At 54.6% G+C, this 114440-nt stretch carries 111 protein-coding genes, 2 tRNA genes and 1 other RNA gene (2 of these 114 only partly in view); 33 read left to right on the top strand and 81 right to left on the bottom strand.

Annotation, left to right across the window (positions count from 1 at the left end):
- From ACOTXF_RS00285 to yciA, 3 genes are all read left to right on the top strand, one after another.
- Positions 1-619: the 3' portion of a YciC family protein gene (locus ACOTXF_RS00285; protein ID WP_023344342.1), read on the top strand. The gene continues 125 nt to the left of window position 1, outside the view; only the last 619 of its 744 coding nucleotides appear in the window; its start codon lies off the left edge, out of view; the stop codon is at positions 617-619.
- 56 nt (positions 620-675) lie between these two features.
- Positions 676-1215, top strand: coding sequence for a septation protein A (locus ACOTXF_RS00290; protein WP_028018783.1), 540 nt, complete (start codon positions 676-678; stop codon positions 1213-1215).
- Between the two features lie 104 nt (positions 1216-1319).
- Positions 1320-1715, top strand: coding sequence for an acyl-CoA thioester hydrolase YciA (gene yciA / locus ACOTXF_RS00295; RefSeq protein WP_008502796.1), 396 nt, complete (start codon positions 1320-1322; stop codon positions 1713-1715).
- 37 nt (positions 1716-1752) lie between these two features.
- Here the strand turns inward: yciA and tonB are convergent, their stop codons facing one another.
- A complete protein-coding gene (gene tonB, locus ACOTXF_RS00300; protein ID WP_232926618.1) occupies positions 1753-2475 on the bottom strand; it encodes a TonB system transport protein TonB in 723 nt (240 codons plus the stop codon).
- A 220-nt stretch (positions 2476-2695) separates the two neighbouring features.
- Between tonB and ACOTXF_RS00305 the strand changes: the two genes are divergently transcribed.
- Complete coding sequence (locus tag ACOTXF_RS00305) at positions 2696-2992, top strand: YciI family protein (RefSeq protein WP_008502794.1); 297 nt, start codon at positions 2696-2698, stop codon at positions 2990-2992.
- Between the two features lie 41 nt (positions 2993-3033).
- Here the strand turns inward: ACOTXF_RS00305 and ACOTXF_RS00310 are convergent, their stop codons facing one another.
- The 16 genes from ACOTXF_RS00310 to ACOTXF_RS00385 all read right to left on the bottom strand — a co-directional run bounded on the left by ACOTXF_RS00310 (position 3034) and on the right by ACOTXF_RS00385 (position 17555).
- Positions 3034-3987, bottom strand: coding sequence for a bifunctional helix-turn-helix transcriptional regulator/GNAT family N-acetyltransferase (locus ACOTXF_RS00310; protein ID WP_047747441.1), 954 nt, complete (start codon positions 3985-3987; stop codon positions 3034-3036).
- Positions 3988-4349: 362 nt separating this feature from the next.
- A complete protein-coding gene (locus ACOTXF_RS00315) occupies positions 4350-5561 on the bottom strand; it encodes a hypothetical protein (RefSeq protein WP_421635228.1) in 1212 nt (403 codons plus the stop codon).
- 291 nt (positions 5562-5852) lie between these two features.
- Complete coding sequence (locus tag ACOTXF_RS00320; protein ID WP_016831480.1) at positions 5853-6074, bottom strand: DNA-binding transcriptional regulator; 222 nt, start codon at positions 6072-6074, stop codon at positions 5853-5855.
- A gap of 76 nt (positions 6075-6150) precedes the next feature.
- On the bottom strand, positions 6151-7320 hold the full coding sequence (locus tag ACOTXF_RS00325) for a phage late control D family protein (RefSeq protein ID WP_421635229.1): 1170 nt from the start codon (positions 7318-7320) through the stop codon (positions 6151-6153).
- Complete coding sequence (locus tag ACOTXF_RS00330; protein WP_252076617.1) at positions 7317-7781, bottom strand: phage tail protein; 465 nt, start codon at positions 7779-7781, stop codon at positions 7317-7319. The genes ACOTXF_RS00325 and ACOTXF_RS00330 overlap by 4 nt, the downstream gene beginning before the upstream one ends.
- A 13-nt stretch (positions 7782-7794) precedes the next feature.
- Positions 7795-10239 carry a phage tail tape measure protein gene (locus ACOTXF_RS00335; protein WP_421635230.1) on the bottom strand — a complete coding sequence of 815 codons (2445 nt, stop codon included), beginning with the start codon at positions 10237-10239 and terminating at the stop codon, positions 7795-7797.
- Positions 10229-10351 (bottom strand): GpE family phage tail protein, encoded by a 123-nt coding sequence (locus ACOTXF_RS00340; protein ID WP_032658721.1) that lies wholly within the window; start codon positions 10349-10351, stop codon positions 10229-10231. Before ACOTXF_RS00340 ends, ACOTXF_RS00335 begins: the two co-directional genes overlap by 11 nt.
- Positions 10352-10383: 32 nt before the next feature.
- Complete coding sequence (locus ACOTXF_RS00345; RefSeq protein WP_252076615.1) at positions 10384-10692, bottom strand: phage tail assembly protein; 309 nt, start codon at positions 10690-10692, stop codon at positions 10384-10386.
- Between the two features lie 60 nt (positions 10693-10752).
- Positions 10753-11271, bottom strand: a complete 519-nt coding sequence (locus ACOTXF_RS00350; RefSeq protein WP_236921311.1) for a phage major tail tube protein — start codon at positions 11269-11271, stop codon at positions 10753-10755.
- 12 nt (positions 11272-11283) lie between these two features.
- Positions 11284-12477 carry a phage tail sheath protein gene (locus ACOTXF_RS00355; protein WP_252076613.1) on the bottom strand — a complete coding sequence of 398 codons (1194 nt, stop codon included), beginning with the start codon at positions 12475-12477 and terminating at the stop codon, positions 11284-11286.
- A gap of 123 nt (positions 12478-12600) precedes the next feature.
- Entirely contained in the window at positions 12601-13026 is a 426-nt protein-coding gene (locus tag ACOTXF_RS00360; protein ID WP_421635231.1) for a tail fiber assembly protein, read from the bottom strand.
- A 2-nt stretch (positions 13027-13028) separates the two neighbouring features.
- Positions 13029-15119 (bottom strand): tail fiber protein, encoded by a 2091-nt coding sequence (locus tag ACOTXF_RS00365; protein ID WP_421635232.1) that lies wholly within the window; start codon positions 15117-15119, stop codon positions 13029-13031.
- A 7-nt stretch (positions 15120-15126) separates the two neighbouring features.
- Entirely contained in the window at positions 15127-15660 is a 534-nt protein-coding gene (locus ACOTXF_RS00370; RefSeq protein WP_252076610.1) for a phage tail protein I, read from the bottom strand.
- The gene (locus tag ACOTXF_RS00375) at positions 15653-16561 is read right to left on the bottom strand and encodes a baseplate assembly protein (protein ID WP_421635233.1); all 909 of its coding nucleotides are present in this window, start codon (positions 16559-16561) and stop codon (positions 15653-15655) included. Before ACOTXF_RS00375 ends, ACOTXF_RS00370 begins: the two co-directional genes overlap by 8 nt.
- A 5-nt stretch (positions 16562-16566) precedes the next feature.
- Positions 16567-16917 (bottom strand): GPW/gp25 family protein, encoded by a 351-nt coding sequence (locus ACOTXF_RS00380; RefSeq protein ID WP_014884133.1) that lies wholly within the window; start codon positions 16915-16917, stop codon positions 16567-16569.
- On the bottom strand, positions 16914-17555 hold the full coding sequence (locus tag ACOTXF_RS00385; RefSeq protein WP_252076607.1) for a phage baseplate assembly protein V: 642 nt from the start codon (positions 17553-17555) through the stop codon (positions 16914-16916). The genes ACOTXF_RS00380 and ACOTXF_RS00385 overlap by 4 nt, the downstream gene beginning before the upstream one ends.
- A 330-nt stretch (positions 17556-17885) precedes the next feature.
- On the opposite strand from ACOTXF_RS00385, the gene ACOTXF_RS00390 reads away from it, so the two are divergent.
- Positions 17886-19358, top strand: coding sequence for an ATP-binding protein (locus ACOTXF_RS00390; protein WP_421635234.1), 1473 nt, complete (start codon positions 17886-17888; stop codon positions 19356-19358).
- Between the two features lie 87 nt (positions 19359-19445).
- Here ACOTXF_RS00390 and ACOTXF_RS00395 read toward each other — a convergent pair whose 3' ends face one another.
- The 11 genes from ACOTXF_RS00395 to ACOTXF_RS00445 all read right to left on the bottom strand — a co-directional run bounded on the left by ACOTXF_RS00395 (position 19446) and on the right by ACOTXF_RS00445 (position 25126).
- Positions 19446-19904, bottom strand: a complete 459-nt coding sequence (locus tag ACOTXF_RS00395) for a phage virion morphogenesis protein (protein WP_421635235.1) — start codon at positions 19902-19904, stop codon at positions 19446-19448.
- A complete protein-coding gene (locus ACOTXF_RS00400) occupies positions 19897-20364 on the bottom strand; it encodes a phage tail protein (RefSeq protein ID WP_252076604.1) in 468 nt (155 codons plus the stop codon). Before ACOTXF_RS00400 ends, ACOTXF_RS00395 begins: the two co-directional genes overlap by 8 nt.
- Positions 20327-20572: an Rz1-like lysis system protein LysC gene (lysC, locus tag ACOTXF_RS00405; RefSeq protein ID WP_072163335.1), complete on the bottom strand. Its 246-nt coding sequence runs from the start codon at positions 20570-20572 to the stop codon at positions 20327-20329. Before lysC ends, ACOTXF_RS00400 begins: the two co-directional genes overlap by 38 nt.
- Entirely contained in the window at positions 20460-20885 is a 426-nt protein-coding gene (lysB, locus tag ACOTXF_RS00410; protein WP_252076603.1) for an Rz-like lysis system protein LysB, read from the bottom strand. The genes lysC and lysB overlap by 113 nt, the downstream gene beginning before the upstream one ends.
- Complete coding sequence (locus ACOTXF_RS00415) at positions 20882-21391, bottom strand: lysozyme (protein WP_252076602.1); 510 nt, start codon at positions 21389-21391, stop codon at positions 20882-20884. Before ACOTXF_RS00415 ends, lysB begins: the two co-directional genes overlap by 4 nt.
- Entirely contained in the window at positions 21375-21596 is a 222-nt protein-coding gene (locus ACOTXF_RS00420) for a phage holin family protein (protein ID WP_252076601.1), read from the bottom strand. The genes ACOTXF_RS00415 and ACOTXF_RS00420 overlap by 17 nt, the downstream gene beginning before the upstream one ends.
- Positions 21587-21790 (bottom strand): tail protein X, encoded by a 204-nt coding sequence (locus ACOTXF_RS00425; RefSeq protein WP_248177982.1) that lies wholly within the window; start codon positions 21788-21790, stop codon positions 21587-21589. Before ACOTXF_RS00425 ends, ACOTXF_RS00420 begins: the two co-directional genes overlap by 10 nt.
- The gene (locus ACOTXF_RS00430) at positions 21790-22296 is read right to left on the bottom strand and encodes a head completion/stabilization protein (RefSeq protein ID WP_023209075.1); all 507 of its coding nucleotides are present in this window, start codon (positions 22294-22296) and stop codon (positions 21790-21792) included. The genes ACOTXF_RS00425 and ACOTXF_RS00430 overlap by 1 nt, the downstream gene beginning before the upstream one ends.
- Positions 22297-22395: 99 nt before the next feature.
- Positions 22396-23145 (bottom strand): terminase endonuclease subunit, encoded by a 750-nt coding sequence (locus ACOTXF_RS00435; RefSeq protein ID WP_252076599.1) that lies wholly within the window; start codon positions 23143-23145, stop codon positions 22396-22398.
- A 3-nt stretch (positions 23146-23148) separates the two neighbouring features.
- Positions 23149-24216: a phage major capsid protein, P2 family gene (locus ACOTXF_RS00440; RefSeq protein ID WP_421635236.1), complete on the bottom strand. Its 1068-nt coding sequence runs from the start codon at positions 24214-24216 to the stop codon at positions 23149-23151.
- Between the two features lie 55 nt (positions 24217-24271).
- Positions 24272-25126: a GPO family capsid scaffolding protein gene (locus ACOTXF_RS00445; protein ID WP_252076597.1), complete on the bottom strand. Its 855-nt coding sequence runs from the start codon at positions 25124-25126 to the stop codon at positions 24272-24274.
- A 166-nt stretch (positions 25127-25292) separates the two neighbouring features.
- Between ACOTXF_RS00445 and ACOTXF_RS00450 the strand changes: the two genes are divergently transcribed.
- From ACOTXF_RS00450 to ACOTXF_RS00460, 3 genes are all read left to right on the top strand, one after another.
- A complete protein-coding gene (locus tag ACOTXF_RS00450; RefSeq protein WP_421635237.1) occupies positions 25293-27062 on the top strand; it encodes a terminase ATPase subunit family protein in 1770 nt (589 codons plus the stop codon).
- A 1-nt stretch (position 27063) separates the two neighbouring features.
- Positions 27064-28089 carry a phage portal protein gene (locus ACOTXF_RS00455; RefSeq protein WP_421635238.1) on the top strand — a complete coding sequence of 342 codons (1026 nt, stop codon included), beginning with the start codon at positions 27064-27066 and terminating at the stop codon, positions 28087-28089.
- 393 nt (positions 28090-28482) lie between these two features.
- Positions 28483-30243: an ATP-dependent nuclease gene (locus ACOTXF_RS00460; RefSeq protein WP_421635239.1), complete on the top strand. Its 1761-nt coding sequence runs from the start codon at positions 28483-28485 to the stop codon at positions 30241-30243.
- 72 nt (positions 30244-30315) lie between these two features.
- On the opposite strand, the gene ACOTXF_RS00465 is transcribed toward ACOTXF_RS00460, so the two are convergent.
- The 5 genes from ACOTXF_RS00465 to ACOTXF_RS00485 form a co-directional block, all read right to left on the bottom strand.
- Positions 30316-32577 (bottom strand): replication endonuclease, encoded by a 2262-nt coding sequence (locus ACOTXF_RS00465; protein ID WP_421635240.1) that lies wholly within the window; start codon positions 32575-32577, stop codon positions 30316-30318.
- A 1-nt stretch (position 32578) separates the two neighbouring features.
- Positions 32579-32842 carry a DUF5405 family protein gene (locus ACOTXF_RS00470; protein ID WP_252076592.1) on the bottom strand — a complete coding sequence of 88 codons (264 nt, stop codon included), beginning with the start codon at positions 32840-32842 and terminating at the stop codon, positions 32579-32581.
- Between the two features lie 23 nt (positions 32843-32865).
- The gene (locus ACOTXF_RS00475) at positions 32866-33084 is read right to left on the bottom strand and encodes a DUF2732 family protein (RefSeq protein ID WP_252076591.1); all 219 of its coding nucleotides are present in this window, start codon (positions 33082-33084) and stop codon (positions 32866-32868) included.
- Between the two features lie 66 nt (positions 33085-33150).
- Positions 33151-33651, bottom strand: a complete 501-nt coding sequence (locus ACOTXF_RS00480) for a replication protein B (protein ID WP_421635241.1) — start codon at positions 33649-33651, stop codon at positions 33151-33153.
- Positions 33648-33818, bottom strand: a complete 171-nt coding sequence (locus ACOTXF_RS00485) for a hypothetical protein (protein ID WP_000662667.1) — start codon at positions 33816-33818, stop codon at positions 33648-33650. The genes ACOTXF_RS00480 and ACOTXF_RS00485 overlap by 4 nt, the downstream gene beginning before the upstream one ends.
- A 97-nt stretch (positions 33819-33915) precedes the next feature.
- Between ACOTXF_RS00485 and ACOTXF_RS00490 the strand changes: the two genes are divergently transcribed.
- A complete protein-coding gene (locus tag ACOTXF_RS00490) occupies positions 33916-34104 on the top strand; it encodes a hypothetical protein (protein WP_000184654.1) in 189 nt (62 codons plus the stop codon).
- Positions 34105-34106: 2 nt separating this feature from the next.
- Here ACOTXF_RS00490 and ACOTXF_RS00495 read toward each other — a convergent pair whose 3' ends face one another.
- Positions 34107-34346, bottom strand: a complete 240-nt coding sequence (locus ACOTXF_RS00495; RefSeq protein WP_000042568.1) for a hypothetical protein — start codon at positions 34344-34346, stop codon at positions 34107-34109.
- A 41-nt stretch (positions 34347-34387) separates the two neighbouring features.
- Positions 34388-34666 (bottom strand): regulatory phage cox family protein, encoded by a 279-nt coding sequence (locus ACOTXF_RS00500; RefSeq protein ID WP_104440014.1) that lies wholly within the window; start codon positions 34664-34666, stop codon positions 34388-34390.
- Between the two features lie 135 nt (positions 34667-34801).
- On the opposite strand from ACOTXF_RS00500, the gene ACOTXF_RS00505 reads away from it, so the two are divergent.
- Together ACOTXF_RS00505 and ACOTXF_RS00510 are read left to right on the top strand one after the other, a co-directional pair.
- Positions 34802-35098: a helix-turn-helix domain-containing protein gene (locus tag ACOTXF_RS00505; protein ID WP_032658822.1), complete on the top strand. Its 297-nt coding sequence runs from the start codon at positions 34802-34804 to the stop codon at positions 35096-35098.
- A gap of 96 nt (positions 35099-35194) precedes the next feature.
- Positions 35195-36205, top strand: coding sequence for a phage integrase (locus ACOTXF_RS00510; RefSeq protein WP_032666330.1), 1011 nt, complete (start codon positions 35195-35197; stop codon positions 36203-36205).
- A 110-nt stretch (positions 36206-36315) separates the two neighbouring features.
- On the opposite strand, the gene leuE is transcribed toward ACOTXF_RS00510, so the two are convergent.
- Both leuE and ACOTXF_RS00520 read right to left on the bottom strand, forming a co-directional pair.
- The gene (gene leuE, locus ACOTXF_RS00515; protein ID WP_008502792.1) at positions 36316-36951 is read right to left on the bottom strand and encodes a leucine efflux protein LeuE; all 636 of its coding nucleotides are present in this window, start codon (positions 36949-36951) and stop codon (positions 36316-36318) included.
- A gap of 111 nt (positions 36952-37062) precedes the next feature.
- Complete coding sequence (locus ACOTXF_RS00520) at positions 37063-37236, bottom strand: YciY family protein (RefSeq protein WP_021240326.1); 174 nt, start codon at positions 37234-37236, stop codon at positions 37063-37065.
- Between the two features lie 144 nt (positions 37237-37380).
- On the opposite strand from ACOTXF_RS00520, the gene cls reads away from it, so the two are divergent.
- Positions 37381-38841 (top strand): cardiolipin synthase, encoded by a 1461-nt coding sequence (cls, locus tag ACOTXF_RS00525; protein ID WP_008502791.1) that lies wholly within the window; start codon positions 37381-37383, stop codon positions 38839-38841.
- A gap of 33 nt (positions 38842-38874) precedes the next feature.
- A complete protein-coding gene (locus tag ACOTXF_RS00530; protein WP_006810881.1) occupies positions 38875-39204 on the top strand; it encodes an HI1450 family dsDNA-mimic protein in 330 nt (109 codons plus the stop codon).
- 31 nt (positions 39205-39235) lie between these two features.
- Here ACOTXF_RS00530 and ACOTXF_RS00535 read toward each other — a convergent pair whose 3' ends face one another.
- From ACOTXF_RS00535 to ACOTXF_RS00565, 7 genes are all read right to left on the bottom strand, one after another.
- A complete protein-coding gene (locus ACOTXF_RS00535; RefSeq protein ID WP_031274926.1) occupies positions 39236-40105 on the bottom strand; it encodes an ion transporter in 870 nt (289 codons plus the stop codon).
- A gap of 14 nt (positions 40106-40119) precedes the next feature.
- Positions 40120-41124 carry a murein tripeptide/oligopeptide ABC transporter ATP-binding protein OppF gene (gene oppF, locus ACOTXF_RS00540; RefSeq protein ID WP_008502789.1) on the bottom strand — a complete coding sequence of 335 codons (1005 nt, stop codon included), beginning with the start codon at positions 41122-41124 and terminating at the stop codon, positions 40120-40122.
- On the bottom strand, positions 41121-42134 hold the full coding sequence (locus ACOTXF_RS00545; protein WP_008502788.1) for an ABC transporter ATP-binding protein: 1014 nt from the start codon (positions 42132-42134) through the stop codon (positions 41121-41123). The genes oppF and ACOTXF_RS00545 overlap by 4 nt, the downstream gene beginning before the upstream one ends.
- An 11-nt stretch (positions 42135-42145) precedes the next feature.
- On the bottom strand, positions 42146-43054 hold the full coding sequence (gene oppC, locus ACOTXF_RS00550) for an oligopeptide ABC transporter permease OppC (protein WP_008502787.1): 909 nt from the start codon (positions 43052-43054) through the stop codon (positions 42146-42148).
- Between the two features lie 12 nt (positions 43055-43066).
- On the bottom strand, positions 43067-43987 hold the full coding sequence (gene oppB, locus ACOTXF_RS00555; protein ID WP_008502786.1) for an oligopeptide ABC transporter permease OppB: 921 nt from the start codon (positions 43985-43987) through the stop codon (positions 43067-43069).
- Between the two features lie 84 nt (positions 43988-44071).
- Complete coding sequence (gene oppA / locus ACOTXF_RS00560; RefSeq protein WP_159125404.1) at positions 44072-45703, bottom strand: oligopeptide ABC transporter substrate-binding protein OppA; 1632 nt, start codon at positions 45701-45703, stop codon at positions 44072-44074.
- Between the two features lie 771 nt (positions 45704-46474).
- Positions 46475-47122 carry a YchE family NAAT transporter gene (locus ACOTXF_RS00565; protein WP_008502784.1) on the bottom strand — a complete coding sequence of 216 codons (648 nt, stop codon included), beginning with the start codon at positions 47120-47122 and terminating at the stop codon, positions 46475-46477.
- 478 nt (positions 47123-47600) lie between these two features.
- On the opposite strand from ACOTXF_RS00565, the gene adhE reads away from it, so the two are divergent.
- Positions 47601-50279, top strand: a complete 2679-nt coding sequence (adhE, locus tag ACOTXF_RS00570) for a bifunctional acetaldehyde-CoA/alcohol dehydrogenase (RefSeq protein ID WP_008502783.1) — start codon at positions 47601-47603, stop codon at positions 50277-50279.
- A 68-nt stretch (positions 50280-50347) separates the two neighbouring features.
- On the opposite strand, the gene tdk is transcribed toward adhE, so the two are convergent.
- Complete coding sequence (tdk, locus tag ACOTXF_RS00575) at positions 50348-50962, bottom strand: thymidine kinase (protein ID WP_025913087.1); 615 nt, start codon at positions 50960-50962, stop codon at positions 50348-50350.
- A gap of 549 nt (positions 50963-51511) precedes the next feature.
- Here tdk and hns point away from each other — a divergent pair.
- The gene (gene hns, locus ACOTXF_RS00580; protein ID WP_008502781.1) at positions 51512-51925 is read left to right on the top strand and encodes a histone-like nucleoid-structuring protein H-NS; all 414 of its coding nucleotides are present in this window, start codon (positions 51512-51514) and stop codon (positions 51923-51925) included.
- Positions 51926-52126: 201 nt separating this feature from the next.
- On the opposite strand, the gene galU is transcribed toward hns, so the two are convergent.
- The 3 genes from galU to rssA form a co-directional block, all read right to left on the bottom strand.
- Positions 52127-53035, bottom strand: a complete 909-nt coding sequence (galU, locus tag ACOTXF_RS00585; protein WP_008502780.1) for a UTP--glucose-1-phosphate uridylyltransferase GalU — start codon at positions 53033-53035, stop codon at positions 52127-52129.
- Between the two features lie 200 nt (positions 53036-53235).
- Positions 53236-54249 carry a two-component system response regulator RssB gene (gene rssB / locus ACOTXF_RS00590; protein WP_048961998.1) on the bottom strand — a complete coding sequence of 338 codons (1014 nt, stop codon included), beginning with the start codon at positions 54247-54249 and terminating at the stop codon, positions 53236-53238.
- Positions 54250-54340: 91 nt separating this feature from the next.
- Positions 54341-55243 carry a patatin-like phospholipase RssA gene (gene rssA, locus ACOTXF_RS00595; protein ID WP_047747439.1) on the bottom strand — a complete coding sequence of 301 codons (903 nt, stop codon included), beginning with the start codon at positions 55241-55243 and terminating at the stop codon, positions 54341-54343.
- Positions 55244-55357: 114 nt separating this feature from the next.
- Between rssA and ACOTXF_RS00600 the strand changes: the two genes are divergently transcribed.
- The 5 genes from ACOTXF_RS00600 (at position 55358) to ACOTXF_RS00620 (ending at position 57243) form a co-directional block, all read left to right on the top strand.
- Positions 55358-55816 carry a YchJ family protein gene (locus ACOTXF_RS00600; protein WP_048961997.1) on the top strand — a complete coding sequence of 153 codons (459 nt, stop codon included), beginning with the start codon at positions 55358-55360 and terminating at the stop codon, positions 55814-55816.
- Between the two features lie 46 nt (positions 55817-55862).
- Positions 55863-56705, top strand: a complete 843-nt coding sequence (purU, locus tag ACOTXF_RS00605; protein ID WP_021240336.1) for a formyltetrahydrofolate deformylase — start codon at positions 55863-55865, stop codon at positions 56703-56705.
- Between the two features lie 157 nt (positions 56706-56862).
- Positions 56863-56947: transfer RNA gene (locus tag ACOTXF_RS00610), tRNA-Tyr, on the top strand.
- Positions 56948-56982: 35 nt separating this feature from the next.
- Positions 56983-57067, top strand: a tRNA-Tyr gene (locus ACOTXF_RS00615).
- A gap of 45 nt (positions 57068-57112) precedes the next feature.
- Positions 57113-57243, top strand: a non-coding RNA gene (locus ACOTXF_RS00620) — RtT sRNA.
- 77 nt (positions 57244-57320) lie between these two features.
- Here the strand turns inward: ACOTXF_RS00620 and ACOTXF_RS00625 are convergent.
- Positions 57321-57764, bottom strand: a complete 444-nt coding sequence (locus ACOTXF_RS00625) for an Lrp/AsnC family transcriptional regulator (RefSeq protein ID WP_021240337.1) — start codon at positions 57762-57764, stop codon at positions 57321-57323.
- 107 nt (positions 57765-57871) lie between these two features.
- Here ACOTXF_RS00625 and ACOTXF_RS00630 point away from each other — a divergent pair, with 107 nt between their 5' ends.
- On the top strand, positions 57872-58768 hold the full coding sequence (locus ACOTXF_RS00630; RefSeq protein WP_234115190.1) for a DMT family transporter: 897 nt from the start codon (positions 57872-57874) through the stop codon (positions 58766-58768).
- Here ACOTXF_RS00630 and narI read toward each other — a convergent pair.
- From narI to ACOTXF_RS00655, 5 genes are all read right to left on the bottom strand, one after another.
- Positions 58765-59442 carry a respiratory nitrate reductase subunit gamma gene (narI, locus tag ACOTXF_RS00635; RefSeq protein ID WP_021240339.1) on the bottom strand — a complete coding sequence of 226 codons (678 nt, stop codon included), beginning with the start codon at positions 59440-59442 and terminating at the stop codon, positions 58765-58767. The two genes, ACOTXF_RS00630 and narI, sit on opposite strands and share 4 nt — an antisense overlap.
- Positions 59442-60152, bottom strand: coding sequence for a nitrate reductase molybdenum cofactor assembly chaperone (gene narJ, locus ACOTXF_RS00640; RefSeq protein ID WP_232926605.1), 711 nt, complete (start codon positions 60150-60152; stop codon positions 59442-59444). Before narJ ends, narI begins: the two co-directional genes overlap by 1 nt.
- Positions 60149-61684, bottom strand: coding sequence for a nitrate reductase subunit beta (narH, locus tag ACOTXF_RS00645; protein ID WP_048961750.1), 1536 nt, complete (start codon positions 61682-61684; stop codon positions 60149-60151). Before narH ends, narJ begins: the two co-directional genes overlap by 4 nt.
- Positions 61681-65424, bottom strand: coding sequence for a nitrate reductase subunit alpha (locus ACOTXF_RS00650; RefSeq protein WP_048967366.1), 3744 nt, complete (start codon positions 65422-65424; stop codon positions 61681-61683). The genes narH and ACOTXF_RS00650 overlap by 4 nt, the downstream gene beginning before the upstream one ends.
- Positions 65425-65804: 380 nt before the next feature.
- Positions 65805-67202: a NarK family nitrate/nitrite MFS transporter gene (locus ACOTXF_RS00655; protein WP_021240343.1), complete on the bottom strand. Its 1398-nt coding sequence runs from the start codon at positions 67200-67202 to the stop codon at positions 65805-65807.
- 309 nt (positions 67203-67511) lie between these two features.
- On the opposite strand from ACOTXF_RS00655, the gene narX reads away from it, so the two are divergent.
- Together narX and narL are read left to right on the top strand one after the other, a co-directional pair.
- Positions 67512-69308 carry a nitrate/nitrite two-component system sensor histidine kinase NarX gene (gene narX / locus ACOTXF_RS00660; protein ID WP_021240344.1) on the top strand — a complete coding sequence of 599 codons (1797 nt, stop codon included), beginning with the start codon at positions 67512-67514 and terminating at the stop codon, positions 69306-69308.
- A complete protein-coding gene (gene narL, locus ACOTXF_RS00665; RefSeq protein WP_008499531.1) occupies positions 69301-69951 on the top strand; it encodes a two-component system response regulator NarL in 651 nt (216 codons plus the stop codon). The genes narX and narL overlap by 8 nt, the downstream gene beginning before the upstream one ends.
- Positions 69952-69954: 3 nt before the next feature.
- Here the strand turns inward: narL and ACOTXF_RS00670 are convergent, their stop codons facing one another.
- The 7 genes from ACOTXF_RS00670 to nasR all read right to left on the bottom strand — a co-directional run bounded on the left by ACOTXF_RS00670 (position 69955) and on the right by nasR (position 82270).
- Positions 69955-71361, bottom strand: coding sequence for a YchO/YchP family invasin (locus ACOTXF_RS00670; RefSeq protein ID WP_232926617.1), 1407 nt, complete (start codon positions 71359-71361; stop codon positions 69955-69957).
- Between the two features lie 47 nt (positions 71362-71408).
- Entirely contained in the window at positions 71409-73934 is a 2526-nt protein-coding gene (locus ACOTXF_RS00675) for a nitrate reductase (protein WP_048962806.1), read from the bottom strand.
- Positions 73931-77917: a nitrite reductase large subunit NirB gene (nirB, locus tag ACOTXF_RS00680; protein WP_421635242.1), complete on the bottom strand. Its 3987-nt coding sequence runs from the start codon at positions 77915-77917 to the stop codon at positions 73931-73933. The genes ACOTXF_RS00675 and nirB overlap by 4 nt, the downstream gene beginning before the upstream one ends.
- Positions 77918-77930: 13 nt before the next feature.
- Positions 77931-78719 carry an ABC transporter ATP-binding protein gene (locus ACOTXF_RS00685; protein ID WP_048962807.1) on the bottom strand — a complete coding sequence of 263 codons (789 nt, stop codon included), beginning with the start codon at positions 78717-78719 and terminating at the stop codon, positions 77931-77933.
- 9 nt (positions 78720-78728) lie between these two features.
- Complete coding sequence (ntrB, locus tag ACOTXF_RS00690; RefSeq protein WP_047747434.1) at positions 78729-79607, bottom strand: nitrate ABC transporter permease; 879 nt, start codon at positions 79605-79607, stop codon at positions 78729-78731.
- A gap of 2 nt (positions 79608-79609) precedes the next feature.
- Positions 79610-80857 (bottom strand): CmpA/NrtA family ABC transporter substrate-binding protein, encoded by a 1248-nt coding sequence (locus ACOTXF_RS00695; protein ID WP_232926603.1) that lies wholly within the window; start codon positions 80855-80857, stop codon positions 79610-79612.
- 228 nt (positions 80858-81085) lie between these two features.
- A complete protein-coding gene (gene nasR, locus ACOTXF_RS00700) occupies positions 81086-82270 on the bottom strand; it encodes a nitrate regulatory protein NasR (protein WP_021240351.1) in 1185 nt (394 codons plus the stop codon).
- 72 nt (positions 82271-82342) lie between these two features.
- Here nasR and ACOTXF_RS00705 point away from each other — a divergent pair, with 72 nt between their 5' ends.
- The 3 genes from ACOTXF_RS00705 to ACOTXF_RS00715 all read left to right on the top strand — a co-directional run bounded on the left by ACOTXF_RS00705 (position 82343) and on the right by ACOTXF_RS00715 (position 85038).
- Entirely contained in the window at positions 82343-82696 is a 354-nt protein-coding gene (locus tag ACOTXF_RS00705) for a DsrE/DsrF/TusD sulfur relay family protein (protein ID WP_047747433.1), read from the top strand.
- Between the two features lie 106 nt (positions 82697-82802).
- Positions 82803-84587 (top strand): methyl-accepting chemotaxis protein, encoded by a 1785-nt coding sequence (locus ACOTXF_RS00710; RefSeq protein WP_008499521.1) that lies wholly within the window; start codon positions 82803-82805, stop codon positions 84585-84587.
- Between the two features lie 211 nt (positions 84588-84798).
- Entirely contained in the window at positions 84799-85038 is a 240-nt protein-coding gene (locus tag ACOTXF_RS00715) for a DUF1883 domain-containing protein (protein WP_008499520.1), read from the top strand.
- A gap of 29 nt (positions 85039-85067) precedes the next feature.
- On the opposite strand, the gene ACOTXF_RS00720 is transcribed toward ACOTXF_RS00715, so the two are convergent.
- Positions 85068-85763 carry a gamma-glutamylcyclotransferase gene (locus ACOTXF_RS00720; RefSeq protein ID WP_023344362.1) on the bottom strand — a complete coding sequence of 232 codons (696 nt, stop codon included), beginning with the start codon at positions 85761-85763 and terminating at the stop codon, positions 85068-85070.
- A 177-nt stretch (positions 85764-85940) separates the two neighbouring features.
- Entirely contained in the window at positions 85941-86171 is a 231-nt protein-coding gene (gene chaB, locus ACOTXF_RS00725; protein ID WP_021240355.1) for a putative cation transport regulator ChaB, read from the bottom strand.
- A 270-nt stretch (positions 86172-86441) separates the two neighbouring features.
- On the opposite strand from chaB, the gene chaA reads away from it, so the two are divergent.
- Positions 86442-87542: a sodium-potassium/proton antiporter ChaA gene (gene chaA, locus ACOTXF_RS00730; protein ID WP_008499517.1), complete on the top strand. Its 1101-nt coding sequence runs from the start codon at positions 86442-86444 to the stop codon at positions 87540-87542.
- A 113-nt stretch (positions 87543-87655) separates the two neighbouring features.
- Here chaA and kdsA read toward each other — a convergent pair whose 3' ends face one another.
- From kdsA to hemA, 5 genes are all read right to left on the bottom strand, one after another.
- A complete protein-coding gene (kdsA, locus tag ACOTXF_RS00735; RefSeq protein WP_008499516.1) occupies positions 87656-88510 on the bottom strand; it encodes a 3-deoxy-8-phosphooctulonate synthase in 855 nt (284 codons plus the stop codon).
- A 36-nt stretch (positions 88511-88546) separates the two neighbouring features.
- Positions 88547-89356 (bottom strand): invasion regulator SirB1, encoded by an 810-nt coding sequence (gene sirB1, locus ACOTXF_RS00740; protein WP_023292212.1) that lies wholly within the window; start codon positions 89354-89356, stop codon positions 88547-88549.
- A 121-nt stretch (positions 89357-89477) separates the two neighbouring features.
- Complete coding sequence (gene prmC, locus ACOTXF_RS00745; RefSeq protein WP_045410412.1) at positions 89478-90308, bottom strand: peptide chain release factor N(5)-glutamine methyltransferase; 831 nt, start codon at positions 90306-90308, stop codon at positions 89478-89480.
- Positions 90308-91390: a peptide chain release factor 1 gene (gene prfA / locus ACOTXF_RS00750; RefSeq protein WP_021240360.1), complete on the bottom strand. Its 1083-nt coding sequence runs from the start codon at positions 91388-91390 to the stop codon at positions 90308-90310. Before prfA ends, prmC begins: the two co-directional genes overlap by 1 nt.
- A 41-nt stretch (positions 91391-91431) precedes the next feature.
- On the bottom strand, positions 91432-92688 hold the full coding sequence (gene hemA, locus ACOTXF_RS00755; RefSeq protein WP_047747431.1) for a glutamyl-tRNA reductase: 1257 nt from the start codon (positions 92686-92688) through the stop codon (positions 91432-91434).
- 201 nt (positions 92689-92889) lie between these two features.
- Here hemA and lolB point away from each other — a divergent pair, with 201 nt between their 5' ends.
- From lolB to dauA, 4 genes are all read left to right on the top strand, one after another.
- The gene (lolB, locus tag ACOTXF_RS00760) at positions 92890-93501 is read left to right on the top strand and encodes a lipoprotein insertase outer membrane protein LolB (protein WP_008499511.1); all 612 of its coding nucleotides are present in this window, start codon (positions 92890-92892) and stop codon (positions 93499-93501) included.
- Entirely contained in the window at positions 93498-94367 is an 870-nt protein-coding gene (gene ispE / locus ACOTXF_RS00765) for a 4-(cytidine 5'-diphospho)-2-C-methyl-D-erythritol kinase (protein ID WP_047747430.1), read from the top strand. The genes lolB and ispE overlap by 4 nt, the downstream gene beginning before the upstream one ends.
- A 125-nt stretch (positions 94368-94492) precedes the next feature.
- A complete protein-coding gene (gene prs, locus ACOTXF_RS00770; RefSeq protein WP_003856663.1) occupies positions 94493-95440 on the top strand; it encodes a ribose-phosphate diphosphokinase in 948 nt (315 codons plus the stop codon).
- 124 nt (positions 95441-95564) lie between these two features.
- Positions 95565-97244 carry a C4-dicarboxylic acid transporter DauA gene (gene dauA, locus ACOTXF_RS00775; RefSeq protein ID WP_047747429.1) on the top strand — a complete coding sequence of 560 codons (1680 nt, stop codon included), beginning with the start codon at positions 95565-95567 and terminating at the stop codon, positions 97242-97244.
- Here dauA and ACOTXF_RS00780 read toward each other — a convergent pair.
- Entirely contained in the window at positions 97230-98288 is a 1059-nt protein-coding gene (locus tag ACOTXF_RS00780; RefSeq protein ID WP_232926599.1) for a MerR family transcriptional regulator, read from the bottom strand. The genes dauA and ACOTXF_RS00780 overlap by 15 nt on opposite strands.
- A gap of 120 nt (positions 98289-98408) precedes the next feature.
- Positions 98409-98684 (bottom strand): stress-induced protein YchH, encoded by a 276-nt coding sequence (gene ychH, locus ACOTXF_RS00785; protein WP_008499505.1) that lies wholly within the window; start codon positions 98682-98684, stop codon positions 98409-98411.
- Between the two features lie 274 nt (positions 98685-98958).
- Between ychH and pth the strand changes: the two genes are divergently transcribed.
- Positions 98959-99543 carry an aminoacyl-tRNA hydrolase gene (pth, locus tag ACOTXF_RS00790; RefSeq protein WP_008499504.1) on the top strand — a complete coding sequence of 195 codons (585 nt, stop codon included), beginning with the start codon at positions 98959-98961 and terminating at the stop codon, positions 99541-99543.
- 126 nt (positions 99544-99669) lie between these two features.
- Positions 99670-100764 carry a redox-regulated ATPase YchF gene (gene ychF, locus ACOTXF_RS00795; RefSeq protein WP_010432886.1) on the top strand — a complete coding sequence of 365 codons (1095 nt, stop codon included), beginning with the start codon at positions 99670-99672 and terminating at the stop codon, positions 100762-100764.
- Between the two features lie 56 nt (positions 100765-100820).
- On the opposite strand, the gene ACOTXF_RS00800 is transcribed toward ychF, so the two are convergent.
- The 11 genes from ACOTXF_RS00800 to tssH form a co-directional block, all read right to left on the bottom strand.
- Entirely contained in the window at positions 100821-101243 is a 423-nt protein-coding gene (locus ACOTXF_RS00800) for a hypothetical protein (protein ID WP_045419037.1), read from the bottom strand.
- Between the two features lie 116 nt (positions 101244-101359).
- The gene (locus tag ACOTXF_RS00805; RefSeq protein WP_047747427.1) at positions 101360-101923 is read right to left on the bottom strand and encodes a hypothetical protein; all 564 of its coding nucleotides are present in this window, start codon (positions 101921-101923) and stop codon (positions 101360-101362) included.
- 146 nt (positions 101924-102069) lie between these two features.
- Positions 102070-102729, bottom strand: coding sequence for an Imm43 family immunity protein (locus ACOTXF_RS00810; protein WP_045352310.1), 660 nt, complete (start codon positions 102727-102729; stop codon positions 102070-102072).
- Entirely contained in the window at positions 102729-107117 is a 4389-nt protein-coding gene (locus ACOTXF_RS00815) for an RHS repeat-associated core domain-containing protein (RefSeq protein ID WP_181519263.1), read from the bottom strand. The genes ACOTXF_RS00810 and ACOTXF_RS00815 overlap by 1 nt, the downstream gene beginning before the upstream one ends.
- A gap of 3 nt (positions 107118-107120) precedes the next feature.
- The gene (locus ACOTXF_RS00820) at positions 107121-107561 is read right to left on the bottom strand and encodes a DcrB-related protein (protein ID WP_045418995.1); all 441 of its coding nucleotides are present in this window, start codon (positions 107559-107561) and stop codon (positions 107121-107123) included.
- A gap of 75 nt (positions 107562-107636) precedes the next feature.
- Positions 107637-108713 (bottom strand): hypothetical protein, encoded by a 1077-nt coding sequence (locus ACOTXF_RS00825; RefSeq protein WP_045418993.1) that lies wholly within the window; start codon positions 108711-108713, stop codon positions 107637-107639.
- Between the two features lie 3 nt (positions 108714-108716).
- Positions 108717-109292 (bottom strand): hypothetical protein, encoded by a 576-nt coding sequence (locus ACOTXF_RS00830; protein ID WP_047747424.1) that lies wholly within the window; start codon positions 109290-109292, stop codon positions 108717-108719.
- A gap of 11 nt (positions 109293-109303) precedes the next feature.
- Positions 109304-112009: a type VI secretion system tip protein TssI/VgrG gene (tssI, locus tag ACOTXF_RS00835; protein WP_048962847.1), complete on the bottom strand. Its 2706-nt coding sequence runs from the start codon at positions 112007-112009 to the stop codon at positions 109304-109306.
- A 65-nt stretch (positions 112010-112074) separates the two neighbouring features.
- Positions 112075-112485 carry a hypothetical protein gene (locus ACOTXF_RS00840; RefSeq protein WP_232926597.1) on the bottom strand — a complete coding sequence of 137 codons (411 nt, stop codon included), beginning with the start codon at positions 112483-112485 and terminating at the stop codon, positions 112075-112077.
- Between the two features lie 231 nt (positions 112486-112716).
- Positions 112717-114135 carry a serine/threonine protein kinase gene (locus ACOTXF_RS00845; protein ID WP_421635243.1) on the bottom strand — a complete coding sequence of 473 codons (1419 nt, stop codon included), beginning with the start codon at positions 114133-114135 and terminating at the stop codon, positions 112717-112719.
- Positions 114136-114159: 24 nt separating this feature from the next.
- On the bottom strand, positions 114160-114440 hold the final stretch of the coding sequence (gene tssH / locus ACOTXF_RS00850; protein ID WP_232926595.1) for a type VI secretion system ATPase TssH. Its footprint extends 2335 nt past the window's final position; only the last 281 of its 2616 coding nucleotides appear in the window; its start codon lies off the right edge, out of view — the gene reads right to left on this strand; its stop codon occupies positions 114160-114162.

Here is a 114440-nt window from a genome sequence, read left to right on the forward strand (position 1 = left end):
ACCGAGTGAAGAACAGATTGCCAGCCTGAGCCAGGGCGACCATCTTGCGGGTAGCGTGGGGTTGTTTGAGCTGGTGCAAAATATGACGCCGGAGCAGCAGCAAATCCTGCTGCGCGCCTCTGCCGCGTCCACGTTCTCAGGCCTGATTGGTAATGCAATTCTGGCGGGCGGCGTTTTGCTGATGATTCAGCTGGTATCGGCGGGTCACCGCGTCAGCGCCTTACGGGCGATTGGTGCGAGTGCACCGGTCTTACCTAAGCTGTTTATCCTGATCTTTTTAACCACGATGCTGGTGCAAATGGGGATTATGCTGGTCGTGGTGCCGGGCGTTTTACTGGCTATCGTGCTCGCATTTGCGCCGGTGATGATTGTGCAGGATAAGATGGGAATTTTTACCGCGATGCGCAGCAGCATCAGACTGGCATGGGCTAATATGCGTCTGGTGGCGCCCGCCGTGATCGGCTGGCTGCTGGCCAAAACGCTGCTGTTATTGTTTGCACCGAATTTTGCGGTATTAACGCCTAACGTCGGCGCCGTGGTGGCGAATACGCTGAGCAATCTCATTTCAGCGGTACTGCTCGTCTATCTGTTCCGCCTGTATATGTTAATTCGTCAGTAATCCCGAGGCGGGGGGCATCTCTGTCTCCCGCCCCGCTCAGAAGATGGAATCACAGAATGAAGCAGTTTCTTGATTTTTTACCGCTCGCGGTGTTTTTCGCTGTCTATAAGTTGTACGACATTTTTGCTGCAACAAAAGCGTTAATCGTTGTGACCGCCGTTGTGCTGATCTACAGCTGGATTCGCTATCGCAAAGTCGAAAAAATGGCGCTTATTACGTTCATCTTAGTGGCGGTGTTCGGTGGATTGACCATTGCCTTGCATGATGTTGAATTTATTAAGTGGAAGGTGACTGTTATTTATGCGTTGTTTGCAGCAGCATTACTGTTCAGTCAATGGTTCATGAAAAAGCCCCTTATCCAGAGCATGTTAGGTAAAGAACTAACGCTGCCGCAGGTGGTCTGGTCGCGTCTGAATACTGCCTGGGCAATCTTCTTTATTCTCTGCGGTCTCGCTAATATCTATATCGCCTTCTGGCTGCCGCAGGATATCTGGGTCAACTTTAAGGTCTTTGGCCTGACCGCGCTGACGCTTATCTTCACGCTGTTAAGCGGCGTATACATCTATCGTCATATGCCGCAGGACGACAACCACTGATTACTGACTGACCAGAACGTCAACGACGTGCGTTCTGGTCTATTCTCTCCGTACGCGAATCATAGTAGCATCCCGCCTGAAGTCTTCCGTTACGAGTTAAAACAATGACAACAACTAACGCCCCTCAGGGCGAACTGGTTTTACGCACACTGGCAATGCCCGCTGACACCAATGCCAATGGCGATATTTTTGGCGGCTGGCTGATGTCGCAGATGGATATGGGCGGCGCAATTCTGGCAAAAGAGATCGCCCACGGGCGCGTGGTCACCGTGAGGGTGGACGGCATGACCTTCCTGCGCCCGGTTGCGGTGGGTGATGTGGTTTGCTGCTACGCGCGCTGCGTGAAGCGCGGTAATACCTCCATTTCCATCAACATCGAAGTCTGGGTGAAGAAAGTCTCTTCTGAGCCGATTGGGCAACGCTATAAGGCCACTGAAGCGCTGTTTATTTATGTTGCCGTGGACAGCGAGGGTAAACCTCGTCAACTTCCGCAGGCCTGATCGACAGGCAAAAAAAGCCTCCTTTCGGAGGCTTTTTTTATTCCATCTGCGCCCCGCCGTTCAGGCGGAAAACAATATTGACGATCAATCCGCTACCCGGCTTGCCTGGCTCATAGCGCCATCTGCGCATAGCAGATTTCACTTCGCGCTCAAACATATTAGAAGGTTGCGCAGACAAGATTTCCACGTTATCCACGCGGCCATCCGCAGTTACGTCAAATTTCACCCGTACGCGCCCTTCAATACGCAAGGCCTGAGCTCGCGCCGGATACTGAGGCTGGTTGCGGCTTACGGCGCGCGGGCCCGCTGGCGCGGTTACGGTTGGCTTTGACGTCGTTGCCGTATTGTTCATCACCGGACGTGAAGGCGCTGCATTTTCGACCGGCTGGGTCGCGCGCGGTTCAACCGGACGTTCCTCGCGTTTCGGACGCTCCTCGACCTTCTTCACCGGCTTTGGCTTCGGCTTAGGTTTTGGCTTCGGTTCAGGTTTGTGGATCACCACCGGGGCTTCCTTCGGTGGCTCCGGAACGGGCTCGGGTTCTGGCTCCGGTTCAGCCACCGGCTGTGGCGGCGGAGGGGCAACCTGCGGCGGTTCAAGATCCGCTGGCGAGACCATCGTCACCGAGAGCGGCTGCGCGGGCGCGGGCATTTCAATAACCTGATGAACCGAGGTATACAGCAGACCCGCCACAACGGCACCGTGAATCACGACAGAAAGCAGCGTCGGCCAGGGAAAGCGGCGAGGTAAATCAAGGGTCATCGAAGTCATAGTCATCAACGTTAAAAAACCGAACCCTGATTTTAAATGCAAATAGCAATCATATTCAATAAGACACTTTGCTCTGGCGCAATTTTAGCGCCCGAGAGGCCAAAAAAGGCGCATACAGATCAGGGTATTAACATTGTTTTTATTTTACATTGCAGTCGTTTGCCCTTTCACATAACGTAACTGACACTTTTATCGGTTAAGGAGCTTCGCCGTGTTTTACGTGATTTACTCTGAAGATGTTGCTGATTCGCTCGAAAAACGCCAGTCTGTGCGCCCTGCGCATCTGGCACGTTTGCAGTTGCTTCAGGATGAAGGCCGATTACTGACCGCTGGCCCCATGCCTGCAGTAGACAGCAACGATCCGGGTGCTGCCGGTTTCTCCGGCTCCACGGTCATTGCTGAGTTTGAATCCCAGGAAGCCGCTCAGGCCTGGGCTGACGCAGACCCGTACGTTGCAGCGGGCGTGTATGCAAAAGTGACGGTGAGACCGTATAAAAAAGTGTTCTGATACCAAAGCGGCTCCGAAAGGAGCCTTTTTTAGGATGGCGATTACGCGCCGCTGTGCCGGGTAAACTGCTGCTCTGTAATAAGGCTTCCCCACTGTTCGCCTTCCCACTCTTTTACCAGCGTAAACCCATACGACTCGTACAGACGCCTGGCGGCGGTCAGCTTATTGAACGTCCAGAGGTGCACAGCTGAAAAACCGGCGCTGTCGCAAAACCGCATGGCTTCATTCAGCAGTTTTTTCCCCACGCCGTGCCCCCGGCAGCCATCATCAAGAATAAACCAGCGAAGATGGGCTTCACCCGGCGCCAGATCCTCGCCATCGATCGCCACCGAGCCGACAATTTTGTCGTTGAGCACTGCCAGCCAAATCTGGTTACAGGGCTTCTCCAGTCTTTCACTAAACTCAGCCAGCCCCGAAGCCACTTTGGCCTCGAAGAAGCGACCAAAATTATGCTCCCGCGAATAATAACTGCCATGCATCTCCGCGATACGGCCAATCATGCCCGGGATATACCCCTGCACTATCTTCAGCTCATCGGGCTGCATATCGTTGCCCGCCTCGCGGCATGCCAGCAGCGCGTTGGCATAAAGGGAGAGCCCCTCAGAAATGGTCTGCTGCTGGGCAGGAGCAAGACGTTTTATTGCTGTGACCACGCGCTCATTGCTGAAGGTATTAATTTTGCTGACCGTCTCGTGACCTTTCGCGGTCAGCCTGAGGCTCTTTGCTCTCGCATCCTCGGTAGAAATGACCTCCTCGAGTTCGCCTGCGGCAATCAGGCGAGCCAGCATCCGACTGACGCTGGACTTTTCCAGGCCCAGCAGCTGTACCAGCTGACTCGCCGTCATCTCTTTTCGTAGGGCAATTTCGACCAGAGTATGGACGGCCGAAGGCGAATAATTCGTTGAGGCCAGGGTAGAACCCATAAAACCTAACTCTCGCACCATCAGGCGCGAGGAACGTCGAATAACACTGACTACCGGGGTTTCGCTGTGCATGTTATGTCCTCACCATTTAGTTGTACTATACAACTTAATGGTGAGGGATTGTCAAACAGAATGAAAAAGGCTCCCGCAGGAGCTTTTAAAAACGGCTCAAGATAATGAAATAAAAGGATTTATTTCTGGTCATGTCCACATGTTGACCACATCGATATGAGAAGCCCCGCAAATGCGGGGCTTTGATAATTGTAAGTTAGTGGCATAATCTTAGCTAATCTACATTCCCAGTGATTATATGATTGAGTTGTACTTCCCAGTTTAACCTGTTCAGCCTGTTCAACATTGGGCAAGCTAAATGAGTAATGTTGTTAATATATTAACAGTTCCAGCTAAAATCGTTAGCTTCCATCAGCGGTAACTCAATTACTTAGCTTGACAGATTTTATTAAGGCAAGGGTGTTATCACAGATCTCATTATAGCCAATCGCCTTATGGTTATCCAAAGAGGTTTTCGTTGGATGACCATATCCTGTATGGTTCCCTGCTGAAAAGAATGCTTTTGCAGAATGTCCAAGTGGTTTAAAAATAGCATTTGCACTTGCCACATCTCCATGATGAGGAACCACAACCGCATCATAAGATAGAATCGAAAGATGCCTTATAAAGGGACAAAGATCATTCTTCATGTCAGAATATACGTAATCACCAGACTGTAATATTTTCTCACCATCATGGTTTTTAAATAAACTAACCAAACAATCCGTATTGTCTGTTTTTTTGGAGGGAAAACTACGTAAAATAAACAGTTCAAAATCACCCCCATAGAAATAAATATAACCAGAAACATTTGTGACTTTATTATTTATCGTGATATCCTTCCATATGATTTTTTTTGTATTATGCGGAATAAATATTGAACTTATCTTGTTAGATATTCTAACATCCCATGCCAGCATTCGCCAATGATCACTGTCAGGATGTGATATTATGACACGAACATTATTCAACTCAGCCAACATATCCCATAAGTCGTTTTTTATATATCCATAATCATTTTTTAGATAATCCCCTCTCAGTATAGGCTTACCAGCCCCAACATCCAGTAAAATACCATCTTTGCCATTAGTTATAAGAGAGCACATCCCCTGCCCAACATGGAATGAATAGAAATCCCATCGAGAGTTGCCAGTTTTATAATTTTCAAAGTCTAACGAACTTGAAATGTCAACTTCCACTGCGAATTCTGTATTCCGTTCATTCTCAATATTTTTATTAATGATTGGTGGACTAGTAATCATTTTGCATTCTTGCAAACTAAAATACTCTGGTTCATCACGACCGAATGTTTTATAAAAATAACCGGAGTTTTTTCTTTTCCCAACTTCTCCTTTTATATAAAACCATGAATTATTTTCGCCACCATCATTCAATGCATATTTCACATGTTTTTTTATTTCAAATGATAGTTCCCAGTAACTAATATCTACTGTATATGTGCAAACCCCATCATCATTTGCAAAAAACTCTAAAGACTCCTTTTTAACTGCTATGAATCTTATGCACCGACCACCTCGTTGATAATCCTTCCATGCTAAATAGTTATCAACCTGACCTATGAATTCAATTTCCATTGTCTCCACCCCTATCTCCTTTTTTATAAATAATCAGCACTAATCATACTATCGAGATTTAACTTATACTCGTAACATTATCATTAATTCAATCTCAGTTACACACCCAGATTATAAGAGTATACGTGTATTTTATTGCATCATTGTTTAGAGCTGGGTGAGGAGGAAGTTAATTTCTTACAATCAAAAATTATCAGCTAAAAACGCTTTTAACAGATAATCGTAAAGCATTATAGAAAATTGGACTCTTTGTGATTTCAAAACCCCGCATTTGCGGGGAGTGTATCATTGTCACATCCAGTGGATCTGTTGCTGGCCTGACGTTGTCGGATGTGGCGGTGCTGGAACTACCTCACCCGGTGACACGATAAAGCGCTCGACCGTCTCAGTGGTGACAAACGTGCAACTGCAGTTGATGTTTGTGCACTGATGATAGCGCTCTTTGGTCGTGTCAGAAAAATAGCGACTTGTGCGAGCGTGGGCGGCGTAATGGCATTTTGGGCAGTGGAACATGGCGAGCACCTCAGAACGTTTTTGATGCGCTAATTTTAACTATCAAACCTTTATATATCAAATAGATAAATAAACTTCATTGTATTACATCTTCGCTTTCGTACTCTACATCCGAAACCTTAACCTCAAGCTCTAAGCCCGTCGTGTAGCCGCTCCCGTTGAGGTTATGCACCACCCGGCTGATTATCCACGCCTGCTCGTCTATAACGCGCTTAAAGCCTTTGACCACGATTGGTGTTTCAGGAAATAAATCTGCCCGGCCAATAGCCAGCGAAATTGAAAACTCCGCAACGCCGCGCTGCAGTTTGTCCCACTTCGCCTGAGCGGCGCGCATGGCCTGCGCCTTAGTCGCGTAGATGGTCGTCAGCTCCAGCACGTTGTCAGACTCACCGGCCATATACTCACCCTCGCGCGACTCCTGCTCTTTTTGGGCTTTGGCCTTTGCCGGGGCTTTGGTCGCTTTCGGGTGCTGCAGTGCGCGCAGGTGCTGCACTTTCGGTTTCCTTTTGAGCTTCACCTTCTGCTTTTGCGGCTTCGGGTCTTTAGTGTGCAGCCATTTCGCCGTAACGCCGGTGTAGGCTTCGCGGTCAGCAATGGCAAACTGATGACGGTCTCCGTCGCCACGCTCAAGGGTCATCTGAGGAATGGGCTTCCCGCTGGCCGTCTTACCGCTCCCGGCTTTCAGGAATAACAGTTTTCCCGCTTTTACCGAAACCGCCGCACCGTTCCGGTCAGCCAGGCGGGACAGAAACACCGCGTCGGATTCCTGCGCCTGGTCAATGTGAGGAACGGGGATCGCTTTCAGCGTGTCGGCCACACTGGCCGTCAGTTTGTTTCGTGCCGCAATCGTCTCCAAGATTTGCCCGATAGTGGTGTTATGCCATGACTGCTCGCGGCGTGAGTTCAATGTCCCACGAAAATCGGCGCTGCGCCCCCGGATGGTCAGCGTATCAGGTGCGCCCCTGTGCTCGATTTCGTCGACCGTGAACGTGCCTTTTTTAATCAGCGCTGCACCCTGCCAGCCTAACCACAGCGTGAGCATTGCCCCGCGAGGAGGCAGCTCGACAAGCCCATCGGTGTCATCCAGCTCGATATCGAGCTGGTCGGCCTCGAATCCGCGATTGTCCGTCATGGTCAGACCGATAAGCCGGTCGCTGAAATTCTGCGTGATGTCCGCACCATCAAGCGTGAGCATAAACGCAGGGGCTATCTTCGCCCCGGCATGAATATCCATTCCTGTAATCATCCTGCCAGCCCTCCCAGCCAGTTACCGGCAGACGTGACCAGATTGTCGGCCTGCGTCCGCAGGTCGCCATAAATGGCCGCGAGCGATTTATCGACCCGCTTTAGCGACAGGCTAAACTCGATTTTTCTGGCTGCACCGTCGCTGAAAAGTTCGGTGTGCGTGTGCGTCACCTTGTCGATGACGTACATGCCGTGGATCATGCCCGTTCCGTCAATCAACGGCCACGCTCTGCCCTCGTCGGCCATCAGCTCGATGGCGGTCAGCGAGAGACGGCCACCGGTGATTTCGGGGTAGAGCACACCCGACAGCGTACGCGAGGTTTCCCCTTCCCCGAGATACTGATAAGCCGGTGGCTTGCCTATACGGTCATTTGACGCCCAGCGGTAATCCTTCGAGTACTGCATTGACTGATGCGGCAGCGTGCGGCGCTCAAACACAAATAAACCTAAAACCATTAACATGCTTTATCCCCCCTCAGTCATGACGCATACTCGAGCGCTGACGCGCACGGTTTTCCCGGTCGAGTTTATCGACAGCCTCGCGGAGCTGGCGGTCAAGGTCGCTGCCCGGCGCGATGCCACCATTCAGGTTAATGTTGTATTCAGGCTTGCTCTGGTCGACGTAAGTCTTTCCGGTGGGAGCTGTTACTGGCTGATACTGATAGCCTCCATATGTTGAAGTTGCCGGAATATAAGACCCATTTTGCGAGCCGGTGGCGGCATTGGCTTTTGCGGCCTTCTGGTCGAGGTCGGTCGATTCTTTATTGATAACCCCGAGCTTTTCCAGTAACCAGTTAACGCCGGTACGCAATGTATTAAAGCTTTTGAGCGGTAACATCAGCGCGTCGGCCAGCGCCTTACCGAACATCACACCCGCATTTTTGCAGCTGTCGAGCGTCTCCTGCGTCGACTTAACCGGTGCGATCAGGTCTTTAAACCACTGCCAGACTCCACGCAATTTCTCCATGAAAGAATCAAACACCGGCGCGAGCGGTGCGAAAATTTCCGCCACCGGCGCAAAGGCCGCTTTAAGCCCCTCCACCACGCCGGAAAAGAATGCGCTTATTGGCTCCCAGTATTTACGAATCAGGAGCGCACCGGCCACCACGGCAGCGACCACCGCCACCACCGGCAGACTGATTGCGCTAACTGCAGCGACAATGGCACTTCCTGCAGTGGTGAAAACGACACTCAGCAGACCGGCAGCAGCAATAATCCCGTTTATCCCGGCAATGACCGGCCATGCAATCAGCCCAATCCCGCCCAGCACGCCGACCAGCGCCAGCCCACCGGCAACAAGGTTAAACAGGGTATGCGTCAGTTCGGGGTTTGCTTTCGCCCATGCGGCCACCTTGCCAAGCCAGTCTGTCGCGGAAACCGTCAGGTGGCGTAGTGCTGAATCTTCTTTTTCGAAAACCTCAATCTGCAGGTCTTCCCATGCTGACTGCAGGTTTTTCAGATCGCCGTCGAGGTTATCCGTTTGTATTTTCGCAATGCGCTCGGTCGTGCCTTTTGAGTCGCGGATTTGCTGGCGCTTGTTATCGAGCGAGCCATCACCGGCAGCGGCGACGAGTTTAATCGCGCCCTTCATGGCTTCTTCACCGAAAATCACTTTCAGATATTCGCCCTGCTCCGCCGTGCCGAGCTTGTTTTTCACAAAGGACTTATGAATATCTTTGAGGATTTTCTCGACCGGCAGCATGTTCCCTTTGCTGTCGCGGGTTTTCACGCCCAGCTCAGAAATTGCCTCTACGGCTTTACCCATAGGAGCCTGCAGACGGTTGAAAATGGCGCTTGCCCCCGTCCCGGCCATCGAGCCTTTAATCCCGTTATCTGCCAGAATACCGAGCATCGCGGTCGTGTCTTCAATGCTCGCACCTGCAGCCTCAGCGATTGGCGCGACATACTTCATCGCCTCGCCCAGCTCGACGAGGCCGGTGTTTGATGACGTAAAGCCTTTCGTCATCACGTCCGCGACGCGTTCAATTTCAGTGGTCGGCAGGTTAAATGCCGACTGCATGTTAGTGATAATGTCGGCGGCTTCGGCGATATCGACGTCTGCGGCAAGGCTCAGGTTTACGGTTGACCCGGTCGCGGCCAGCACGTCATCTGCTTTATAGCCTGAACGTGCGAGCGTGGTCTGCGTTCGCGCTACATCACCCGGTGAAAAGGCGGTTGTCGCACCGATATCACGCGCCTGTTGACGAATGGCCGCGAGCTTATCATCGCCCTTATCAAGCCCGAGGATCGCCTGCGTGCCTGACATCTGCTTATCAAAACCGATGCCCGGCGCAATAAAGCGTGACGCACCATAGAGCCCGGCTGTCGCCACCCCGACGCCCACCATCCCGGCATTACGCGCACCGGCGGCAAGCTGTTGCCCGGACTCATAGCGACTTTTTACGGCGCTGAGTCTGCTCTGTTGCTGACTGACGCGCGCCAGCGCCTCACGTTGCCGGTTTAGCTGCGTAGTGGTCTCACTGATGCTGGTTTTCAGGCGGCGCTCATCCGCTGACAGGGTGCGGGTATTTATCCCGGCCTGCGCGAGCTCGGTGCGCTGGCGCTGTACCGACTGCCTGAGGCTGTTGTATTTGAGCTGCAGGTCAGCGGCGGATTTTTTTGCCGCCTCCATCGCGCGCGCCTGCGCATTAGTGGGGTTTTCCGTGTTTTTAAACTGGACGGCCAGCGCAGCGGCCTCCTGTTTCGCTTTGTTAAGCGACTGACCGGTCACGGCAAGCTGTGCGCTCACTTTCCTGAATCCGTCAATTCGGGACGCCTGCGCATTCAGATCGCGCAGGCTGTTTTGAGAAGTGCGGATGTCGCCAGCAAGGGTCTTGCTGGCAGTCTGGATAGCTTTGAGCGGTCGGCTTGCCCGGTCTACTGCGTTCAGCAGTACCTCAATCCTGACGTTATTGCTCATGGTGGTTTCCGCTTCGCTGCAGCGCCTTGTCGCGCCATGTGATGAGCTCGGTCACACTCAGGGAATTCAGCTCTGATGGTGGCCAGTGAAATATCACCGCGATATCCGCCATCAGGTCATCGACCGACAGGTTATCGGAGAAGCTCAGCGAGCCGAAGATGGCGACAAAAAACCGACCACCTTACCGGCGAACAAAATCAGGTCTGATGCTTCCAGACGCATGACCTCGTGCTCGGTCAGTGCCGGGTAAGTCATGCGCGGCAGCACCTTAATCAGCGCATCGACGTCAGAGTTTGCCAGCGCGGCCAGACTCACACCGCGCAGGGTTCCGGCGTTGGGTTTGGTCAGCGTCACCTGTTCGATTTTTTGCTCACCGCGCATGACGGGGTTATCGAGGAGCACAATATTCGGGTTTTCGGTTCCGATGGTGGCGATTTCGTTGATGTTTTCCATGATGTTGCTCTCTTTGAAATTGAGTAAATGCCCGGCCAGCCTGGCTGACCGGTTAAGGGGTTACAGGCCAATTGCCCGGCGGTGCTCAGCGAGACGGTCGACGCCGTCGACTTTCATCACCATGTTGATGACGTCAATTTCGATGACCTCTTTTCCGTCAATCGTGAGCTGGTAGTAAGCGCACTCGGTCGACATCTTGGTCGTTCCGCTTTCACCCTGTTTGTTTTCGCCGCCGTCGTATTCCTTGTGACGGCCACGCATGACCACCTCAACGGCAGAAATTGCGCCGGTGTCATCGCGCTGGAATGAGCCGGTGAAACGCAGCGGTACGCTGTCAGCACCCGGTGACGCGTACTGTGCCCACAGCCCGACGTCAGGCAGACCGCCCAGCGTCCACTCAAGCGACAGAGCGTCGTCGTCGAGGCCGAGGTCGATTGACACCGAGCCCGGCATCCCGCCGCCACGGTATTTCTCAAGCTTTCGGGTCAGCTTTGGCAGGGTGACGGATTCAACGACGCCCATGTAGCTGAGACCGTCGTTAAACATATTCAGGTATTTGAGTTTGCGTGGTAACGCCATGCTCTGAGCTCCTTAGCTGTTGACCGAGTCTGACAGGTCTGCCAGATAGGTATCAGTGATGCGCTGGCGCAGGGTCAGGTTTTCCAGCGGCGGGACGGGGGTGTAGTCGTAGTCAATGTACAGTTTCCCGGCTTTCAGGGTTTCCACGCTGTTTGACTCCGGGTCGTACCAGCATGAGCCGTCAACGATATAGCCGTTATTTTTCAGCTCGCGGAATTTGGCATTGATACCGGCGACGATGTCGCGGATGAGCGTTGCGGAAACCGGCTTATCCATCGCCCACGCGTGCGCCTCCGCCATCGTGTCGGCCAGCACCTGCGCCGTGCGGGTGTAGTTTTCAAACACGAATAACGGATCGTCCGAACAGGTGCGGTTTCCCCAAAACTTAAAGCCGTCGTTGCGGATGAGCGTTGTCACACCGGCCTGATTCAGCAGGTTGGCGTCGGTGGCCTGCTCCTGCAAATCCCATGAGACCGAGGCACTGACGCCGGTAACGCCATTCACGCCGACGTTGGACAGGGTTTTGTGCCAGCCGGTTTCCTGGTCGATTCTGGCACGCAGGCCGAGCGCACGGGCGGTTGCCCATGCAATATCGGTTTCGTTTGCCGTGGTGTCCCATGCCAGAAAATCAGGGTGAATGACCATGAGCTCGCGCTGGCTGAAGTTCTCACGGTATTTGATGGCGTCGGAAATGGTCTTGCAGCCCCACGCGCTCACATAGCCGAACGCGCGCAGGCTCTGACAGGTTGACGCAAGTGCGGTCGCCACTTCCTGCGTATCCAGCCCCGGCACGCCGAGAATGCGCGGCTTAACGCCGGTGACGGTTTTCGCCGTTAACAGTGCTTTCAGACCGCTGTATTTGCCGTTCTCATCCGTCGTGCCGATGATGTTGGAAATGGTCTCTTTTTGTGCCGCTTCCGGGTTGGAAGGGTCTTCGATACCTTCGGGAACGCGCACCACCACAATGACCGGTTTACACTGGTCGGCGATGGCCTGCAGGGATTTTGCCAGCGTGCCTTTTTTACCGGCTTTACCGATAGCCGTTTGCACACTGGTAATCAGCACCGGCTCATTAAGGGGGAATGTCTTTGCGTCAGCATCGCTGGCCGTGCAGACCATGCCGATGATGGCCGTCGAGACAGTGGAAATGGTGCGCGTGCCATCGTTAATCTCGATGACCTCGACGCCGTGATGATAGTCGCCCATCTGTTTAACTCCGTGGTTAAGGGGTGCGACTATTTTCTGTTGTGTGCTCAGCGGGTGCGATGCAATGGCGTTGGTGGAGGGATGAGACAACAAACAAAAAGCCCTCCGGGTGGAGGGCTCAGGTCACGCGGCTAATTCAGGCCAGTGAATATCCGGGGCGGCGTCGGTCTCAGTTGCCTCAAGCGCTTCGATATAATCAAGCACGTCATTCAGTCTGGTAACTTCTTCTTCGGTTAAACTGCGCCCGTTCATTTGCTTGAGCTGGATAACGGAAACCGACTGCAGCGCCGACTCAATCAAATCCCGGCGCTTTTCCTCCGCCTCCGCGATAAGTTCGTCACGGGTGGGAGCCGGGCGCTCCTGCAGTACCGGATAACATTGCTTATTCGGGACAATGATTTTACCCTGAGACACACCTTCCATCAGGTTGCGGTAATCGTCATCCGACACGCGCACAAAAAAGCTCGGCCACGTTCCCGCCTTGCGATATTCGGCTTCCAGCTCATCACAATAAAAGCCGCCCGTACTGGCTCGATATACATAACCCATAATTAATATCCCTCCGCTACATACATCAGCGTAACCGTACCGCCACCGGCAATACGCAAGTTAAATCCCGTTCTGTCGACGTTATAAGGCTGCATTGCTGCACCTTGCCCTGATTCTTCATTTCGGGTAGGGATAACGACATTGCACACATTAGGAAACGCTGTCGGGAAGGTGACGCGCCCGCTGTTCGGGACGCCACCAACCACAGCAGCCACACGCATAGCCCCTGAACTTCCGCAGCGCCACCACATCTGGCCTCCTGTCAACCATGCTGTGTTAGGTGCGGCGTAGCTTCCTTTGAACTGATAACGTGCGTCACTTTCGGCAGGGGTGTAAGCCACTTTTGGTGGTGGATTATTTGGTGAATAAACTCTCACTCCAGGCGTATCGTATACTCCTGCACCTGCCTGAATCAGCCCAACGTTGCTGATGTTGCGCCCAGAGTGAATATCGTCTCCTGCTGCAAAATAGCCGGGGGCTGAAATGCTGCCATCAGGACCAATATTAAGTGAAGGACCACCTCCGGCACGCAGGTGCAGTACCGCATCATCTCCGGCATAGATAAGAGCCATTTCTGCATTATCTTTGAAAAACCACAAATGCTTATTCCCATAACCTCTGATGAAAATTGCATTCTGTCCAAGCTCTGTATTTCCGTTACATGCCCGAATAAAACCGGGTGCAGTGATAGTGGCATTATCCGCATCGTACTGAACTTCATGGAAATAACGCCAGCCAATATTCACCCCGTCATCTTCACGGATGGCATAGATAGAGGTTGAACTCGTATAACTTACAAACTGGATCAATGGGCGGTTATATTTCCCCCCTGATGATGGGTTGGTCGCTGCAATAACGTTAATATAATAATAATCTTGCTTCAGAAACTGCGGCGTATTCGTGCAATACCGCACATCCAAAAACAGCGATTCGCCGACCACAAAAGGATATGTCGCAAAATTAATCGGGTCATGGTTGCAGGAGGAAACAAAATTCCCTTTATACCCAACAGGTACTAAATCACCCCCAGCTTTATCGGCTACGTTTCTGTAAGCAGCGTCCCGCAGATTGTTTTTGAGGTTAATCACGTCATCACTGACCAGCTTCACGGCTTTTGGTGTTGCCGCGAGCGACTCAGACATGCTGTCGGTTGCGCTACTGAGCTGGACGATACCCTTTTGCGCCGTAGTTGCGTCCTGAGCCGTATATTTACCGTTAGCAAGGTCATACGCTGCCTTAACCGCTTTCGGCGTCGCTGCGACGCTCTCAGACGCGCTGTCGGTCGCGCTACTGAGCTGGACGATACCCTTTTGCACCGTGGTCGCGTCCTTAGCCGTATATTTCCCGTTAGCAAGGTCATACGCTGCCTTAACCGCTTTCGGCGTCGCGGCGAGCGTCTCAGACGCGCTGTCGGTCGCGCTACTGAGCTGGACGATACCCTTTTGCGCCGTGGTTGCGTCCTGAGCCGTGTATTTACCGTTAGCAAGGTCATATGCTGCCTTAACCGCTTTCGGCGTCGCTGCTAGCGTCTCAGACGTGCTGTCGGTCGCACTGCTTAGCTTAGTAAAACCTTTTTCTTCCAGCGTGGCATCAGGGTGACGTCGTGACTGCTCATGCTCCGCGAGCCTTTCGTCGACATAGTCCTGCGTTGCCATCACCGTTGAGGTGTCAATCGTCAGCTCTACTGACTCGATGTCGCTCACCATGATGACCATACGCACGGTCTGCGCGCGGCCTGACCCTTCCTCAAGTTTCGGTTTATAGCTTTCCGCCATGTTGCCGACGGCAATCAGCGTGCCGGTGTCGTCATAGAGCCCCATTTCGCGCATCCAGAAACCGCCGGTTTCAGGCGGAATGACCAGCTCCGCGATCACATAGTTTTGATGCTTATTGTCCTGGCTGACTTTGTTCAGCGTATGACGCCAGACCTCATTGACGAGCTTTGTCTGACCGGCATCAGGCACGGGCAATGTGCCGCCGCCGTCGCCGATGGTCATGGCCGTAAAATTCACTTTTTTCCCGTTCGGGGTGGTCGCTGCAGCGAGCTTAATCGCACCGGCTTTGGTGATGACCGTTTTATATTTTACTGTCATTGTGTTCTCACTTTTCCGGGTAAACCGTGATGATGTCACCGTCATACGTCAACGCGCCGGTGTAGAGATAGCCCGGCACATCCTGAATAATATTGAGGCCGATAAGATGGCGGCTGGCTGGCTTTGCATCCGCAATGAGTCGCTCCATCTCGTAATACATTTCCTCAGTGATGCCGGTCTCTAACACACCGATATCGAGTCGAAACGTGCCGGGCGGGTCGCTGGTTTCCCACCACTCGGACACGTTAATCAGATAGCCGAGCGGCTCCACCACGCGACGCACTGCCCCAATCGTCCCTTTGTGCGCATGGATAAACCACGCCGCGCGGATCACATCGCGCTTTGTGGCCTCCGGCCAGTTCTCGTCCCAGCGGTCAACGGAAAACGCCCACGCCAGCCACGGCAGCAGATTTGCCGGGCAGTCGTCAGGGCTCCAGAGGCGACGCAGTGGGACGGGGGTATTTTCAATGTCAGCGCAGGCGCGCGCCGCCGCCACCTCAAGCGCTGACGAGCCCACCGGCAGCAGGCGGGTATCATTCATCGTTGCCCCCGATAGTGACGCTGTAGTCGCTGCACCATGACGCCTGAGTCTCATCGAGCACGATGTCGGCCACCGGTTCGGTCAGCTCGACGCGCTGCACGCCCTCGACGTGGAGTGCGGCATAAATGGCCGATTTGCGGATATCACGCCCGAGCCGGTGCTGTGCGGTGATATACGCCTGCAGTTTTGCTTTTGCCGCACTGAGCACCGGCTCGCTCTCGGGACCGGGATACAGGTAAAGCGACGCGGTGATTTTATAGTCGACAATTTTTGCTGACTGCACGGTCACGCGGTCGGCTACCGGCCTGACATCCTCATCGTTCAACGCGTTGCGCACGATAGCGAGCAGCTCGTCAGAGGCCACGCCATTATTTTCACGCGACAGCACGGACACGGTCACACACGCTGGCGTGGGACTGATAACCGAAATATCCGCAACACGCCCGTCGGCGCTGCGGCCATGAAACTGATATGAGCCGGTTGACCCGGCGGTACTCAGTCCCTCAAAAGCCTGTTGAATGCGTAGACGGTAGTCGGTGTCCGACTCCATCAAGGCAGGTGTCGGCGGTAACGTCGTGTCGTCTGCAGGGGTGATGACAAGGCGCTCGACGTTGTAATTTCCGCCTAACTGGTCAAGGTCAGCACCGGAAGCGTAAGCCAGCATGACCGCACGCGCGGCCTCATTGACGCGCTGTCGCCAGATGACTTCCCGGTAGGCGTTTTCCTGCAGCAGCTTGACCAGCGGCTCAGACTCAAGCGTCAGCGTGCGCGCGATAGCGTCCTGCTGGTCTTCCGGGTAAAGCGAGACGAGCGTCGCCTTTCGCTCGCTCAGGATAGTTTCATAGTCCAGTTCTTCCACGACGTCAGGCGCGACGAGCTGGTTAAGGTCAACAATTGCCATAGCGTTTAACTCAGTGGAATGGTGAGGGAAAAAGGCTGGCCGCCAGTGGAGCGCGTGCCAGTGATGTCGACATACAGCCCGCCGTCGGTCTCTGAGCGTTCAAAGGTGATGGTCGTCAGGCTGACGCGAGGCTCCCACTTCTGGATCGCGGAATAACACGCGGCCATAATCTGCAGGCGCAGCGCCGGGGTCTGCGGCTGGTCAATCATCTGCGACAGAAGCGAGCCGTATTCACGACGCATGACGCGCGAGCCTACCGGCGTGACCAGAATGTCGCGCACGCTTTGCCGGATATGCTCGACCTCAGAGATACTGAGGCCGGTCTGGCTGTTCATACCGAGATAACGCACCGTCATTGTGTCCCCTTAGTCCAGCTTCCGCCGCTCTGAACGTTGCCGTGTGCGTGGTCATCCACCTGCACGCCGTTTGATTTCAGTGTCCCGCCGGTGTGCTCAATATTGCCGGTCATCATCCCGCCCTTTTTCACTTCGAGCGTTCCGGTCGTCAGCTTGTTGGTGCAAACCACCTCCGGCGTATCGAGTGTGATGCGGGTCGAGGCTTTCACCAGCACCACCGGTACGGTGGCCGTAATGGAATCCGATGCGGTGACGTCGGCGGTTTTTATGCCCGACACCGTGAGCGCACTGCTTTCTGGCTCGTACTCAATGACAGCGCCATCAGGAAAGGAAACATGAAGCGCATCAGGTGAGGCTGACGGCGCGGGATGGTCATCCGAGAAAATGCCGGGCAGCACAAACGCCGTATCGAGCTCGCCGCCGATCGCCAGTAAAAGCACCTGCTCGCCAACGGATGGAGCCCACCATACGCGCGAGCGACCGGCGCGGCAGGTTAGCCAGTTCAGCCAGGTGGTTTCCATGCCGCCGGTCTGGACACGACAAAGCCCCTCGCCGTGGTCGACGTCGGTCACGATGCCGGTGCGGATAAGGTTGCGGATCGCGCGTGCGATTTCCTGCAGAGAATTTAGATTATTCATGGGGAAAGGATGCCGCCGGGCGAGGCCAGCGGCAATTGAGGTTTGTTTTGTGAGATGTGTTACAACTGCATTCCTCATCTATGCTTTTGTTTTATCAACTATAAAGTAACAAAAGGACGGCTCAGATTATTAAGTGTTGATTCAGCAAAAATTCGAGGGTGACACCATTTCCTAAAACCCAAAACAGATGAAAACATCAGACATGCTGCCACACAAGCGCAAAACCAAACCAGTTCATTGAATTAACGATAAAAACACAGCAAAAGGCATATTGATCTTTATGTGGAAAGTTGTAACATCTAATGAATCAAATTATAAAACCCTCTGAAAATGAAAAGCTTAAACATACTATCATTAACACAAGCACATGATTCTTTAACGGCAGAATGTTTCCATTCTTTTTTAAATCATTATGGCATAAACATTAAACCAGCAGAACTAGCTGACCTGAGAAGCCTCGTAGATTCAATTTATCCTTTCTCCGGAAACTTGAAGGTATTCAATGAATTCTACGTCGGATATAAAATCCCACAAATTGGCAAAGAATTCGATTTGTTAAGATTCGGCAGAAGCAGTATCATCAATATAGAAATCAAGCGCATTAGCACACAAGAAAAAATAAGAAAGCAACTCATAAGAAATAAATACTACTTAAGCTTTACAGAAAAGACCGTACTTGCATTCTCTTATGAAGCTGATACACAGTCCCTATTTATGCTTAATGATAATAATGATATCGAAAAAACAAACATTGAATATGTCGCCTGGCTTTTGCTGTCACAGGATTTAGATAGCAACCAAGTTATTGACAATATGTTCAACCCTTCCGACTATTTGGTTTCACCATTTAATTCCACTAAAAAATTCCTATCAAATCAATATTTCTTAACACACCAACAAGAAGAAATTAAAGATCAAGTCTTAAACTCTTTAACCTCACCTCAACCTTTCAAGTTTGTTTCGGTTACTGGCGGAGCAGGAACTGGAAAAACATTATTAGTCTACGATATTGCAAAAAATGCGATTCAAAAACAATTAAAATCATTAATTATACATTGCGGAAATTTAAATGATGGCCAAAAAGAATTAAGAGCATCAGGCTGGGACATTATAAAAATAAAAGACCTGAACTCGTACAACTTATCTGATTATGCATTATTAATAATTGATGAGGTCCAGCGAATTTATCCATCTCAGTTAAATACGATAATCGACGTTATTACGGGTGGCACCGGCAGTTGCATCTTCTCGTATGACCAACTTCAAACTCTTGCTAAGACTGAGGAACTGAGAGACATAAACTCCAAAATATGCAGCCTAAACTTAATCAAATCATATAGACTATCAGAAAAAATCAGAACCAATAAAGAAATAGCAAATTTTATCAGGATGTTATTTAATCGCACTCGTAATTTAGAATCAATGAACACATCAAACGTAGAGATTAACTATTTCAAATCACTACCAGATGCTATGCGTTTTTTAAAATCCCTCGATAATACAGAGTGGGAAACTTTAAGATTCACACCTTCACAATACGATAACGAACACCATGCGCAATATGCAGATTTTACAATGAAAACCTCTCACGAAGTGATAGGGCAAGAGTTTGACAATGTAGTGATTACAATTGACAGCTTCTTTTCTTATGATGCCAATGGTTTTTTAACATATCAAGGAAAAGCATATTACCACACTATGAAAATGCTTTTCCAGAATATCACAAGGGCCAGAAAGAGATTAAAGGTTGTAATCATTGACAATGTTGAACTATTAAATAGATGCATGGATATTTTGAAATAAAAAATATATGAGAAAGATTTCACGGCACTTAAAATAGCGCTACAGAACCAAGTGCCGAGAAATAAAAAAACCAGCCTACCAACCACATTATTTAAGCCCCTCACTTAAATAAAATAACACCACCTCCTCCAACTGTTCTTTTCCAGACTTATTTATACCTAATAACTGGCGAACTGGATATTGAACTTCGTGAACATGCGGACTAGGTCTATCTTTAAGACCATACTGATGGATCCGCGCTATGCGCTGCACCTTGCCGGTAAATTCCACCACCGCGCTGTTTTCACGGCCACTGGCTTTCATGTAACGGCTTGTGCGGAGCTTCTGGAACATCGCCCGCTTAATCCGCCCGGCCTTAGCCCTGAGAGGCTGACGCTTTCGCGCCTGATATGGTGAGCCGTCCGGGGCTTTTTGCTGTTTGATACGCTGCTGTTGCGACTTGCGCAGCTCCTTTGCTATCTCTCCGGCAAGCCGTCGGCGTGCAGCCGGTGACAGGGCAGCAATCAGACCATTGAGCCGGTCGTCAAAGGGCTTAAATTCACTCATCCCATTTGCTCACCAGTTCGCCGTTGATATAGAGCTCTTTAGGCCGTGTGACGGGCTCAGGCAGCGGCGGCTCGGGGGCATAGCTTACGTGCAGCGCGCCGTTTTCCTCTTTGATGAGGGTGCGCTCGGTGAGCTGCAGGCTGATACTGATATCGACGCTGTCCCCGTCGTTCAAATCCATCTGGAACCGGTAGCCCTTTTTGCGCCCGTCATCGAGCGTGCAGATATCCGGCTGGTTTTCCCTGAGCCATGCGGCCACCGGCACGAAAATCAGGTCAGGGTCGCCGACAAAGTCACACACGATCACATTCAGCGTGTAAATCTTCTCGTGCGACAGCGAGGCCGCGAGCCGCGCGTCGATATTCCCCTCATCGGCAAAGATACGCATCATTTCGGGGTTCGTTGATAACTGCGGGACGGCTTTAATCAGCGCTTCGCGCAGGCTGCGTGCTTTCTTCATCGAGTTTATCCTGACAGTCTTTGACGGTTTCAACCTGCAGCGCGCAGGCGGCGAGCGCGTGCTCAAGCCTGCGAATGTCGGCGCTCAGATCGCCATTAGTGGCCGGGTCGCTTCCCGGCATCGGGCAATAGCTCACTTTCGGGCAGGCGCTGTAAACAATGACCGGCGGAGGCGCAGGCGGCGCGGGTGTGCAGCCGACGCACAACATCAGGCAGCTCAGCGCTGTACCAGCGGCGTAGGGTTTCATTCTCATTTATCAGCCTCGTAATGGTTTCTTCACGCCGCACGGCCATTGCACCGGCGGCCAGCAGTTCGCCGCGTAGACTGACCTGCGCGGTTTCATTTCGCCTGGCAATTTCCTGCGAAACGGAAAGCTGATTTTTCAGCATTGCGATCGCGGTTTTTTGTTCCGTCGCGACCTTATTCGCCCGTTCAAACGAGCGCGTCAGGTTGCCGTTTTCATGACGCTGCCAGAGCACAACCGCAATAAGCGCGGCCAGTAAAAACAACATTACTTTCATTGAATCCCCCTCAGGCAGTAAGCACGCTCGCGCGCGCGGCGGTTTTCCAGCCCCTTGTTAATTTCGCCATTCACGTAAACCCAGCGGGTGAGCTGGTCGCACGCCTGCGGCCATTGCTGGCGCTTAATAAACGAGACCAGCGTCGACCGGCAGGCCGCGCCGGTTCCCACGTTGAATGAGAAGCTGACCAGCGCATCGTAAACGTGCGGCGGCATTTCCACCGGCACGCAGACCGCGAGACGTTTCTCGACGTTCAGCACATCCGCGACCAGATTTGCCGCCGCCTGCCGCTCGGTGATTTCCCCTTTCGGCACGACGCCTGCAGTGTGGCCGATGCCCGACGTCCACACTCCCGCGCTGCACTGGTAAGGCGTCAGGCGACAACCTTCGAGGTCGGCAATCAGCGCCAGCCCCTCGGGCAAGGTGTTAAGCAGACGAAAGTCAGGCATCAGCGCTGCCAGCGCCAGCACGGCGGCCACACTGCATTTTTTAACGATTGATTTCACGAATAGCCCCTTTATCGAGTCCGAGCGATGTCAGATAGAGGTACGTCTTGCGCTTAAACCAGTAGTTCGTCAGCGCGGTAAAAATGGCGCATCCGACGCCCACGTAAAGCGCCATCTTTTCGGGGGACATTGCCCCGACATACGCCAGCCCCACGGCCAGCCAGTAAGCGATAAACGTGGTGATTTTTTCCATACTCAGTCCCATAGATTCACCGTTTCGGTTCTGGCCGCGCTGTCGGTCTCGGGCAGCTCAACAGGCGTGCCGTGCGGCAGGATCACACCGAGCTCAGACAGGCCGGGATTTGCCTCTAAGACGGTTTCGACCACGCCCTCAGTGCGCCCGTAGTACCGGGCGCAAATCGCGTCGAGGGTGTCGCCCTGCAGCGCATACGCTTTCATCAGATTTGCCCCACAATACAGCGCGCTTTGTCCTGGATACGCGCCACAGACCAGCGCATGTCCCGCCACATTTCATCAATCGTGCTGTCGATGCTGTCGGCCTTTTTGTCCCCTTTGGCGGTCGCATCCACGCCGCGAAAACGCTCATAAAGCGTGGCCGTCGTCATCGAACACACGGCGTTGAAGTAGTGGAAAACGCGCACGCTTTCGCCGTCGAGCTTGTCGGTCGGGACATCCGCCAGCGTGGCGTAACCGGCATTGAGCTGACGCTCGCGCCACTCGACCAGCTCCGCGTTAGTCTCCGCGATGGCGGTCTTAATCGCCCGGCGCAGGCGAACGGGGGAAACGGTCTGCTCTAAGCGCATTTCTTCCCGCACACGCTTCGGGTCAACATCAGGAAAAAAAGGGGTGTTTTTGATTACCGGCTCGCTCACGCCCGGCGGCGGTATCACCACGCCCGGCACATCCTGCGGCTCTTTTTTTGGCTCAATAATCAGTGTCGTCATGACAACCTCGGGTAATGGGTGGGCGGTGGACGCCGGTCGCAGTCAGGGCAATAAATACCCGCATTGACCGGCGTGCCGCCCGGCTCGGGGAGCGCTCGTTTAACCTGCGGCTTTTGCCGCCTTTGGTGGACGCCCGCGCCGTGCCGCTGGTTTGGCGGCAGGTTTGCGCGTGCGCGGTTTGGTCGTTTTCGGTGCCGGTTCAGGCTTTGGCCTGAGCTGACGCTCTAACTGCTCGATGTCTTTTCGCACGCCGATAGTGCTTTCTAACTGGATCGCACGCTGCAGGTGCGCCAGCGCCTCGGGCAGTTGCTTCGCATCACGCAGCACGTAGCCGGTGATTTTGTGTAGCTTCGCGCGCACGATATCGGGCATATCCGCGCGCTCAGTCAGCGCGAGGGTGTCGAGCAGGTTTTCGAGCCCGACAGGCTGTTTAGCAGCAAGCAGGCGCTGCGCGGCCAGTGCCACCTCCTCGGCCAGCAGGTAAGGCGTCGGACGGCGACCGGTTGGCATGGTCAGGCCGTAGGTCATGGCATAACGGGCAATCTCAAGCGCCCCGGCGATATCGTCAGCATCGAGACGCCACAGCATGACAGTCATGACAATGTCATCCTGCGCCCCTTTGCCGTTTGTGAGGACGCCAGCCACCCACGGCAGATAGAACGGCAGCAGCTCGCGCTTTTTGTCTGCCTTGCGCTCGTTGGAACGGATTTGTTTTAGCGTGCGGTTGTCTGCGGCCAGCTTAACGAGCATCTGCTCATAGGCAGTTGCATTACGCAGCGGGACAGCAGCCCGCTGCGCAGTTTCAGAGGCCGAGACCCGCATCATGTGACGCGCTGCGGGACTCATCATGGCTTACTCTCCGCTTTCCGGTGCTGCAGGTGCGGTGAAGTCACCGAGCTTGATGTTTTCAATCAGGCAACCGGCGGCGTAAGCCTCGACCACATAGTCAACATTCATGGACTCGTAGTTTTCGACGCGGTCTTTCTTCGGGTTTTCGATGATGCTGCGACGATGCGCGTCATCCATGAAGTAGATAGACAGGTTGTCGAGACGCGTCACCATCAGGGCATTAGCCGGGAAATACGGCACGCGCACGGCAGGGAGGTTGCCAATTCGCTTCTGGCTGATGATGATGTCAGCCGCCAGCGACTCGGTGTTTTCCTGCTCTTTGTTGACGATAGGGAAATATTTATCCGCCATCAGCTTACGCCCGGTGATGACAACCAGCTCCGGGTCATCCTGATAAATCTCGTCAATCAGGTTTCCGGTGGCATCCATAACCAGCGCGTCGAGGTTCGCATAGTCGCCGTTTTTACCCACGCGGATCACATCGGAAATGACCTTGCCGCCCTCGTCGGTGAATCTGGACATCACGCGCGCGGGTGCTTCATTGCGGTACTTCTGCAGCCAGCCGGTCGCCACGTCCTGCAGCATCGGATTTTTTTTACGGTCGGACGTCTCCGCACGCTCGATACCGTTAAAACCGGCCATGATGAAATCGAGGGACTGACGCTTGATGATGGCGTCACGGATACGGGTCTGGAAGTCCTGGAATCGCGCCCACAGGTCGAGCTGTTTATAGCGGATATGGAAGTCAAAGTTAATCTGGTCGCACTCGTATTTGAATGACTCCAGCGCCGTGAAATCAGCTGTTTTACGCTCATCATCACCGGCGGTGTCGGCAGTGCTCGCAATCGTGCCGTTTACACCCACCCCGACTTTTTCGCCTTTCAGCTCGTCGACCGGGACGATGTTGATTTTGGTCAGAAACGCGGATGACATCTGCAGGGTCGTCATCAGGGTTTGCGTGACCGACGGCTCGACGGTGAATTTCTTCGCCACGTCATCGGTGGAAATACCGTTCAGCTCCGCGACGCGGGTCAGGTAGGCATTAAATTTGAAACGGGTATCTTTACGCATGGTTTTTCCTGTTCGGGTAAAAGAGTTCAGGCCGGGCAGCACGCCCGGCGCGTTATCAGCAGTTGGTCAGCAGCTCGTCGCCCGTACCGCCTTTTGAAAGCTCGCGGCGCGGCTGGCGCTGGCTTTCGGTGCTGTCGAGGGAGCTTTTCAGGGAGGTAAACGCCTGCGCGTTTTCATCGACTTTGCTTGTCACGTCCTGCTTAAGCTGCGCAAAAGCGGTCTCCAGCTCGGTGACGCGCTGGTCGGTGGCGTTGAGATTGGTTTGTACCTGCTCGGTAACGGTGGTCACTGCCTCATGCACATCGGCGAAACGGGCGTCATCGCTGGCCTGTTTGCGGCCAAAAATGGCTTTGACCTTGTCGGTCAGGCTGTTGAGCCTGGTGTCGGGAACGTCTTCAAACTCCAGCGCAGCCAGTGAGGCCACAGAGAAAACGTCGTCCGGCTGGTCTTTTTTACCGGCGAGCGGGTTCTGCGCGGCGCGGCTGCAGAATTCGAGGTATTCCGTGCCGAGGCTTGCCGGGTCATCGGTGACGGCCAGACCAACGAGGTAACATTTGCCGCTGTTGGCAAAGTTCGGGCGGATCTCCATGGAGGTGTAAACCTTCTGCCCGGCTTTGACCATGCTGACCAGTTCATCAAGCGGCTGGATTTTGCCGTACAGCGCTTTTTTGCCATCGAGCGCAGAGCCATCGCTGATAATCTCCGCCTTAAGCTCGGTCACATCGCCATAGCGTTTAAACGGACTGTCAGGCATCAGCCCCCGGATATGTTCGAGGTTAATGCGGCAGCCGTAGACGCGCGGGTCGAATGTGTCGGCCATATCCTGAATATCATCGCCGCTGATGACACGGCCATCGCAGGTGTCACCCTCGACGCCGATACGAAACCATTTAGAAACTTTCTTTGCCATTGTTCAGGTGTCCTGATGTTGGGTTTTCGGGTCGGGTTTAGTTTCCCGACTCAGACCCGTATCAGCCACCGCTTGTGCTCCTGTTAGATCTGATACAACAGACACTTAGCGCTAATAACACCCCATTTCCTTAGCCTTGCCACGTAACACCAAAAACGAGGCAAACATGACCATTTCAACTGACCTTTCTCTGTTAAATGACCCGCGACGACAGGCACGGCTGTTGTACTGGCAGGGGTTCGCCGTGCCGCAAATCTGCGACATGCTGCAGCTCAAGCGCCCGACCGTGCAGAGCTGGAAGCAACGTGATGGATGGGAAGAAACCGCGCCGATTAATCGTGTCGAATCGACGTTAGAGGCGCGACTTATCCAGCTCTATGCAAAGCCAGACCTGACGCCGCATGACTTCAAAGTCGCTGATTTTCTGTCGCGCCAGATGGAGCGACTCGCGCGCGTTAACCGCTACGGCCAGACCGGAAACGAGGTGGATTTAAACCCCAATATCGCCAGCCGTAACAAAGGGGATCGCAAAAAGCCGAAACGAAACTATTTCAGCGAGGAGGCCATAGAGAAACTGGAGGAGATTTTCTTCGACCAGTCGTTTGACTATCAGCTCCGCTGGCATAAAGCAGGGTTAGAGCACCGCATCCGCCACATCCTGAAATCGCGACAGATTGGCGCGACGTTCTACTTTGCGCGCGAGTCACTTCTGCGCGCGCTTAAGACCGGGCAAAACCAGATATTTTTGTCGGCCAGTAAAACGCAGGCTTACGTGTTCCGTAAGTACATCATCGCCTTTGCCCGTCTGGTTGACGTCGACCTGTCAGGCGACCCGATCGTCATCGGCAACAATGGCGCTGAGCTGATTTTTCTCGGGACCAATTCCAACACCGCGCAGAGCCACAACGGCGACCTGTACGTCGATGAAATTTTCTGGATCCCCAATTTTCAGAAGCTGCGCAAAGTCGCCTCGGGTATGGCCTCGCAGTCGCACCTGCGCACCACCTATTTTTCGACCCCGTCGACGCTGGCGCACGGCGCTTACCCGTTCTGGTCTGGCGAGCTGTTTAACCGTGGCCGTAGTAACCGCGACGAACGAGTCGACATCGATATCAGCCATCAGGCGCTCGCCGGTGGCGTGCTGTGCGGGGACGGCCAGTGGCGGCAGATTGTCACCATTGAGGACGCGCTCGCCGGTGGCTGCACCCTGTTTAACCTCGATCAGCTTAAGCAGGAAAACAGCGCGGATGACTTCCGTAACCTGTTTATGTGCGAATTCGTCGACGATAAAGCGTCGGTATTCCCGTTCGAGGAGTTGCAGCGCTGCATGGTCGATGCGATGGAAGAATGGGAGGACTTCGAGCCGTTCGCCGACCGTCCGTTTAACTGGCGACCGGTCTGGATTGGCTATGACCCTTCACACACCGGCGACAGCGCCGGATGCGCGGTACTGGCTCCGCCGCTGGTTGCCGGTGGCAAGTTCCGCATCCTTGAGCGTCACCAGTGGAAAGGCATGGACTTTGCCGCGCAGGCCGAGGCCATCCGGGCGCTGACCGAGAAATATACCGTCGACTATATCGGCATCGATGCGACCGGCATCGGCCAGGGGGTTTACCAGCTCGTGCGCTCATTCTTCCCGGCGTCGCGCGCCATCCGCTACACGCCGGAAATGAAAACCGCAATGGTGCTGAAAGCAAAAGACACCATCAGGCGCGGGTGTCTGGAATATGACGCCGGTGCGACCGACATCACGCAGTCATTTATGGCTATCCGCAAAACCATGACCAGCAGCGGCCGCAGCGCCACCTACGAAGCCAGCCGCAGCGAGGAAGCCAGCCACGCGGATATCGCGTGGGCGACCATGCACGCCCTGTTAAACGAGCCGCTTTCCGCCGGAAGCGGTATGCAATCAAGTTCAATTCTGGACATTAACTAAGATGAAAAAATGCCAAAATAAACAGCCAAAACAGACCAGCATGACCGCCAGCGCGCCGCAAAAAATGGAGGCATTCACCTTTGGCGAGCCGTCACCCGTTCTGGATCGCCGCGACATCCTCGACTATGTCGAGTGCATCAATAACGGCAAATGGTACGAGCCGCCGGTCAACTTCTCGGGGCTGGCAAAAAGCCTGCGCGCAGCCGTGCATCACAGCTCCCCGATTTACGTCAAGCGCAACATTCTGACCAGCACCTTTATCCCGCACCCGTTGCTATCCCGTCAGGACTTCAGCCGCCTTGTGCTTGATTATCTGGTCTTTGCAAACGGCTATCTCGAAAAGCGCCTGAGCGTGACCGGCCAGCTCTTTAAACTGGAAACCTCCCCGGCCAAATACACCCGCCGCGGTGTCGAGGATGGCGTTTACTGGTACGTGTCTGACTATACGCACCCGCACCAGTTCGCCCCCGGTTCGGTGTTTCATCTGCTTGAGCCCGATATCAATCAGGAACTTTACGGGATGCCGGAATACCTGAGCGCACTTAATTCCGCCTGGCTGAATGAATCCGCCACGCTGTTTCGTCGCAAGTATTACCAGAACGGCGCGCACGCGGGTTACATCATGTACGTGACCGACGCGGCGCAAAGCAGCACCGACGTTGAGGCGCTGCGCTCCGCGATGCGCGACTCGAAAGGGCTTGGGAATTTTAAAAACCTGTTTTTCTACGCCCCTAACGGGAAACCGGATGGCATTAAGATCGTGCCGTTGAGTGAAGTCTCCACGAAAGATGATTTTTTTAACATCAAGAAGGTGAGCGCCGCTGACCTGCTCGACGCGCACCGCGTGCCGTTCCAGCTCATGGGCGGCAAGCCTGAAAATATCGGCTCAATGGGCGATATCGAGAAGGTGGCGCGGGTGTTTGTGCGCAACGAGCTGACGCCGCTGCAGGAGCGTTTCAAAGAGATTAACGATTGGTTAGGAATGGAGGTGATCCGCTTTAAGGATTACAGCATAGAGACCGACTAAACCCGCCCAAAATGCCGCCTCCGGGCGGCACTTACACAGAGCGCACCATACGCCTCACACGCCCCGTAATCCCTTGCTCACCTCGTCACCCAACCGAAAGCACAGCGCGTTACCACGACGCGCACAGACGCGCAAAATAAACGCTGTCAGCACGTCTGGCGCGCAGTGCTATCCCCGCCTCGCCTGCACACTTAATGAGTCGGTTTTAATGCAGTTGCATGTATCGCCAAAAGCATATCAATAATGGCAAATGTTGAGATCAGATCACACTTTTCTTGGATGCAAATTCATGCACCCTTGCATGCAAACATTCAAAGTTGTAAAAAACACATAAATAAGAAAACTCACTGCCACACCATTTTCACTCTGGATATAAAACAAAAGGAAATAAAAATGACTGTTCGCCTTAAATCAGTATCCATCAACAATTTTAGATCCTGCAAATCAACAACAGCTATCCTAAGACCTTTTACTGCACTAGTTGGATATAATAACGCAGGTAAATCAAATATTATTCTAGCAATTAAATGGCTCTTGGATGGCGCTACCATTTCTGAGGATGATATGTATGACCCTCAACAACCTGTATCAGTTACGGGGGTCATCGAAGGTATAACAGAAGATACATTGACTCTACTATCTGAAGAAAATCAACAGAAGATCGCCCCCTTTATAATCCATGAAACTTTAACATTCTCAAGAACGCAAGAATTTGATGCAGATAAAGGAAAAATAAAGAAAACGCTTGATGTATTTGATGGTGCAAATTGGAAGAAAAACCCTGGAGGTATTGATGGTGCAATATCCAATATATTCCCTGAACCAATACACATACCTGCAATGTCTGATGCCGTTGAAGATGCAACAAAATACAAAACCTCAACCACCATAGGAAAAATATTATTAGCAATAGTTTCAGGAATAAAGAAAGAGCATGAGAAGAAGTTCTCTCAAAACATTTCGGAAATAGGTAAGTATCTCTCCCACGATGGAGAAAGCCGCTTAGATGGATTAAACAAGATTGACACAGGAGTTAATGAAAAGGTAAATCAGTTTTTCCCAGATGTAAGTGTAAAAATTCATTTCCCCACCCCTACTCTTGATGACATATTCAAATCTGGCACTTTGAAAGTTTTTGAATCACGTGAAGATAGTTCTGTGATGCGTGACATAAGCCGTTTCGGACATGGAACCCAGCGCTCTATTCAAATGGCTCTAATCCAATATCTGGCAGAGATTAAAAAAAACAGCGAGGATACTAAAAAATCAAACACATTAATATTTATCGATGAACCAGAGCTATACTTACATCCGTCAGCTATTAATTCGGTCAGAGAGTCGCTGATTACATTAAGCGAAAATGGCTATCAAGTTATCATATCAACACATTCCGCAAGTATGCTCTCTGCAAAGCATGCATCGAATGCAATACAAGTATACAAAGACTCTAATGGTACAATTGCGAGAAAAACTATCTCTGAAAAAATTGAAGAGCTATACAAAGAGTCATCACCACAATTACACTCAGCGTTCAGTTTATCTAACTCATCATATTTCTTATTTTCAGAGGAAGTGTTATTGGTTGAAGGAAAAACTGAAACCAATGTCTTATATGCATTATACAAAAAAATCAAAGGCACCGAACTAAATCCAACTAAAACATGTATTGTTGCAGTTGATGGAAAAGGAAGCCTTTTAAAAATGGCAAATGTTATCAATTCAATTGGCATTAAAACAAGAATCTTAGCTGATTGTGATTTTCTGTCTATTCTCTTGACGACCACACACACAGAGTCTCTTAAATCCGAGTGTGATGATCTGCTTACTGCCATTGATCAGTCGATAAACAATGGTTCTTTAACACTAAATACTCCTATAACGTCAATTGACTCACTTAAGGGAAGCTCGAGCAAAGACTTTATCAAACTATGCAATCACGATGATATCCTCCAACACATCCACAATATCCATCAGAAATTAAAGAATGAGGGAGTTTACATTTGGAGGTTAGGTGATATCGAGCAAGTATATGGATTTGGCAAAAAACAAACAGAGTGGGATAGTCTTTTAGAGTGCTTAAGTGATGATAGCCAAGATGTAAGAAACACGATCAAAAACTATCATGAAATGGAAGATTTCATAAAATGGATTTAAGATAACATCCTCATATCCCGACAAAAATCTTTTTTTGTCGGGATAAATCTAATCATGGACTGAAAATTCAAGTTAACAATCATTAACTGGATAGGCTAATTTTAGCTCTTCATATATCACAACTGCTCCTCGAGACAATGCTTCAAGTTCCCATCGTTTTGGCTTGATGCCATGTTGTGCAAGGTCAACGCGAATGCGAGTTATTAGCATGCGTTCATATCTTGTGAGCCTGCCTGACGGTGCAATTGCCTGCGATTTTAGCGGTTCTCTATCTCTTTGTTGTCGATTCTGTAGCTCAACATCATATTTTAATGCTCTTCTGAGCACGGTCACGACTTCGGGGTCATCCCATGCAATAACCCCGCTCTCAATCAGATTTAACACCGCTGCGGCTTGCTCAGACGGTGTGGGGGTCATAACTGGATTGCCACCGCCAGTGAGCTTTCCACAGTTATTGACAGGACTCCGAGGCGCGGCAGAGCCGCTTTTTAAGGTCAAAGGCTCAACGGCCAAAACCTTTGGAACGATTCGCCATTCGGCTGTACGGGTTACATGTATACGGTGAGCCCCGAGGTGAGGGGCATAAATACCGACCACCCTCTCAATATCTTCCTCGTACCCGTTAACCTCATCCGTCACCTGACGGGCAACCCTTACGGCCTGAGCATCACGCGGCATGTTTGCCCCACCCTGCGCGATGATGTACCGCTCAAAATCACCCTCATCTGCAGCGGCTCGCGCAGCCTCGACCCTGTCGTCAAACTCGCTGGCGATACTTACGCCACGCGGCAGCTTGCGCAGTTCGCGGTAAGCACCCATTGTCGGGAGACCAATCGGTTTAAACTGCGGTATACGCCATGTCGACGCCCATGCGTTGACGGCTGCGGCCGTATCTTTCAGGGGCTTGCCGGTGTCGTGGTCGAGCTGGCCGTCGAGCGCGTAGCCGTCGATATTTTTGGCAATGTATTTAGCGATATAACCCGCTGCGCCGCCCTGATTAAGATGACGTGACTCAAAGCGCTGTTTTGCCGCTCCCTTCTCGTGTCCGTCCTCTTTGAGGGCATAACGACGCATAATTTCGTTAATGGCTTTACGCTGACCGGGTTTGCAAAACAGCATCATGTGCCAGTGAGGCGTACCGTCGTGGTGCGGTTCGACAACGCGCATCCCGTACACCTCTAAATCGTTATCTTTGAACGCGGTACGCATCAAGCTCCAGATTCGGCAGAGATAGCGCTGGCCGTCTTTGGGTGTGAATGCGTTTTCGTTCCAGCCGTGATTGAGCTGCACCGTTTTGCTTTCGCCTTTGCCAACCTGTCGGGTCGGATGATATTTCGAGGGTGTGGTCAGGGTGATAAACATACCCACGTCACCAGCGCTGGCCGCGTAGCGCTCAATCCCGGCGATGGTGTTCATCAGCTCCATGCGGCGTATCTCAGGATTTGAAATACTCCCCATGACCTTGCTGATCAGGTCGATACGCTCGCCGGTGACTTTGTTTTCGAGCTCGCAGGATTTCAGATATTCGAGATTAGCCAGGCGGCGCGAGTGAACATCGCGGATCGCCATTTTGCTGGCGTAGGGTGAACGGTCTTTGTTGACCTCACCGGCAGCAATAAGCAGCGCCTCGCGCCAGCGCATACGCTGCGCCTTGAGCTGGTTAACCCACCACTCGTCTTTTATCAGTCGTGAAATAGCGGAAAATGCCATGCGGATCGTCATCTGACCCTTACGGTATTTTTTCCAGTACATCGGGGTGAGGTTGAAAGCGCGCGCGACCGCGGCAACTTTCCCGTATAAATGCGCCTGCGCCTCATCAGTGAAAAGGGTTTCTTTTCCGCCGTGAGCGTGCGCCCATGCGTCACTTAACTCTTCATACCGGCTCCAGAGCTGAGAGGCTATTCTGGCGGCAAATTTCCTGAGCTCTTTGTCGTTCATATCCGGCAGGCGCGCATATTCATCCCGCGCAGACAGAAAACCAATCGAGGCGGACTCATTCATCCCGCACAGCTCATTAACACGCTCAAGACGTGGCAGCAGCTTGCGTTCAAACGTGTTTTTAAGGAAATACAGCCCACCTAAAGGGCTCTTTTTACGACGGATGAAGTTATAACGCGATGTAAACAGCGTTTGCAGGAAAAACGGCAGACGGTCAATCCGGTTTAAAACACCTTGCACCTGACGGAGTTCGGCACGTGTAAGGGGTCTGTCGCGGCCAATGGCCTCTTTGGTGACGTTATTCCAGGTATAAGCACCAACGAATGAATCACTGGTGCCCTTCAAAAATGGTGGTGGTGGCGTGGGGGCAACACGCCCCCGAGGTTCGTTGGACATATTATTTAAAAGCGTCCAGACATTGCTTCCCCATGCGTTCAATCCGAGCTTCCAGAGCTGAGAAGCCAGTAAGATCGCTGGTAAAAAGATCATGCAATACCAAGCCTGAGATAAGCTTAGGGATAGTTGGGTAGTAACCCACAACGTCCAGCCATTCCTTACCTTCATTCTTCCCGGATGTAGAGGTCTTTTTTTCCTGCAAAATGAATTGATAGCGGTCACTGGTGATGACGTATTGGTTATTAATCTCGATGTGTATACTCATTTTTTGCTTCCTGTTAACAGTGGTTAGCCAGCTCTACCGAAAATTGAGTTGTGTAACTTTTCCGACTCCTGACCTAATAACTCGATAATCTCGGTGCGATTAAGTTCTGACTTACTGATGTGCGCGATAAGCCCGTCAAACTGAGAAGAGAAACGGGTCGCCGCGTCGCGCTGTGCCTCGCTTACTGCCTGCGCCAGAAGTGCCGAATACATCCCCCGCTGCGCTATATTTTGCTTTTGCATTTGCCTATCTCCTGACAAAAGGAGTCCCCACGCTGTAAGGCGCGTAATAAATCGAATCCAGATTAATTAATGTAAATACTGCTCAGGTTTTACCGAGGTTAAAATGGTTGGTGCGTACTCAAAAAGGCTAAACAGCTCTCGCAGCGCGCGGAAAAGTTTGTCGCGCCAATAACAGCCCTCTTCATTCAAACGCCAGTGCGGCATCATAAATTCCTGCTCTGTCAGTCCCGCATGAAGAAACAGTGATCGCCTTTGGCTAACGGTCAGGCGGCTGATGAAAGTTGCTTTCGACACGCCAAGTTGGCGGCGCCGGGCGAATGCATTTCTCAATTCATCAAGCGCGCAAACAAGACGCTCACGATCGGCTTCGGTCATTTCCTCTAAGCGCATGACAGAGTGACGCTGTTTTAATTGAGCGTGGAAACAAACCGTAAGACGCTCCCGCTCCATCATCTGATTGTAAAAATCGCAAGTGTCCTGCCAGCGAGGCTGAGCCAGATACTTGCAGACCAGACCGCGAAGCGCTGTTGGTTGTTTCTGGATCACGTCCAGTGTCATTACCGTCATAACCACAGTCCTCTCTTTTTGACCAGACGGCGAACCTTCTCGATAACGCCCGGCTTACGGGTTCGGATGATTATGCCCTTGCGGCCGCGACCGTGAGTGATGGTGAAGTTGATCGGATTAGGGCTTTCTCTTCGAAGCAACTGTGCAATACAGCGAGGCTCTTTCATAAATTCTCCTTAGGGAGTCGGGTTTTAACCATGCCCGACACATGGCCTTGTGATAGGATCGAATCGCCAAAAACAAGCCAATCACATGAGGTATTTCATGACTAATCAACAAAATGATGAATTAATTGCCACTCTAAAATCAGCCATTGCATTGGTTAATTCTTCCTCTGATGCGATCTCTAATCGTGAGAAGGCTGAGGAAATCAACAAACTGTCAATCCAGTTGAGAGAGGCAGTTCAATCTAAAATGCCTGTCACGCATAAAAGCTTTTTAGATATCAACTAAGCTCAAATACTGGTGGGGTTTGCCATAACCCCACGTTCTTTTGCTAAAAATTCTAGATACAGACCTGCAATCTCCTCATAGGCAACATCAAGTTCAAAAACTTCTCCCGACGTAAGATGCACCTCAACTTTGTCGGCTGTTTCAGTGCGCTCACGGATAGCGGCCACGCTTTTTAAGTCGATCAGCACCCGCATACCATTAGTGATATGACGAATGCAGCCATGTTTTATTGGTTTTGACATGCAATTTCTCGATTGAATTTGAATGAAATAGGTGAATCTAATTACCGTGAAGGTTGCCCTAAGCCGAGCCACATCAACCAACCATCGCGAATCTCTTTAGGGCGGCTGTCATAAGCCATCTTCATTCCTTTGTTCCATGCTGGCAGGTAGACCCAATATTCCCCTGCGCGCCCACTCGTTGACTGTGGATCAGTCATCTCGACTACAGGCAGCTTGCCCTTTTCAATCATGCCTTTAACCGCTGCAGGTGTTTTACCAATAAGGCGCGCGAATTCCTGGTATGGAACGGCGTCGCTCACACTATCAATGACCCTATTCATTTGTGAGTATTCCTCGTTAGTGTTTTAATTGCTCCTAATGGCTATTAATTGCCATATTGGAGCCATTGGTTTGCGATAACGAATAGAAGATTACTCCGTTATCGTTTTTCTATCAATAGTGGAGTGTTAATTACGATGATACCCGTAAATGAAAAGCTAGCGATCATGCGTGAGTCAGAACGTATGAATAGGAAAGAATTCAGTGACTTAACAGGCGTCCCATACAGCTCTCTTTCGAGTTACGAGAAGGGTGTAAAAGATATGGGCATACAGGCGGTGATGAAGATTTTGAATCATCCTCAGTTCAAAAAATACACTATGTGGTTCATGACAGAGACGATATCACCTGAAGCTGGGCAGATTGCACCGGCTCTCGCGCACTTTGGGCAGCAGACAACAACGTCATCCCACTCAGACCAGAAAACTGGCTAACAATTTATGGCGCTTATTTGTGCAGTAAATGCACAGTGAGTTTTTGCTATTTAAATCAGGAAATTGAAGTACGCAGTAACATCATCGGGAGGCTTTATGTCTGTTAAAAAGCTCGATGATGGTCGATATGAAGTGGACATTAGACCGACCGGGCGTAACGGAAAACGCATCCGTCGGAAGTTCGACAAGAAAAGCGAGGCGATGGCTTTTGAAAAGCATACTCAATATAACCATCACTCAAAGGAATGGCTTTCAAAACCAACGGACAAACGCCAATTGTCGGAACTGAAAGAGTTATGGTGGAAGCTGAAAGGTAAACATGAGGAGCACGGTCAATCGTATCTCAGGAAAATTGAGCGTTTCGAAACGATGACCGGAAACCCGTGCGCTTTCCAGATCACCAAGAGCCTGATAACGCAATATTGTGCTCAACGTCGGGGTGAAGGTATTAAGCCAACTACCATCAACCGCGACCTGATCACGCTAGGTGGGATGTTCACAACCCTGATTGAGTCAGAACTGTATAACGGTGAGCATCCATTCAGGGGATTCAAAAAACTGAAAGAGCAGACAGCCGAAACGGGCTATCTCACTCTTGAGGAAATTGACGCCTTACTTGCTGCGCTCTCAGGTGATAATCGTAAAATTGCGGTTTTGTGTTTGAGTACCGGAGCAAGATGGGGAGAAGCTGCGCGATTGAAGGCGGAGAATGTGATTCATAACCGGGTGTCTTTCGTTAAGACGAAAACCAACACACCGCGCACGGTCCCGATCTCTGATGACGTTGCGGCTTACGTAGTCGGCAAAACGAGAGGTTTTCTGTTTCCTGAGGCCAGTTATGCTGACTTCAGGCGAACCCTCAAAGAGGTTAAGCCCGATTTACCGGCCGGACAAGCAACACATGCGCTACGACACTCTTTCGCGACGCACTTTATGATTAACGGGGGCAACATCATCACACTGCAGAGGATCTTAGGTCATACGAAAATTGCGCAGACAATGGTCTATGCGCACTTCGCTCCTCAGTACCTGCAGGACGCGATTTCGCTTAACCCGTTGAAGGGTGCTAATGGTGGTCAGAGTGTCCACAATGTGTCCACACCCTAGCCGCTTTTTATGGCTTTTGACTGCTAGTAGTAAAACGTGAAACCTTGTCTGGCGCGGCTTTCCAGTTACGCCAGACATTAAAAAGGCTCCCGCAGGAGCCTTTCAAACCATCAATGCAGCGACGCCAACCTCGCCGCAAACCCGACAAACAGCAGCCCTATCAGCCCGTTCCCCAGCTTTGCCAGTTTCTTTTTCGTTTTGAGATAACGCGTGACAAACGCACCGGAGAAGATCAGGAAGCTCATGTACATGAAGCTTATCAACTCAAGCGTCGTCGCGAGGATAAGGAAAGAGGTACCGGTGTTCTGCGCATTCACGTCGATGAATTGAACAAAGAACGATACGTAGAACAGAATCGCTTTTGGATTCGTCAGGCTCAGCACCAGCGAACGTTTCATGATCGTGCTGGCAGGCTCTGTGCCGCTTTCCTGAGCGTGATTCTGGCGGGTAATGACCGACCAGAGCATTTTGCCGCCCAGCCACAGCAGGTAGAAGGCGCCGAGATAACGCACGATATTAAACAGTACCGGCGTGGTCTGGATTAATGCCGCGACGCCCGCCCAGGCAAGAAACATCAGCACCGCATCGCCGATAAATACACCCGTGGCGGCCAGGTACCCTTTTTTAACGCCGTGTCCAATTCCCGTTTTAAGCACAAACAGGGTATTTGGCCCCGGTACCAGCACGATAAAAAACGCGCCAACAACATACGTCCAGAAATTCAGTACGCCAAACTCCGCAAACACTTCTTCTCCCTCCTTTTGCTCAACACAACAGGAATAGCGCTGCAACCACGCTACTCCTAAAAATCAGACCTTATAAAATCAGCGGGCACCATTACGGTGCCCTCATGGTACTCAGATATCCTGGACGGCGAACAGCAACGCGTTGCGGTGCCGGGTCATTCCACATTTTCTGATGGCGTGAATACGCATATTGCGGCGGGATTGTGCTTCCAGCCAACGAGCCTTGCGACGACTCACCTGTCGCAACATGCGCCAGCGCCCTACTTCTGTTCTACTGCGCTTCATGTCTACAACTCTTTCTCAAACAGAGACGCCATTATAAACCCAACCCGGCTGCAAACCAGCGCTTTTACCTGGCGTTTTTATTTGCCAGATGAATCCTGATGCGTACACTCATAACAATACGCTTTCAAAAGGATTTTTTTACCTATGACAACCTTCTACACCGTGGTGAGTTGGCTGGTCATTTTGGGATACTGGCTGTTAATCGCGGGTGTGACGTTACGCATCCTGATGAAGCGCAGAGCCGTACCCTCTGCCATGGCCTGGCTTCTGATCATCTATATCCTGCCGCTGGTGGGAATTATCGCCTATCTCTCTTTCGGTGAGCTTCATCTCGGTAAACGCCGCGCCGAGCGGGCCCGCGCCATGTGGCCCTCCACCGCGAAGTGGCTGAACGACCTTAAAGCCTGCAAGCATATCTTTGCCGAGGAGAACAGCAGCGTCGCCTCGTCACTGTTTAAGCTGTGCGAGCGCCGTCAGGGGATTGGCGGCGTTAAGGGTAATCAGCTCCAGCTGCTGACCTCGTCCGACGACGTTATGCAGGCGTTAATCCGCGATATCCAGCTGGCGCGTCATAATATCGAGATGGTTTTCTATATCTGGCAGCCCGGCGGGATGGCTGACCAGGTCGCGGAATCTCTGATGGCCGCGGCGCGACGCGGCATTCACTGCCGTCTGATGCTTGACTCTGCGGGCAGCGTGGCATTTTTCCGCAGTCCCTGGGCAGGGATGATGCGCAATGCCGGTATCGAAGTGGTCGAGGCGCTGAAGGTTAACCTCCTGCGCGTGTTTCTGCGCCGGATGGACCTTCGTCAGCACCGTAAAATGATCATGATCGATAACTATATTGCCTACACCGGCAGCATGAACATGGTTGACCCGCGCTTTTTTAAACAGGACTCGGGCGTGGGTCAGTGGGTGGATTTGATGGCGCGCATGGAGGGGCCGATTGCCACCTCGATGGGCATCGTCTACTCCTGCGACTGGGAGATAGAGACCGGCAAACGCATCCTGCCGCCACCGCCGGACGGCAATATTATGCCGTTTGAAGAGGCCAGCGGTCACACTATTCATACCATTGCTTCCGGCCCGGGCTTCCCGGAGGATTTGATTCATCAGGCGCTGCTGACGGCGACCTACTCGGCGCGTGAATATCTGATCATGACGACGCCCTACTTTGTTCCCAGCGATGACCTCCTGCACGCGATCTGTACCGCGGCGCAGCGCGGCGTGGATGTGAGCATTATTTTGCCGCGCAAAAATGACTCCCTTCTGGTGGGCTGGGCCAGCCGGGCATTCTTTAGCGAACTGCTGGCTGCAGGGGTGAAGATCTACCAGTTCGAAGGTGGACTGCTCCACACCAAGAGCGTGCTTGTCGACGGCGAGTTAAGCCTGGTGGGAACGGTGAACCTGGATATGCGCAGCCTGTGGCTCAACTTTGAAATCACGCTGGTTATTGATGATGCCGGCTTTGGCGGCGATCTTGCGGCGGTGCAGGATGATTATATCTCCCGCTCCCGCCTGCTGGATGCCAGACTGTGGGTAAAACGTCCGCTGTGGCAGAGAATTGCCGAACGACTGTTTTACTTCTTTAGTCCGTTGCTGTAAAACGTGCCCAACGATGTTAAACAGGTAGTCATCATGGAAATGGATCTGAACAATCGCCTGACCGAAGACGAAACGCTCGAGCAGGCCTATGACATTTTTCTCGAACTGGCGGTTGATAACCTCGATCCCGCAGACGTGATCCTCTTTAATCTGCAGTTCGAAGAGCGCGGCGGTGCCGAACTGTTCGACCCTTCAGAAGACTGGGCTGAGCATGTGGATTTCGACCTGAACCCTGACTTCTTCGCCGAAGTGGTGATCGGGCTGGCCGATGAAGACGGTGGCGAAATTAATGATATCTTCGCTCGCGTCCTGCTCTGCCGTGAGAAAGACCACAAGCTGTGCCATATTCTCTGGCGCGAATAATAAAAAAGGCTGCGATTGCAGCCTTTTTTATTTACTCCGGCAACGGATTTCCGCAGCGGTGACAAAAACGCGCGTTGAGTTCATGTTCCCCCTGATGACATCGCGGACATTTGCGCTGCTGCTTGCGGCTCTGAAATGCGCTGCTCATGTGCGTGGTAATCAGCCCGGTCGGAATGGCAATGACCGAATAGCCAATCAAAATCAGCACTGAGGCCACAATTCGCCCCAGCGGCGTATGGGGCGTGATATCCCCGTACCCCACGGTCGTTACGGTCACGATCGCCCAGTAGACGGACGCATTGAGCGTCGTAAAGCCATATTTCGGCCCCTCAATCAGATACATCAGTGCGCCAAAAACAATCATGACAATCGCAATAAACGAATAGAACAGAATAAGCTGATGACGGGCGCTGACGATTGCGCTCCAGAATATGCGCAGTGAGGGCATAAAGCGCAGTAATTTCAGAATACGTAATACGCGAATAACGCGCATCGCTCGCCAGGCAAAGACATAGCTCAGGCTGATTTCCGGCCACAGCCACATGACGTAGAGCGGCAGAATGGTGGCTAAATCGATAAATCCCCAGAAGCTGAAAACATATCGGGCCGGGTTAGGCCAGGCAATCACTCGGAGGAGATATTCAGCGGTAAACACCAGGGTAATCGCCAGCTCAAGCCAGACAAAGACATGCCATTCGTCAAACGTCAGGTGGTATTGCGTCCCGGCACCCGATTCAATAAAGATGATAACCACGCTGAGGAGCGCAAATAAACCACAAAGACCCTCGAAGCGCCGTCCGGATACCGTTTCAGGATCGAATAAAACATGATAAAGCCGCCGACGGGCTGACGTGAATAAACGCGACACAGTGACCTCGCAAAAAATAAGGGCTGACATCATGTCAGCCCTTGCGATTATAACGGGTCTACTTTCAGGCAGGAAACCGCATGTCGGAAACTGCCTTCCAGAACCGGCCGTGTTTTCGCACATTCCGGCCCGGCCATAGGGCAGCGCGTGCGGAAGACGCAGCCCGACGGCGGGTTAATCGGTGAAGGCAATTCCCCTTCCAGAAGCTGGATGGTCTTATTCTTTTCCAGATCGGGATCGGGGATCGGCACTGCCGACATCAGCGCTTTGGTGTAAGGGTGCAGTGGATTGTGGTACACCTCGTCATAGGTGCCCAGCTCCACGGCGTGCCCCAGATACATTACCAGCACGCGGTCAGAGATGTGTTTCACCACGGCCAGGTCATGCGCGATGAAGATCAGCGACAGCCCCATTTCGCGCTGCAGCTTCTGCAGCAGGTTAACCACCTGCGCCTGAATAGAGACGTCGAGCGCGGAAACCGGCTCATCACAGATAATCAGCTTCGGTTCGAGGATCAGGGCGCGCGCAATACCAATACGCTGACACTGACCGCCGGAGAACTCGTGAGGATAGCGGTTGATGAGGTTAGGCAACAGCCCAACTTTCAGCATCATCGCCTTAACGCGATCGCGCACTTCCTGGCGAGACATCTTCGGATGATAGGTCCGCAGCGGCTCGGCAATAATCTCACCGATGGTCATACGCGGGTTTAATGACGCCAGCGGATCCTGGAAAATCATCTGGATATCGCTGCGCACGTCGCGCCACTCGTCGGGCTTCATGCCCAGCAGATCTTTACCCAGCCAGGCCACTTTGCCGTCGGTGGCTTTTACCAGACCGATAATGGCGCGCGCAAAGGTCGATTTACCGCAGCCGGACTCGCCCACCACGCCCAGGGTTTCCCCTTCGTACAGGCGCAGCGTGACGCCGTCCACCGCTTTCAGGGTCTTCGACGGCTGCCAAAACCACTGTTTGCCGTCCTTGATGTCGAAATGCACTTTAAGGTCAGCAATTTCGAGCAGGACATTGCGTTTTTCATCTAATGCGTTCATACCAGCTCCTCCTGCGGCTTAAAGCAGGCGCGCAGACGGCCTGGTGCAAACTCTTCCAGCGGCGGTGCGCTATTGCAGATTTCCATCGCGTGCGGACAGCGCGGCTGGAACGGACAGCCTTTCGGCAGGCGCAGCAGGTTTGGCGGGTTGCCCGGAATAGTAAGCAGGGATTCCCCTTCCGCATCGAGACGCGGCACCGCGTTCAGCAGGCCAATCGAGTAAGGATGGGCTGGCTGATAGAACACGTCACGCGCTTTGCCGTATTCCATGGTACGACCGGCATACATCACCAGCACTTTGTCACAGATGCCCGCCACCACGCCCAGGTCGTGGGTGATCATGATAATCGCCGTGTTGAACTCACGCTTCAGCTCGTTCAGGAGGGTCATGATTTGCGCCTGAACGGTAACGTCCAGCGCGGTGGTCGGTTCGTCGGCAATCAGCAGCTTTGGCCGGCACAGCAGCGCCATCGCAATCATCACGCGCTGGCGCATACCGCCAGAGAACTCGTGCGGGAACATGCGCATACGCTTGCGCGCTTCCGGCATTTTTACCGCATCGAGCATTTTGACCGACTCTTCAAAGGCTTCGGCTTTGCCCAGACCTTTATGCAGCATCAGCACTTCCATCAGCTGCTCACCGACGCGCATGTACGGGTTCAGCGAGGTCATCGGATCCTGGAAAATCATCGAGATCTGCTCGGCGCGCAGCTTGTTCAGCTCTTGCTCCGGCAGGTTGAGGATTTCACGACCGTTGAATTTCGCGGAACCGCCAATCACACCGTTAGCGGCCAGCAGGCCCATTAACGCAAAGGCGGTCTGGGATTTACCGGAACCAGATTCCCCCACGATACCGAGCGTTTCACCCGCGCGCAGGTTGAAGTTGAGATCGTTCACGGCGGTCACATCCCCGTCCGGGGTCTTAAAGGTGACGCGAAGATCTTTGACGTCCAGCAGAAGGTCGCTCCGCTGCTGCGCCTGTGGCGCGGTTGCCGTTTCAATAATTGTCATGACGGCGCTCCTTAACGGTCTTTCGGGTCGAGGGCATCACGCAGGCCATCGCCGATAAAGTTAAAACAAAACAGAGTAACGACCAGGAAACCCGCCGGGTATAACAGCAGCCACGGTGATACTTCCATTGAGTTTGCACCGTCACTCAGCAGCGCGCCCCAGCTGCTCAGCGGCTCTTGCGTACCCAGACCGAGGAAGCTCAGGAAGGATTCAAACAGGATCATGCTTGGTACCAGCAGTGAGGCATAGACCACCACCACGCCCAGCACGTTAGGAACGATATGGCGAACCACGATATTCCCGGTAGAGACACCGCCGACCTGCGCGGCTTCGATAAACTCTTTGCGTTTGAGGCTCAGCGTCTGGCCGCGAACAATACGCGCCATATCCAGCCAGGACACCATCCCGATGGCCACGAAGATCAACAGGATATTCTGACCAAAGAAGGTCACCAGCAGGATGACGAAGAACATAAACGGGAAGGAGTTCAGGATTTCCAGCAGACGCATCATCACCGAGTCCACTTTGCCGCCAAGGTAGCCGGACAGTGAGCCATAGAGCGTCCCGACGATCACCGCCACCAGCGCGGCAGCAATCCCGACCATCAGCGAGATACGCCCACCGATAGCGACACGCACCAGCAGGTCACGTCCGGATGAGTCCGTGCCAAAATAGTGGCCAGACTCCATATCCGGCGCGCTGGACATCATGCCCCAGTCGGTGTCGAAATAGGTAAATTGCGACAGCATCGGGGCAAGGGTCACAAACAGCGCGATGATCACCAGAACCACCAGACTCGCCACCGCCGCGCGGTTGTGCATAAAACGACGACGCGCGTCCTGCCAGAGGCTACGACCTTCCACTTCCAGTTTTTCACTGAAGTTTTCCAGCGCCTCGCTGTTTTTCTTACTCAACATCATGGCGTGCTCCAGTTAGTAACGGATTTTCGGGTCGATGACGGCGTAAAGGACATCGACGATAGCGTTAAAGAGAATGGTCAGCGCACCGACGAGAATGGTCAGGCTCAGTACCAGCGAATAGTCGCGGTTAAGCGCGCCGTTAACAAACAGCTGGCCGATGCCCGGCAGGCCGTAGATTGTTTCGATAACCATCGAGCCGGTGATGATCCCGACGAATGCCGGTCCCATGTAGGAGAGCACGGGCAACAGCGCCGGTTTGAGCGCGTGGCGGAAGATAATCCGACGCATCGGCAGCCCTTTCGCGCGCGCGGTACGAATGAAGTTCGAGTGCAGCACTTCGATCATTGAACCACGGGTGATACGCGCGATACTGGCGATGTACGCCAGGGATAATGCCACCATTGGCAAAATCATGAACTTTAATGCCCCGCCGTTCCAGCCGCCGCCAGGCAGCCACTTCAGCGTAATGGCAAATATCATCACCAGTAATGGCGCGACAACGAAGCTGGGTATGACTACCCCGGTCATTGCCACCCCCATTACGGCATAATCCCATTTGGTATTTTGTCTGAGCGCGGCGATGACGCCTGCGGTGACCCCGAAAACAATGGCCAGAATGAATGCCGCTGCACCCAATTTCGCCGAAACCGGGAAGCTGGACGCCACCAGATCGTTAACGGAATAGTCTTTATATTTAAATGACGGTCCAAAATCACCGTGGGCCAGCTGCTTCAGGTAATTGAAGTACTGGGTAGAGATAGGATCGTTTAAGTGGTATTTCGCTTCGATATTCGCCATCACTTCTGGCGGCAGCGTACGCTCACCGGTAAATGGACTTCCCGGCGCAAGGCGCATCATGAAGAAGGAAATCGTGATGAGAATAAATAGCGTTGGAATCGCTTCAAGACAGCGACGTAGGATAAATTTCAACATTGCCCGTACCTTCTGGCGTGTGCCTATATAATGTGACGTTGGTTAGACACCGTGGGGCGAGCACGCCCGCCCCACTCATTGCCATTAATGCTTGATAATATACAAGTTTTTAACGTAGATATTATCCATCGGGTCTTTACCGGTGTACCCACCTACCCACGGTTTCACCAGACGGGCGTTAACGTAGTAGTAAACCGGAACGATCGCGGAATCTTTATCCAGCTGCTGCTCAGCTTTAGAGTACAGTTCAGTACGCTGTGCTTCGTCAGTGGTTTTCAGCGTGTCGGCAATCAGCTTGTCAAACGCCGGGCTCTTATAGTGCGCGGTGTTGTTTGAGCTGTCGCTCAGCATGGTGTTCAGGAAGGAGGTCGGTTCGTTATAGTCCGCACACCAGCCGGCACGCGCCACGTCAAAGGTGCCCTGATGACGGCTGTCGAGGAAGGTCTTCCACTCCTGGTTCTCCAGCTTCACGTTCGCGCCCAGGTTCTTTTTCCAGATCGAGGCGACGGCGATAGCCAGTTTTTTGTGCAGATCGGAGGTGTTGTACAACAGGCTGAAGGTCAGCGGCTTATCGGCGGTATAGCCCGCTTCGGCCAGCAGTTTCTTCGCTTCTGCGTTACGCTGTTCCTGCGTCTGTTTGAACCAGTCTGGCTCGGTCAGTTTTGCGCCATCGGTGTATGGAGGGGTATAGCTGTATGCCGGCAGATCGCCCTGGTTTTTCACTTTGTTCACGATGATATCGCGATCCAGTGCCAGCTTCAGCGCAGTACGAACACGTACGTCGGTGAACGGTGCTTTCTGGTTGTTGATTTCATAGTAGTAGGTGCACAGGTACGGGTCGACGTGAACTTCTTTCGGGATCTCTTTCTTCAGCTTCTGGAACAGTTCAATCGGCATGTTGTTATAGGTCATGTCGATTTCGCCGCTGCGGTAGCGGTTGACGTCAGTCACTTCGGAAGAAATTGGCAGGTAGGTCACCTGATTAATCACGGTTTTAGCGTTGTCCCAGTATTGCGGGTTACGCTCAAGCACCATACGCTCGTTGACCACCCAGTCTTTCAGCTTATAGGCGCCGTTGGTCACGATATTGGCAGGCTGGGTCCATTTTTCACCAAATTTTTCCACCGCGGATTTTGGTACCGGGGAGACGGACGGGTGAACCAGCAGCTTATAGAAGTACGGAACAGGTTCGCTCAACGTGACTTCGAAGGTATTGGCATCGATCGCTTTAACGCCCAGATCGGTGATCGGTTTTTTGCCCGCGATGATGTCATCAATATTGGCAATATGGCCATATTGCAGGTAGCTCGCATACGGGGAGGCGGTCGTTGGATTCGCCAGACGCTGCCAGCTATAAACGAAATCTTCAGCCGTGACCGGCGTACCGTCGGACCATTTCGCATCTTTACGCAGATGGAAGGTCCAGACTTTGAAATCTTTGTTTTCCCATTTTTCTGCCACGCCCGGTGCCGGGTGGCCGTCTACGTCAGTGACCAGCAGGCCTTCGAACAGGTCGCGGTTAACGTTAGACTCAGGAACACCTTCAATTTTGTGCGGGTCAAGAGACTGAACTTCCGCACCGTTGTTACGCACCAGCGTCTGCTTCTCCGCCAGCTGAACACCTGCAGGAACGTCCGCAGCCATTACAGCGTTTCCCGCGATTAGCGCAGTTAAAATCCCCGCCGCTACCAGATTTTTTTTTGTGATGATGGACATTGTGTTGATACTCCACTCATTATAATGACTGGCCTTCGCCAGCTGTGTAATCCCCTGTTGGGGCCTGTACAGCGCAGGAGTTTTTTTTGCTGCTGTCAGGTTCTTCTTTTACTGCTTGCTATCACCGACTTTTTTATTACTGACCGCTCGTATGGCAGTCTTGCGTCGATTCTTTACAGGCCTCCCCTGTTTGAGACCTGTTCTGGATATCCGAGATGAGAACCATATGAAAATAATTCTCATCTGATTGTTTTATGCTGCAAAATATTAGGCCGGAAAGTATCAAATGGCGTAATCGTGCGCCAATACATTTTGCAAATTTGTTAAGCAATTCTCTTTTACGGTGAGTACCGTATCGTTGAGGGCAGCCCTGCCGGACATCGAACATCACTATAAAGACATGATATTCAATAGGATAGAGAAAATTTTCTCTACAAGCGCGTCGCTGCGCTATCATCGTGTGATTTTGTACAAAAATTTAACAACTGGTTATTATTTAGCACATTCATCTAGGGGAATGTTGAAATTACTAATATCATTTCGGTTATCTCTCAGCAAGCCCCAGAGTATCATGTGAGTAAAATAACAGAGCGATCGAAGATTTTCTGCGCAGGCGGGGTAAGGCGGAATTAATAACCTATTGAAATAAAAGAAATGAACATTATTAGTAGAATTTATTATGATATGTGAGCATTTCAACTTTAGTTATATGATTTGCTGATAATCACGTAAAAAAAACGGAGCCGTCGCTCCGTTCTTTCATATGAAGTATTAATGCAATAATCCGGGGAAAATGCTTTTAATACCCGTTACGATGAATTCGATCCCTAACGCCATCAGCAACAGGCCCATGATACGCGTAATGACGTTGATGCCCGTCTGACCCAGCAAGCGCACCAACCAGGGTGCCATGCGGAACACGCCCCAACAGCAGAGCGCAAAAATGGCAATAGCCACGGAAAAGCCAATCAGGTGCATCAGGCTATGATAACGCGTGCCCCAGACAATGGTTGAACTGATGGCCCCAGGACCGGCCATCAGCGGTAAGGCCAGCGGCACCACGCCAATGCTTTCGCGGATGGCGGTTTCTGACTTCTCTTGTTTATTCTGCTTATCCTCGCCAAGCTTACCGCTGATCATGGACATGGCGATGGTCACCACCAGGATCCCACCTGCAATGCGGAAAGAATCTATCGAAATCCCGAAAAGCTGGAGAATCGTGTCGCCGAGAAAAAGAGAGGTGAGCAATATGATCGCCACCGACAGGTTAGCGGTGAGGTTGGTCTTATTCCTGGCCGCCGCTGTCTGGTAACTCGTCATACTAATGAAGACAGGAATGATCCCCACCGGGTTGACCAGGGCAAACAAACCAATAAAAAATTTAAAATACGTTGGAAAATCAAAGAGCGTTTGGATCACGTTTTGCTCCGCTTATACATATGCCCTGGACTGACAATTTGTCATGAGAAATCGCGCTGAAGATACCCTTTTTATCAGCATACTTCACTTGAAATCTGTACCAAAACGTTATCATTTCAGGATGTTAAACATTTGTATAATCAATGATAGTGCCGCTTCCAATACTTACGTAATTATTTAACACTGGAAAAATCAGCACGAAATAACCCTGCTGAAAGGTATCAGCTTAGGGGAAAATTGACGCAGATCATGATTTTCGTACTCAGAAGTGAGTAATCTTGGTTACACCCCCAGGGAGGCCACCTGCCAAAAAGGGATGATGCTAAGGTAAGGCTCTTTTAGTAAATTAGTGTGCTGGTGTACAAAGTAACTCTTTGTTTTATTTTGTGTTACGCAAGTGCTATCGGCTCTGTCTATACTGTGTGACGTATCGAGCGCTGGTTTACTAAAAGAGTTTAAACATTATCAGGAGAGCATTATGGCTGTTACTAATATCGCTGAACTGAACGCCCTCGTCGAGCGCGTGAAAAAAGCCCAGCGTGAATATGCCAATTTCACCCAAGAACAGGTTGATAAAATCTTCCGCGCGGCCGCACTGGCTGCTGCAGATGCTCGAATCCCTCTCGCTAAAATGGCCGTTGCCGAATCCGGCATGGGTATCGTTGAAGATAAAGTGATCAAAAACCACTTTGCTTCAGAGTATATCTACAACGCCTATAAAGATGAGAAAACCTGTGGCGTGCTGTCTGAAGACGACACCTTCGGTACTATCACCATCGCTGAACCTATCGGCATTATCTGCGGTATCGTTCCGACCACTAACCCAACGTCTACCGCTATCTTCAAATCACTGATTAGCCTGAAGACCCGTAACGCAATCATCTTCTCTCCACACCCACGTGCGAAAGACGCGACTAACAAAGCTGCAGATATCGTCCTGCAGGCTGCTATTGCTGCGGGTGCACCAAAAGACCTGATCGGCTGGATCGACCAACCTTCTGTTGAGCTGTCCAACGCGCTGATGCATCACCCGGACATTAACCTGATTCTGGCGACCGGTGGTCCTGGCATGGTTAAAGCTGCATACAGCTCCGGTAAACCGGCTATCGGTGTGGGCGCGGGTAACACCCCTGTTGTTATCGACGAAACTGCTGACATCAAACGTGCTGTCGCGTCTGTACTGATGTCTAAAACCTTCGATAACGGTGTAATCTGTGCATCTGAACAGTCTGTTGTAGTTGTGGATTCCGTATATGACGCGGTTCGCGAACGTTTCGCCAGCCACGGCGGCTACCTGCTGCAGGGCAAAGAGTTGAAAGCGGTTCAGGACATCATCCTGAAAAATGGCGCGCTGAACGCCGCTATCGTGGGTCAGCCAGCCTACAAAATTGCTGAACTCGCAGGCTTTACCGTTCCGGCAACAACCAAAATCCTGATCGGTGAAGTGAAAGTTGTTGACGAAAGCGAGCCGTTCGCACACGAAAAACTGTCTCCTACGCTTGCCATGTACCGTGCGAAAGATTTCGAAGAGGCGGTAGAGAAAGCGGAGAAGCTGGTTGCCATGGGCGGTATCGGTCACACCTCTTGTCTGTACACTGACCAGGATAACCAGCCAGAGCGTGTTGCTCACTTCGGTCAGATGATGAAAACCGCACGTATCCTGATCAACACCCCTGCTTCTCAGGGTGGTATCGGTGACCTGTACAACTTTAAACTCGCACCTTCCCTGACTCTGGGTTGTGGTTCCTGGGGTGGTAACTCCATCTCTGAAAACGTTGGTCCAAAACACCTGATCAACAAGAAAACCGTTGCTAAGCGAGCTGAAAACATGTTGTGGCACAAACTTCCGAAATCTATCTACTTCCGCCGTGGCTCTCTGCCAATCGCGCTGGATGAAGTGATTACTGATGGCCACAAACGTGCGCTCATCGTGACTGACCGTTTCCTGTTCAACAACGGCTACGCTGACCAGATCACCTCTGTGCTGAAAGCGGCTGGCGTCGAAACTGAAGTGTTCTTCGAAGTTGAAGCTGACCCAACCCTGAGCGTGGTACGTAAAGGTGCTGAACTGGCTAACTCCTTCAAACCTGATGTGATTATCGCACTGGGTGGTGGTTCCCCAATGGACGCCGCGAAAATCATGTGGGTCATGTACGAGCATCCAGAAACTCACTTCGAAGAACTGGCGCTGCGCTTTATGGATATCCGTAAACGTATCTACAAGTTCCCGAAAATGGGCGTAAAAGCGAAAATGATCGCGGTCACCACCACTTCCGGTACCGGTTCAGAAGTCACGCCATTCGCGGTAGTAACAGACGATGCAACCGGTCAGAAATACCCACTGGCTGACTATGCCCTGACGCCAGACATGGCTATCGTTGATGCGAACCTGGTTATGGAGATGCCGAAGTCACTGTGTGCATTCGGTGGTCTGGATGCGGTAACTCACGCCCTGGAAGCTTACGTTTCTGTACTGGCATCTGAGTTCTCTGACGGTCAGGCTCTGCAGGCTCTGAAACTGCTGAAAGAAAACCTGCCAGCGTCCTACAACGAAGGGTCTAAAAACCCTGTAGCACGTGAACGTGTCCACAGTGCCGCAACCATCGCCGGTATCGCGTTTGCCAACGCCTTCCTGGGTGTTTGCCACTCAATGGCGCACAAACTGGGCTCACAGTTCCACATTCCTCACGGTCTGGCGAACGCCCTGCTGATCAGCAACGTTATCCGTTATAACGCTAACGACAACCCAACCAAGCAGACTGCTTTCAGCCAGTACGACCGCCCACAAGCACGTCGTCGCTATGCTGAAATCGCTGACCACCTTGGTCTGAGCGCACCGGGTGACCGTACTGCTGCCAAGATTGAGAAACTGCTGGCATGGCTTGAAAGCCTGAAAGCTGAACTGGGTATTCCTAAGTCAATCCGTGAAGCGGGCGTACAGGAAGCTGACTTCCTTGCTCACGTAGATAAGCTGTCTGAAGATGCATTCGATGACCAGTGTACTGGTGCTAACCCGCGCTACCCACTGATCTCCGAGCTGAAACAGATTCTGCTGGATACCTACTACGGTCGTGAGTTCAAAGAAGGTGACGTTGCCGCTGTGAAAACAGAAGCCTCTGTCATCAAAGCTGACAAGAAAGCGAAGAAAAGCGCTTAATTGACATCAGCAGATGAAAAACCCGCCTTTATGGCGGGTTTTTTTATGTGTGAATAATAAGCCAGACGTTATTTTCTGTTGTCGTGCTGAATCGCCGTCAGCGAGCCCACAGACAGCGCTTCTTTATAATGCTTACGGCAGACCGAAACATAGCGTTCATTACCGCCTATCACCACCTGCTCACCATCTGCATAAGGTTTTCCGGCCTGGTCAAGACGAAGTACCATACTGGCTTTACGACCGCAGAAGCAGATCGTTTTCAGTTCGACAAGTTTATCCGACCAGGCGAGCAAATACTGGCTCCCTTCAAAAAGCTCGCCGCGGAAATCCGTGCGCAGGCCATAACACAGCACGGGGATATCAAGCTCATCGACTACCTCTGACAGGGCATGGACCTGTTCACGCGTCAGAAACTGGCTCTCATCGACCAGGACACAATGAATGGGCTGCGCAGCATGTTCTGTACGAATGTCTTCAAACAGATCGGTTTTCGGGTTAAACAGCCTTGCAGGCGACGAGAGCCCTATTCTGGAGCTCACCTTCCCCGCGCCAAAGCGATCGTCAATTTCCGCCGTATAAACAACGGTACGCATCCCTCGCTCCTGATAATTGTACGAGGATTGCAGCAGCGCGGTGGATTTCCCGGCATTCATTGCCGAATAGTAGAAATAAAGTTGTGCCATTGGCCGTAAAACCCTAATCAATGTGTAATATTCCCGATGAGTCATTGTACCATATTTTGTCTGGTCATCAGCGATGCAGCGCACAGAGGATGCAGTTCAGTACGGCGTTCAGTACCGTCTGTTTAACAAAATAACCCGTTAAAACATGAAGTAAACGCATTCAGCCAGGCGACGAAGTTATAAGTTAAGCCAAACATAACACTTCTTTTTATAGTGGAATCCGTGTCCTTTAAGATTCACTATTTATTAACTATTTCAGGCTTAGCACCAGGGGTGAGAACTAATACAAAAGGCTGATATTTCTCCGCCGCAACTATAATTCCTGCGGGAAATGTCACAAAAAAAAGATGCAGGCGGCCTGTTTTAGCATGCTCAGATGATAACAACCGAGACTGCTGGGTGGCGGAATTTAAGTTAGCGTAATTAATAATAGCGGCAATATTTAGTATTTTTTGAATTCCTTACATTCCTGGCTATTGCACAACTGAATTTATGGCTCTATTATTAGGTCAACAAACCACCCCCCATTATAAGTTTGAGATTACTACAATGAGCGAAGCACTTAAAATTCTGAACAACATCCGTACTCTTCGTGCGCAGGCAAGAGAATGCACCCTCGAAACGCTTGAAGAAATGCTGGAAAAATTAGAAGTTGTAGTTAATGAACGTCGCGAAGAAGAAAGCGCTGCTGCGGCTGAAATCGAAGAACGTACTCGTAAACTGCAGCAATATCGTGAAATGCTGATTGCTGATGGTATCGATCCAAATGAATTGCTGAACAGCATGGCTGCCGCTAAAACCGGTACTAAAGCAAAGCGTGCTGCCCGTCCTGCTAAATATAGCTACGTTGATGAGAACGGCGAAACTAAAACCTGGACTGGCCAGGGTCGTACTCCTGCTGTTATCAAGAAAGCGATGGATGAGCAAGGTAAACAGCTGGACGACTTCCTGATCAAGGATTAATCGAGCCTTATTCAGAAAAATCCCGCTTATTGCGGGATTTTTTTTAACCTAAATTTGTCGCAAACATCCTCTTACATTCTGTCATAAAGCATTATTTAGCAATTTCATCGACTGTACTTTAAGACAGGTTTTCGGGAGTGTTACGGGCATAAAAAAACCGGTGGGCAACGCCTCACCGGTTTGAACATTTGCAGCGGTGGCTTATTTCTTAATACCTACGCTCTCTTTGAGCCAGGTTTTAAATTCTTCGCCGAGGGTATTGTGGCGGATACCATATTCAACAAACGCCTGCATATAACCGAGCTTATTACCGCAGTCATGGCTCTTACCTTTCATATGGTAGGCCTCAACGGTCTCTTTCTCGATCAGCATATCGATGGCATCCGTCAGCTGGATCTCATCACCCGCTCCTGGAGGCGTTTTAGCCAGCAGAGGCCAGATTTCAGCACTCAGGACATAGCGACCTACAACAGCAAGGTTTGAAGGCGCTACGTCGGCTTTAGGCTTCTCTACGACGCCAACCATTGGCACACTCTCACCCGGCTCAAGGTTAACGCCTTTGCAGTCAACCACACCGTATGCCGTTACGTCTTCAACAGGCTCAACCATAATCTGGCTGCTGCCGGTTTCGTCGAAACGCTTGATCATTTCAGCCAGGTTATCCTGAGAAAGATCGGATTCGTATTCGTCCAGAATAACGTCAGGCAGAATTACCGCTACAGGCTCATCACCCACGACTGGGTGTGCGCACATAACAGCGTGGCCCAGACCTTTAGCCAGCCCCTGACGAACCTGCATAATGGTGACGTGTGGAGGGCAAATAGACTGAACTTCTTCTAACAGCTGACGCTTAACACGTTTTTCCAGCATGGCTTCAAGTTCAAAGCTTGTATCGAAATGGTTTTCGATAGAGTTTTTAGATGAATGCGTAACCAGCACAATTTCAGTGATGCCGGCTGCGATACATTCATTCACGACATACTGGATTAATGGCTTATCAACCAGAGGCAGCATCTCTTTAGGAATCGCCTTGGTTGCTGGTAACATCCTGGTCCCCAATCCCGCTACCGGGATAACGGCCTTTCTGACTTTCGAATTTAGGGCAGCCATTCAAATTCTCCTGAGCTGTTCAAGTTTTGAACTTTTATGCAATAAATAACGCGTTGAGTATATCAGTCTCGCCCCGCAGTCCGGGTCTGAAAAGAACGCGTTGCCGATCAATTAGGATAAATACGCATGAAACCGGGCAGCGATAGTAGCACTCCCCGCAAAACACAGGTAAAGCAATCTTAAAATGACGATCCAATTGCTTATTCCGTGGACAACATTAAGCGTAGCCGCCCCCCGGCACCCCAAATTTGGCACTGCCAGGAGGAACAGCGGTGGCTAATTTGATTAAGATACGCCGTTCCCAACGTCCCAAGCGGTACACCGTTACTCACCTGAATATGGTGTTCACCGGTATTCAGTGATGCATTGAGACCGGCTGAAACGAGGATCAGATTTTTTAAACCGCTGTGGTAATAGCCGACCAATAGCGGAAACTGTCCAGGCAAATTGGCCTGACGAAAAAGCTGGTTTACCTGTTTGAGTAAACTGCCTAACTCCGGCAACCGTTGTCCCTGATGGGATAACTGTTCCTGCAACAAACCATTAAATAGCGCACGAAGAAGCAACGCCGCTAATACACCGTTATCCCCCGCCCGGGTGACATCCAGGGAATAAAACGCAAGGTCAGAGTCAGACAGTGGCGCAATATCCAGCACCAGCCCTGGCTGGTCAGCGGCCACCAGCTGCCGATAATTTACGCGACAGTGGGAAATAGTTTGCTGGACGGGCGGCTGGAGTTCTTGCAACAGTTTCGCCGCAGCAGGCGGATTACTCACCAGCGCGTCCCAGTCCTGGAAAAGACGTTCCTCTTCCTCTACCCGGGAATTAAACATATTCGGATAAAGGCACGCTAAGACCGTTTCTCGCAGCCGGTTCAAATCTTTAACCGGTTTAAGCAGAATATCCTGTACCCCAAGACGTAATGCTTTTGCGATATCCGCCATGTTTTCGGTGGCAGAGATCACCAGAATCGGCGTCTGATTGCCTTCGTTACGCAGATGCTCAACCAGTTTCAGTCCATTCATGCGCGGCATCGCAATGTCGCAAATCATCAAATCGGGCGTAATGCTGGTCATTTTTTCCAGGGCGTCGATGCCATCTTCAGCCAGTGACGTCATTGCGCCCAGCGAGGATAACCACGAATCCAGTAGCGATCGGAAAACGGGCTCGTCTTCAACAATCAAAATGTGTTTTCCGGCCAATGGCTGCGTCATGGTTCCTCCCCTGGCTGACAGTAACTAAATAGTGGCATGCGATCGGCACTATCGCCTGTCAGATTTTGCTGAAGTAGTCAAAAAAAGGTGCTTAACGTGCGGTTTGCACAAAAGGCAACAATTCGTCCATTTTCTTTTCGACGGCTAACGAGCCCGCTGCGATGGCGGCCTCAGCCCGATGGAAATCAAGAGTAGAGATTTGCGGACAGTACGGCTGAATAAGAATATCCGGAGGATCGCCTGCCATACGGTTACGTTTAAGGCGATTCTCGAGTACCTGAATTGACGTGGTCATGATTTCTATCGCCGTCGGCGCAGCAACCGAACGACGTGCGGCCATACGCCCGATTCTTCCGCGCAGGCGCTCGTGCCAGGCCAGTTTCTCGCCCTCAGCATCTTCGCTCTGGAGATTGACCGGCATGAGATCCTGTTGCATCAGGTGGGCGTCGTGCTGCAGGTCGACGGCAATCACGATGTCAGCACCCATTGCACGCGTCAGAGAGATGGGAACCGGGTTAACGACGCCACCATCGACAAGCCAGTAACCGTTGTGTGGGACAGGCGCCATGAGTCCCGGCATACTGCAGGAGGCACGCACGGCAAGATGGATATCCCCTTCGGTTAGCCAGAGTTCGCGACCTGTACTGAGGTTCGTCGCGACGGCGCCGAAAGGCATCTGACAATCAGTGAAGTCTTCGAGGGGCATAACCTGGCGGAACTGATTAAAGACGCGTTCGCCGCGCAGCAGTCCACCACGCTGCCAGGAGAGGTCCATCAGACGCAGCACGTCCCAGTAGCTGAAGGAGCGCACCCACGTCTCGAGCTCCGGTAGCTTTCCGCACGCGTAAGCGGAGCCGACAAGCGATCCGATTGAGCACCCTGCAACAATATCGACAGTAATGCCCATCTGATTTAAGGCATTAATCACGCCGATGTGTGACCATCCCCGGGCGGCACCTGAACCCAGCGCCAGCCCAATTTTAACCTTTCTCATTAGTCCTGTTTTACGTCCCCTGGATTCCTGACATGGCATCAACGCAACGCCTCAGTTAACATAGTGCTACCCGAAGCGTTTTACGCCTTTATTTTTTGTTCCAGGAAGAGAATCGTGTCTCAACTCTGCCCTTGTGGTAGCGCTCTGGAGTATAGCCTATGTTGCCAGCGATATCTTTCTGGCGATCAGGTTGCACCAGACCCGTCACACCTTATGCGTTCACGGTACACTGCTTTTGTGATCAAAGACGCAGACTACCTGATTAAAACCTGGCATCCATCCTGCCACGCAGCCGATTTCAAACAGGACATCGAAGACGGGTTTGCGAACACGCAGTGGCTCGGCCTCACCGTCTATGAATCCTCTCCAGGCAGTCATGAAGATGAAGGTTACGTCAGCTTTGTTGCCCGTTTTACCGAGAACGCTAAGCCTGGCGCCATTATCGAGCGTTCCCGGTTCTTAAAGGAACGCGGGCAATGGTATTATATTGACGGAACGCGTCCACAGTTTGGTCGTAACGATCCCTGCCCGTGTGGTTCAGGTAAAAAATTTAAAAAGTGTTGCGGGCAGTAATGCCTGACAACCCAGACTTCGCAAATACAAACAGGATTTCCCGGCGATGCAATCATTACAACGTAAAGTTCTGCGCACCATCTGTCCCGATCAAAAAGGGCTGATCGCACGAATTACCAACATTTGCTACAAGCATGAACTGAATATCGTGCAGAACAACGAGTTCGTTGACCACCGTACCGGCCGCTTCTTCATGCGTACCGAACTGGAAGGTATTTTCAACGACACCACCCTGCTGGCCGATCTGGACAGCGCGCTTCCGGAAGGCTCCGTGCGCGAGTTGACCCCTGCGGGCCGACGCCGCATCGTGATCCTGGTGACCAAAGAAGCACATTGTCTTGGCGACCTGCTGATGAAAGCCAACTACGGCGGTCTGGATGTCGAAATTGCGGCTGTTATTGGTAACCACGAGACGTTGCGCTCGCTGGTCGAGCGCTTTGATATTCCGTTCGAGCTGGTTAGCCATGAAGGCCATACGCGTGAAGAGCACGACGATCTGATGGCGCAGGCCATTGAAGCGCATAACCCGGATTACGTGGTGCTGGCGAAATACATGCGCGTGTTAACGCCGTCTTTCGTGGCGCGTTTCCCGAACAAGATCATCAACATCCACCACTCGTTCCTGCCAGCCTTTATTGGTGCGCGTCCATACCACCAGGCGTACGAGCGCGGCGTGAAGATCATCGGCGCGACAGCCCACTACGTGAATGACAATCTGGACGAAGGTCCCATCATCATGCAGGACGTGATTCATGTGGATCACACTTACACCGCTGAGGACATGATGCGTGCAGGGCGTGACGTTGAGAAGAATGTGTTAAGCCGCGCGCTGTATCAGGTACTGGCCCAGCGTGTCTTCGTTTACGGCAACAGAACCATCATTCTTTAATCTTTCGGAAAATGAATTGATTAGCTTTGCGCCTTTACGGATAAAAAGCAGGCAAACAACTTCATTTCCCTAAAGGAAAGCTTTACAGGGGCGTCTCATTTGATATGATGCGCCCCGCTTCCAGCAGGAAGCAGGCCAGTAAAAAGTATTACCCCGTGGTGGGGTTCCCGAGCGGCCAAAGGGAGCAGACTGTAAATCTGCCGTCATCGACTTCGAAGGTTCGAATCCTTCCCCCACCACCATCTCTCAGCACGACCTCAAAATTTGAATTACCCCTGGTGGGGTTCCCGAGCGGCCAAAGGGAGCAGACTGTAAATCTGCCGTCATCGACTTCGAAGGTTCGAATCCTTCCCCCACCACCATCACTTTCAAATAACTCCAAATCTTCTGTTCGCACCGGGCATCATGCATTTCCGTAACGGGGAAGGAAGAGAAGCTTCGACTAAGGTTCGATTCGAGCGCAGCGAGAAAGCGTTGCCGAAGGCAACGACCCGAAGGGCGAGGCGCAATGCGCCGGGTCATCCTTCCCCCACCACCATCACTTTCCCAACAGAAAAAAACCGAGTCCGCCCTTGTAGGCCGGGTAAGGCGCAGCCGCCACCCGGCGACAGAAACCTACATCGGAGGCAAACGACGCCTGACCGGCGAACTCTTCACAATCGACGTATTACACTGGGCATGTTCCGCCAGGCCGTCCAGCAGCGCATCAAGCTGTTCGATTGACCGCACCACCAGCCTGATGACGAAGCAGTCCTCCCCGGTGACTTTGTCGCTCTCAATACACTCCGGCATCGCCTGAATATACTTATCCACCTTATGCAACAGCCCTGGCAACGGCCGTACGCGTACCAGCGCCTGCAGCGTATACCCCAGCGCCGCCAGATTCACCCGCGCACCATACCCCTGAATCACACCGCGCTCTTCCAGCCGCTTCAGGCGCTCTGCCGTACTGGGGGACGTCAGACCGATGCGGCCGCTGAGCACCTTCAACGACATGCGCGCATCCTCAACCAGGCAGGCTAAAATTTGTCGGTCGATATCATCGATAAGGCATTCCATTCATTTCACCTAATTTTAAAAAGTCATTTACCTTTTCAACCTTATCTCACCCCTGTAAAACCCGACAGCGATTTTCGACAATAGCGTCATTAATCAGGAGGTGGATGATGCGTGATTTCCATAAAGGCGTGTGGCAAATGAGCCTCGCGATGTTAATTTCCGGCTCTATCGGCGCGTTTGTTTTGCTCTCCGGTCTGCCGGTGACGGAAGTGGTGTTCTGGCGCTGTCTTATCGGGGCTATGGCGCTTTTTATTTTTATCCGGGCAAGTCAAAAGCCCTTCAGCCCCCTCACCCGCACCACGCTGCTGCTGGCTATTCTTGGCGGCGTGGCGCTCGTGGTGAACTGGCTGCTGCTCTTCGCGGCCTATGAGCGTATCTCAATTGGTCTTTCAACCGTGGTCTATAACACCCAGCCTTTTATGCTGGTCTTGATGGGGATGTTTCTGGGCGAACGCGTCAGCCTGGTGAAATGGGGCTGGCTATTCCTCGCCTTTGGCGGCGTGGTGATCCTGCTCTCCAGCGAGCTGACCGGCGCGCATGGCAGCGAATGGCTCACCGGAATAGGTTTGGCCATGGCCGCGGCCTTCTTCTACGCGCTGACGGCAATCATTGCGCGCAAACTGAAAACAATCGCACCGCAGCATATTGCCTTTATCCAGGTGCTGACCGGCGTCGTGATGCTTTTGCCGTTTGCCAGACTGCCGTCATTTTCCGGTGATTTCCCCTGGCCGATGCTGCTGACGCTCGGCATTGTCCATACCGGCATTATGTACCAGCTGCTCTACAGCGCAATTCAGAAGCTGCCTACGCCCATCACCGGCTCCCTGTCGTTTATCTATCCGGTGGTGGCAATTGTTGTCGATAATCTGGTGTTCGGACACGCGCTTAACCTGACGCAGCTGGCGAGCGGCGCGCTGATCCTGTTTGCTGCCGCAGGCAACAACCTGGGCTGGGGTGAAAAAAAACCCCGCGAGCGCGGGGTTAGTATCAAAACGGCGAATTAGCGACGGGCGCGTACAATCTGGTATTTGCGCGTCAGGTACTCCACCGGCGCGCTCCAGATGTGGACCAGGCGGGAGAACGGGAACAGCACAAACAGCGTCATCCCCAGCACCAGGTGAACGCGGAAGATAAACGCCACGCCGTCCAGGTGCTCAGATGCTCCGCCGTGGAAGGTCACCACGGACTGCGCCCAGCCGACCAGCTTCATCATTTCGCTTCCGTCCATATGCTGCGCCGAGAACGGAATGGTCAGCAGACCCAGCGCGCACTGTACCATCAGCAGGGAGAGGATCAGGATATCCGCTGCGGTTGTGGTCGCACGCACGCGCGGGCTGAACAGACGACGCTTGAGCAGCAGCAGGCCGCCAACAAGGGTCATCACGCCGCAGGCACCGCCCGCGATCATTGCCATCTTCTGCTTCACCTCAATCGGCAGCCACGCTTCATACATCCAGTGCGGCGTCAGCATCCCGAGGAAGTGACCGGCAAAAATGCCCAGAATCCCGATGTGGAACAGGTTAGACGCGACGTGCATCCCCTTGCGGTCCAGCATCTGGCTGGAGGCGGCACGCCAGGTGTACTGGCCATAATCGTAACGCAGCCAGCTTCCCACCAGGAACACGGTGCCCGCGATATACGGGTAAATGTCAAAGAAGAACATATTCAGGAAGTGCATTAGTGCCGTCCTCTGTTAGAGATATTCAAATATTGCGGGGCAACCGCGCCGGCAAAGCGGCGCTGGTGAGCAGCGATTTCAGACTCGCCGCAGTTCTGGTCAGCAAAGAATTTGACCTGCTCTTCTTCCCAGACCGCATCCAGCGCCTGTGGCGTATCGTCACGGGCCTCATCGGCGATTTTCTCCACCACTTTTTCACTGTCGACAGAGGCGTTGGCGAGCTTCACCAGCAGATCGAACAGCACCGCGTAGCGGCTCTCACGCTGCTGAAGACGCGCGCCGAGCAGCGCCAGGATCGGCGCGATGTCCTGCAGACCGCCCAGCGCCTCTTCTTTTGGCAGCTGCGCCAGATATTCCAGATAGAGCGGCAGGTGATCCGGCAGCTCGCGGCTGTCGAGCTGCAGGCCGTGCTGCTCGTACTGTGCCATCAGGTCAACCATCGCCTGACCGCGGTCGCGGGATTCACCGTGAACGTGTTCGAACAGCAGCAGCGAGGTCGCACGCCCCCGATCAAACAGCTGACTGTAGTCCGCCTGCGCATCAAGAAGATCGCGCGCCAGCAGGTCACGGAGGAAAACGCCAAGCCGCTGGGCATCTTCTTTATCCAGGTTTTCAGATGCCGCAAGCGCATCAAAAAGTTCCTGCTGGTGCTGCGCCAGCGCAGCATCCGGGTACTCGAGCAGACGCGAAACAATGACGAGTTCAATCATGAGTGCGGCTCCGTTTTACTGGTCACATCCATGGCGTCGATGCGGCGGCTGTTGAACAAGTTGAATTTGCTGTCTGACCCGTGGCAGCCGTCGCCAAAGGTAAAGCCACAGCCGTTTTTCTCCGGGAAGGCCTCGCGGGCCAGCTCACGGTGGCTGCTCGGCACCACGAAACGGTCTTCGTAGTTGGCAATCGCCAGATAGCGGTACATTTCCTGCGCCTGCGCTTCGGTCAGACCGACCTCTTCCAGCGCGCGGGTGTCGGTTACGCCGTCCACGGTTTCGGCACGCTTGAAGTGGCGCATCGCCAGCATACGCTTCAGCGCCAGCAGTACGGGCTGGGTATCCCCTGCGGTCAGCAGGTTGGCCAGGTACTGAACCGGAATACGCAGGCTCTCCACGTCCGGCAGAATGCCGTTGCTGCCCAGCTCACCCGCGTCAGCGGCAGACTGAATCGGCGACAGCGGCGGCACGTACCAGACCATCGGCAGCGTGCGGTATTCCGGATGCAGCGGCAGGGCCAGCTTCCAGTCTATCGCCATTTTGTACACCGGAGACTGCTGCGCGGCGTCGATTACGCTCTGCGGAATGCCGTCCTTCAGCGCCTGCTCAATCACCTTCGGATCGTTCGGGTCGAGGAACACGTCCAGCTGACGCTGATACAGATCCTTCTCGTTCTCGGTGCTCGCGGCGTTTTCAATCGCGTCCGCGTCGTACAGCAGCACGCCGAGGTAGCGAATACGGCCTACGCAGCTCTCGGAACAGACGGTCGGCATACCGGCTTCGATACGCGGGTAGCAGAAGATGCACTTCTCGGACTTGCCGCTCTTCCAGTTGAAGTAGATCTTTTTGTACGGGCAGCCGGTGATGCACATGCGCCAGCCGCGGCACTTGTCCTGGTCGATCAGCACGATGCCGTCTTCTTCACGCTTGTAGATGGCGCCGCTCGGGCAGGTCGCCACGCACGCCGGGTTAAGGCAGTGCTCGCACAGGCGCGGCAGATACATCATGAAGGTGTTTTCGAACTGGCCGTACATCGCCTTCTGCATGTTCTCGAAGTTCTGGTCTTTGGCGCGTTTTTCGAACTCGCCGCCCAGAATCTCCTCCCAGTTTGGACCGCTGGTAATTTTGTCCATGCGCTGACCGGTGATCAGCGAGCGGGGACGGGCGATCGGCTGGTGTTTACCTTCCGGCGCGTTGTGCAGATTCTGGTAGTCGTAGTCAAACGGCTCGTAGTAATCCTCGATGCCCGGCAGGTGCGGGTTAGCAAAGATTTTTCCCAGAAGCCAAGCGCGGTTACCCATGCGCGGCTGCAGCTTGCCGTTGATTTTGCGGATCCAGCCGCCCTTCCACTTCTCCTGGTTTTCCCAGTCGGTCGGGAAGCCGGTGCCCGGCTTGCTTTCCACGTTGTTGAACCAGGCGTATTCCATACCTTCGCGGCTGGTCCAGACGTTTTTACAGGTGACCGAGCAGGTATGGCAGCCGATGCATTTATCCAGATTCAGCACCATGCCGACTTGTGAACGAATTTTCATTTTACGCTCTCCTGTACCTGGTCATTACCTTCGCCGTCTAACCAGTTAATATTCTTCATCTTACGTACCACCACGAACTCATCGCGGTTCGATCCTACGGTGCCGTAGTAGTTAAAGCCGTAGGCCAGCTGCGCATAGCCACCGATCATGTGGGTCGGCTTCGGCGTAATGCGGGTCACGGAGTTGTGGATCCCGCCGCGCTGTTCGGTGATCTCTGACCCCGGCAGGTTCACGATACGTTCCTGCGCGTGGTACATCATGGTCATCCCGGCCGGTACGCGCTGGCTCACCACCGCACGCGCCGTCAGGGCACCGTTGCTGTTGAACACTTCGATCCAGTCGTTATCTTCAATACCCAGATCTTTGGCATCCGTTTCGCTCATCCAGACAATCGGACCGCCGCGCGACAGGGTCAGCATCAGCAGGTTGTCGCTGTAGGTGGAGTGGATCCCCCACTTCTGGTGCGGCGTCAGGAAGTTCAGCGCCTTCTCCGGGTTACCGTTCGATTTCGCGCCCATCACCGCTTTCACGGAGCGGGTGTCGATAGGCGGACGGTACACCAGCAGGCTTTCACCGAAGTCGCGCATCCACTGGTGATCCTGATACAGCGACTGGCGGCCGGACAGGGTGCGCCATGGGATCAGCTCGTGAACGTTGGTGTAGCCCGCGTTATAGGACACATGCTCGTCTTCCAGACCTGACCAGGTCGGGCTGGAGATAATCTTGCGCGGCTGGGCCTGAATATCGCGGAAGCGGATTTTCTCTTCCTCTTTATTCGTCGCCAGATGCGTATGGTCGCGACCGGTGAACGCGCTCAGCGCCGCCCAGGCCTTCACCGCGACGTGGCCGTTGGTTTCCGGGGCCAGGGTCAGGATCATCTCTGCCGCATCAATCGCCGTGTTCAGTATGGGCTGGCCTTTCGCCGGACCGTCCGCTTTGGTGTAGTTGAGCTTGCGCAGCAGGTCCATTTCGCTCTGGGTGTTCCAGGCGATCCCTTTCCCGCCGTTACCGATTTTCTCCATCAGCGGGCCGATAGAGGTAAAGCGCTCGTACGTTGCCGGGTAGTCACGCTCAACCGGAATAATGTGCGGCGCGGTTACGCCCGGGATCAGATCGCATTCGCCTTTTTTCCAGTCCTTCACGTCCAGCGGCTGCGCCAGTTCGGCGGCAGAGTCGTGCTGGATAGGCAGCGTTACCACGTCAGTCTCTTTGCCGAGGTGCCCCACGCAGACTTCGGAGAAGGTCTTCGCGATGTCTTTGTAGATTTCCCAGTCGCTTTTTGATTCCCACGCCGGGTCAACGGCCGCAGACAGCGGATGAATAAACGGATGCATATCCGAGGTATTCATGTCGTCTTTTTCGTACCAGGTGGCGGTAGGCAGCACGATGTCGGAATACAGGCAGGTGCTGGACAGACGGAAGTCGAGGGTCACCACCAGATCCAGCTTGCCGTCGAGACCGTTGTCTTTCCACTCCACCTCTTCCGGCTTCACGCCGCCCTGCTTGCCGAGATCTTTCCCCTGGATACCGTTTTCGGTACCGAGCAGGTATTTCAGCATGTACTCGTGGCCTTTACCGGACGAGCCCAGCAGATTGGAGCGCCAGATGAACAGGTTGCGCGGGTGGTTTTTACCGTTTTCCGGCTGTTCTGCCGCGAAGCGGATTGAGCCATCCTTCAGGGATTGCACGGTGTAATCCACCGGTGACATGCCCGCTTTCTTCGCCGCTTCCGCAATGCGCAGCGGGTTAGTGCCCAGCTGCGGCGCAGACGGCAGCCAGCCCATACGCTCGGCGCGCACGTTGAAGTCAATCAGATGGCCGCTGTAGCGGGATTTATCCGCCATCGGCGACAGCAGCTCCTGCGCGGTGACCGTCTCGTAGCGCCACTGGCTGGAGTGGTTATAGAAGTAGGAGGTGCTGTTCATGTGGCGTGCCGGACGCTGCCAGTCAAGGGCAAACGCCAGCGGCTGCCAGCCGGTCTGCGGACGCAGTTTTTCCTGACCCACGTAGTGCGCCCAGCCGCCGCCGCTCTGGCCGACGCAGCCGCAGAAGATCAGCATGTTGATCAGACCGCGGTAGTTCATATCGAGGTGATACCAGTGGTTAAGGCCCGCACCGACGATGATCATGGAACGACCGTGAGTCTTGTCGGCGTTTTCCGCAAACTCGCGGGCGATACGCACGATCTGCGCGCGTGGAACGCCGGTGATCTGCTCCGCCCATGCCGGGGTATAAGCCTTCACGTCGTCATAGCCGGTGGCGCAGTTTTCATCACCCAGACCGCGTTCCAGGCCGTAGTTCGCCATGGTCAGATCATAGACGGTGGTGACCAGCGCGGTAGTCCCGTCGGCCAGCTGCAGGCGTTTCACCGGCAGCTTGTGCATCAGAACGTTTTTCAGCTCAACCTTGTTGAAGTGCTCGGAACCTTCGCCGCCAAAGTACGGGAAGCCCACCTCAGCGATCTCGTCCTGGCTACCCAGCATGCTCAGACGAAGTTCCGTCTCTTCACCGGTCGTGCCGTTACGCTGCTCAAGGTTCCACTTGCCCTTCTCGCCCCAGCGGAAGCCGATAGAGCCGTTTGGCGCCACCAGCTCACCGTTGCTGTTATAGGCGACGGTTTTCCAGTCTGGGTTATTTTCCTGGCCCAGCGCGTCCACCAGATCGGCGGCGCGCAGCGTACGGCCTGCGGCGTAGTAGCCGTCACGCTCTTCGAGCATCACCAGCATCGGCATGTCAGTGTAGCGACGGACGTAGTCGGTGAAGTACTGGCTTGGTTTATCCAGGTGGAACTCGCGCAGCATGACGTGACCCATCGCCATCGCCATCGCGGCATCGGTCCCCTGTTTCGGTGCCAGCCACAGGTCGCACAGCTTGGCGATTTCGGCGTAGTCCGGGGTCACCGCCACGGTTTTGGTGCCTTTGTAACGCACCTCGGTAAAGAAGTGCGCGTCCGGCGTACGGGTCTGCGGCACGTTTGAGCCCCAGGCGATGATGTAGCTGGAGTTGTACCAGTCGGCGGACTCCGGCACGTCGGTCTGTTCGCCCCAGGTCTGTGGAGACGCCGGCGGCAGGTCGCAGTACCAGTCGTAGAAGCTCAGGCAGGTACCGCCGATTAAGGAGAGATAGCGCGCGCCGGAAGCGTAAGAGACCATCGACATCGCCGGGATTGGCGAGAAGCCTGCCACGCGGTCAGGACCGTAGGTTTTCACGGTGTAGACGTTGGAGGCGGCAATCAGCTCGTTCACCTCTTTCCAGGAAGAGCGAACGAAACCACCGCGACCGCGCGCCTGCTTGAAGCTTTTCGCTTTGTCGGCGTCCTCGATGATGGATGCCCACGCATCAACCGGATCGCTGTGCTGCACTTTCGCTTCACGCCACATTTTCATCAGGCGTTTACGCATCAGCGGATATTTGAGACGGTTGGCGCTGTAGAGATACCAGGAGTAGCTGGCGCCACGCGGGCAGCCGCGCGGTTCATGGTTCGGCATATCCGGACGGGTACGCGGATAGTCGGTCTGCTGCATTTCCCAGGTCACCAGACCGTTTTTAACGAAAATCTTCCAGCTACATGAGCCAGTGCAGTTTACGCCGTGGGTAGAACGGACGACTTTGTCATGCTGCCAGCGCTGGCGGTAACCGTCTTCCCAGTCCCGGTTGGTATCCAGAACCTGGCCGTGCCCATCGGCAAACGTTTCGCCCTTCTGCTTGAAGTAGCGAAACCGGTCCAAAAACTTGCTCATCGGGTATCTCCTGTATGGAGCCTGTGGCTCTCTAAATCGACATTGCTGATTTGCAGCGAAGGTAACGCCCTGAAAGAGAGGGAGAATTGATAACGATCAAGACGACGAGGGACTTTCAGGCGAGGGATTACACCAAATACCACCAAAGCGGTATCTTTATAAATTTCATATCTATATGAAATATAAGGTTATTTCAATTTCATCCTACAAAAGACCAGGCAAAATTTAACATCTCAGGTATTAAGGGGTAGAGCGCCCTGGAAAGCGATGGCGATCACAGTGTTGCCTGCGGAGTTCCTCAGCTGGGCTTTCAGTATGTTGTAACTATTTTGGCCCCAAAAAAAACGCGGCCCGAAGGCCGCGTAAACGGATAATCACACTTACTTATTTTTTTTGGTATTACGGCCATATACCAGCCACGTAATCACAACGCAGGCGATATAGAAGATGAGGAAGACCTTCATTGCACCCGCCGGAGAGCCGGTCAGATCCAGCGAGATGCCGAACGCTTTCGGAATAAAGAAGCCGCCAATTGCGCCAATCGCAGAGATAAAGCCCAGTGCTGCAGCCGTATCCGTTGCCGCTTCACGCATCGCCTGCTCTTCGCTTCCGCCCTGCGCCTTCACGCGGTCCATCGTCAGCTTACGGAAGATCACGGAGATCATCTGGAAGGTAGACGCACTCCCCAGCCCGGCCGTCAGGAACAGCACCATAAATACGCCGAAGAAGGCGATGAAGCTCCCGCCCTGTCCGTCAGCAGGCAGCGTCAGGAACAGCAGCGCACAGAAGACTGCCATCACGACGAAGTTAACCAGCGTCACGCGGGTCCCGCCCAGACGGTCGGATACCATGCCGCCCAGCGAACGCGCCAGGGCGCCAATAAACGGACCGAAGAAGGCGAATTGCAGGATCTGCACGTCCGGGAACTGCGTTTTCGACAGCATCGCGAAGCCCGCCGAGAAGCCGATAAACGAACCGAAGGTCGCCAGATACAGCAGCGCCATCACCCAGAGGTGTCCACGCTTCAGCACCGGCAGCTGTTCGCTCAGCGACGCCTTCGACGCGGACAGGTCATTCATAAAGAACCAGGCTGCAAGGGTGAAGACCACGAGGAACGGCACCCAGATCCAGGCTGCGTTTTGCAGATAGAGGGAAGAACCATCCGCCTGCTCAACGCCACCGCCGCCAAAGGCTGCAAAAATGGAGACCGAGATCGCCAGGGGAGCGATCAGCTGCATCACGCTCACGCCCATATTGCCCAGACCGCCGTTAATCCCCAGCGCGCCGCCCTGCTTCGCTTTCGGGAAGAAGAAGCTGATGTTCGCCATGCTGGAGGCGAAGTTCGCCCCGGCAAAGCCGCACAGCAGGGAGATAATCACGAACACGCTGAACGGCGTGGAGGTATCCTGCACCGCGAAGCCGAGCCACACGCAAGGGACGATCATGATGCCCGTACTGAACGCCGTCCAGCGACGGCCGCCGAAGACCGGCACCATAAACGCGTAAGGGACGCGCAGCAGCGCGCCTGACAGCGACGGCAGCGCGGTCAGCATAAACAGCTGATCGGTTGTGAACGTAAACCCGACTTTAGGCAGGTTTACCGCCACCGCGCTAAACAACATCCACACGCAAAACGCTAACAACAAGCACGGCACGGAAATCCACAGATTCCGGCTTGCTACACGATGGCCGCGCTGTTGCCAGAACGCCGGATCCTCTGGACGCCAGTCAGTAATAACGGCACCATTTTCCCTTTCGGGAGCGGATGAGTGACTCATAGACACCTCTGATTCTCGAATGATGCTGCAAACATTAGGGTTTTAGGGCGGCGGTAAGTTGATATAAATCAAAGGAAAAGTGGGAGGATTTGCGGCGTAAAATAAGGCCTCACCCTTAGTGAGTAGGCTAATTCGGTAAAAAAGACGTGGTTTTTCACGGTACTGACGGTTCCCTGCAGCGCCCACCTCTTCCCCCCTACTCCGTTGGCAATTTAGGGGTAATCCTTTATTGGTATGGGTATACTCCAGGGTATGCACCAGAATAGCGCCATTCCTGCAAGCAGGCCACGTCAGGAGCACGCCCACTCTATGTTAAAAAGATGCTTATCTCCGCTAACGCTCGTGAATCAGCTCGCCCTGATTGTTTTGCTGTCCACCGCCATCGGCGTGACCGGCATGGCGATCTCCGGCTGGCTGGTACAAGGGGTACAGGGTAATGCGCATGCCATCAACGAGGCAGGCTCGCTACGCATGCAGAGTTACCGTCTGCTGGCGGCGGTTCCGCTGACGCAGGACGATCGGCCTTTAATCGATGAAATGGAGCGCACGGCGTTCAGCCCCGAGCTGGAAAATGCCGCCATCCGTGCCGGTCAGCAATCCCAGTTGAACGCCCTTCAGGGGTACTGGCACACCCAGCTGCAGCCGGGCCTGAAACAGGCACGCAGTACAGAAGCCGTTGCCCAGGACGTGGCGGGGTTTGTCTCCCGCATTGACGCGCTGGTCTCCGCGTTCGACCAGACGACCGAATTACGCATCGACCGGGTGGTGATGGTGCACCGGGCCATGGCGCTGTTTATGGGGCTGCTGCTGATCTTCACCATCGTCTGGCTCCGCGCGCGTCTGCTGAATCCCTGGAAACAGCTGCTGGCGATGGCCCGCGCGGTCACCGCACGCGATTTTACCCAGCGCACGCACATTAGCGGGCGCAACGAGATGGCCATGCTCGGCCAGGCACTCAATACCATGTCGGCAGAGCTCTCCGAGAGCTACGCGGTGCTGGAGCAGCGCGTACAGGAAAAAACGGCCGGGCTGGAGCAGAAAAACGAGATCCTCTCTTTCCTCTGGCAGGCCAACCGTCGCTTGCACATGCAGGTGCCGCTATGTGAACGTCTCTCACCGGTGCTGAATGGCCTGCAAAAGCTGACCCTGCTGCGCGATCTGGAGCTGCGGGTCTACGATGTGGAAGACGAAGAGAACCACCAGGAATTTACCTGTCAGTCCGATATGTCCTGCGATGACAAAGGCTGCCATCTTTGCCCTCGCGGCCTGCCGCCGCTGACCTCCGGCGGCACGACCCTGAAGTGGCGCCTGACGGACAGCCACACTCAGTACGGCATTCTGCTGGCCACCCTGCCAACCGGACGCCACCTGAGCCACGACCAGCAGCAGCTGGTGGATACGCTGGTTGAACAGCTGACGGCCACGCTGGCGCTCGACAGGCATCAGGAAAAACAGCAGCAGCTGATCGTCATGGAAGAGCGCGCGACCATCGCCCGCGAGCTGCACGACTCCATCGCCCAGTCGCTTTCCTGTATGAAAATGCAGGTGAGCTGCCTGCAGATGCAGGATGCGGAGATGCCCGACAGCAACAAGCAGCTGCTCAGCCAGATCCGCAACGAGCTGAACACCTCCTGGGTGCAGCTGCGCGAGCTGCTGACCACCTTCCGTCTGCAGCTGACCGAGCCGGGCCTGCGCCCGGCGCTGGAATCCAGCTGTCACGAATTTAGCGCCCGGCTGGGGTTCCCGGTGAAGCTGGATTACCAGCTGCCGCCGCGCTTTGTCCCCTCCCATCAGGCCATACATTTACTGCAGATCGCCCGCGAAGCGCTGAGCAACGTGCTTAAACACGCTGAAGCAACGGCGGTCACGGTCACCGTCAGCCAGCACGACAATCAGGTGAAACTGACGGTTCACGATAACGGCCGCGGCGTGCCGGAAAATGCCGAACGCACTAACCACTATGGTTTAATCATTATGCGAGACCGCGCCCAAAGCCTGCGCGGTGATTGCCAGGTTCGCCGGAGAGAGACGGGCGGCACGGAAGTTGTCGTCACCTTTATTCCCGAGAAACCGCTTACAACTGCTCAAGGAGATACCCATGACTAATCAGGAACCGGCATCCATCCTGTTGATCGACGACCATCCGATGCTGCGTACTGGCGTGAAACAGCTGGTCAGCATGGCGCCCGATATCACCGTGGTGGGCGAAGCCAGCAACGGCGAACAGGGCATTGAGCTTGCCGAATCCCTCGATCCCGATCTGATCCTGCTCGATCTGAATATGCCGGGCATGAACGGACTGGAGACCCTCGACAAGCTGCGGGAAAAATCGCTTTCCGGACGCATCGTCGTCTTTAGCGTGTCGAACCATGAAGAGGATGTGGTCACGGCGCTGAAGCGCGGGGCGGATGGCTATCTGCTGAAAGACATGGAGCCGGAAGATCTGCTTAAGGCGCTGCAGCAGGCGGCGGCGGGCGAGATGGTATTGAGCGAAGCCTTAACGCCGGTGCTGGCCGCCAGCCTGCGCGCCAACCGCGCCACCTCTGACCGTGACGTCAGCCAGCTCACGCCGCGCGAGCGCGACATTCTCAAGCTCATTGCCCAGGGCCTGCCGAACAAAATGATCGCTCGCCGCCTGGACATCACCGAAAGCACGGTCAAAGTGCACGTGAAGCATATGCTGAAGAAAATGAAGTTAAAATCTCGCGTTGAAGCCGCCGTGTGGGTGCATCAGGAACGCATTTTCTAAGGATTACTCCTCCGGCAGCAGCTTCCAGCGCGGGTCGTCATCAGGCAATGCGACCAGCGGCTGCACCACAGCAAGCGTGATCTCATTGGACGAGACGCGCTGGCCTTTCTCATCTTCTACCACTGCCGAGAGGTGCCAGCGGTTTGTCGCACCTTCCTGTTCATTCCAGGCAGGTATAATCACGCTCCAGCCGTCTGCGCTGTTACTTTTGGCCGGCGACGTCAGGCTCAATGCCTGCGTATCCCCCTGCCAGTGGATCTGACGGATGCCGTGCGTGCTGCGAACCTGCAGCTTCAGCATAACGGTCTCGCCCCCTTTCAGATCCCACGGCGGCGTGGCCAGCCAGACGGACAGCGTTTTACGCTGGCGGAACTCCATCACCGGCAGGCTAGTGCGTTCCGGTGAATCGTAGCGGCTGCCGCGCAGGGATCGCGTCGCGGCGACCTCATCGGCGGTAAGCTGCTTAGCCAGCGGCACGCCAAAGCGGTAGTTGAGCTTCAACCCAAGGTTATTCTGGCTCTCGCCGCTTTCGCCCTGCTTGTGCCCGGCGGTCAACGTGACCAGCGGAACGGGGGTATAGTTAAGCCCCAGATTGACCGCAACCGGATTGTGGTACCCGGTTCCACTGTTGAACAGGTCAACGTTATCGCCAAAGTACTGCTCAACGCTGACGCTGGTGTTCAGGTGATGAAACCACGGCAACCAGGCTTTAGCGGTCACGTCATATCCGCGCGCCATGCGCTGCTCCTGAACGTCAGATCGCGCGCGCCATCCGGCAAAGGGCTGATAGTAGTTCGCTGAGAGGCGCAGATTTTCCCCCCACGCTTCCGCGCCCAGCCCGGCACGCTGCAGGTTTTCATCGAGAAGATTATCGTAAAAGGTGTTGTAGCCCAGCAGCCATTTCCCCGCGACCCAGCGCTGACCGATTCCGGCGTTACTGACCAGGCCATCCGTCTGCTGCGTCAGGCCAAGCTGGCTCCAGCTGAGGTAACGGTTAGTATCATTCCACGGAATAAACCAGCTCCCGCTGCTGCCGTTAAATTTGCCGTCATTATCCACCAGCACGTTCACGCTGGCGTTTCCCCAGGGCGACAGCCAGGACTCAATCTGCTGGTTCACTTCCCCGCTTACCGCGTCGCGCACCTGACCAAAGGCAAACTGACGCGCCTGCTCGCCGGTCGTCAGCCCGTTGTCGGTCATGCTGGCTTCACCGAAGGCTTTCGCCATTTCGGCGAGGTGTTTCTCCCCTTCGCCCGTTGGCGCCGCCAGGCCGAGATCGGGCAGACTATCCCCATTATTATCAAAGGGGTGCTGCGCCTGATGCATAAAGGAATTCGGCGCACCGTGAACGGCTCCGGCCGTAAGAAGGGGGAGTAAAAACAGCAAACGAATGCGGGACGATACAACCATCAACGTCGTCAATAAGAACCTGTGTTTATGAATAAACTCTTATTATGTTAACGCGATAAGCCCTGAAATGCAGTTCTGGCGGACATTTCAGGATTATCCTGAAACAGCCCTTTCAGCTCCGGCACGCAGGAACCACAGTTCGTACCACAGCGCAGCTTCGCCCCCAGCGCGGTGACGGAATCACACCCTCCGGCAATCGCCTCCCGTATCGCCTCTTCCCCGACGCTGAAACAGCTGCAGATAATACGTCCCGGATCCATCGCCTTCCCGACGCTCTGCCCGTTCAACAGGGCGTGGCGTTCTGCGGGCAGCACGGGGGGTGAATGAAAAGCGGCTTCAATCACCGTATGCGCCAGCGCCGGTAACGCGGTACCTTCCCAGAAACCCAGCATAAGCTGGCCTTCATGCCAGGCCAGCACGCTGCTGCGTTCACCGGTCTGCGCAACCTGCAGCTGCCAGCCCCGGCCGCTGGCGTATTCCATTACCCACGACAGCAGCGGTTTATCGCACGCCACCGTCAGGCGTGAAGCTTTACGCCACCAGTAAACCGAAGAGGGCATTTCCAGCCCTTCGCGGGCATAGAGTTCTCCCTGCCAGACGGGCTGCCAGGGCTGGATTCTGACGGCGGTTTGTTTACTCTCCGGCTGGCCCGAAACCGGATCGCAGCGCCCTTCCACCAGCGCATTCACCTTTCCCTGGCGGGCAAACGCAGCGTTCCAGTGCATCGGGGCAAAAGCGTTCCCTTCACGCTGGGCGTCGCTGATGCGCACTCTTGCTACCATGACGCCGCGCGGCGAACTGATGCGCGCCAGCTGGCCGTCGCACAGGGAAAACCGAACGGCGTCTGCGGGGCAAACCTCAACAAAGGGTTCGGCGATATGCTGCATCAGTCTGGCCACATATCCTGTTCGCGTCATGGTATGCCACTGATCGCGGATGCGCCCCGAGTTGAGAATCAGCGGGTACAACGCGCTGACCGTCGCACCGTGCGACTGTGGGTCAACGGGAACAATGTTTCGGCACGGGAAATCCCCCCCAGGCCACTGCCAGGGCTCAAGCCGCTCCCACTCCTCACGGGTAAGCGTAGCCAGGTCATGAAGGTTTAACGCCCGCGCGCCGTCATTTTCAAAGGCCGTCAGCGCCGCATGCTCGCAAAAAATCTCGTGGGGATGCAGCCAGGCAAAGGCGTCGCCGTGACCCAGCCGTTTCGCCACCTGCGCGACGATCCACCAGTCCGGCTTTGCCTCACCGGGCGCGGGCAGGAACGCGCGCTGGCGCGAAATGCGTCGCTCGGAATTGGTTACCGTGCCGTCCTTCTCTCCCCAGGCCAGCGCCGGAAAGCGAATATGGGCAAACCGGCTGGTGTCGGTATCATTCATCACCTCAGAGACAATGACCAGCGGGCAGCGCCCCAGCGCCTGACACACCGCGTGGCTGTCCGGCAGCGAGACGGCAGGATTGGTGCCCATGATCCACACCGCCTTCACCTCACCGCGGGCAATGGCGTCAAACAGCTCCACCGCCATCAAGCCCGGCGTCTGCGCAAGCCGTTCCGTTCCCCAGAAACGCGCCACCCGCGAGAGATCGTCCGGCTCAAAGTTCATGTGCGCCGCCAGCTGATTTGCCAGCCCGCCCACCTCTCTTCCGCCCATCGCGTTTGGCTGTCCGGTCAGCGAAAACGGGCCGCAGCCCGGACGGTTAAATTTTCCGCTGGCAAGGTGCACGTTAATGATGGCGCTGCATTTGTCGCTGCCGCTGGAGGACTGGTTGATTCCCATGGTGTAGAGCGTGATGGCCCGGGGCACCGTCATAAACCAGTCGTAAAACGTACCAATATCCTGCGGCGAGAGGCCGCAAAACGCCGCCACGCGGGATATCGGCCACGCGTCCGTTCCCTGAATGACATTAAGCAGACCGACGAACAGCCCGGCGTCGCTGCCGGGAGTGAGCGCCAGATGCAGGTCAGCAATATCACAGGAGGCGGTTCTGCGCGGATCGATGATCACCACTTTCATCTCCGGATTGTTGTGCTTTGCCTGTACCAGGCGCTGATACAGCACCGGATGCGTCCAGGCCGCGTTTGAGCCCACCAGCACCACCAGATCGCTGTTTTCCACATCCTCGTAGCTGCACGGCACGACGTCTTCACCAAAGGCGCGCTTGTAGCCAACGACCGCCGATGACATGCAGAGCCGGGAGTTGGTATCAATGTTCGCCGCGCCGATAAACCCTTTCATCAGCTTATTGGCGGCGTAATAATCCTCGGTAAGCAATTGCCCAGACGCGTAAAACGCCACCGCCTGCGGCCCCCATTTGTCGATAATGTCCTGGAGGCGCTCGCCTGCCGCTCCCAGCGCCTGCGCCCAGGCCACCTCAGCACCGTCAACAACGGGGCGCAGCAATCGCCCCTGTAACCCCATTGTTTCCCCCAGGGCCGATCCTTTCACGCACAAGCGGCCAAAGTTCGCAGGATGGGTTTCATCCCCCCGAACGCTGACCGTTTCACCGTCCACGCGGGCGACCACGCCGCAGCCGACCCCGCAGTAGGGGCACGTTGTCCGGATTTCCGTCATGAGGCCTCCGCACGCATTACCAGGGCATCATTACCGACCCACACCTTGCCGTTCTCAATTTTGACCGGCCAGGCGCGCACCGCGGGTTCGCCGTTCTCCACCTGACAGCCGTCGCGCAGGCGGATACGCTGCTTGTAGAGCGGGGAAATTACCACCGGCTCCCCCGCCGCATCGCCAAGAATGCCGCGGGAAAGCACGTTCGCGCTGCTCTCAGGCTCCCGATCGTCAAGGGCGTAAACGGTTTTGCCAAAGCGGAACAGCGCGATCGGCTTACGCCCAAGCCGCGCGCCGATTCCCGCCTGCTCGGGGATATCGTCGATGCCGCAGATTTCCTGCCAGCGCTTGCTTTCATCAGACGGCGCGACGTTCACCGTCGTGCGGAACAGCGCCAGACGGTTCGGATCGTTAAGCGTGGTTTGCCATTCGCACTGGTAGGTTTCCACCACCCGGGCCATCTCCTGCTCCAGCTCGTGGGCGATGCCCAGGCTGTCGTTGAGGATCACCTCCCGCAGGTAGTCGAGACCGCCTTCCAGGTTGTCCATCCAGGTGCTGGTGCGCTGCAGGCGATCCGCCGTGCGGATGTAGAACATCAGGAAACGGTCAACGGTGCGGATCAGCGTGTCATCATCGAGATCGCTGGCGAAGAGATCCGCGTGGCGCGGCTTCATCCCGCCGTTGCCGCACAGGTAGAGGTTCCACCCCTTATCGGTGGCAATCACCCCCACGTCTTTACTCTGCGCCTCGGCGCATTCGCGGGTACAGCCTGAGACCGCCATTTTGATTTTGTGCGGGGCGCGCAGGCCTTTGTAACGGTGCTCGAGCCTGACCGCGAGGCCGGTGGAGTCCTGCACGCCGTAGCGACACCAGGTCGACCCGACGCAGGATTTCACCGTGCGCAGGGATTTGCCGTAGGCGTGCCCGGTTTCAAATCCGGCTTCCACCAGCGCCTGCCAGATCTCCGGCAGCTGTTCGAGCGTGGCGCCAAACAGGTCGATACGCTGGCCGCCGGTGATTTTGCTGTACAGGCTGTAGCGTTTCGCAATCTGGCCGATGGCGATCAGCCCGTCGGCGGTCACTTCCCCCGCAGGCATGCGTGGCACAATGGAGTAGGTACCGTCCTTCTGGATATTGGCGAAGTAGCGGTCGTTGGTGTCCTGCAGCGGCAGGTGTGCCGGTTTCAGCAGATACTCGTTCCAGCAGGAGGCGAGCACTGACCCCACCAGTGGCTTACAAATTTCGCACCCGTGTCCCTGACCGTAGCGGCTAATAAGCTGGTCAAAGGTGCGGATATGGTTGACGCGCACGAGGTGGTAAATCTCCTGACGCGAGTACGGGAAGTGTTCGCAGATGTCCTTTTTCACCTCCACGCCCTGTGCCGCCAGCTGGAACTCCATCACCTGCTTCACCAGTGCGCTACATCCTCCGCAGCCGGTCGCCGCTTTGGTGCACTGCTTAATCGCGCCGATATCCGTTGCGCCCGCACTTACCGCCTGACAGATATCGCCTTTGCTGACGTTATGACACGAACAGATTTGTGCGCTTTCCGGCAGCGCTGCCACGCCGAGCGCTTTTGGCGCACTGCCTGACGAGGCGGGTAAGATCAGCGTTTCCGGCTCTTTTGGCAGGGCTATCCCGTTGAGCATCATCTGTACCAGCGTGGCGTATTCGCTGGCATCACCCACCAGCACGCCGCCGAGCAGCGTTTTGCCGTCGTGGCTGACCACGATTTTCTTGTAGATTTGCTGCGGGCCGTGCGTCCACTGGTAGCTCAGCGCCCCCGGCGTGCGGCCGTGAGCATCGCCGAACGAGGCCACGTCCACGCCCAGCAGCTTGAGTTTGGTGCTCATATCCGCGCCGGCGAAGGTTTTCTCCTCTCCCGCCAGCGCGGCGGCGGCCACCCTCGCCATCTGGTAGCCGGGCGCAACCAGCCCGAAGATTTTCCCTTCCCACAGGGCGCATTCACCAATGGCCAGCACGTCCGGATCGGAGGTCTGACAGCGGTCGTCAATGCCGATCCCGCCGCGTTCGCCGATAGCCAGCCCGCTGCTGCGCGCCAGCGCGTCCTGCGGACGAATGCCGGCAGAAAAGACCACCATGTCTGTTTCAAGCTGTTCACCATCGGCAAAGCGCAGCACCAGCCCGCCGTCCGCGGCGGCGATCTCCGTCGTTGCTTTACTGGTATGCACACCGACGCCCAGCGCCTCGATTTTCTTGCGCAGCATCGCCGCGCCGTCGTTGTCGAGCTGGACCGCCATCAGATTGGGCGCAAACTCCACCACGTGAGTTTCCAGCCCGAGCTGCTTCAGGGCATTCGCCGCCTCCAGCCCCAGCAGCCCGCCGCCAATCACGACACCGCGGCGTGAGCCCGCCGCGTGCGCCGCAATCTTGTCCAGGTCGTCAAGGGTGCGGTAGACAAAACAGCCCGGCAGATCGTTTCCCGGCACGGGCGGCACGAACGGGTATGAGCCGGTCGCCAGCACCAGCTTGTCCCAGTGGGTTTCGTGCCCGCTGGCGCTACGCACCACGCGCGCGTCGCGATCGATAGCGACAATCTGCTGCGACAGGCGCAGCTCAATGCCGTTGTCGGCAAAGAAATCCCCCTCCACCAGCGAAAGCGACGCCGCGCTGCGGCCGCCAAAATATTCCGACAGATGCACGCGGTCATAGGCGGCATAGCGCTCCTCGCCAAAGACAACGATCTGATACTGCTGATGCAGATTGCGGTTAACGCAGTCTTCGAGGAAATGATGGCCGACCATACCGTGCCCAACCACCACCAGAGTAGGTTTTGTCATAGCGTTCTGTCCTGCAACCTGCGGTTGCGTAGTGAAACGATCGAACAGCCAGTCCGCGTGCGCGGGCGCAGCCGTTGCCAGTAAATCGGTAAATGTTGCCGCGCTGCGGCAGTCCCCCATCAGCAGCACGCCAGCCAGCGCCCCCTGATGGATCAGTAAACGACGATAGTGACGGGTCAGCGGATCCCATGCGCTCCAGACCACATCGCCCTCCTGCTCTGCCGCGCGACCGAGACTGAACAGCTCCACGCCGGTCACCTTGAGGCGCATGCCGTTGTCGGTCAGAACAAACGGCGCGGTGACGTCTCCGGCCAGCCGTGCGGCGAGGATATCCGCCTGCGCCAGACAGGGGGCGACCAGGCCAAACGTCTGGCCGTCAATTTCACAGCACTCGCCAATGGCGTAGACGTCCGGCACGGAGGTTTGCATCTGGTGATCCACCACGATGCCGCGCGCGCAGCGAATGCCGCTGGCCTGCGCCAGCACGACGTTGGGCTGCACGCCCGTCGCCAGCACCACGCGCGCGGCGGTGACGCTGCGTCCGTTCAGCAGCGTCACGCTATTCCCGTCAATCGCCGCGATGCCAGAGGCGAGCTCACAGCGCACGCCCCGCGCCGCCAGCGCCTCTTCCACCAGCACGCCCGCCTGCTCATCCAGCTGCTGCTCCATCAGCCACGGACCGCGATGAACAAGGGTGACGTTGTCCCCTGAGCGCGCCAGCGCTGCCGCCGTCTCAACCCCGAGCACGCCGCCGCCCAGCACTACCGCCGGACCGGCGATCGCCCGAATGGCCCGGATATCCTCCAGGGTACGGAACGTGAAGACATGCGTCGCATTGCAGCCGGAAATTGGAGGAACAAAGGGGGTTGAGCCGGTGGCAAACACCAGCGCATCCCAGCCCAGCGTGCGGGCGGTGGTTTGCACTTCCCGCGTGTCCACATTCACGGCGAGCGCCTTTTCGCCCCGCAGCACCGTCACGCCCCGTTCCTGGTACCAGTCGTCATTCTGAAGACAGATGCCCGCCGCCGTTTTTTCACCGCCCAGCACCGGCGAAAGCTGGATGCGGTTATAGGCATGCTCCGGCTCGTCACCGATGACGGTAATGGCGAAACGATCGGCAGCACGCCCGGTGAGCGAGGCAATCAGCCACGTGGCCGCCATGCCATTCCCGATAATGACCAGTCGCATCAAAGCCCCCTCGCTACGCCGCTTTCGGCTGCTTTTCATAGAGGAAATGCAGGATCTGCTGGCGCATGTGGTGATAGCGGCTGTCGTCGGCCAGCTGCACCCGGTTACGCGGGCGCGGCAGGTCAACGTGCAGGATCTCCCCGACGGTCGCCGCCGGGCCGTTGGTCATCATCAGCACGCGATCGGAGAGCAGCACCGCCTCGTCCACGTCGTGGGTAATCAGCACAATGGTGGTGTTCAGCGCCTGCTGGATCTGCATCACCGAGTCCTGCAGATGGGCGCGCGTCAGCGCATCCAGCGCGCCGAAGGGTTCATCCATCAGCAGGACTTTCGGCTTCATCGCCAGCGCGCGGGCTATCCCGACGCGCTGCTTCATGCCGCCGGAGATCTCCCCCGGGCGCTTGTGCAGGGCGTGCCCCATCTGCACGCGGTCGAGGTTGTGCTCAATCCACTCCCGGCGCTCCGACTTGCTCATGCTGTGGCGAAACACGTGATCTACCGCCAGGGCCACGTTGTCGAAGCAGGTGAGCCACGGCAGCAGCGAATGGTTCTGGAATACCACCGCGCGCTCCGGACCCGGCCCGGCAATTTCGCGGTTGTCGCAAATCAGCCCGCCTTCCGTCGGCAGCGTGATCCCAGCGATAAGGTTAAGCAGCGTCGATTTACCGCAGCCGGAGTGCCCAATCAGGCTGACGGTTTCGCCCTCATGGATATCAAAGGAGACGTTCTGCAGCGCCAGAAATTCGCCGCTGGCGGTGGAAAAACGCTGGCTCACGGCCTGGACCTGGATTAATGGTTTCATGTTCGCTCCTTATTTTTCCTGCCAGCTAAAACGACGGGCGATCAGCATCAGCCCCTGCTCCAGCAGCAGCCCGACCACGCCAATGATGACGATGGCGATGAGAATGTTTTCGACGTTGAGGTTGTTCCACTCGTTCCAGATCCAGAAACCGATCCCTAAACCGCCGGTCAGCATCTCGGCGGCGACAATCACCAGCCAGGCGATGCCGATGGAGAGGCGCACCCCGGTCAGCACCGCGGGCAACACCGCCGGGAAGAGAATGCGGCGCATGATGGTCCACTCGGAAAGCTGCAGCACCCGGGCCACGTTGAGGTAGTCCTGCGGAATACGCCGCACGCCTTCGGCGGTGTTGATCACCATCGGCCAGATGGAGCAGATAAAAATGGTCCAGCTCGACGCGGGCTCCGCTTTCTGGAACAGCAGCAGGCCGATGGGCAGCCAGGCCAGCGGGCTAACCGGGCGTAACAGCGCGATCAGCGGGCCGAACATGCGCGAAAAAAAGGTGAAGCGGCCAATCAGGAAACCGAGCGGGATCCCGGCGAACGCGGCCAGGCCAAAGCCCACCGCCACGCGCTGTAATGAGGCGAGCACGTTCCAGCCGATGCCCATGTCGTTTGGCCCGTCGCGATAAAACGGATCGGCAAACAGGGTAATAGCGGAATCGAGCGTGCTGAGCGGCGTCGGGAAACCTTTGCTGTTAATCGCCGCCAGCTGCCAGAGCACCACCAGCAGTCCCAGCCCCAGAAAAGCCGGAATGATGCGCTGAAGGATCGCGTTAATCCGACGCGCAAACGTCGGCGTACGGCGGCGAACCTGCACCGGAGGCAGGACAATCACCTCTCCACTCTCCGGCGTCTCGCGTGATTTTGTCTTTTGCAGATGCTGCATAATCAGGCCCCTTTACGGTGAATGGCGAAACGGCTGGCGTATCCTTCCGGGTCGGTACCGTTCCAGACGGTGCCGTCCATCAATGTGCTGCTGCGTAGTGGTGAAGTCGGTGTGGTAATGCCCCCCACCGCCGTGGCGGCATCCTGCCAGACCGCCGTCTGGTTAATGCGTTGTGCGATGCACGCGTAGTCCGGGGCGGCTTTGAGCAAGCCCCAGCGGCGGAACTGGGTTAAGAACCACATGCCGTCGGAGTGATACGGGTAGCTGACGGCCCCCTCGTTGAAGAAGCGGATCGGGTGCGCGTCCTGCCAGCGCTGGCCCAGGCCGTTGTCGTACTCGCCGAGCATGCGTCCGGTGAGATACTGCTCTTTGCAGTTGAGCCACGCCCGGCGGGAGAGGATCTGCGCGGTTTCGCGTTTGTTTTCCGGGGAGGCCTCAATCCAGCGCGCCGCCTCCAGCACTGCGCTCACCAGCGCCCGGGCGGTGTGCGGGTTTTTCTCCACCCAGTCGCGACGGGTGCCGAGGATTTTTTCCGGATGATCGGCCCAGATGGACTGAGACGTCGCAGCGGTAAAACCGATGCGGTCGTTGATGGCACGCGCGTTCCACGGCTCGCCGACGCAAAAGCCGACCATGTTGCCAATGCGCATGTTCATCACCATCTGCGGCGGCGGCACCACCACCGTGCGCACGTCGTCAAAGGGGTGAATGCCCGCGCTGGCCAGCCAGTAGTAGAGCCACATGGCGTGCGTCCCGGTCGGGAAGGTGTGCGCGAAGGTATAGGTGCCAGGCGCCTGCTGCCCAATCCGCTTTTTCAGCCCGTCAAGGTCACGAACGCCCTTCTCTTCCAGATCGCTGGAGAGCGTAATCGCCTGACCGTTCTGGTTGAGGGTCATCAGGTTAGCCATCTGCTGTGGCTTGCCGGCGATGCCCAGCTCCAGTCCGTACAGCAGGCCGTAAAGAATGTGCGCGGCATCGAGTTCGCCCGCCACCAGCTTGTCGCGCACCGCCGCCCAGCTCGCCTCTTTGGTGGGCACGATGGTAATACCGTATTTTTTATCAAACCCTTTCAGCGCCGCGATAACCACCGGGGCACAGTCGGTCAGCGGGATAAACCCGATGCGCACTGTTTCCTGCTCCGGTTTATCCGAGCCTGCCGCCCATGCGGCCTGCATGACACCCGGCAACAGCATTGCACCACTCGCCAGCATGCTGGCCTGCAAAAAACGCCGTCTCGACAAATCCGCCATGACCACTCCTGAAAAAAAACCAAAAAAAAGCGCCCACGGTGCCGAAGCACCAGTGGACGCCTTTATCCCGAAGACGGATGCACCGCCGTTGGCGCATCGTCAAAAATGGTTAATCTGATAATGCAAAGTGAATGCCAGGTTTTAACACACTGTTTCTTGCGGCGCTTACCGTTATTCCCTCGCCTTTACGCACCGCAAACAGGCATAAAATGCCCACTGACCGTGCAGCTACTCCTTTGGTGTTACCTGCCATACATTCTTCACCATGAGCAGCGCGCGGGCGATATCCACCATCCTTTGGTTCTTGTCCATCGCCATTTTGCGCAGCGCCGTCCAGGCCTGTTCCTCACTCATATTCTGGTGGGTCATCAGCACGCTCTTCGCTTTATCAATGATTTTGCGCTCTTCAAGCGTATCGCGCAGCGACGCAAGCTGACGTGAGAGCTGCTCTATCTCGCGCGCCTGCTGGCGAACCAGGGTAAGCAACGGTTTTTCCGGATAGCGGATCGGCGGGTCATCCTGTTCATCGCCGGGGAGCGCGTACTCATCGTCACGGTGAATGCATTCGTCCACCGCGACCATCAGATCGGCGATGATCGTCTCCTCCAGCGTGCGCAGATGCTCAAGGCGCGCGGTTTGCAGAGCAAACCAGGCCAGCGCCGTAAGGCCGTTATCGGCGGCGGGCTGGCGGGTACAGGCCACGCGCCGGAGCTGCTCCGTTTCACGATCGGGCTGACAGTGCATTGAAAAGGTGGTCTGAACGTCAGCGGAGCTGTGTGAGAGAAAGATCTCAAAGCAGGCCTGCTGCCCGTCAATGCGGTCAACCAGCCTCTGACGAGTCACATCATCGAAAAAACCCTGCGTGAAGCCAATCGCCCCCAGCGCCCGCTCCTGTCCCGCCAGTTCCTTGCCCTGCATCAGGCTATAAAGCGCGACAAAACGTCCTGCGATTTGCGGATCGTCAATGCTGTCATTAAGCTGCGGCACGATACTGAGCAGATGGCGAAGCATGCGGGAGTAGTGTTCCATCGCCTGGGGTGCCGTTACCGTCTGCTGAATCACACCGTCACGCAGCGCGGGAAGCGTCTCCAGGCTCAGGAGCGCGCCGCCGATGCGTTCACAGACGGCACTTCCCGGAATCGGCGACTGTGTTTCAAGAATGCCGTAAAGGGCTGCGAGGTTTTCATCCACCAGCGCCCGGCTGGCTTTGCATTCGGGAGCGTACAGCTTGCCCTGTGAGCAGAGCCAGACGTTGGACGCCCCGCGCTCGCACTGTAACATGTGCACCAGTTGGCTAATGCCGTGCACAAGCACGCCCAGCTGTGCCAGCTTGCTGAACTGCTCCTGGCGCATCATCTTTGCGCGCGTGAGCCATTCGGCAGCGCCTGGCGAAATGCCTGCCATTAATGTCATGCTTACTCTCCCGGACAGCGAAACTCCGGAGAATTAAGCAAGATTCGTGCCTTTATAAGAACAGGAGTCAACATGCAGAAGATTGTGATCGTCGCCAACGGTGCGGCCTACGGCAGCGAATCCCTTTTCAACAGCCTGCGCCTGGCGATCGCGCTACGTGAAAAAGAGAGCGATCTGGCGTTACGCCTCTTTTTATTGTCGGACGCCGTCACCGCCGGGCTGAAGGGACAAAAGCCGGCCGAGGGCTATAACATTCAGCAGATGCTGGAGATCCTGACCGCACAAAACGTGCCGGTGAAGCTGTGCAAAACCTGCACCGACGGGCGCGGCATGACCGGACTGCCGCTGATTGATGGCGTAGAAATTGGTACGCTGGTTGAACTGGCCGAGTGGACGCTGTCCGCTGATAAAGTATTAACTTTTTAATAATAAACCCGTAAAAATATTATTTTCTTATGGACGCGGTTTCAGCATCAAGTTTACCTGCGGGGTTGCCGATAGGCATGGAAACAACACAGCAGGTATTTCACTTATGTTCAGATCGATTCGTGCACGCATCATCGCGGCGACGGCAGGCTGTCTGGTCGTCGCCCTTCTCCTCAACACCGTTATTAACTTCCAGGTCACACGCCAGGATAACCAGCAGTCACAGCGCGATATCCTGACCAGCACCAGCGCCAGCCATAACATGGCGATTGCCGACTGGGTAAAAAGCAAGATGACGGTTATCGCCTCTGCCCAGACCGTTGCGCTGAGTGACGACCCGGTTCCGGTGTTTAAACAGCTTGCGCAGGCGGGTGGATTCACCAACGTTTATGTCGGCTACGCCAGCAAAACGGCGAAATTCTCTGAGCCCGCGGGCGTACCTGCGGATTATGACCCGACCATTCGCCCGTGGTATCAGCAGGTGGTCAGCACGGACGGCCCGGTCGTCACCGCGCCTTACGTTGATGCAGGTACCGGTAAACTGGTGGTGACTTTCGCCGTGCCGGTGAAAGAGAATGGCGCCCTGAAAGCGGTGGTGGCGGGCGATGTGGCCATGGACAGCGTGGTGGCGAACGTGCGCGGGATCCATCCAACTCCGTCCAGCAGCGGCTTGCTTCTGAACAGTGACGGCAGCGTGATTGCGGCTAACGATCCGGCTCTGACGCTTAAACCGTTTGCTGAGACCATCAAAGGCATCGATTTTGCTGCGCTGAAAAGCGGTAACCTTGTCGACGGTACGCTGAACGACGTCGAAAAAACCTTCGTGGCAACCGCCGTGCCGGGCACAAACTGGCTGCTGGTCGTCGCCCTCGACAACGGTGACGCCACTTCCGGCATGCGTTCCCTGCTTAAAGCCTCGGCGATTTCGCTGGTGATCCTGGCGCTGCTGAGCGCGGCCATTGTTCACCTCCTGATTGCCCGTCTGCTGAAGCGCCTGTCGGACATTCGCGACGCGATGCACAACATTGCCAACGGGACTAACGACCTGTCGCAGCGTCTGCCTGACAGCGGTGAGGACGAGGTGGCGCAGATTGCCCAGGCCTTTAACGCCTTCAGCGATAAGCTGTCGGTGGTGATGGTGCAGCTCCGTGATGCCAGCGAGTCGGTGAAAAACGCCGCTCAGGAGATTGCGGCGGGTAACCAGGATCTCTCCGGACGTACCGAGCAGGCAGCATCCAGCCTGCGCGAGACGGCCAGCGCCGTAGAGCAGATCACCGCCTCCGTGACCCAGTCGAACGAGTCGGCGGCGGAAGCAAATGACCAGGCGAGCAAGGCCTCCGCGGCCGCTGCGCGCGGCGGCGAGGTGGTATCCCAGGCGATCAGCACCATGCAGTCCATCGAAGTCGCGTCGGCTAAAATTGGCGATATCACCAGCGTGATTGACGGCATCGCGTTCCAGACCAACATTCTGGCGCTGAACGCCTCCGTCGAGGCGGCCCGTGCCGGCGAGCAGGGGCGCGGGTTTGCCGTGGTGGCGGGCGAAGTGCGTAACCTGGCGAGCCGTAGCGCCCAGGCGGCGAAAGAGATCAAATCGCTGATTGATTCCACCACCGACAGCGTGGCCACCGGCTCCCGCTACGTGCATCTGGCCGGGGAAAGCATGGACGAGATCCGCTCCAGCATCGGCAGCGTCTCCGGCATCATGCGCGAAATCTCTATCGCCACCAGCGAGCAGATGAAAGGCATTCACGAGATCAACCACGCGGTGACCCATCTCGACCGCATGGTCCAGCAGAACGCCGAGCTGGTCGTGCAATCTGCCGCCGCTGCGGGCGCCCTGCAGAGCCAGGCGGGCGACCTTGCTGAAACCGCCGGCCATTTCCGCATTTAATTTTCTACTGGCGCGCGTTTAGCGGGTAAAACGCGCGTCAGCGGAAACTTTGAGGAATTTTGTCATTTTTGTTTAATCGTTATGCCATTTTTTGATCAAAATCAGCATCCCTCCCCCTCCCCTTTGGTGTTATGCCATGAGTGAATTGTGAACAACATCACGCTCGGATATGGCAGCAGGGAGAGCGTTGTTTAAGACTACGGGGTAAAAAATGGCACTGGTAAAAACAAGTTTGAAACTGTTTGGCGGGGATACGGTAGTGGTGCGTTGCTCAGAGCGCTGTCGTATTCATCTGATGAGTGCGAAAGCACAAAAACAATCCCAGGCGGATATTCTCACCGTGCAGGATGATAACGCCTGGCTTACCGTGCCGTATACCGGCACCTGGGATGTGCTGATCGACAGCCACAGCCAGTCGCTGGAGCATTCTGTCAGTTACGTAGCAGCTTAAATTATGCGCCCGGCGAGCCGGGCGTATTATCAGGCAAAACCCGGTCGCAGCGTGCCGTTGAGCGGGTTTCCTTCCAGCAGCGCCTTCACCTTCACCACCAGCTCATTCAGACAATCGTCCTTCATGCCGAGGCGGGTCAGCTCCTGATCGAGAGAGAAGAGATACTGCGCGTTGGTACCCAGCGGCCCGCTGGCGGCGGCAATTAACGGGGCAATCACCTGCGTGCGGGTGTCCGCTTCATACAGCGGATGGCGCGGGTCCATGATAAACACCAGCGCATTGACGGTGCGACCGTCGTCCAGCTCCAGCTTACACCAGCTCGGCATATAGCAGCCGGTGATCATCTCACGCTTCCAGAGCAGCGTAAGCTCCTCTTCCAGCGTGGCATCCGGGAGGCGATACGCCACGCCCGTGGTGCGTCCGCCCTCTTTCAGTGCAAGCATACGCCCGGGCTGGCACGCGCTGCCGCGTCCGGCCGTCAGGCGCAGGCAAAATGCGCGATGCCAGCCGGGCAACGTGCCCGTTGCCGATTCGACAAATTCGAGCGCCGGGTTCCACATCAGTGAACCATAGCCAAAAATCCATACCGGGCCATCATCCGGGCGGCAGGCAAGCGTGGCAGCGAGCGACGCCGCACGTTGTTCAGCTGACCAGAGAAGCGATTCCTCAATAGCACCAAATGCCGTCTTACAATCTGCCTTCATTAAGAAATCACGCGTTAACACTTTCCACCTCCGCCACTGCATGCTTCCTTGCGACATCTGTAATTCGCCTTCCCAGCCTTAGGTGCTGGTCATTTTGCCAGCAGTTGAATAACGATAAGCAATTAGCGGACCAGTTGCAATACAACGGCAGTTCAACCGCCTGAAAAGTCAAAATGAAGGCAGCGAATTATTACAGGGCTATTTCTTTTTATGCCATTTATCGTCGTCTCCTTTTTCATATTCATGTTTTACAGCGGCCCAGGCGACTTTGTGTGCCGTCTCTTCACGGCTGGCATCATCCCGGCGATCGTCCTTATCTTTGTACTGTTCCCAGGCACTGTTAAACGCCTCTTTGTAGATATCCTGCGCGTGAGCGGGCAGCACGTTTTGCACATTATCGGGTAATTCGCGTTTCGTTTTATAAGGCATCACTCACCTCTCTTTTGGTTAAAGAGATAAGTGTGGACGACGATATGGCAGCGTGCCACCCACACTTCATTTATGAATGATCGAAAATATTAACTTATTGTTATTTAACAAATATTAGGAGAATATGGTGAATTACAGGAATCAGGCCTGATAATTATTAAAAAAGGTAAAATTAAGTAAAAAATAAAGGGCATTTAACAGAGATCTGTTAATTTAATGACCTCAAAAATCTATCTATAATTACAAGCACCTGCATTGATGGAGAAGCACATGACAGCAACACACGAGGCGGTAAAGACCCGCCACAAGGAGACGTCTCTCATTTTCCCGGTTCTGGCACTGGCTGTGCTGCTCTTCTGGGGAAGCAGTCAGTCACTGCCAGTGGTGGTTGGTATCAATATTCTTGCCCTGGTCGGTATCTTAACCAGCGCATTTAGCGTCGTTCGCCATGCGGACGTATTGGCCCACCGTCTGGGCGAACCCTACGGATCGTTAATTCTCAGCCTTTCCGTCGTTATTCTCGAAGTCAGCCTGATTTCCGCGCTCATGGCGACCGGCGATGCCGCGCCGACGCTGATGCGCGACACACTCTACTCGATCATTATGATTGTGACGGGTGGCCTGGTGGGCTTCTCTCTGCTGCTGGGCGGGCGTAAATTCGCGACCCAGTATATGAACCTGTTCGGCATAAAACAGTATCTGATTGCCCTCTTCCCGCTGGCGATTATCGTGCTGGTCTTCCCGATGGCGCTGCCGGGTGCCAACTTCTCCACCGGTCAGGCGCTGCTGGTTGCGCTGATTTCCGCAGCCATGTACGGCGTGTTCCTGTTGATTCAGACCAAAACGCACCAGAGCCTGTTTGTGTATGAGCATGAAGACGACAGCGACGACGATGACCCGCACCACGGTAAGCCGTCGGCCCACAGCAGCGCGTGGCATACGGTTTGGCTGATCGTGCATCTGATTGCGGTGATTGCCGTCACCAAGATGAACGCCAATCCGCTGGAAACGCTGTTAACCGAACTGAACGCGCCGGTAGCGTTTACCGGTTTCCTGGTGGCGCTGCTGATCCTGTCCCCGGAAGGGCTGGGGGCGCTGAAAGCCGTCTTAAACAATCAGGTGCAGCGCGCCATGAACCTGTTCTTCGGCTCCGTGCTGGCGACCATTTCACTCACCGTGCCGGTGGTGACGCTAATTGCCTTTATGACCGGTAACGAACTGCAGTTCGCGCTGGGCGCGCCAGAGATGATTGTGATGGTAGCCTCGTTGCTGCTGTGCCAGATTTCGTTCTCAACCGGACGCACCAACGTGCTGAACGGGGCGGCGCATATGGCGCTGTTTGTGGCTTACTTGATGACAATTTTTGCGTAGCTTTTTGCCCAGCGGCGCTTCACTTGCAGGACCTACGGGTTTTGTAGGCCGGGTAAGCAAAGCGCCACCCGGCAATATGCCCCATAAAAAAACCCGCCGAAGCGGGTTTTTTGTTATTTGCTGGTATCCAGCTCATCGAAGCTCTTGACCAGATCGTCAATTGCTTTGATCTGTTTCAGGAACGGCTCGAGCTTATCCAGCGGCAGCGCGGATGGGCCGTCGCATTTTGCGTTATCCGGATCCGGGTGCGCTTCAATGAACAGGCCAGCCAGGCCGGTTGCCATACCGGCGCGCGCCAGTTCGGTCACCTGAGCACGACGGCCGCCGGACGCAGCGCCAAACGGGTCGCGGCACTGCAGCGCGTGGGTCACGTCGAAAATCACCGGAGACTGATTAGAGACGTTTTTCATCACGCTGAAGCCCAGCATATCCACAACCAGATTGTCATAACCGAAGTTGGAACCACGGTCGCACAGGATAACCTTGTCGTTGCCACCTTCGATAAACTTATCGACGATGTTGCCCATCTGACCCGGGCTCACGAACTGCGGTTTTTTCACGTTGATCACGGCACCGGTTTTCGCCATCGCGGCAACCAGGTCGGTCTGGCGAGCCAGGAACGCCGGGAGCTGAATCACGTCAACCACGTCTGCCACCGGCTGCGCCTGAGCGGCTTCATGCACGTCGGTGATCACTTTCACGCCAAAGGTCTGCTTCAGCTCCTGGAAAATCTTCATCCCTTCTTCCAGGCCCGGGCCACGGTAAGAGTTGATGGAGGAGCGGTTGGCTTTGTCAAAAGAGGCTTTAAACACGTACGGGATGCCCAGCTTCTGGGTCACGGTCACGTAGTGCTCGCAGATACGCATGGCGAGGTCGCGGGATTCCAGCACGTTCATGCCGCCAAACAGCACGAACGGCAGGTCGTTTGCTACCTTGATATCACCAATGCTAACCACTTTTTGTTTCATAGGATCGCCTTATTCAGGTGTGAATCGGAATTAAGATTAATGCAGTGTAATTTGCTTGTGCGAGATCGCGTTGATCTGCGCACGAATCATTTCGCTAATAGGATCTTCCGGACACTGCTCGACGAAATAGCTCAGATCGTTCAGCGCCACGTGCTCACAATCGAGCTGGGCATAGATCAACCCACGGTCGCGAATTTCGTACGGGTCTTCCGGATTAAACTGCAGCAGCACTTCGCTGGCGCGCAGGGCCAGCTCCATCTGACGCTCTTCCATTAACGCAGACTTCAGCGTATCCAGCAGCTTGCGGATCACTTCTGCGTTATCCGCCTCGTCGAGATCTTCGTTGAAGAGCTCAGCCACCGGGCTGATATTGCCTTTCAGCCACACGTCCAGCGTATGTTCATCCAGCGTATCGCCGTTGAAGGGATTAATGAGCCACATCTCACCGTCCAGCCACTCCGCACGCAGGATCATCTGCGTCGGAAAAATGACCGGCACCAGTGGAATATCCAGGCGATGCGCAACCCAAAGCAAAATAGAACCCAGCGCAACGGCGCTCCCCTGACGATTTTTTAAGACCTGGTCCAGCCATAATGCGTCAGACAGGCGATACACGCCCCGCGTGTCGCAGAAACCCCATTCGCCGTAGAAAAGCTCAAGCAGCTTCTCTAATTGCCAGTCCTGCGGGCGCGCCTGATTGATCTCTTCACGCGCCAGGCAGACCAGATTCTCCAGCTCATCGTAGACGTACTGCGACGTAAAATCGTCGCGGATCATCTCAGAAATCAGGATCATGCCATCGCAAAGCGGCACTTTATTAAATTCGAAATCGGCTAAGGACTTCATGACTTACCCCAGTAACGACCGAGCGTAAAGCGACGCCCGGGCGAGATAAAACTCAAAACGATGTAGATGATAACGCCAAACCGCCTTTCAGTCAGCCTTACGCCTTTATCAGTACCTGCGCTCATAACCACTGCCCCAGCGTCAGGCGTTCGTTGCCGCCGTAGTCGCGGCAGGTTTTGACGGCGGCGTAGCCCGCCTCGGTAAAGAGCGCCCGCACGGCTTCCCCCTGCGTCCAGCCATGCTCCACCAGCAGCCAGCCGCCGGAAAGCAAATGTTGTCGTGACGTTGTCACAATGTGATCAAGGTCGGCTAAACCCTCCCTGGCGGCGACCAGCGCCGTCAGCGGTTCGAAGCGCACATCCCCCTGCGCAAGGTGCGGGTCACGCTCGTCAATATAGGGCGGGTTACTGACAATCACTCCGAACGTCTGCTTCTCCAGCGCGCTGAACCAGCTGCTTTGCAGCACCGTCACGTTGGTCAGGCCAAGACGTTCCACGTTACGCTGCGCCAGCGCCACCGCGTCGGGCATCACATCCACCGCCGTGATCGCGCAGTCGGGCCGTTCGGTAGCGAGCGCCAGGGCGATGGCCCCGGTCCCCGTTCCGAGATCGAGAATGCGGCAGGACGATGCGGGTAAGCGCGCCAGCGCCTGTTCAACCAGACACTCGGTGTCGGGGCGCGGGATCAGCGTCGCCGCCGAGACGTAAAGCGGTAACGACCAGAACTCGCGCTCGCCGACCAGGTGCGCCACCGGCTCGCCGGTTTTACGTCGGGCAAGCAGCGCGGCGAGCCGGGCTTCCTGTTCAGCAGTCAGTTCGGTTTCGCCGAAGGCCAGCAGGTACGTGCGGGCTTTACCCGTCACATGCTCAAGCAAAATTTCGGCATCGCGTTTCGGGCTTTCGCTTTCGGAAAGCTCACCGGCAGCCTCACGTAACCAGCGCTGAAAATCCATTATTCCTGCTCGGACAGTGCCGCCAGCTGGTCGGCCTGGTATTCCTGCACGATAGGCTCAATCAGCATATCCAGCTTGCCTTCCATTACTTCGTCCAGACGGTACAGCGTCAGGTTGATGCGGTGGTCAGTCACGCGCCCCTGCGGGAAGTTGTAGGTGCGGTTACGGTCGCTGCGATCGCCGCTGCCCAGCAGGTTACGACGCGTAGACGCTTCCGCCTGCTGGCGTTTCGCCATTTCGGCCGCGTGGATACGTGCGCCCAGCACGGAGAGCGCTTTGGCTTTGTTTTTGTGCTGGGAACGCTCGTCCTGACACTCCACCACGATGCCGGTCGGCAGGTGGGTAATACGGATAGCGGAGTCGGTGGTGTTAACGTGCTGACCACCCGCCCCGGAGGAGCGGAAGGTATCAATACGCAGGTCCGCCGGGTTGATGTCCGGCAGCTCCGCTTCCGGCAGCTCCGGCATCACCGCCACCGTACAGGCGGAGGTGTGGATTCGGCCCTGAGATTCGGTGGCCGGTACGCGCTGCACGCGGTGACCGCCGGATTCAAACTTGAGACGACCGTACACGCCGTCGCCGCTGATCTTGGCGATAACCTCTTTGTAGCCACCGTGTTCGCCTTCGTTGGCGCTCATGATCTCCACGCGCCAGCGACGCGACTCGGCGTAGCGGCTGTACATGCGGAACAGATCCCCGGCAAACAGCGCCGCTTCGTCCCCGCCGGTCCCGGCGCGGACTTCCACGAACGCGTTGCGTTCGTCGTCCGGATCTTTTGGCAGCAACAGCACCTGAAGCTGCTGCTCCATCTCCTCAGAACGCGCTTTCGCATCCTGCAACTCTTCCTGCGCCATCTCGCGCATTTCAGGATCGTCGAGCATCATCTGCGCGGTTTCGATATCTTCCTGAACCTGTCGCCAGTCGGTAAAGCATTTAGAAACATCACTTAACTGCGCGTATTCACGTGAAAGTGCGCGAAAACGTTCCTGGTCCGCAATGGTCCCGGCATCGCCGAGCAGCGCCTGGACTTCTTCATGGCGCTCGTGCAGAGCTTCCAGTTTAGCGACGATAGAAGGCTTCATAGGCGTAAATGCACCTTGTCTTAGAAAATGGGTATAGGGCGCTATTCCAGCCCGAGGCTGTTGCGCAGAATAGTCAGGCGTTCATCATCCCCGTCACGGGCAGCCTGCTGAAGAGATTTGGTTGGGGCATGAATCAGGCGGTTAGTCAGTTTCCACGCCAGATCCTGCATAATAGCCTGCGCGTCGCCGCCCTGCTCCAGGGCCGCTAACGCTTTGGCAGTCAGGTCATCACGCACCTGCTCCGCCTGCCCGCGGTACTCGCGGATGGTCTCGCTGACGCTTTGCGCGCGCAGCCAGGCCATAAACTCACTGGTTTCCTGCTCGACAATGGTTTCCGCCTGCACCGCCGCCGCTTTACGCTGCGCGAGGTTGTGCGAAATGATGCTTTGCAGGTCATCTACGCTGTAAAGATAGGCGTTAGCCAGCTTGCCGACTTCTGGCTCGACGTCGCGCGGGACGGCGATATCCACCAGCAGCATCGGCTGATTACGGCGGGACTTCAGCGCACGCTCCACCATCCCTTTGCCGATAATCGGCAGCGGGCTGGCGGTCGAACTGATAATAATGTCCGCCTCCTTCAGGCGTTCATCGATGTCGCTCAGGGCAACCACCTCTGCCCCCACTTCATCCGCCAGCACCTGCGCACGTTCGCGGGTGCGGTTAGCGATAATCATCTTTTTCACTTTATGCTCGCGCAGATGGCGCGCCACAAGTTCGATGGTTTCGCCCGCGCCCACCAGCATCACGGTGACGGTAGAAAGGGATTCAAAGATTTGGCGTGCAAGGGTGCAGGCCGCGAAAGCAACAGAAACCGCACTGGCACCAATGTCGGTTTCGGTTCGCACACGCTTCGCCACGGAGAATGACTTCTGGAACATACGCTCCAGCTCGCTGGCCTTCAGATGCCCTTTTTGCGAATCCGCAAAGGCTTTTTTCACCTGACCGAGAATTTGTGGCTCGCCCAGAACCAGCGAATCCAGCCCGCTGGCCACGCGCATCAGATGGCTGACGGCATCGTTGTCCTGATGCCAGTACAGGCTGTTGCGCAGCTCGTCTTCATTGAGATTGTGGTAGTCGCATAACCAGCGGATCAGCGCGTCGTGCAGGTTGTCCTGCTCTTCCACGCTTAAGTAGAGCTCGGTACGGTTGCACGTCGAGAGCACCACGCCACCCTGCACCATCGGCTGTGCAAGCAGGCTATCCAGCGCCAGGTCGAGCGTATCTGGCGAAAACGTTACGCGTTCTCGCAGCGAAACCGGGGCTGTTTTGTGGTTGATACCGAATGCTAATAGGGTCATGTTGAGCGGGAGTAGTACCAGCGTTAATAAGGTTAGCAGAACGCATCATACAGGATGCGCGAGATCAATAAAAGAGACAGCCCCCTTTCGGAGTAATAGGTTACACAACGCTTTGAGATAATTTGAACGTAGACGGTAGCCCCCTTCGACGCTAGCATTAACAGTTATAACTGCAACGTATCTCAAGGATTTGTCCTCATTATGACCCGACTGATTCGCCTGCTGCCCCTGGCGGCACTGGTTCTGACCGCGTGTACCGTCACCCAACCAAAAGGCCCGGGCAAAAGCCCTGATTCACCCCAGTGGCGTCAGCACCAGCAGGACGTCCGTAATTTGAGCCAGTACCAGACCCGCGGCGCCTTCGCCTATCTCTCTGATGAGCAAAAAGTGTATGCCCGTTTCTTCTGGCAGCAGACGGGTCAGGACAACTATCGCCTGCTGCTGCTGAACCCGCTGGGCAGCACCGAGCTGGAGCTTATCGCGAAACCGGGCGAAGCGCAGATCACCGATAACAAAGGCCAGCACTACACCGCAACCGATGCCGAAGAGATGATTGGCAAGCTGACCGGAATGCCTATCCCGCTGAACAGTCTGCGCCAGTGGATCCTTGGCCTGCCGGGTGACGCCACCGACTACACGCTTGACGATCAGTATCGTCTAAGCCAGGTGAACTACACCCAGAACGGCAAGACCTGGAAAGTGGTGTACAGCGACTATGACAGCAAGAGTAAACCGTCGCTGCCATCCAACATGGAACTGACCCAGGGCAGCCAGCGCATCAAGCTGAAAATGGACAACTGGATCGTTAAATGATGACCCACTGGCCCTCTCCGGCAAAACTGAATCTGTTTTTATACATTACCGGCCAGCGCGCTGACGGCTATCACACCCTGCAGACGCTGTTTCAATTTATTGACTATGGCGACACAATTTCTATCGAACTGCGCCAGGACGGGCAGATTTGCCTCCTGACGCCGGTCGACGGCGTGGCGCATGAGGACAACCTGATTGTGCGCGCTGCGCGTCTGCTGATGAACGCCGCTGCGGAATCGGGTCGTCTGCCTGCGGGAAGCGGTGCGGACATTCGTATCGAGAAGCGTCTGCCGATGGGCGGCGGCCTGGGCGGCGGCTCATCCAACGCCGCTACCGTGCTGGTTGCCCTGAACCACCTTTGGGGCTGCGGGCTGTCGCAGGACGAACTGGCCGCCTTAGGCTTGAAGCTGGGTGCGGATGTCCCGGTATTTGTTCGCGGTCATGCGGCCTTTGCTGAGGGCGTGGGCGAAATCCTCTCCCCGGTCAACCCGCCGGAAAAATGGTATCTGGTTGCTCACCCCGGCGTGAGCATTCCGACCCCGGTCATCTTTAAAGATCCTGACCTGAAAAGAAATACCCCGATTCGGTCAATAGAAACGTTATTAAATTGTGAATTCAGCAACGATTGCGAGGATATCGCAAGAAAACGTTTTCGCGAGGTTGATGCGGTGCTTTCCTGGCTGTTAGAATACGCGCCGTCGCGCCTGACTGGTACAGGGGCCTGTGTCTTTGCTGAATTTGACACCGAATCCGCCGCTCGTCAGGTGCTTGAGCAAGCGCCGGTTTGGCTGCATGGTTTTGTAGCGCGTGGGATGAACATTTCCCCCCTACAGCAGGCCATTCTGGCGCAGACTGAGTTTCGGTGACAACGTCACCCTGTTCCAGACGTTGCATCGCGCTCTTTAATACACCGCCTGGATAGCCTTTGCCTGGCCCGCACAGTTTACGGCGAACGCTATCCACCACTGGACGCATGCCTGAGGTTCTTCTCGTGCCTGATATGAAGCTTTTTGCTGGTAACGCCACCCCGGAACTAGCACAACGTATTGCCAACCGCCTGTACACTTCCCTCGGCGACGCCGCTGTAGGTCGCTTTAGCGACGGCGAAGTCAGCGTACAAATTAACGAAAATGTACGCGGTGGTGATATTTTCATCATCCAGTCCACCTGTGCTCCAACGAACGACAACCTGATGGAACTGGTTGTTATGGTCGACGCCCTGCGTCGCGCTTCCGCAGGCCGTATCACTGCTGTAATCCCTTACTTCGGCTATGCCCGCCAGGACCGTCGCGTCCGTTCCGCGCGTGTGCCAATTACCGCGAAAGTTGTCGCTGACTTCCTGTCCAGCGTTGGCGTTGACCGCGTACTGACCGTTGACCTGCACGCAGAGCAGATCCAGGGCTTCTTCGACGTCCCGGTTGATAACGTATTCGGCAGCCCAATCCTGCTGGAAGACATGCTGCAGCTGAACCTGGACAACCCAATCGTGGTTTCTCCGGACATCGGCGGCGTGGTACGTGCCCGTGCTATCGCTAAGCTGCTGAACGATACCGACATGGCGATCATCGACAAACGTCGTCCGCGCGCTAACGTTTCTCAGGTGATGCACATCATCGGTGACGTGGCTGGCCGCGACTGCGTGCTGGTTGACGACATGATCGATACCGGCGGTACGCTGTGTAAAGCGGCTGAAGCGCTGAAAGAGCGTGGTGCCAAGCGCGTATTCGCTTACGCGACCCACCCGATCTTCTCCGGCAATGCCGTAAACAACCTGCGCAACTCCGTCATTGACGAAGTTGTAGTATGCGATACCATCCCACTGAGCGACGAGATCAAGGCACTGCCAAACGTGCGTACCCTGACCCTGTCCGGGATGCTGGCCGAAGCGATTCGTCGTATCAGCAACGAAGAATCCATCTCTGCAATGTTCGAACACTAATCGAACACGGCCGAAAAACCCGCTGCGGCGGGTTTTTTTGTCTCTGGGTTTTATTTGTATGATTAATGCCTCCTTCACCTGCCATTCACATGACAGATGATGCGCATACGGATGATAGATAATTGTGAAAAACGTAACCTCCTCACATGTTCTGCCCTTTCGCGCCCTCATCGACGCCTGCTGGAAAGAGAAGTACACCTCGTCACGTTTTATCCGTGACCTGATTGCCGGGATCACCGTCGGCATTATCGCGATTCCGCTGGCGATGGCGCTGGCCATTGGCAGCGGCGTTGCGCCGCAGTATGGCCTGTATACCTCGGCCGTGGCAGGGATCGTCATTGCCCTGACCGGCGGCTCACGTTTCAGCGTCTCCGGCCCGACCGCCGCCTTTGTGGTGATCCTCTACCCCGTTTCGCAGCAGTTTGGTCTGGCTGGCCTGCTGGTCGCCACCCTAATGTCCGGCGTCTTTTTGATTCTGTTTGGTCTGGCCCGCTTTGGGCGGCTGATTGAGTACATCCCCCTTTCCGTCACGCTGGGGTTCACCTCGGGGATTGGGATCACCATCGGAACCATGCAGATCAAGGATTTCCTCGGCCTGCAAATGCCCCATGTTCCGGAGCACTATTTACAGAAAGTGGGTGCGCTGTTTATGGCGCTGCCGACGGCCAACCTGGGCGACGCCGCCATCGGGATTGTGACGCTGGGCACGCTGATCGTCTGGCCTCGTCTTGGCATTCGACTGCCGGGCCATCTGCCCGCGCTGCTGCTGGGCTGCGCGGTGATGGCCATCGTCAATATGTTCGGCGGCCATGTCGCCACTATCGGCTCGCAGTTCCACTATGTTCTTGCGGACGGTTCGCAGGGGAGCGGCATTCCGCAGCTGCTGCCGCAGCTGGTGCTGCCGTGGGATATGCCCGGATCCAGCTTTACCTTAAGCTGGGATTCCCTGCGCGCCCTGCTTCCCGCCGCGTTCTCGATGGCGATGCTGGGGGCGATTGAATCCCTGCTCTGCGCCGTCGTTCTGGACGGGATGACCGGCACCAAGCACAAAGCCAACAGCGAGCTGGTTGGTCAGGGGTTAGGGAACCTCATCGCACCGTTCTTTGGCGGTATTACCGCCACGGCAGCCATCGCCCGTTCTGCGGCCAACGTGCGCGCGGGTGCAACGTCACCCGTTTCGGCAGTTATCCACTCCCTGCTGGTGATCCTCGCCCTGCTGATCCTCGCCCCGCTGCTCTCCTGGCTACCGCTTTCCGCCATGGCCGCCCTGCTGCTGATGGTGGCCTGGAACATGAGTGAGGCGCACAAGGTGGTAAACCTGCTGCGTCGGGCACCGAAAGACGACATCATCGTGATGCTGATCTGCATGTCGCTGACCGTGCTGTTCGATATGGTTATCGCCATCAGCGTCGGGATCGTGCTGGCGTCCCTGCTGTTTATGCGCCGTATTGCGCAAATGACGCGCCTCTCCCCGGTTAACGTGGAGGTGCCTGACGATGTGCTGGTTCTGCGCGTGATTGGCCCGCTGTTCTTCGCCGCGGCGGAAGGTCTGTTCAGCGATCTGGAGTCTCGCATCGCGGGCAAACGGGTTGTAGTGCTGAAATGGGATGCCGTACCGGTGCTGGATGCTGGCGGCCTGGACGCCTTCCAGCGCTTTGTGAAACGTCTGCCTGAAGGCTGTGAGCTGCGGGTGAGTAACCTCGAATTCCAGCCCCTGCGCACCATGGCGCGTGCGGGCGTGCAGCCGATCCCTGGTCGCCTTGCCTTTTATCCTAACCGTGAAGCCGCGTTAGCGGATCTGTGAGCCGCCTGATGCAGAGAAACGTCTCTGCATCATCACCCCGATGGCCTGCTGGAGCCATGCAAGCACGGCAGGCGTCATCCAGGTTCCCTTCATCAGATGCGGCTCCTGCTGCATGGCCGTGCGAAACTTTTGCTGGGTCTCCGGGTTGGTGCCCGCGTACGACTGGAACAGCGCCAGCCAGTTTTCGGCAAGCTTTTGGGCATCGTCAGAGGCGGGGTCGAGATTTTCCCGCTGCGCCTGATGCAGCTTCGCCACCATCGGCGGCCACTCCATCATGCGATCAAAGTAATGCTTCCGCGTAAAGGCCATCTCTTTGGGAGTAAGGTACTTCTCCCATATGCTGAGCTTGGATTCCGCAAACGCGCGCGTAATGTAATCCGTCATCTCCGGCGTGATGCCGGTTTGCGCCTGCATCTGTGGCTCTACGCTGTGCATCTCGTTCAGCCGGGTAAGAAACTCCGGTTTGCCCGCCGTGTCCTGCTCCAGGCGCTCCATCCAGCGCGTCGCCAGGTCCTTCGCCCTCTCGTCCGTAACGGGTATATGGTGCTCCAGCAGCGCGTTGGCCTCTGCCACCAGCCCTGACCAGATAGCCGCCAGCGCGTCCTTCTGCACCGCAAACGGCAGCTGCTGTAACTCTTCTTTGCTAAACCAGCGATCGTACATATTCATTAACTCCAGAGTCTGTAGCCAGGATTCCAGGTCCGGCGCCGCATCGTCGAGAAGCCCGGTACGCAGTTCGACCAGCCGGTCGCGCAGCGTATGTATGCTACGCAGCTGTTTATCCAGCAACGTGATTTGCGCATCGAGTAACTCGGTTAACGACAGCGACTCCTGTTCCAGGTAATCCCTGATTTCAGCAAGTTCCAGCCCCGCTTTTGCCAGCGCCTGGATCATATGCAGGCGCTGAACATCCGCCAGGTTGTAAAGCCGGTAACCTGCCGCGCTTCTGGCAGAAGGCAGCAACACTCCTGTTTGCTCATAGTGATGCAATGTGCGTACGGTGATACCGGCCCGTTTCGCCAGTTCACCCACCTGAATCAACATAACTGCTCCTTTTCTTTGCCAGTGCCGCCACTCTGGCGCCTTACGTTACGTGAGGGTCAACCCTTGATGCAAAAAAAAACGACTCCCAGGGAGTCGTTTCGGTATTCTTTCGTCATGGCACTAGCTGTGCTTATGCTGATCTCGACGGCAGCGTTTATCGTAGTGGCGCACCCACCAGTATTTATCGCAGACTTCCTCATGTCCGCTCACGCGCGCCCCGGCGAGCCACAATACCGCACCGAGGAAGATGCTCAGTACCGCGCCATGCGCGAAGTATTGCGGAAGATCAAGCTGCGGCAGCTGGTTTAATATGGAATAACCTACGCCGACGACCATCACAAACAGCCCCAAACCCATCAGCACGTTACCGAGTAGCGAAGCGTTTTTGCGTTTCATGTGTCACCTCCGGAACTTTGGGTTGTCAGGGGAAAAGCCCCTAATCCTTGTGTGTAAAGTATAGACAACGCTCCTTTTATGAGTTGCGTGAATGATCACAATTACAGATAACTCCCAGACAAAAGTTTACAAATAACACGTTGAACAGCTTGAAATTCTAATTGTTCAGGTAAGTAATTATTCGTATTTCGCTGTGACGATCGCAGAATTTTGTCAAGCGGCGCGCCAGACAGTAAACTACGCGCCAGATCTGGAACCCATTAGGAATTGAATCGTGACGATTAAACTGATTGTCGGCCTCGCCAACCCGGGCGCAGAATATGCGGCTACCCGCCACAATGCCGGGGCATGGTACGTCGATCTGCTGGCCGAGCGGTTACGTGCTCCCCTGCGTGAAGAACCTAAATTCTTCGGGTATACCTCACGTATCAACCTTGCTGGCGCGGATGTTCGCCTGCTGGTCCCCACTACCTTTATGAATCTGAGTGGTAAAGCCGTGGCGGCGATGGCAACGTTTTATCGCATCAATCCGGATGAAATTCTGGTCGCCCACGATGAGCTGGATCTTCCCCCTGGCGTGGCAAAATTCAAGCTGGGCGGCGGGCACGGCGGCCACAACGGTCTTAAAGACATCATCAGCAAGCTGGGCAATAACCCGAATTTCCACCGTTTGCGCGTGGGAATCGGCCATCCGGGCGATAAAAACAAAGTTGTCGGTTTCGTGCTCGGTAAGCCACCGGTTTCTGAGCAGAAACTGATTGATGAGGCGGTAGACGAAGCGGCGCGCTGCACGGAAATCTGGCTGCAAGACGGCTTAACCAAAGCGACAAACCGCTTACACGCTTTCAAAGCGCAATAATCCGCCCGATACGGCTTTTTTACCGCGCGTCATGCGGGTTACGTGTATAATAGGCGTAGTTATTTACTTTTCATCAATCGGTTATCGTTAACGGATTGATTATCAAGATATTAAGGTGATTTAGAAATGGGATTCAAATGCGGTATCGTCGGTCTGCCAAACGTGGGCAAATCCACCCTGTTTAACGCGCTTACAAAAGCGGGTATCGAAGCGGCGAACTTCCCGTTCTGTACCATCGAACCGAACACCGGCGTGGTGCCAATGCCGGACCCGCGTCTGGACCAGCTCGCGGAAATCGTGAAGCCGCAGCGCATTCTGCCCACCACCATGGAATTCGTGGACATCGCGGGCCTGGTAAAAGGCGCATCCAAAGGCGAAGGTCTGGGTAACCAGTTCCTGACCAACATTCGTGAAACCGAAGCGATCGGCCACGTAGTGCGCTGCTTCGAGAACGACAACATCATCCACGTTAACAACAAAGTGGATCCGGCTGACGACATCGACGTCATCAACACCGAGCTGGCGCTCTCTGACCTCGACACCTGCGAACGTGCAATTCACCGCGTGCAGAAGAAAGCCAAAGGCGGCGACAAGGACGCGAAAGCGGAACTGGCTGCGCTGGAAAAATGTCTGCCACAGCTGGAAAACGCCGGCATGCTGCGCGCGCTGAAAAACCTGACTGAAGAAGACAAGGCGGCGATCAAATACCTGAGCTTCCTGACCCTGAAGCCAACCATGTACATCGCCAACGTTAACGAAGACGGTTTCGAGAACAACCCGTACCTGGACAAAGTGCGTGAAATCGCCGCGGCGGAAGGTTCTGTGGTTGTTGCCGTGTGCGCTGCCGTTGAATCCGACATCGCTGAGCTGGACGACGCCGACCGTGAAGAGTTCATGGCCGAGCTGGGTCTGGAAGAGCCGGGCCTGAACCGCGTAATTCGTGCAGGCTATGAGCTGCTGAACCTGCAGACCTACTTCACCGCTGGCGTGAAAGAAGTGCGTGCGTGGACAATTCCTGTGGGTGCGACTGCGCCTCAGGCTGCTGGTAAGATCCATACCGACTTCGAGAAAGGCTTTATTCGTGCGCAGACTATCGCGTTTGAAGACTTTATCACCTACAAGGGTGAGCAAGGCGCGAAAGAAGCAGGCAAGATGCGTGCAGAAGGGAAAGATTACATCGTTAAAGATGGCGATGTAATGAACTTCCTGTTTAACGTTTGATTTGTTTTCAATAAAAAATCCACGCTTTGGCGTGGATTTTTTTTAAGTTAACGAACTTAAGCCCTCTTGCGCAGATAGAACTCAAGGTATTTTTTAGGTCTATCCTGAAATGCTCGTTCTTTGCCGTAATTATAAGCATCGTTAAAATATTTGTACGCTTCATCGTATTGATTCAGCTCATAACAGACCATACCCAGGTCGATTAATGGTGCAGTGTCTATATCCGATCCACGTGTCCGTAATGTCGTCTCTCCCCATTTCTTTGCCTCAACGTAATCCGCGAGATCAAAATATGCGCTGTAAATGCATGCAGAGATCCAGTTAGCAAGTTCCGATTCGGACTTTGGCTCAGGAAGAGCTTGCCAGGCCTTTTGGTATTGTTCTAAAGCCTCGGCGTATTTTTGGTTGTCGTGTAACTCGTTTCCTTTTTCTACAAGAGATGTAACTTTTTCATCAAATTTATCGAAACCGTTTTTCATATGCTTATTCATTATCAATCGAAAAGAGACCTCCTTGCCTATATAAAAGTGGTTTTAAGCGAAAAATGTTGTCAGAAGTAAGGAGGATTCTAAAAGTGTTAGTTTTTATTATTAACCTAGCCAAAAAAGAATTGCTTAAAGCCTTCTGCCTCAACATCCTTTAGCTTGTTTTTTAGCATAAAATAGATATCTTTCAGAAAGTCTTCTCTAAAATTAAAATCATCATCTGTAGCATCACCATCATATTTACTTTGTTCTATCTCAATGGCAGAACAAAAAGCAGCCAAAAAGTCGGCTAACGAATTGGAAATAATGAAATTTCTTTTTTGGATACTACCATAAACTGGAGAGGTTATATTTTTGGTATCACAAAAAAGAACATCTCCATTTCTTTCAGCAAAGATTACATAATCATCGTGCCAAGCCGTATCATTTTGAACTCTCCAGCCTGATAACATTTCTTTTAGCTCTTGGGACTCAACCATCTGTATAAAGAATGCACCATCAAATGTTGGGTGGTCATTTAAAATCAAATGGCTATAAAAAAATCGAATTTCACCATTTAAATTTACAGGAAAAGAAGTTTCATTTTCATCGTCTGCATAGTCCATCTCTCCCATATTTAAATCATTCATTTTGAATTTGTTAACAAAGTCTTGGATAGTATTTTTTATATGCATTATTCCTCTTTAAGAGTTAACATTATTGGCTACTCTTAAAATTACCATGATCCATAGTTGAAAAATGTACTCATAATCCAAAGAACTTCTTCGCGCCATTAAAAAAGAAAAACAAAGAATCAATAATGGCACGACACTATTCAATATTAAGGTAGTTTATTGCCCTTTCTTTTACGATTTGAGTCTATTTCGTAGAAATAATCTTCACAGAAAACGTCTAAAGCATTTTCCAGTGGAACAAGTTTCACCCCTCGGAAGCCTTTACTTTCTATAACTTCCTTGACTTCTTGTTTAACAATGATAAAACCACCTAACAATGTGTCATTCAACGAAAGTATATCATATTCCAGCGCATCATCCTTGAACTCAATTTTAAAAGGGATGATATCTCCGAACTTATCCTCTTCAAGAATAGATTTATCCTCATCTATTACATCGCCACCTGGAAAATATACATATTTAAAATCATCCCGAAGAACTTGACCATTCCCAATCGAAACTGGTGTTATATCTCGGCCAAAAAAAACAGTGTGCTTATAATTTTCAAAAATTGAAAATAAAGACTTATCCATCAAGTGTCCAAAGTCTTTTTTATAATAGTCAAATTTCAAAGCCCCAACATTTTTATTGCACAACAAATAAATACGGTCTGGGCATGCATCGTCTGTTATTCGATAAGGGAAGGAAAATGCAGAGCCTTCTATTTCCCAGTTTTCATTGATCTGTAATCTTTCATCAACCATGCCCTGTAAATTTCTTGGCATGAGTGATGATTCAAAGTCATTCATGATCACATAATAGGACATTAATTCATTCTCCTGCATTTTGTTGTGGGAACATGTCCCATCCAAATTTTATTCTTCATATCAATCTGGATCCGCCTTATAGCTATCCTCGCCCCTTTAGCATCCAATCTTCCAGAATTATATCGTTGCTCAACACGAGCAATGCGCTGACGAACAATGTCACTATAGTTATGATGATTACTACTATGGAAAACATCCATACCTTTCCCTGCATCTTGTTTCATCGCTGATGCACTACCTGGAACATGAATACCATTAAATGCAGAGTTCATGTCTTTTCCGATACCAATATTATTGAAGAATGATTGGTTCTCTTTCCACACCTCAACGGGTATAACATGGTGAGCAGAAAGTCTATCACCAACTTTACCAGCCATAGCTTTATCTAATATACCGCTATTAGATAGCCCCCACGGATCCACCCACCCCAGCGCATTCGGCGCATACTGGTAAAGGTTTATCCCCCCCGCCAGCCCTATCGGATCCTGCTGCGTAAACCTTCCGCAGTCCGGGTCATAATAACGGAACAGATTGTAGTGCAGCCCTGTCTCACGGTCCAGGTATTGCCCCTGCATGCGCAGGTTCTGAGAATATCCTGATACCTGCGTCTCGCTTTCCCGCAGCAGCTTGCCCCAGGCGCTGTTCACCCCTTCCCAGCGCACCTGCCCTTCGACATCCGTCATCCGCTCCGGCGTGCCGTTGGGCTGGCAGTGGAACCAGAAAATCTCCGGGGCATCAACGCCGTCAATACGCGCCAGCGGGTCGTAGCTGTCCTGATCGCTGTAGACGTAGGTCAGCGGCACATCCCCGTGCACTTCCTGCAGCAGCCGGAACCCTTCCCAGACAAACCGGGTGGTGACCGGCTTGCCGGCTGGCTGTCCGCCCAGCATCTGGCGGCGCGTTTTGCTGATGCGGCGACCGAGCGGATCGTAGCGGAAGCTGACCTGCGTCTGCGGCTTGTTGCGATCCCGAGGCTGGCTGATGACTTCCGTCAAGCGATGTTCGCCGTCGTAGCGGTAGTGCCAGCGGGTCTGGCCGTTATCCTTCTCCACGGTGCGGCCGTGGATGTCATAACGCCAGCGAATGCCGTTCAGCTGCGTCAGGCGGTTGTGCGTGACCTTCTCAGCAGAACCTTCCAGCGGGTTACCGGCTGCATCCCAGTGCCACTGCTCCTGACCCGGCAGCGTGCCGTCCTGAACGAGCAGGCGCCCGGCGCTGTCGTACTGCCAGCGGTACCAGCTGAACGGGTTATCGTCCCGCTCTTCGCGCACCAGGTTATTGCGGTAGTCATAATCCCAGCGGCGGGACCAGCGGCGCGGCGACGGGCGCTGGGCGTTGCCGGTAAAGACGTCACGGCGATGCAGTCGGCCAAGGCGGTCGTATTCGCTGCGGGTGGTCAGCAGACCCTGGGTGCGGCTGGTCTCGCGGTGAAGCTCGTCGCGGGTAAAGTCGGAAACCGAGAGCTTATCAAGAGCAATGCTGAGCAGATGCCCGCTGCCGTAGTAGAACTGCTTCAGCTCGCGACCATCGGGCAGCGTGACGGAGGTGCGGTTGCCCAGCGCGTCATACTCCCACGCCAGCTCGCCGTGCTCGCCAGCTTCGCGGGTGACGCGACCGAGTGCGTCATACTCAAAGGCAAGCTCCTGCTCTGCCTCGGTGGTCCACGCGTCGGGTGAAAGCGCAGGATGCAGACCAATCCGGCTTAATAGCCCGGAAGGCGTGTAATGGTAGCGGGTCTGCCCTTCCGGCGTGGTGCGGGCGATCAGCTGGCCGCTCGCGCTCCAGCCGAAGGCGTGGGTGATAGCCTCCGGATGACCGGCGGCAAAGGTGCGCGCAATCGTGCGCCCGCAGGCATCATAGCGATACTGCGAGGCCACGCCATCAAGCCCCACCTCTTCCAGCAGCAGCGAGTCTGGCCCCCAGCGGAACTGATACGCTTCGCCGTTCTCGTTTTCCAGGGCAATCAGACGCCCGCGGCTGTCCCAGCTGCGGCGCACCTCTTCACCCTGCGTATTTCGGGTGGCGGTTAAGCGCCCCGCCTCGTCGTATCTGAACTCACTTTCTTTCCCGTCGGCGCCCGCATGTTTCACCGGCAGGCCACGTTCGTTCCATTTGAGCGATTCCGTCCAGCCTTCCGGGCGATCGAGCTGCACCGGACGCCCTGCGGCGTCGTAGCGGTAGCGCGTCTCTTCACCGTCGGCGCCAGTCTCAGCCACCAGCCAGCCCAGCGGATGATAGCGATAGCGGGTAATACGCCCGGAACAGTCCGTCGAACGGACAATCTGCCCGGCCTCGTTGTACTCCTGGTAGCGGCTGTTGCCTGCGGCATCGACCTCTTCAACGACCTGGCCGAACGCGTCCCGGCGTAACTGCGTCGTCTGCCCCATCGGGTCCACCACGCGCTTCAGCCCGTGATGTTCGTCGTACCAGAACCGGGTGGCGCTGCCGTCGGCTTCGATAATGGCCGCGGGAAGCGCGCGGTGCTCCAGCCAGGTGGTGGTGCGTGTATTGCCGTCGGCATCGGTCTCCTGCACCCGGTTGCCCATCTCGTCGTAGACGAAGGTGACGGCGTTGCCGAGCGGATCGATGCGACGCGTCAGAAGCTCGTTATCATCCCACTCGTAGCGCCAGTTTTCACCGCGCTCGTCAACGTAGCGGACAATCAGATTCTGCGCGTTCCAGTAGTGGCGGCGCGTCTGACCATCGTAGTGCTCGACGGTCGTCAGCCCGGCGGCTAAATCATAGCTAAAGCGGCAGCCGTCGCCGGTGCTGGTGCGGTTTTCCACCACGCGCCAGTGGTCGAATTTTTGCCAGCGGTATTCGCTCTCCAGCCCGCCCGGCATCCGGTGCCAGACCATCAGGCCGTGGTCGTTGTAACGGTATTCACGCGTCACCACGCCGGAGGCGTCCGTCGCGCTCGCCAGCTGGCCGCGCGCATCGTAGCACCACTGCATCAGCGGCCAGGTTTGGTTGCCGTCGAAATGGCTGGCTGCGGTCACGCGCAGCGGGAAACGTTCATCGTCATAGCGCAGGGTGACGTCGATGGCCCGCGGCTCATCATGGATACCAACCAGCCTGCCGTGCTCGTCCCACTCCGTCAGCAACGCGTTGTCGTATTCGTCGCTGAGGGAGGCCAGACGCAGGATGGAGGGATTCGCGCGGGTCGGTTTATACAGACGCCACACCGCGCCGTCATCGTCGGCAATCGCCACGTCGCCATTCTCATTGCGGCGGATAATGATGCCTTCGCTGATGCTGTAAAACGCGCGGTCGACCGGCGGCAGCTCAAAGCTCAGCTCGCGCCCGGTTTCGTCGAACCAGGTCGCATTGTTATCTTCCAGCGTCAGATAGCTGTCAAAAGTCGTTGCCCAGCCCAGACCAAACAGCCCTTCGCGGGTGGTCAGGCTGTTGTAGCTGCGCTGCCAGCGAAGCGGGAAGCGCCCCGGCAGCGAGAAGTCGAGCTCATCGTCGTCGTTCAGCACCTTCACGCCGGTGGCGGCGTGAACCGGGTGCGAGGAGCCAAACACGGCATTCACCGCCATATCGGCCAGCATCCCACCGCCAGCCGCTGCCAGCGCGCAGGGCATGTTTTTGAGGATCTTGCCCGGGCGCCCGCGCAGCAGGGAGAGCGCAATCATCCCCAGCGCCAGACCCGGCGTTTTACCGCTTTTGATATCACGGACCGTGAGCGTGTCCCCGCCGATGATCACGTTCGGGGAGACGTCGTCGGAAACGGTGCCTTCGCAGGTGGTGCGATCTTTCGCACGCACCGCGGGCTGCCCGTTGATAAAGACGCTTTTGGATCCTTCCGCCAGATACTGCGGCCCGGAGTGCTTTTCACACGCCACCTTGTCCTCTTCCAGCGGCGAGGTTCCCGCGGCGGCTGAGGCCACGCTCGGCTGCCACATTTCGCTGCCAAACTGTCCGGCGGCGGAAAGCAGCATGCCCGCGTAATCGGCAAAGCTGCCCGGCGACTGCGGCTCAGGGGACGGTGTATCGGCGGGCGTGAGCGTGCCTGCCGCGCGCGCGGCAGGGATTGCATTGGTCAGTACGTTGTTCGAACCGGTGGTGATTTTACCCGCAGGCGACGGCGGGAAAAGCGCATTGCCTAACCCTTCCGCGGCGTTGCTGATATCGTCGGTGATCCCCGCCACGTTCGCCAGCACGCCACCGATAATCCCGCTTAACAGACAGCTGGACCCAATCGCCGCCACGCCCGCTGCGGCCGCCCCGGCCCCCAGCAATGGCGCCGCTACGGTTGCTGCTGCGCCCACCGCCGCGCCGATCACCGCATAGGCGGCACCTTCCGCCACGATGCTGGTGATGTCAGCAAAAATGCTGGAGTGAATAATCTCGTCGCCCTTACGGGCCGCGTTGTTATCGCTCATGCCTTACACATTCCGGTTGTCGTTTAGCGTCAGACTCTGCTTAAGCGCGCTCCAGCGCACCTCGTCCTCTTCGGTAAAGGCTCTTAATGCCGAGAGGGTAAAAATCATCAATACCGGTTTGCCCGGCGTCTGCAAGGCCAGCTGTTTTTGCCACAGGCGTTGCCCGTTACGGTCAAACGTGGTCTCAACTTCCAGCCCGTTAATTTTTCCGTCAGGCCCGGCGTTTACGTTCCGGAATTCGCTCTGGGCGATCTCACCCATCTGAGGACGCAACACATCCCACTGGCGGTGAAACTCTTGTTCGTAGTCGCTGCCATCGGGAATCACGCCGCGGCTGACCACCACGGACAGCCCGCTTTCGTCATCGCGAATGATGTTCATGCTGTTATCCTGCCAGGCAGCAGGAAAAAGGGAAAATGAACCTTCCTGGAGGGTGTATTTCATAAGTGAACTCGGGATGATTAATATTGAGAGAAACATGAAGGCCAATCCATGTTGGCCCTTTGGCTGGCTGTTTTATTATTTACGCCATTGACCTGACTGTTCGACTAAAACATGGCTGCCTTTGCTGACAAGCAATTTCACGGGTGCATACGTCACGGTATAAGCGATCTCGCCATTCTTGTACGTTGAGCCGATTATTTTACCAGTGGGGTCGTGCAACGTTTTTCCCTTTAAGGAGATCGTACTGTTATCGCTTTTGCGCACACCGAGATAAACCATCTGGTCACATTCACCCTCGAAACGCCCGCACTTGTTTATCAGAGAGATAGTGAACTTTTCGGTGTCCAGTTTTCTGGTTTCAGCGTGATGAACCGAAGCGGCTTTACGTAACGTATAGCGCTGTGGAGCATAATCATTTCCTTTTTGAGGAGGGGTAACTAAAAGCCATTCCATCTCACTCCCCTTTATTTCCAGAACAGCCCGTCCGCCTGCGCCGCCAAACGATGAGTTAAACGCTACGTTCGCACGGTTTCCCGCGATCGTACCGCTAAGATTATGCTCATCATCTTCCGGGCAGTCGATGCGGTTTCCTCTCCGGGAGATATAGCAATATGACCCGGTGATACGGTTGCCTGATTCAGCTAACTGCAGGGTTAACGTCGAGTCGTTGCCAACCCCGCCTGCCCAAACCCCGTCAAACGCAGGTCTCGATTGGCTGTTCGCTGCAAACTGCATCGTATTGAACCTGGCGGCCCATTGCTGAATATCGGCATTAATCGGCTGACTATTATCAGATGACTGGTAATGGATAACGTTTGATTCTGGAACCACCCAGGCCGCGAAGATTTTGCCGTCAGGATTGATAACCAGCGCTGAGGCATTTTCCTGGTAGAGATCCTTTAGCCAGCCCTCAACAAACAATCCTCCACCTGGAGTGGTATGCGGTTCACCGAAGACATCAAAGTTATCAATAAAGGCCTGGTAATGATTTCCCAGCGTTTTCCTGAGAATGTCTGTCACTTCGCTATCATTAACGATGCGACTTACCGTATTGAGCTTATTGTATTGCGATAATTCAAGCGCGGTTGACGTTTCAACGACGCCTGCCAATAAAGCAGTGAACAATACGACTGCTAAATATTTTTTGGTCATAAATCACTCTGAAGAACCATTATCGTAATTCATTGTTATTTTTACAACCTTACTGTCTTTTACCTCAAAAGAGAGTAATTTCTTACCCAATTCATAGGAAACCCACTGCTCTCCGGAATCATTTTCGACCTGGCCACCACCATAAGCTTTATTAAGTTCATTTATTGTTGAACCAATATGGATCCCGCGAACTGTTTTGCCATCCGCAGCAGTTAGCGTAATCTGCGACACAATATAATCATCAACGCTTCTCTCGGCTTTATCCCACCAAAGATTGGAACTGAATATTTCTAACCCAGACTTTTGATGCTGAAAGAATTTATAATTTGTTCCGTCAAAAGGAACCTCTCCGACAAAATGGCCTTCAACCGGTAACTCAACTTTACGTGCAACGTCATTAGTCCATCTGTCGCCCAACGCGACAGATTGATTGTTTATTTGTACAGAAAAATCGGGATTTGCTAAAAGATTATGTGATGAATTTTCAACTTCTTTATTGATTTGAGCAGTCGCCGCATAACTGTTCAAACTGCAGAACACCAGAACAGAACAGAAAACACTCAGAATTTTTTTACTCATAAGTTAATCCATTACTTAAACTTGGGAATATCATATGATAGGTTTGCCCCAGGGAAATTATCAAACATTTTCTTCATATTTGATGTTTGGGCTACAGCCCAGTTGACATCAGTTGCATACTGATGCGTTCCTGGCGAAGCTGGGTTCCATCGCATCTTATAAAGATTGTTTTGGGCATAATCCGCATTATTAATGTATTTTTCGGAAATCCATTTCGCACCACCATCTATCGCTTTTTCTGGTGAAGTCCATCCCATTTTATATGCGTAATTGGAACCTGTTTTAACGGCATTGCCATCTAAAGCGCCAATACCGTACATATTATAAACTTTTACACCGTTGACCTCGACACCTTTTGCCAGTTCACTCGCTCCGTTACCTGTTTCGAGAGCTGAATGCGAGGCCAGGTAAACTTCACTGACATTGTATTTCTTTGCTGCATCAAGATATGTTTTTTCTTGACCTTCAAGTACGCCTTTCCCTTTCAAGAAGGAAGCCATATCAGTTTCAGAAACACCTGATGAAGATGAGAGATCAAGGAACTGATATTTATCAGTTCCGGTATTGTAGTTATCGGGGTTTGCATATTTCTTAATATCATCTTCAGAGGCGTTAACAAAACCTCGTCGCGTCCACTTTTGAGGTTTAGCCTTTAAATTCTTTTGCTTATCCACCATGTCCTGCAACGAATAATCATATTCACTGGTTTTGTCTGTGCCAGTTGATGCAGCTGAATTGTTTTGCGCTGGTGCCGTTTTACCTGCTCCTCCGGCAACTCCCGCGCCGGCAGATTTTTTAGCCTGATCTGGAGAGAAATACGCCTGCACCGCCGCATCAATATCCCCTTTATGCCCCGATCCCGGCGCCGTCGTGCCCGGCTTGGTTCCCGACGTGTTCAGATGCAGCTTACCGCCCGTGGTGATATACCCATCCCCTTCCACGAAGAAGTTAAACTCTTTGCCGATCAGGTTAATCTTGCCGTTCGCGTTGAGTTCAATGGCGCTCTCACCAGAGACCAACCGCAGCTTCGTCCCGGAAGCGATAACATACTGCTCCACCGCCGCATCCAGCTTACCTTTCCCCGTCAGGATCTCGGTGCCACCTTTCACAGCCTGGGTCTGATTCGCTTCCACGCGATGCAGTTCATTTTTCTTCACGTAATGGCTGCGCGCTCCGCCGACGCTGTGCGTTTCATCATTTTTAACGCTGGTGTCCATGTTACGCTCGGCCTGGATCCACACCTGCTCTGCACCCGCCTTGTCCTCAAACCGCAGGGCATTGGCATTGTCCACGGAACCGTCTTTCGTGCGGCTCATAAAGCCCATCTGCGTCGCCGCAGCCGGCAGCGCCCACGGCGGCATGCTCGCGTCGTTGTACACCCGACCGGTAATGATCGGACGGTCCGGGTCGCCGTTGATAAAGTCCACCACCACCTCATCGCCCACGCGCGGGATCTGCACCCCGCCGTAGCCCTGGCCCGCCCACGCGCTCGACACGCGCACCCAGCAGGAGCTGGTGTCATCGCCCTTCGCCAGGCGGTCCCAGTGGAACTTCACCTTCACGCGGCCGTATTTGTCCGTCCAGATACTCTCGCCGTTCGGGCCCACCACCTTCGCGGTCTGCGGGCCGTAGGTGCGCGGCCACGCCGTGGTCTGCGCCGGACGGTAGACCACCGCCGACGGAATGACCGTGAAATCGGTCCGGTGAATAGTTTCACCCTCGCCGCTGGCGTAGCGGTTCTCTTCGAGGTGGTAACCCGCCGCCGTGACCAGATACTCACCGTTGTCGCTGAAGAACGGCGCGTTGGTTAACGTGAAGGTGTGCCCGGGCGCAATCCCCGCCGCCGTGGCGGTGGCCTGAATCTGCTGGTGCTCAACCTGCCAGCGCTCCTGACGGATACGGGCATAGAACTCCCCGTGCCCCTTGTCCACAAAGCGCCCCGGCCAGTCGTACACGTCAATGCTGCCCGGCGTCGGCGACGCCGGGTTCTGCTGGGCCTGGAACAACCACGCGTTCGGCTTGCGGAAGTCATAGTCGTCGAGGCTGTAAATCCCCGGCGTCACGCTGTCCTCCAGCGCCCACTGGCTGATGCCCTCTTCATCCGTACTGCCGCCGGACGGCGTCTGGTGGTAAGGAATAACCTCATAGCCGCTGAACGGCTGGTACTGCGTGGCGGCGTCGGTGAGCACCAGGGTGTGCTTGTCCGCCTCATGGCGGAAGTGATACGCAATCCCCTCCAGCTCCATCAGACGGCTGATGAAGTCCAGGCTCGACTCCTGATACTGCACGCAGTAGTCCCACACCCGGTAGCTGCCGGTGAGTTTGTCCTCAACGTTGACCTGATGCTCACCCAGCAGGGTTTTCACAATCTGCGGCACCGTCTGGCCCTGGAAAATACGCAGGTTACGGTCGCGCTTCATCGGCCACAGGTCCGGCTCCACCGTCAGCTGGTACACCGCATAGCGGGTGCCCGTCAGCTCAACGGCGCTGACCGCCACGCGGGTAATTTTGCCGTTAACATAGCGGGACGTCAGCAGGTTCTGCGTCGGGAGGGTCACCGTGACCGGCTGGCCCAGCAGCTTACTGCGGTCAATGCGCGCGTCCGTGCCGAGCACGGTCAGCGTCAGCGCGAACGACTCGGACATCGCCTCGCGGCCCGTCAGTTTCCAGAACAGAAGCCCCTCCACCGGGAGCTGAACGGTAATTCGGTTGAGCATAATCTTTATTCCATCTAGCTTATGCGATGCAGATAAGAGATTCTGCATCTGTGATAAAGCGTCATTCAAGAAAGGGGCTTTTCCCTCTTGATCATCCAAAAAACAAGAGAGTAGATTTTCAGTGACTCTGATGTGACAAATAAACCTACATTCAACCAGATGTTTGAAAAATCAAACATACTTACTAAAAGAGGGAACAATGAGACCGAACATCTGAATGAAATCAAGCGAAAAAATTCCTGAGCGAGTGCAAGTTTAACCGCTCCGATCTTTCGCTTGAAGAATAAACAGGCCGAAGTACACAAAGAGAGTAATAAAAGTAAGTCAAGCACAAAAAAAAGCATGACCAAAACGCTGAAACCATCACCTGCATAATAATGCAACGAATCACTAAACGCTTTTGCGTCTGAAATGAATGGAATTCTGTGCTGGCGAACTGAATTCACGCAATAAAGCAATATTGCGAGAAGATCCATACTTCCCCAGAAATACCATAGATGGCTATTTAAATGAGCGAGCTTGTTTTGTGTACGCCCGTTATTATTATTTAAAAAAATGGGGGAGCACATATTGGCTTCAACTCAACCCTCCGGGTTAGGAATAAATTCAAAACGCACAAACAGGAGAGACAATCTTCTCGTACTCCTTTGAATGAAGCCTAAGACTTCGAAGATCGTACACTTCCATAGTCTCCCCTGTTTATATTCCTACGGATTCACCAGCCAGGTGCCCGGCTTGGTAATATCCAGCGTCTGGCCACGCGTTCTTCCGTTGCCCTGCAGTTCAATCTTCGCCTCACCGGCCGGCAGCTTGAGCGATGCATAGCCGTTGGTTCCCGGACGCAGCGCTTTTGGCTCGCCGTTCACTTTCAGCGTTTCGCCGTCGAGGATGCGGATATAGACCAACGCAACAGGGCTCGCGGCAGGCGGTGGCGTCTGCTGTGCCGTCGCCGGTTCGCTCACCTTCGCCGTTTCTGGCTTCACGTCTGGGGCGTTCGCGGCGGTTTCGGTTGGACGCGTCTCTGCCGGTGCCTGCGCAGCCTGCTCTGGCGCATCTTTGCCGCTGCTGAAAAGCATCGCGCCAGCGACAACGCCGACCAGCACGCCTGCGGCAACCATGCCCGGGATCCTGTAGCGACGCCAGTCGAGCAGCGACGCCGGCTGTTCCTCCTCCACCGGTACCAGCATGGTGCCGGGCTTTTTCGCCGTCAGCACGTCGTTAATCCCGGCGACCGGCATCTCTATCAGCGCGGCGAACTCATCGATGGACTGTGGACGGTCCTCCATGTGCAGCGCCAGCGCGCGGTCAATGGCCTGCAGCAGCGGAATGGAATAGCCCTGCGGCATGATTTCCACCAGCGGTTTGCAGGTATCCTGAATCGAGCGCACCACGCTGACCGGCGGCGGAGAACCCACAATCAGGGTACGCAGCACGGCGCCGAGGGCGTAAATGTCCGTCCACGGGCCCTGCTCGCTTTCGTTGTCGTCGGTGTACTGCTCAATCGGCGCAAAGCCCGGGCGCAGCATGGTTTCCGTTTCGTCGGAAAGGTTACCGATGGTGCGGCGCGCGGAGCCGAAATCGAGCAGCACCGGCAGGCCGTTATCCTGGATCTGGATGTTATCCAGCGAGATGTCTCGGTGCAGATAGCCTTCGTCGTGGATGGTCTTAATCGCACCGAACAGCATCGGCAGCGTGCGGCGGATCCAGGCCTCGTTGATCAGTTCCGGCTTTTCCTCGCGCAGGCGCGAAAGCGTGGTGCCGCTGTAAAATAGCGTCCCCATGTAGGCCGTGTCGTTTTGCACCCAGAAGCGCAGAACGTGCAGCAGGTTCGGGTGGTTAAAGCGCGCCAGCAGACGGGCTTCCTGGATAAAGCTGTTCAGGCCCGCGGAGAACGCTTTGCCAAAGCGCTCGCTGCGCAGCACCAGGGTCATGTCGTCGCCGCGTACGGCGAGCGAGGAAGGCATAAATTCTTTGATAGCGATAGTGCGTTCGAGCTGGTGATCCCACGCGCGATAGACAATGCCAAAACCGCCGCCGCCGATCACCTCTTTGATTTCAAACTCGTTGAAGCGGTACCCGACCGGGAGCGCGCTTGGGACAGTCCGATTGTTATCATTATCCGTCATCTTTTACAGTTCTCTTGATGATTATTACGCGGCAAACTGACAGTGAAACTCGCCCTGCTCGCAGGTGACGTGCAGACGTCGGTACTGTTCGTCGCTGCGGCTGGCGGTAAGTAAGATCTGGCTCATCTGAGGCAGCAGGGTGTTGGTCAGAATAGCATCCACCATGCGGCCGCCGGACTCCACCTCGGTGCAGCGCTGAACAATCTGTTCCACCACGCTGTCGTCAAACTCAGAAATAATGCTGTGATTCTCCTCCAGACGACGCTGAATGCGCTTGAGCTGCAGGCGAACAATCTGCCCCAGCA

This window comes from Enterobacter cloacae complex sp. IR53041 (genome assembly GCF_049238285.1).
GTDB lineage: Bacteria > Pseudomonadota > Gammaproteobacteria > Enterobacterales > Enterobacteriaceae > Enterobacter > Enterobacter roggenkampii.

Coding starts and splice junctions, on each gene's coding strand:
- ACOTXF_RS00470 (WP_252076592.1), bottom strand. CDS start 32,842: ATGAGTATACACATCGAGATTAATAACCAATACGTCATCACCAGTGAC.
- ACOTXF_RS00480 (WP_421635241.1), bottom strand. CDS start 33,651: ATGACGGTAATGACACTGGACGTGATCCAGAAACAACCAACAGCGCTT.
- ACOTXF_RS00535 (WP_031274926.1), bottom strand. CDS start 40,105: ATGATGTCAGCCCTTATTTTTTGCGAGGTCACTGTGTCGCGTTTATTC.
- ACOTXF_RS00815 (WP_181519263.1), bottom strand. CDS start 107,117: ATGAGCGATAACAACGCGGCCCGTAAGGGCGACGAGATTATTCACTCC.
- prmC (WP_045410412.1), bottom strand. CDS start 90,308: ATGGATTTTCAGCGCTGGTTACGTGAGGCTGCCGGTGAGCTTTCCGAA.
- ACOTXF_RS00455 (WP_421635238.1), top strand. CDS start 27,064: ATGAAAAAATGCCAAAATAAACAGCCAAAACAGACCAGCATGACCGCC.
- ACOTXF_RS00810 (WP_045352310.1), bottom strand. CDS start 102,729: ATGTCCTATTATGTGATCATGAATGACTTTGAATCATCACTCATGCCA.
- adhE (WP_008502783.1), top strand. CDS start 47,601: ATGGCTGTTACTAATATCGCTGAACTGAACGCCCTCGTCGAGCGCGTG.
- kdsA (WP_008499516.1), bottom strand. CDS start 88,510: ATGAAACAAAAAGTGGTTAGCATTGGTGATATCAAGGTAGCAAACGAC.
- ACOTXF_RS00625 (WP_021240337.1), bottom strand. CDS start 57,764: ATGGAATGCCTTATCGATGATATCGACCGACAAATTTTAGCCTGCCTG.
- tonB (WP_232926618.1), bottom strand. CDS start 2,475: ATGACCCTTGATTTACCTCGCCGCTTTCCCTGGCCGACGCTGCTTTCT.
- ACOTXF_RS00310 (WP_047747441.1), bottom strand. CDS start 3,987: ATGCACAGCGAAACCCCGGTAGTCAGTGTTATTCGACGTTCCTCGCGC.
- lysC (WP_072163335.1), bottom strand. CDS start 20,572: ATGTTGTGCGTCGGCTGCACACCCGCGCCGCCTGCGCCTCCGCCGGTC.
- ACOTXF_RS00650 (WP_048967366.1), bottom strand. CDS start 65,424: ATGAGCAAGTTTTTGGACCGGTTTCGCTACTTCAAGCAGAAGGGCGAA.
- nirB (WP_421635242.1), bottom strand. CDS start 77,917: ATGCGACTGGTCATTATCGGGAATGGCATGGCGGCCACGTGGCTGATT.
- lolB (WP_008499511.1), top strand. CDS start 92,890: ATGACCCGACTGATTCGCCTGCTGCCCCTGGCGGCACTGGTTCTGACC.
- ACOTXF_RS00375 (WP_421635233.1), bottom strand. CDS start 16,561: ATGGCAATTGTTGACCTTAACCAGCTCGTCGCGCCTGACGTCGTGGAA.
- ACOTXF_RS00360 (WP_421635231.1), bottom strand. CDS start 13,026: ATGGGTTATGTATATCGAGCCAGTACGGGCGGCTTTTATTGTGATGAG.
- ACOTXF_RS00655 (WP_021240343.1), bottom strand. CDS start 67,202: ATGAGTCACTCATCCGCTCCCGAAAGGGAAAATGGTGCCGTTATTACT.
- narI (WP_021240339.1), bottom strand. CDS start 59,442: ATGCACTTCCTGAATATGTTCTTCTTTGACATTTACCCGTATATCGCG.
- oppC (WP_008502787.1), bottom strand. CDS start 43,054: ATGATGTTGAGTAAGAAAAACAGCGAGGCGCTGGAAAACTTCAGTGAA.
- ACOTXF_RS00290 (WP_028018783.1), top strand. CDS start 676: ATGAAGCAGTTTCTTGATTTTTTACCGCTCGCGGTGTTTTTCGCTGTC.
- ACOTXF_RS00780 (WP_232926599.1), bottom strand. CDS start 98,288: ATGTTGATTCAGGTGGGTGAACTGGCGAAACGGGCCGGTATCACCGTA.
- oppB (WP_008502786.1), bottom strand. CDS start 43,987: ATGTTGAAATTTATCCTACGTCGCTGTCTTGAAGCGATTCCAACGCTA.
- ACOTXF_RS00510 (WP_032666330.1), top strand. CDS start 35,195: ATGTCTGTTAAAAAGCTCGATGATGGTCGATATGAAGTGGACATTAGA.
- purU (WP_021240336.1), top strand. CDS start 55,863: ATGCAATCATTACAACGTAAAGTTCTGCGCACCATCTGTCCCGATCAA.
- lysB (WP_252076603.1), bottom strand. CDS start 20,885: ATGAAAGTAATGTTGTTTTTACTGGCCGCGCTTATTGCGGTTGTGCTC.
- ACOTXF_RS00385 (WP_252076607.1), bottom strand. CDS start 17,555: ATGAATAATCTAAATTCTCTGCAGGAAATCGCACGCGCGATCCGCAAC.
- ACOTXF_RS00820 (WP_045418995.1), bottom strand. CDS start 107,561: ATGAAATACACCCTCCAGGAAGGTTCATTTTCCCTTTTTCCTGCTGCC.
- narX (WP_021240344.1), top strand. CDS start 67,512: ATGTTAAAAAGATGCTTATCTCCGCTAACGCTCGTGAATCAGCTCGCC.
- ACOTXF_RS00425 (WP_248177982.1), bottom strand. CDS start 21,790: ATGAAAGCGTATGCGCTGCAGGGCGACACCCTCGACGCGATTTGCGCC.
- chaA (WP_008499517.1), top strand. CDS start 86,442: ATGACAGCAACACACGAGGCGGTAAAGACCCGCCACAAGGAGACGTCT.
- ACOTXF_RS00435 (WP_252076599.1), bottom strand. CDS start 23,145: ATGATGAGTCCCGCAGCGCGTCACATGATGCGGGTCTCGGCCTCTGAA.
- ACOTXF_RS00520 (WP_021240326.1), bottom strand. CDS start 37,236: ATGAAGCGCAGTAGAACAGAAGTAGGGCGCTGGCGCATGTTGCGACAG.
- ACOTXF_RS00350 (WP_236921311.1), bottom strand. CDS start 11,271: ATGGCGTTACCACGCAAACTCAAATACCTGAATATGTTTAACGACGGT.
- hns (WP_008502781.1), top strand. CDS start 51,512: ATGAGCGAAGCACTTAAAATTCTGAACAACATCCGTACTCTTCGTGCG.
- ACOTXF_RS00630 (WP_234115190.1), top strand. CDS start 57,872: ATGCGTGATTTCCATAAAGGCGTGTGGCAAATGAGCCTCGCGATGTTA.
- nasR (WP_021240351.1), bottom strand. CDS start 82,270: ATGACATTAATGGCAGGCATTTCGCCAGGCGCTGCCGAATGGCTCACG.
- ACOTXF_RS00345 (WP_252076615.1), bottom strand. CDS start 10,692: ATGGAAAACATCAACGAAATCGCCACCATCGGAACCGAAAACCCGAAT.
- ACOTXF_RS00315 (WP_421635228.1), bottom strand. CDS start 5,561: ATGGAAATTGAATTCATAGGTCAGGTTGATAACTATTTAGCATGGAAG.
- ntrB (WP_047747434.1), bottom strand. CDS start 79,607: ATGCAGCATCTGCAAAAGACAAAATCACGCGAGACGCCGGAGAGTGGA.
- oppA (WP_159125404.1), bottom strand. CDS start 45,703: ATGTCCATCATCACAAAAAAAAATCTGGTAGCGGCGGGGATTTTAACT.
- ACOTXF_RS00445 (WP_252076597.1), bottom strand. CDS start 25,126: ATGGCAAAGAAAGTTTCTAAATGGTTTCGTATCGGCGTCGAGGGTGAC.
- tdk (WP_025913087.1), bottom strand. CDS start 50,962: ATGGCACAACTTTATTTCTACTATTCGGCAATGAATGCCGGGAAATCC.
- ACOTXF_RS00325 (WP_421635229.1), bottom strand. CDS start 7,320: ATGATTACAGGAATGGATATTCATGCCGGGGCGAAGATAGCCCCTGCG.
- ACOTXF_RS00685 (WP_048962807.1), bottom strand. CDS start 78,719: ATGAAACCATTAATCCAGGTCCAGGCCGTGAGCCAGCGTTTTTCCACC.
- ACOTXF_RS00670 (WP_232926617.1), bottom strand. CDS start 71,361: ATGGTTGTATCGTCCCGCATTCGTTTGCTGTTTTTACTCCCCCTTCTT.
- cls (WP_008502791.1), top strand. CDS start 37,381: ATGACAACCTTCTACACCGTGGTGAGTTGGCTGGTCATTTTGGGATAC.
- ACOTXF_RS00490 (WP_000184654.1), top strand. CDS start 33,916: ATGACTAATCAACAAAATGATGAATTAATTGCCACTCTAAAATCAGCC.
- chaB (WP_021240355.1), bottom strand. CDS start 86,171: ATGCCTTATAAAACGAAACGCGAATTACCCGATAATGTGCAAAACGTG.
- ACOTXF_RS00365 (WP_421635232.1), bottom strand. CDS start 15,119: ATGACAGTAAAATATAAAACGGTCATCACCAAAGCCGGTGCGATTAAG.
- ispE (WP_047747430.1), top strand. CDS start 93,498: ATGATGACCCACTGGCCCTCTCCGGCAAAACTGAATCTGTTTTTATAC.
- ACOTXF_RS00460 (WP_421635239.1), top strand. CDS start 28,483: ATGACTGTTCGCCTTAAATCAGTATCCATCAACAATTTTAGATCCTGC.
- ACOTXF_RS00475 (WP_252076591.1), bottom strand. CDS start 33,084: ATGCAAAAGCAAAATATAGCGCAGCGGGGGATGTATTCGGCACTTCTG.
- ACOTXF_RS00805 (WP_047747427.1), bottom strand. CDS start 101,923: ATGCATATAAAAAATACTATCCAAGACTTTGTTAACAAATTCAAAATG.
- ACOTXF_RS00715 (WP_008499520.1), top strand. CDS start 84,799: ATGGCACTGGTAAAAACAAGTTTGAAACTGTTTGGCGGGGATACGGTA.
- ACOTXF_RS00430 (WP_023209075.1), bottom strand. CDS start 22,296: ATGACGACACTGATTATTGAGCCAAAAAAAGAGCCGCAGGATGTGCCG.
- ACOTXF_RS00330 (WP_252076617.1), bottom strand. CDS start 7,781: ATGTTAATGGTTTTAGGTTTATTTGTGTTTGAGCGCCGCACGCTGCCG.
- narH (WP_048961750.1), bottom strand. CDS start 61,684: ATGAAAATTCGTTCACAAGTCGGCATGGTGCTGAATCTGGATAAATGC.
- oppF (WP_008502789.1), bottom strand. CDS start 41,124: ATGAACGCATTAGATGAAAAACGCAATGTCCTGCTCGAAATTGCTGAC.
- ACOTXF_RS00450 (WP_421635237.1), top strand. CDS start 25,293: ATGACCATTTCAACTGACCTTTCTCTGTTAAATGACCCGCGACGACAG.
- galU (WP_008502780.1), bottom strand. CDS start 53,035: ATGGCTGCCCTAAATTCGAAAGTCAGAAAGGCCGTTATCCCGGTAGCG.
- ACOTXF_RS00440 (WP_421635236.1), bottom strand. CDS start 24,216: ATGCGTAAAGATACCCGTTTCAAATTTAATGCCTACCTGACCCGCGTC.
- ACOTXF_RS00500 (WP_104440014.1), bottom strand. CDS start 34,666: ATGAATAGGGTCATTGATAGTGTGAGCGACGCCGTTCCATACCAGGAA.
- ACOTXF_RS00545 (WP_008502788.1), bottom strand. CDS start 42,134: ATGACAATTATTGAAACGGCAACCGCGCCACAGGCGCAGCAGCGGAGC.
- ACOTXF_RS00355 (WP_252076613.1), bottom strand. CDS start 12,477: ATGGGCGACTATCATCACGGCGTCGAGGTCATCGAGATTAACGATGGC.
- sirB1 (WP_023292212.1), bottom strand. CDS start 89,356: ATGAAGTCCTTAGCCGATTTCGAATTTAATAAAGTGCCGCTTTGCGAT.
- narJ (WP_232926605.1), bottom strand. CDS start 60,152: ATGATTGAACTCGTCATTGTTTCGCGTCTGCTCGAGTACCCGGATGCT.
- ychH (WP_008499505.1), bottom strand. CDS start 98,684: ATGAAACGCAAAAACGCTTCGCTACTCGGTAACGTGCTGATGGGTTTG.
- ACOTXF_RS00485 (WP_000662667.1), bottom strand. CDS start 33,818: ATGAAAGAGCCTCGCTGTATTGCACAGTTGCTTCGAAGAGAAAGCCCT.
- ACOTXF_RS00840 (WP_232926597.1), bottom strand. CDS start 112,485: ATGGATCTTCTCGCAATATTGCTTTATTGCGTGAATTCAGTTCGCCAG.
- ACOTXF_RS00380 (WP_014884133.1), bottom strand. CDS start 16,917: ATGACGGTGCGTTATCTCGGTATGAACAGCCAGACCGGCCTCAGTATC.
- narL (WP_008499531.1), top strand. CDS start 69,301: ATGACTAATCAGGAACCGGCATCCATCCTGTTGATCGACGACCATCCG.
- ACOTXF_RS00400 (WP_252076604.1), bottom strand. CDS start 20,364: ATGAAGAAAGCACGCAGCCTGCGCGAAGCGCTGATTAAAGCCGTCCCG.
- ychF (WP_010432886.1), top strand. CDS start 99,670: ATGGGATTCAAATGCGGTATCGTCGGTCTGCCAAACGTGGGCAAATCC.
- hemA (WP_047747431.1), bottom strand. CDS start 92,688: ATGACCCTATTAGCATTCGGTATCAACCACAAAACAGCCCCGGTTTCG.
- ACOTXF_RS00800 (WP_045419037.1), bottom strand. CDS start 101,243: ATGAAAAACGGTTTCGATAAATTTGATGAAAAAGTTACATCTCTTGTA.
- ACOTXF_RS00830 (WP_047747424.1), bottom strand. CDS start 109,292: ATGAGTAAAAAAATTCTGAGTGTTTTCTGTTCTGTTCTGGTGTTCTGC.
- ACOTXF_RS00825 (WP_045418993.1), bottom strand. CDS start 108,713: ATGACCAAAAAATATTTAGCAGTCGTATTGTTCACTGCTTTATTGGCA.
- ACOTXF_RS00705 (WP_047747433.1), top strand. CDS start 82,343: ATGCAGAAGATTGTGATCGTCGCCAACGGTGCGGCCTACGGCAGCGAA.
- ACOTXF_RS00335 (WP_421635230.1), bottom strand. CDS start 10,239: ATGAGCAATAACGTCAGGATTGAGGTACTGCTGAACGCAGTAGACCGG.
- ACOTXF_RS00395 (WP_421635235.1), bottom strand. CDS start 19,904: ATGAGTGAATTTAAGCCCTTTGACGACCGGCTCAATGGTCTGATTGCT.
- prfA (WP_021240360.1), bottom strand. CDS start 91,390: ATGAAGCCTTCTATCGTCGCTAAACTGGAAGCTCTGCACGAGCGCCAT.
- ACOTXF_RS00320 (WP_016831480.1), bottom strand. CDS start 6,074: ATGTTCCACTGCCCAAAATGCCATTACGCCGCCCACGCTCGCACAAGT.
- rssB (WP_048961998.1), bottom strand. CDS start 54,249: ATGACGCAGCCATTGGCCGGAAAACACATTTTGATTGTTGAAGACGAG.
- rssA (WP_047747439.1), bottom strand. CDS start 55,243: ATGAGAAAGGTTAAAATTGGGCTGGCGCTGGGTTCAGGTGCCGCCCGG.
- ACOTXF_RS00695 (WP_232926603.1), bottom strand. CDS start 80,857: ATGGCGGATTTGTCGAGACGGCGTTTTTTGCAGGCCAGCATGCTGGCG.
- tssI (WP_048962847.1), bottom strand. CDS start 112,009: ATGCTCAACCGAATTACCGTTCAGCTCCCGGTGGAGGGGCTTCTGTTC.
- ACOTXF_RS00710 (WP_008499521.1), top strand. CDS start 82,803: ATGTTCAGATCGATTCGTGCACGCATCATCGCGGCGACGGCAGGCTGT.
- ACOTXF_RS00530 (WP_006810881.1), top strand. CDS start 38,875: ATGGAAATGGATCTGAACAATCGCCTGACCGAAGACGAAACGCTCGAG.
- yciA (WP_008502796.1), top strand. CDS start 1,320: ATGACAACAACTAACGCCCCTCAGGGCGAACTGGTTTTACGCACACTG.
- ACOTXF_RS00390 (WP_421635234.1), top strand. CDS start 17,886: ATGAAAAGCTTAAACATACTATCATTAACACAAGCACATGATTCTTTA.
- ACOTXF_RS00340 (WP_032658721.1), bottom strand. CDS start 10,351: ATGGCGGATATCGCGGTGATATTTCACTGGCCACCATCAGAGCTGAAT.
- ACOTXF_RS00420 (WP_252076601.1), bottom strand. CDS start 21,596: ATGGGACTGAGTATGGAAAAAATCACCACGTTTATCGCTTACTGGCTG.
- ACOTXF_RS00675 (WP_048962806.1), bottom strand. CDS start 73,934: ATGACGGAAATCCGGACAACGTGCCCCTACTGCGGGGTCGGCTGCGGC.
- ACOTXF_RS00495 (WP_000042568.1), bottom strand. CDS start 34,346: ATGTCAAAACCAATAAAACATGGCTGCATTCGTCATATCACTAATGGT.
- ACOTXF_RS00370 (WP_252076610.1), bottom strand. CDS start 15,660: ATGAATGATACCCGCCTGCTGCCGGTGGGCTCGTCAGCGCTTGAGGTG.
- ACOTXF_RS00505 (WP_032658822.1), top strand. CDS start 34,802: ATGATACCCGTAAATGAAAAGCTAGCGATCATGCGTGAGTCAGAACGT.
- ACOTXF_RS00845 (WP_421635243.1), bottom strand. CDS start 114,135: ATGACGGATAATGATAACAATCGGACTGTCCCAAGCGCGCTCCCGGTC.
- ACOTXF_RS00465 (WP_421635240.1), bottom strand. CDS start 32,577: ATGTCCAACGAACCTCGGGGGCGTGTTGCCCCCACGCCACCACCACCA.